This is a genomic window from Streptomyces sp. LE64 (assembly GCF_052606915.1).
Genome location: NZ_CP199708.1, coordinates 3385774 through 3480000 on the forward strand (window position 1 = coordinate 3385774; position 94227 = coordinate 3480000).

General features: G+C 73.5%; 84 protein-coding genes, 6 tRNA genes and 1 riboswitch (1 of these 91 only partly in view). Of the genes, 47 read left to right on the forward strand and 43 right to left on the reverse strand.

Annotation, left to right across the window (positions count from 1 at the left end):
* Positions 1-336 carry the start of a hypothetical protein gene (locus ACSMX9_RS15310; RefSeq protein ID WP_445402835.1) on the reverse strand. It extends 924 nt beyond the left edge of the window, so only the first 336 of its 1260 coding nucleotides appear in the window; its start codon is at positions 334-336; its stop codon lies beyond the left edge, outside the window.
* A gap of 175 nt (positions 337-511) precedes the next feature.
* Between ACSMX9_RS15310 and ACSMX9_RS15315 the strand changes: the two genes are divergently transcribed.
* Positions 512-1066, forward strand: coding sequence for a Uma2 family endonuclease (locus tag ACSMX9_RS15315; protein ID WP_351245208.1), 555 nt, complete (start codon positions 512-514; stop codon positions 1064-1066).
* Between the two features lie 120 nt (positions 1067-1186).
* On the opposite strand, the gene ACSMX9_RS15320 is transcribed toward ACSMX9_RS15315, so the two are convergent.
* Positions 1187-2368 (reverse strand): pyridoxal phosphate-dependent aminotransferase, encoded by a 1182-nt coding sequence (locus ACSMX9_RS15320; protein WP_445402836.1) that lies wholly within the window; start codon positions 2366-2368, stop codon positions 1187-1189.
* A gap of 450 nt (positions 2369-2818) precedes the next feature.
* On the opposite strand from ACSMX9_RS15320, the gene ACSMX9_RS15325 reads away from it, so the two are divergent.
* From ACSMX9_RS15325 to ACSMX9_RS15345, 5 genes are all read left to right on the forward strand, one after another.
* A complete protein-coding gene (locus ACSMX9_RS15325) occupies positions 2819-3109 on the forward strand; it encodes a hypothetical protein (RefSeq protein ID WP_445402837.1) in 291 nt (96 codons plus the stop codon).
* A gap of 438 nt (positions 3110-3547) precedes the next feature.
* A complete protein-coding gene (locus tag ACSMX9_RS15330; protein ID WP_445402838.1) occupies positions 3548-4066 on the forward strand; it encodes a DUF2617 family protein in 519 nt (172 codons plus the stop codon).
* Positions 4067-4155: 89 nt separating this feature from the next.
* A complete protein-coding gene (locus ACSMX9_RS15335) occupies positions 4156-5835 on the forward strand; it encodes a polyamine aminopropyltransferase (protein ID WP_445402839.1) in 1680 nt (559 codons plus the stop codon).
* Between the two features lie 90 nt (positions 5836-5925).
* Positions 5926-6843: an SRPBCC family protein gene (locus tag ACSMX9_RS15340; RefSeq protein ID WP_445402840.1), complete on the forward strand. Its 918-nt coding sequence runs from the start codon at positions 5926-5928 to the stop codon at positions 6841-6843.
* Positions 6844-6865: 22 nt separating this feature from the next.
* On the forward strand, positions 6866-7666 hold the full coding sequence (locus tag ACSMX9_RS15345; RefSeq protein ID WP_445402841.1) for an aldose epimerase family protein: 801 nt from the start codon (positions 6866-6868) through the stop codon (positions 7664-7666).
* 27 nt (positions 7667-7693) lie between these two features.
* Here the strand turns inward: ACSMX9_RS15345 and prpB are convergent, their stop codons facing one another.
* From prpB to ACSMX9_RS15360, 3 genes are all read right to left on the reverse strand, one after another.
* Positions 7694-8596, reverse strand: a complete 903-nt coding sequence (prpB, locus tag ACSMX9_RS15350; RefSeq protein ID WP_445402842.1) for a methylisocitrate lyase — start codon at positions 8594-8596, stop codon at positions 7694-7696.
* Between the two features lie 9 nt (positions 8597-8605).
* Positions 8606-10123, reverse strand: a complete 1518-nt coding sequence (locus ACSMX9_RS15355) for an MmgE/PrpD family protein (RefSeq protein WP_445402843.1) — start codon at positions 10121-10123, stop codon at positions 8606-8608.
* Positions 10124-10234: 111 nt separating this feature from the next.
* Positions 10235-10864 (reverse strand): GntR family transcriptional regulator, encoded by a 630-nt coding sequence (locus ACSMX9_RS15360; RefSeq protein ID WP_445402844.1) that lies wholly within the window; start codon positions 10862-10864, stop codon positions 10235-10237.
* A gap of 182 nt (positions 10865-11046) precedes the next feature.
* Between ACSMX9_RS15360 and ACSMX9_RS15365 the strand changes: the two genes are divergently transcribed.
* From ACSMX9_RS15365 to ACSMX9_RS15390, 6 genes are all read left to right on the forward strand, one after another.
* A complete protein-coding gene (locus ACSMX9_RS15365; protein WP_445402845.1) occupies positions 11047-12072 on the forward strand; it encodes a Bug family tripartite tricarboxylate transporter substrate binding protein in 1026 nt (341 codons plus the stop codon).
* 65 nt (positions 12073-12137) lie between these two features.
* Positions 12138-12686, forward strand: coding sequence for a tripartite tricarboxylate transporter TctB family protein (locus ACSMX9_RS15370; RefSeq protein WP_445402846.1), 549 nt, complete (start codon positions 12138-12140; stop codon positions 12684-12686).
* Complete coding sequence (locus tag ACSMX9_RS15375; RefSeq protein ID WP_445402847.1) at positions 12686-14374, forward strand: tripartite tricarboxylate transporter permease; 1689 nt, start codon at positions 12686-12688, stop codon at positions 14372-14374. The genes ACSMX9_RS15370 and ACSMX9_RS15375 overlap by 1 nt, the downstream gene beginning before the upstream one ends.
* Before the next feature lie 320 nt (positions 14375-14694).
* Positions 14695-15243, forward strand: coding sequence for an orotate phosphoribosyltransferase (gene pyrE / locus ACSMX9_RS15380; protein ID WP_351245183.1), 549 nt, complete (start codon positions 14695-14697; stop codon positions 15241-15243).
* A 214-nt stretch (positions 15244-15457) separates the two neighbouring features.
* Entirely contained in the window at positions 15458-16480 is a 1023-nt protein-coding gene (fbaA, locus tag ACSMX9_RS15385) for a class II fructose-bisphosphate aldolase (protein ID WP_445402848.1), read from the forward strand.
* Between the two features lie 86 nt (positions 16481-16566).
* On the forward strand, positions 16567-16980 hold the full coding sequence (locus ACSMX9_RS15390) for a DUF3151 domain-containing protein (RefSeq protein ID WP_445402849.1): 414 nt from the start codon (positions 16567-16569) through the stop codon (positions 16978-16980).
* A 122-nt stretch (positions 16981-17102) separates the two neighbouring features.
* On the opposite strand, the gene ACSMX9_RS15395 is transcribed toward ACSMX9_RS15390, so the two are convergent.
* From ACSMX9_RS15395 to ACSMX9_RS15410, 4 genes are read right to left on the reverse strand one after another with little or no spacing between them, the layout of a single operon-like run.
* Entirely contained in the window at positions 17103-18356 is a 1254-nt protein-coding gene (locus ACSMX9_RS15395) for an NAD(P)/FAD-dependent oxidoreductase (protein ID WP_445402850.1), read from the reverse strand.
* Entirely contained in the window at positions 18353-19828 is a 1476-nt protein-coding gene (locus ACSMX9_RS15400; RefSeq protein WP_445402851.1) for an NAD(P)/FAD-dependent oxidoreductase, read from the reverse strand. The genes ACSMX9_RS15395 and ACSMX9_RS15400 overlap by 4 nt, the downstream gene beginning before the upstream one ends.
* Complete coding sequence (locus ACSMX9_RS15405; protein ID WP_445394708.1) at positions 19825-21258, reverse strand: FGGY family carbohydrate kinase; 1434 nt, start codon at positions 21256-21258, stop codon at positions 19825-19827. The genes ACSMX9_RS15400 and ACSMX9_RS15405 overlap by 4 nt, the downstream gene beginning before the upstream one ends.
* Entirely contained in the window at positions 21255-22100 is an 846-nt protein-coding gene (locus tag ACSMX9_RS15410; RefSeq protein WP_351245174.1) for a DeoR/GlpR family DNA-binding transcription regulator, read from the reverse strand. Before ACSMX9_RS15410 ends, ACSMX9_RS15405 begins: the two co-directional genes overlap by 4 nt.
* Before the next feature lie 404 nt (positions 22101-22504).
* On the opposite strand from ACSMX9_RS15410, the gene ACSMX9_RS15415 reads away from it, so the two are divergent.
* The 4 genes from ACSMX9_RS15415 to ACSMX9_RS15430 all read left to right on the forward strand — a co-directional run bounded on the left by ACSMX9_RS15415 (position 22505) and on the right by ACSMX9_RS15430 (position 28724).
* The gene (locus ACSMX9_RS15415) at positions 22505-23983 is read left to right on the forward strand and encodes a sodium:solute symporter family protein (RefSeq protein ID WP_351245172.1); all 1479 of its coding nucleotides are present in this window, start codon (positions 22505-22507) and stop codon (positions 23981-23983) included.
* Positions 23970-26240, forward strand: coding sequence for a N,N-dimethylformamidase beta subunit family domain-containing protein (locus ACSMX9_RS15420; protein ID WP_445394709.1), 2271 nt, complete (start codon positions 23970-23972; stop codon positions 26238-26240). The genes ACSMX9_RS15415 and ACSMX9_RS15420 overlap by 14 nt, the downstream gene beginning before the upstream one ends.
* Before the next feature lie 196 nt (positions 26241-26436).
* Entirely contained in the window at positions 26437-27363 is a 927-nt protein-coding gene (locus ACSMX9_RS15425) for a tryptophan 2,3-dioxygenase family protein (RefSeq protein WP_445394710.1), read from the forward strand.
* Positions 27360-28724 carry a kynureninase gene (locus tag ACSMX9_RS15430; RefSeq protein ID WP_445394711.1) on the forward strand — a complete coding sequence of 455 codons (1365 nt, stop codon included), beginning with the start codon at positions 27360-27362 and terminating at the stop codon, positions 28722-28724. The genes ACSMX9_RS15425 and ACSMX9_RS15430 overlap by 4 nt, the downstream gene beginning before the upstream one ends.
* Here the strand turns inward: ACSMX9_RS15430 and gdhA are convergent.
* Together gdhA and ACSMX9_RS15440 are read right to left on the reverse strand one after the other, a co-directional pair.
* Entirely contained in the window at positions 28717-30075 is a 1359-nt protein-coding gene (gdhA, locus tag ACSMX9_RS15435; RefSeq protein ID WP_445394712.1) for an NADP-specific glutamate dehydrogenase, read from the reverse strand. The genes ACSMX9_RS15430 and gdhA overlap by 8 nt on opposite strands.
* 334 nt (positions 30076-30409) lie before the next feature.
* A complete protein-coding gene (locus ACSMX9_RS15440) occupies positions 30410-30877 on the reverse strand; it encodes an SRPBCC family protein (protein ID WP_445394713.1) in 468 nt (155 codons plus the stop codon).
* 271 nt (positions 30878-31148) lie between these two features.
* Between ACSMX9_RS15440 and ACSMX9_RS15445 the strand changes: the two genes are divergently transcribed.
* The 3 genes from ACSMX9_RS15445 (at position 31149) to ACSMX9_RS15455 (ending at position 32223) form a co-directional block, all read left to right on the forward strand.
* The gene (locus ACSMX9_RS15445) at positions 31149-31343 is read left to right on the forward strand and encodes a hypothetical protein (protein WP_445394714.1); all 195 of its coding nucleotides are present in this window, start codon (positions 31149-31151) and stop codon (positions 31341-31343) included.
* A gap of 61 nt (positions 31344-31404) precedes the next feature.
* Entirely contained in the window at positions 31405-31938 is a 534-nt protein-coding gene (locus ACSMX9_RS15450) for a putative immunity protein (RefSeq protein WP_445394715.1), read from the forward strand.
* Positions 31939-31989: 51 nt separating this feature from the next.
* Positions 31990-32223, forward strand: coding sequence for a hypothetical protein (locus ACSMX9_RS15455; protein WP_445394716.1), 234 nt, complete (start codon positions 31990-31992; stop codon positions 32221-32223).
* A gap of 12 nt (positions 32224-32235) precedes the next feature.
* On the opposite strand, the gene ACSMX9_RS15460 is transcribed toward ACSMX9_RS15455, so the two are convergent.
* Positions 32236-32799 carry a hypothetical protein gene (locus tag ACSMX9_RS15460; protein ID WP_445394717.1) on the reverse strand — a complete coding sequence of 188 codons (564 nt, stop codon included), beginning with the start codon at positions 32797-32799 and terminating at the stop codon, positions 32236-32238.
* Positions 32796-33407, reverse strand: a complete 612-nt coding sequence (locus ACSMX9_RS15465; protein WP_445394718.1) for a hypothetical protein — start codon at positions 33405-33407, stop codon at positions 32796-32798. The genes ACSMX9_RS15460 and ACSMX9_RS15465 overlap by 4 nt, the downstream gene beginning before the upstream one ends.
* Positions 33408-33506: 99 nt before the next feature.
* Here ACSMX9_RS15465 and ACSMX9_RS15470 point away from each other — a divergent pair, with 99 nt between their 5' ends.
* The 3 genes from ACSMX9_RS15470 to ACSMX9_RS15480 all read left to right on the forward strand — a co-directional run bounded on the left by ACSMX9_RS15470 (position 33507) and on the right by ACSMX9_RS15480 (position 34952).
* The gene (locus ACSMX9_RS15470) at positions 33507-34343 is read left to right on the forward strand and encodes a helix-turn-helix domain-containing protein (protein ID WP_445394719.1); all 837 of its coding nucleotides are present in this window, start codon (positions 33507-33509) and stop codon (positions 34341-34343) included.
* Positions 34340-34549, forward strand: a complete 210-nt coding sequence (locus ACSMX9_RS15475) for a DUF397 domain-containing protein (RefSeq protein WP_445394720.1) — start codon at positions 34340-34342, stop codon at positions 34547-34549. Before ACSMX9_RS15470 ends, ACSMX9_RS15475 begins: the two co-directional genes overlap by 4 nt.
* Positions 34550-34739: 190 nt before the next feature.
* Complete coding sequence (locus ACSMX9_RS15480; RefSeq protein WP_445394721.1) at positions 34740-34952, forward strand: DUF397 domain-containing protein; 213 nt, start codon at positions 34740-34742, stop codon at positions 34950-34952.
* Between the two features lie 79 nt (positions 34953-35031).
* On the opposite strand, the gene ACSMX9_RS15485 is transcribed toward ACSMX9_RS15480, so the two are convergent.
* Positions 35032-35793, reverse strand: a complete 762-nt coding sequence (locus ACSMX9_RS15485; protein ID WP_445394722.1) for a hypothetical protein — start codon at positions 35791-35793, stop codon at positions 35032-35034.
* A gap of 246 nt (positions 35794-36039) precedes the next feature.
* Here ACSMX9_RS15485 and ACSMX9_RS15490 point away from each other — a divergent pair, with 246 nt between their 5' ends.
* From ACSMX9_RS15490 to ACSMX9_RS15500, 3 genes are all read left to right on the forward strand, one after another.
* A complete protein-coding gene (locus tag ACSMX9_RS15490) occupies positions 36040-36774 on the forward strand; it encodes a Crp/Fnr family transcriptional regulator (protein ID WP_445394723.1) in 735 nt (244 codons plus the stop codon).
* 257 nt (positions 36775-37031) lie between these two features.
* Positions 37032-39554 (forward strand): ATP-binding protein, encoded by a 2523-nt coding sequence (locus ACSMX9_RS15495; RefSeq protein WP_445394724.1) that lies wholly within the window; start codon positions 37032-37034, stop codon positions 39552-39554.
* Between the two features lie 65 nt (positions 39555-39619).
* Positions 39620-39850 carry a hypothetical protein gene (locus ACSMX9_RS15500; RefSeq protein WP_366114490.1) on the forward strand — a complete coding sequence of 77 codons (231 nt, stop codon included), beginning with the start codon at positions 39620-39622 and terminating at the stop codon, positions 39848-39850.
* A 388-nt stretch (positions 39851-40238) separates the two neighbouring features.
* Here the strand turns inward: ACSMX9_RS15500 and ACSMX9_RS15505 are convergent, their stop codons facing one another.
* The 4 genes from ACSMX9_RS15505 to ACSMX9_RS15520 form a co-directional block, all read right to left on the reverse strand.
* On the reverse strand, positions 40239-42209 hold the full coding sequence (locus tag ACSMX9_RS15505; RefSeq protein WP_445394725.1) for a M48 family metalloprotease: 1971 nt from the start codon (positions 42207-42209) through the stop codon (positions 40239-40241).
* A complete protein-coding gene (locus ACSMX9_RS15510) occupies positions 42206-42922 on the reverse strand; it encodes an RNA polymerase sigma factor (protein WP_445394726.1) in 717 nt (238 codons plus the stop codon). Before ACSMX9_RS15510 ends, ACSMX9_RS15505 begins: the two co-directional genes overlap by 4 nt.
* Entirely contained in the window at positions 42919-43152 is a 234-nt protein-coding gene (locus ACSMX9_RS15515; RefSeq protein ID WP_445394727.1) for a hypothetical protein, read from the reverse strand. Before ACSMX9_RS15515 ends, ACSMX9_RS15510 begins: the two co-directional genes overlap by 4 nt.
* A 162-nt stretch (positions 43153-43314) precedes the next feature.
* A complete protein-coding gene (locus tag ACSMX9_RS15520; RefSeq protein ID WP_445394728.1) occupies positions 43315-43608 on the reverse strand; it encodes a hypothetical protein in 294 nt (97 codons plus the stop codon).
* Positions 43609-43889: 281 nt separating this feature from the next.
* On the opposite strand from ACSMX9_RS15520, the gene ACSMX9_RS15525 reads away from it, so the two are divergent.
* Positions 43890-44996, forward strand: a complete 1107-nt coding sequence (locus tag ACSMX9_RS15525; protein WP_445394729.1) for a hypothetical protein — start codon at positions 43890-43892, stop codon at positions 44994-44996.
* A gap of 31 nt (positions 44997-45027) precedes the next feature.
* Positions 45028-45897: a DUF3592 domain-containing protein gene (locus tag ACSMX9_RS15530; protein ID WP_445394730.1), complete on the forward strand. Its 870-nt coding sequence runs from the start codon at positions 45028-45030 to the stop codon at positions 45895-45897.
* Between the two features lie 75 nt (positions 45898-45972).
* Here the strand turns inward: ACSMX9_RS15530 and ACSMX9_RS15535 are convergent, their stop codons facing one another.
* Positions 45973-47145, reverse strand: a complete 1173-nt coding sequence (locus ACSMX9_RS15535) for a serine/threonine-protein kinase (protein WP_445394731.1) — start codon at positions 47143-47145, stop codon at positions 45973-45975.
* A 338-nt stretch (positions 47146-47483) separates the two neighbouring features.
* Here ACSMX9_RS15535 and ACSMX9_RS15540 point away from each other — a divergent pair, with 338 nt between their 5' ends.
* Positions 47484-48101 carry a nuclease-related domain-containing protein gene (locus ACSMX9_RS15540; RefSeq protein WP_445394732.1) on the forward strand — a complete coding sequence of 206 codons (618 nt, stop codon included), beginning with the start codon at positions 47484-47486 and terminating at the stop codon, positions 48099-48101.
* A 4-nt stretch (positions 48102-48105) separates the two neighbouring features.
* Here the strand turns inward: ACSMX9_RS15540 and ACSMX9_RS15545 are convergent, their stop codons facing one another.
* Together ACSMX9_RS15545 and ACSMX9_RS15550 are read right to left on the reverse strand one after the other, a co-directional pair.
* A complete protein-coding gene (locus ACSMX9_RS15545; protein ID WP_445394733.1) occupies positions 48106-49005 on the reverse strand; it encodes a phosphorothioated DNA-binding restriction endonuclease in 900 nt (299 codons plus the stop codon).
* 188 nt (positions 49006-49193) lie between these two features.
* On the reverse strand, positions 49194-50552 hold the full coding sequence (locus ACSMX9_RS15550) for a PASTA domain-containing protein (protein ID WP_445394734.1): 1359 nt from the start codon (positions 50550-50552) through the stop codon (positions 49194-49196).
* A gap of 851 nt (positions 50553-51403) precedes the next feature.
* Here ACSMX9_RS15550 and ACSMX9_RS15555 point away from each other — a divergent pair.
* The gene (locus ACSMX9_RS15555; RefSeq protein ID WP_445394735.1) at positions 51404-52339 is read left to right on the forward strand and encodes a hypothetical protein; all 936 of its coding nucleotides are present in this window, start codon (positions 51404-51406) and stop codon (positions 52337-52339) included.
* 685 nt (positions 52340-53024) lie between these two features.
* Here ACSMX9_RS15555 and ACSMX9_RS15560 read toward each other — a convergent pair.
* On the reverse strand, positions 53025-53465 hold the full coding sequence (locus ACSMX9_RS15560) for an ATP-binding protein (protein WP_445394736.1): 441 nt from the start codon (positions 53463-53465) through the stop codon (positions 53025-53027).
* Positions 53466-53511: 46 nt separating this feature from the next.
* Complete coding sequence (locus tag ACSMX9_RS15565; RefSeq protein ID WP_445403000.1) at positions 53512-53919, reverse strand: NUDIX hydrolase; 408 nt, start codon at positions 53917-53919, stop codon at positions 53512-53514.
* Between the two features lie 108 nt (positions 53920-54027).
* Here ACSMX9_RS15565 and ACSMX9_RS15570 point away from each other — a divergent pair, with 108 nt between their 5' ends.
* Positions 54028-54816, forward strand: a complete 789-nt coding sequence (locus ACSMX9_RS15570) for a GntR family transcriptional regulator (RefSeq protein ID WP_445394737.1) — start codon at positions 54028-54030, stop codon at positions 54814-54816.
* Positions 54817-54881: 65 nt separating this feature from the next.
* On the opposite strand, the gene ACSMX9_RS15575 is transcribed toward ACSMX9_RS15570, so the two are convergent.
* Positions 54882-54955, reverse strand: a tRNA-Gly gene (locus ACSMX9_RS15575).
* Positions 54956-55524: 569 nt separating this feature from the next.
* Here ACSMX9_RS15575 and dcd point away from each other — a divergent pair.
* Positions 55525-56100 carry a dCTP deaminase gene (gene dcd, locus ACSMX9_RS15580; RefSeq protein WP_351245123.1) on the forward strand — a complete coding sequence of 192 codons (576 nt, stop codon included), beginning with the start codon at positions 55525-55527 and terminating at the stop codon, positions 56098-56100.
* On the forward strand, positions 56097-56627 hold the full coding sequence (locus tag ACSMX9_RS15585; RefSeq protein ID WP_366114478.1) for a phosphoribosyltransferase: 531 nt from the start codon (positions 56097-56099) through the stop codon (positions 56625-56627). Before dcd ends, ACSMX9_RS15585 begins: the two co-directional genes overlap by 4 nt.
* Positions 56628-56709: 82 nt before the next feature.
* Here ACSMX9_RS15585 and ACSMX9_RS15590 read toward each other — a convergent pair whose 3' ends face one another.
* From ACSMX9_RS15590 to ACSMX9_RS15600, 3 genes are all read right to left on the reverse strand, one after another.
* Positions 56710-57777: a Yip1 family protein gene (locus ACSMX9_RS15590; protein WP_445394738.1), complete on the reverse strand. Its 1068-nt coding sequence runs from the start codon at positions 57775-57777 to the stop codon at positions 56710-56712.
* 112 nt (positions 57778-57889) lie between these two features.
* Positions 57890-59422, reverse strand: coding sequence for an FG-GAP repeat protein (locus tag ACSMX9_RS15595; RefSeq protein ID WP_445394739.1), 1533 nt, complete (start codon positions 59420-59422; stop codon positions 57890-57892).
* A gap of 303 nt (positions 59423-59725) precedes the next feature.
* Positions 59726-61999, reverse strand: a complete 2274-nt coding sequence (locus tag ACSMX9_RS15600) for a (Fe-S)-binding protein (protein WP_445394740.1) — start codon at positions 61997-61999, stop codon at positions 59726-59728.
* A 215-nt stretch (positions 62000-62214) separates the two neighbouring features.
* Here ACSMX9_RS15600 and ACSMX9_RS15605 point away from each other — a divergent pair, with 215 nt between their 5' ends.
* From ACSMX9_RS15605 to ACSMX9_RS15625, 5 genes are all read left to right on the forward strand, one after another.
* Positions 62215-62775: an RNA polymerase sigma factor gene (locus ACSMX9_RS15605; protein WP_445394741.1), complete on the forward strand. Its 561-nt coding sequence runs from the start codon at positions 62215-62217 to the stop codon at positions 62773-62775.
* 71 nt (positions 62776-62846) lie between these two features.
* Entirely contained in the window at positions 62847-63584 is a 738-nt protein-coding gene (locus tag ACSMX9_RS15610; RefSeq protein WP_445394742.1) for a zf-HC2 domain-containing protein, read from the forward strand.
* Positions 63581-64450: an ATP-binding cassette domain-containing protein gene (locus tag ACSMX9_RS15615; protein WP_445394743.1), complete on the forward strand. Its 870-nt coding sequence runs from the start codon at positions 63581-63583 to the stop codon at positions 64448-64450. Before ACSMX9_RS15610 ends, ACSMX9_RS15615 begins: the two co-directional genes overlap by 4 nt.
* Positions 64447-66018 (forward strand): ABC transporter permease, encoded by a 1572-nt coding sequence (locus tag ACSMX9_RS15620; protein ID WP_445394744.1) that lies wholly within the window; start codon positions 64447-64449, stop codon positions 66016-66018. The genes ACSMX9_RS15615 and ACSMX9_RS15620 overlap by 4 nt, the downstream gene beginning before the upstream one ends.
* Positions 66003-66665 (forward strand): hypothetical protein, encoded by a 663-nt coding sequence (locus tag ACSMX9_RS15625; protein WP_445394745.1) that lies wholly within the window; start codon positions 66003-66005, stop codon positions 66663-66665. The genes ACSMX9_RS15620 and ACSMX9_RS15625 overlap by 16 nt, the downstream gene beginning before the upstream one ends.
* Positions 66666-66686: 21 nt before the next feature.
* Here the strand turns inward: ACSMX9_RS15625 and ACSMX9_RS15630 are convergent, their stop codons facing one another.
* From ACSMX9_RS15630 to ACSMX9_RS15660, 7 genes are all read right to left on the reverse strand, one after another.
* Positions 66687-67079: a type II toxin-antitoxin system death-on-curing family toxin gene (locus tag ACSMX9_RS15630; RefSeq protein WP_445394746.1), complete on the reverse strand. Its 393-nt coding sequence runs from the start codon at positions 67077-67079 to the stop codon at positions 66687-66689.
* Positions 67076-67270, reverse strand: coding sequence for a ribbon-helix-helix protein, CopG family (locus tag ACSMX9_RS15635; RefSeq protein WP_366116953.1), 195 nt, complete (start codon positions 67268-67270; stop codon positions 67076-67078). The genes ACSMX9_RS15630 and ACSMX9_RS15635 overlap by 4 nt, the downstream gene beginning before the upstream one ends.
* A gap of 124 nt (positions 67271-67394) precedes the next feature.
* Positions 67395-67471: transfer RNA gene (locus tag ACSMX9_RS15640), tRNA-Phe, on the reverse strand.
* 27 nt (positions 67472-67498) lie between these two features.
* Positions 67499-67573 (reverse strand) — tRNA-Asp (locus ACSMX9_RS15645).
* 30 nt (positions 67574-67603) lie between these two features.
* A tRNA-Glu gene (locus tag ACSMX9_RS15650) sits at positions 67604-67676 on the reverse strand.
* A gap of 123 nt (positions 67677-67799) precedes the next feature.
* Positions 67800-68150, reverse strand: a complete 351-nt coding sequence (locus ACSMX9_RS15655) for a metallopeptidase family protein (RefSeq protein WP_351249210.1) — start codon at positions 68148-68150, stop codon at positions 67800-67802.
* 40 nt (positions 68151-68190) lie between these two features.
* The gene (locus ACSMX9_RS15660; protein ID WP_445394747.1) at positions 68191-68775 is read right to left on the reverse strand and encodes a hypothetical protein; all 585 of its coding nucleotides are present in this window, start codon (positions 68773-68775) and stop codon (positions 68191-68193) included.
* A 499-nt stretch (positions 68776-69274) separates the two neighbouring features.
* Here ACSMX9_RS15660 and ACSMX9_RS15665 point away from each other — a divergent pair, with 499 nt between their 5' ends.
* Both ACSMX9_RS15665 and ACSMX9_RS15670 read left to right on the forward strand, forming a co-directional pair.
* Positions 69275-71569: a DEAD/DEAH box helicase gene (locus tag ACSMX9_RS15665; protein ID WP_445394748.1), complete on the forward strand. Its 2295-nt coding sequence runs from the start codon at positions 69275-69277 to the stop codon at positions 71567-71569.
* Positions 71570-71825: 256 nt separating this feature from the next.
* Positions 71826-71901, forward strand: a tRNA-Lys gene (locus ACSMX9_RS15670).
* A gap of 259 nt (positions 71902-72160) precedes the next feature.
* Here ACSMX9_RS15670 and ACSMX9_RS15675 read toward each other — a convergent pair.
* Both ACSMX9_RS15675 and ACSMX9_RS15680 read right to left on the reverse strand, forming a co-directional pair.
* Positions 72161-72472 (reverse strand): hypothetical protein, encoded by a 312-nt coding sequence (locus ACSMX9_RS15675; RefSeq protein WP_351249205.1) that lies wholly within the window; start codon positions 72470-72472, stop codon positions 72161-72163.
* Between the two features lie 9 nt (positions 72473-72481).
* Positions 72482-72637 carry a hypothetical protein gene (locus tag ACSMX9_RS15680; RefSeq protein ID WP_351249203.1) on the reverse strand — a complete coding sequence of 52 codons (156 nt, stop codon included), beginning with the start codon at positions 72635-72637 and terminating at the stop codon, positions 72482-72484.
* A gap of 183 nt (positions 72638-72820) precedes the next feature.
* Between ACSMX9_RS15680 and ACSMX9_RS15685 the strand changes: the two genes are divergently transcribed.
* The 4 genes from ACSMX9_RS15685 to ACSMX9_RS15700 all read left to right on the forward strand — a co-directional run bounded on the left by ACSMX9_RS15685 (position 72821) and on the right by ACSMX9_RS15700 (position 76895).
* Positions 72821-72894 (forward strand) — tRNA-Met (locus ACSMX9_RS15685).
* 147 nt (positions 72895-73041) lie between these two features.
* Complete coding sequence (locus ACSMX9_RS15690) at positions 73042-74193, forward strand: PP2C family protein-serine/threonine phosphatase (protein WP_445394749.1); 1152 nt, start codon at positions 73042-73044, stop codon at positions 74191-74193.
* A gap of 293 nt (positions 74194-74486) precedes the next feature.
* A riboswitch (cyclic di-AMP (ydaO/yuaA leader) is annotated at positions 74487-74631 on the forward strand.
* A 10-nt stretch (positions 74632-74641) separates the two neighbouring features.
* Positions 74642-75748, forward strand: a complete 1107-nt coding sequence (locus tag ACSMX9_RS15695; protein WP_445394750.1) for a M23 family metallopeptidase — start codon at positions 74642-74644, stop codon at positions 75746-75748.
* Positions 75749-75950: 202 nt separating this feature from the next.
* A complete protein-coding gene (locus tag ACSMX9_RS15700; RefSeq protein ID WP_445394751.1) occupies positions 75951-76895 on the forward strand; it encodes an aldo/keto reductase in 945 nt (314 codons plus the stop codon).
* A 127-nt stretch (positions 76896-77022) separates the two neighbouring features.
* Here the strand turns inward: ACSMX9_RS15700 and ACSMX9_RS15705 are convergent, their stop codons facing one another.
* From ACSMX9_RS15705 to ACSMX9_RS15720, 4 genes are all read right to left on the reverse strand, one after another.
* On the reverse strand, positions 77023-78426 hold the full coding sequence (locus ACSMX9_RS15705; protein WP_445394752.1) for a PrsW family intramembrane metalloprotease: 1404 nt from the start codon (positions 78424-78426) through the stop codon (positions 77023-77025).
* Between the two features lie 41 nt (positions 78427-78467).
* Entirely contained in the window at positions 78468-79325 is an 858-nt protein-coding gene (gene trmB / locus ACSMX9_RS15710; protein WP_445394753.1) for a tRNA (guanosine(46)-N7)-methyltransferase TrmB, read from the reverse strand.
* 39 nt (positions 79326-79364) lie between these two features.
* The gene (gene lhgO / locus ACSMX9_RS15715) at positions 79365-80582 is read right to left on the reverse strand and encodes an L-2-hydroxyglutarate oxidase (RefSeq protein ID WP_445394754.1); all 1218 of its coding nucleotides are present in this window, start codon (positions 80580-80582) and stop codon (positions 79365-79367) included.
* 155 nt (positions 80583-80737) lie between these two features.
* Positions 80738-82162, reverse strand: coding sequence for an MFS transporter (locus tag ACSMX9_RS15720; protein WP_351249195.1), 1425 nt, complete (start codon positions 82160-82162; stop codon positions 80738-80740).
* 1009 nt (positions 82163-83171) lie between these two features.
* On the opposite strand from ACSMX9_RS15720, the gene ACSMX9_RS15725 reads away from it, so the two are divergent.
* Positions 83172-85328 carry an asparagine synthase-related protein gene (locus tag ACSMX9_RS15725; protein ID WP_445394755.1) on the forward strand — a complete coding sequence of 719 codons (2157 nt, stop codon included), beginning with the start codon at positions 83172-83174 and terminating at the stop codon, positions 85326-85328.
* Between the two features lie 13 nt (positions 85329-85341).
* On the opposite strand, the gene ACSMX9_RS15730 is transcribed toward ACSMX9_RS15725, so the two are convergent.
* Together ACSMX9_RS15730 and ACSMX9_RS15735 are read right to left on the reverse strand one after the other, a co-directional pair.
* A complete protein-coding gene (locus ACSMX9_RS15730; protein WP_445394756.1) occupies positions 85342-87408 on the reverse strand; it encodes a sigma-70 family RNA polymerase sigma factor in 2067 nt (688 codons plus the stop codon).
* A 311-nt stretch (positions 87409-87719) separates the two neighbouring features.
* Positions 87720-88577, reverse strand: a complete 858-nt coding sequence (locus ACSMX9_RS15735) for a TetR/AcrR family transcriptional regulator (protein ID WP_445394757.1) — start codon at positions 88575-88577, stop codon at positions 87720-87722.
* A gap of 401 nt (positions 88578-88978) precedes the next feature.
* On the opposite strand from ACSMX9_RS15735, the gene ACSMX9_RS15740 reads away from it, so the two are divergent.
* Positions 88979-90373 (forward strand): NAD(P)/FAD-dependent oxidoreductase, encoded by a 1395-nt coding sequence (locus ACSMX9_RS15740; protein WP_445394758.1) that lies wholly within the window; start codon positions 88979-88981, stop codon positions 90371-90373.
* Between the two features lie 144 nt (positions 90374-90517).
* A complete protein-coding gene (locus tag ACSMX9_RS15745; protein ID WP_445394759.1) occupies positions 90518-92191 on the forward strand; it encodes an ATP-binding SpoIIE family protein phosphatase in 1674 nt (557 codons plus the stop codon).
* Here ACSMX9_RS15745 and ACSMX9_RS15750 read toward each other — a convergent pair whose 3' ends face one another.
* The gene (locus tag ACSMX9_RS15750) at positions 92192-93466 is read right to left on the reverse strand and encodes an MFS transporter (protein WP_445403001.1); all 1275 of its coding nucleotides are present in this window, start codon (positions 93464-93466) and stop codon (positions 92192-92194) included.
* A 115-nt stretch (positions 93467-93581) separates the two neighbouring features.
* On the opposite strand from ACSMX9_RS15750, the gene ACSMX9_RS15755 reads away from it, so the two are divergent.
* Complete coding sequence (locus tag ACSMX9_RS15755) at positions 93582-94130, forward strand: MarR family winged helix-turn-helix transcriptional regulator (RefSeq protein ID WP_366117811.1); 549 nt, start codon at positions 93582-93584, stop codon at positions 94128-94130.
* Positions 94131-94227 lie beyond the last annotated feature (97 nt).

The window sequence follows — 94227 nt, forward strand, 5'->3', positions numbered from 1 at the left end:
GACGGGGAAGAACGCCAGGTCGCTGAAGACGACCCCGGGCCGGTAGTGGACCGTCCGGTGCCCGTACCCGTACACCGCGACGCTGAGGTACCAGACGCAGTCCCAGGACCGCCCCAGCATCCGCAGCAGCGAACGGTCGGTGGCCGCGGCGGCGATGCCGACCGCGAGCACCCCGGCCAGCCGCACCGCGAGGAACAGCCCGACCGCGACCGCCCCCGGCGGCAGCCGCCGCCACCACGGCGGCGGTCCCGGGGGCGGCGCGGCGGGAGCGCCCCGGGCGTCGGGGGCGGACGTCCGGGCGGGGGCCGGGGGCAGCGGGGTGCGGGGCTGGTTCACACCGGAAACCTTGGCGCCGGGCCCCCGCCCCCCGGACCAGGCGCGGCCGGGCACCCCCGACGCCCACCCGATCCGGCGCACCGGGAACGGGTGTTCGGGGTGGGGGGTGGGGCGTACCGGAGGCCCGGAGCGTCGCTCGCCGTATCCTGGCTGCACAACGGGAAGGAGCCGCCCCATGAGCGTCGACGCGATCGTGCACACCGAGTTCCCGGAGGGGTACACGGTCCTGTTCGGGGCCGACGGAAAGGTGATCATGACTCCGCAGAGCGAAGAGCACTCCAGCACCATCAGGTCGATGCAGATCGACTCCGCTCTCGCCCTCGGTCGTCATGCGAAGGTCACCTCCGACGTGTACATCGACTTCCCCGCCGACGAGAACTCCGCGCCCGACCTGGCGATCCTCCGCGAGGACGCCCGCAGGGAGGGCAAGCGCTACGGCTTCGAGGACGTGCTGCTGATCTCCGAGGTCGTCTCGACCTCCTCCGCGCGCAAGGACTACGACGACTGCACCGCGAAGTACGGCCGCTACGGCATCCCGATCTACCTGGTCGTGGACCCCTACGCCCAGGAGGTCGTCCTCCACACCGAGCCGACCGGAACCGGCTACATCGCGGCGCACACCCACCAGTACGGCACCGGCAAGCTCCCCATCCCGCTGGCCGACGGTCGGACCTTCACCCTCGACCTCGACGAACTTCCCCGCCCGGAGCCCGAGACGAACGCCCGCTGAGGACGCTCCTTTGGACCGGCGAGGCCGGGCGTCCTCGGGTACGCATCCCTCCGGCACCCGAAGGACACCGAGTGACGCTCCCGAGCGCCGCCCCCGAGCAGCGAGGGCGGCGCCCGGGGTTCAGGACGCCAGGCCCTTGAGCCGGCCGATCGCCTCGGTGAGCACCTCCACCCGCTTGCAGAAGGCGAACCGCACGAAGGGGGCGCCGGCGGCGCGGTCGTCGTAGAAGACGGCGTTCGGGACGGCGACCACGCCCGCGCGCTCGGGCAGGGAGCGGCAGAAGGCGAGGCCGTCGCTCTCGCCGAGGGGGCGGACGTCGGTGGTGACGAAGTAGGTCCCGGCGGGTCGGTAGACCGTGAAGCCGGCCTCGGCCAGGCCGTCCGCGAGCAGGTCGCGCTTGGCGAGCAGGTCGGCGCGGAGCCCGTCGAAGTAGTCGTCGGGCAGGGCGAGGGCCTCGGCCACGGCGTACTGGAACGGCCCCGCGGACACGTAGGTGAGGTACTGCTTCACCGTGCGGACGGCGGTGACCAGCGCCGGGGCGCCGGTGATCCAGCCGACCTTCCAGCCGGTGAACGAGAAGGTCTTGCCGGCGCTGGAGATGGTGAGGGTCCGCTCGCGCATGCCGGGGAAGGCGGCCAGCGGCAGGTGCCCGCCGTCCGCGTCGGGGAAGACCAGGTGCTCGTACACCTCGTCCGTGAGGACGAGCAGGTCCCGTTCCACCGCGAGCGCGGCGATCTCGGCGAGTTCGGCCCGGCTCAGCACGGTGCCGGTGGGGTTGTGCGGGGTGTTGATCAGCAGCAGCCGGGTGCGCGGGGTGACGGCGGCGCGCAGTTCGTCCAGGTCGAGTCGGAACCGGCCGTCGGCCGGGCGCAGGGTGACCGGCACCCGGACGCCGCCGGCCAAGGCGATGCTCGCGGCGTAGGAGTCGTAGTAGGGCTCCAGGGCGATGACCTCGTCGCCCGGCTCGACCAGCGCCAGCAGCGCCGCGGCGATGGCCTCGGTGGCGCCCGCGGTGACCAGCACCTCGGTGTCCGGGTCCAGGGAGAGGCCGTAGCGCCGCGCCTGGTGGTCGGCGATCGCGGTGCGCAGCTCGGGGACGCCCGGGCCGGGCGGGTACTGGTTGCCCCGGCCGTCGCGCAGCGCGCGCACGGCGGCCTCCCGCACGGACTCGGGTCCGTCGGTGTCGGGGAAGCCCTGGCCGAGGTTGATCGCGCCGGTGGCGGCGGCCAGGGCGGACATCTCGGCGAAGATCGTCGTCCCCATGCCGTCCATCCGGCGGTTGAGCAGCGGTCGTGGGCTCATTGCGGGATTCCCCCTCCACGGTGTGCGGTCGGGTTCATCCTCGCGGTCGGGGCCGAGCGGGGACAAGCCCGCCCGGGGTGCGGCGCGCACCGCCGTTCCGGTGCTGACCGCGGCCCTCGTCCCGCGCGGCCGGGCCCGCCGGCCGGGCTCCTCGCCTGCCGTCGCCCGCGCACCGAACCTCTGGACTTGCTCAACTCCGCTTTGGGCAGGTCGGGGCGGGGGCATCACCTCGGCACACGGGCGCGAGCCCCGCCCGGGGGCAGGCACGAGGGGCGGGGCACACTCGTCGGAGAACACCACGCACCCGGCAAGCGGGTGCAAGCGGCGCGAACGGGGCCATCGGCCCACGAGCGCCGCCGGTACGGGAGCGGAACGGGGGCACGGGGCCAGCGCGGTCGGTCGACCGCGTCGGGCGTCGGCGCGGTCCGCCGAACGGAAAGAGGGGGAGTCATGGTCTGGGTCATCTTGGCCGTCGGGGTCTTCGTGGCGTCGATGGTGTTCCTGGGCTCCATCCTGCTCTCCGTGCGCACCTCGGCGAGCGCACGGGGCAGCAGTGGCAGCGGAGCGCGCCGGAGCACGGGCGGGAAGAAGGGCAAGGGCAAGAAGGGCTCGTCCGGCAGCTGGTACGGCGGGAGCAGCTCCTCCGGCGACACCGGCACGTCCTGCGGCGGGGGCGGGTCCTCCTGCGGCAGCAGCTCGTCCTCCTGCGGGGGTGGGGGCGGATGCGGTGGCAGTAGCTGACTCGTGACACCGCGCACTTCGCGTGCGCCCGGGGCGCCCGGCGGTTCCGACCGGCGGGCGCCCCGGTGCGTCACTCCCCGCACGGGGGCGCCCGATGCGACGCGGGGGCGCGTGACAGCGACGCACTCCCGGTTCGGGAGTCGTGTTGCGCACCGCTCGCCCCATGCGTCCCGTCCCGTCATCACCGGTTCGGAGGACGGGGGTTGAACAGGTGAGCTGTGCTGCCCTCCACGGGATGGAATGCGCATGAAGTTGGGTAAAAACGCTGTGGTGACGCTGAAGTTCATGATTCCCTCTTAACGTCAACGCAGCCCTCGGACACCTCGTGGGCACGAGCCGGCATGCAGCGGGCCCGGAGCCACTCCGGGCCGTACCCCCGCGCCAGCCGCGGGCGTCCGCCGGCCCCAACTCCCTTTTGTGTGCTAGCGGAGCCGACCCATGCTCACGACCCTGAAGACCTCCTACACCGACACCAGTGCCTCCGACCTCGCCTGGGCGCTGGGCCGGGAGCCGCTGCCCGCCCTGGCCACACTCGACCTCGAACTATCGGGTGCCAAGCTCCAGTTGCGCCTGCTGGGCGCCTCCCACCAGGTCCTCCTGGAGGAGGAGTACGGCACCTGCTCGGAGACCGTGGCCTGCATCCCCGGACGCAGCACCCCCCTCCCGCTGGGAGTCGCCGAGCGCGTCGGGGACTGGGAGTACGAGTTCGCGGCCCGGGTCGAGACGCTCTCCGGCGGACAGTTCGCCGGCCGGGCGCAGGAACTCCTGGCCCTCGTCTCGGACCACCCGCAGGGACTCGCCGGAGTCTTCCCCGGCGACCCCAACGCGTTCACGGCGATGCTCGCCCAGCGCCACAACGGCCACGTGCACTGGCGGACTTGGCACGCCTACCCGCAGGACGGTCAACTCGTCGCCACCCGCACCCGGGTCGGGGTGAGGGTGGCCGCCACCCTGTAACCGCCGCACCGGGCCGGTCATGCCGCTCCGTGCCAGGTCCACACGTGTGGGTGACCGACCCCGGTGAAACGGTGACGTACCGTCGCAACGTGATCGAATCGCCCCCGCCGGCCCCGGTCGCCGCACCGCCCCGCCCGACCCCCCGCACGGAACGCCGGGCGCCGCTGCCCCTGCCCGCAGGCCCGGCTCGACTCCTCGTGCTCGTCGGGGTGTTCGTCTGCGCGGCCTGCGGACTCGCCTACGAACTCGAACTCCTCGCCCTGGCCTCCTCCCTGTTGGGCGACTCGGTCACCCAAGCCTCCGTGGTGCTCTCGGTGATGGTCTTCGCCATGGGCGTCGGCTCGCTCGCCGCGAAGCGGCTGCGCACCCGCGCGGCGCTCGGCTTCGGACTGGTCGAGGCGCTGCTCGCCCTCGTCGGCGGGGCCAGCGGTCTCGCCCTGCACGCCTCGTTCGCCTGGTCCGGAGCCCCGGACGGCACCGGGACCGGGCCGCTGACCTGGGCGCAGGACCCGGCGGTCCTGCTGGTCTGCTTCTCCTTCGCGATCGGCGGACTCATCGGCGCCGAGGTCCCCCTGCTGATGGTCCTGATCCAACGCATCCGGCGCCAGGACGCGGGCGGGGCCGTCGCCGACCTGTTCGCCGCCGACTACGTGGGCGCCCTGCTCGGCGGGCTCGCCTTCCCGTTCCTGCTGCTTCCCGCGTTCGGGCAACTCGTCGGCGCACTGCTGACCGGGGCGGTGAACGCGGTGGTGGGCGGCCTACTGGTGCTCGGACTCTTCCACCGCGACCTGACCCGGCGGGCCCGCCGACTGGTGCTCCTCGCCAACCTGCTCGTCCTGGCGCTGCTCGCCACCGGCGCCGTCCTCGTCGACGACTTCGAGCGCGCCGCCCGGCGCGCCGTGTACGGGGGCGACGTGCGGGCCGCGGTGTGGACCGGCCGGCAGGAGGTCGTGCTCACCGGCGGCGGGGACCGGGCGGTCCACCTCTACCTGGACGGACGGCCCCGGCTGGCCGCCCCCGCCGCGCCGGCCGACTCCGCCCGCACGCCCTACGAGGCCCTGGTGCGGCCGGCGTTGGCGGGCGGCCGGCACGCCCGGGTGCTGGTGCTGGGCGGCGGCGACGGCCTGACCGCCCGGGAGGTCCTCGCCCACCCCGGGGTCACCCGGCTCGACCTGGTGGAGCCGGACCCCGGACTCGTCCGGCTCGCCCGCACCGAGCCGGCCCTCACCCGACTGAACGACGGCGCGCTCAACGACCCGCGGGCCCGGGCCGCCGGGACGGACGTCTTCGACTGGCTGCGCCGGGCGCACGCCCGTTCCGCCCCCGCCCGGGCGCGGTACGACGTGATCCTCTGCGACCTCCCGGGACCCGCCCGCACCGAGAGCGCCAAACTGTACTCACGGGAGTTCTACGCACTGGCCCGCTCGCTCCTCGCGGACGGCGGGCGGCTGGCCGTCCGCATGGGCGCCCCGACGGCGGGCGCCCCCGGACCGGGGGGACTGTGGACCGTCGAGGCGACGCTGCGGGCGGCCGGCCTGCACGTGGTCCCCTACCTGTCGCCCGGCACCGGGGACCGCGGCTGGGGCGTACTGCTGGCCGGCCGGGACGCCCCGCGGATCACCCTGCCCGACGGGGGGACGTCCACCGAACGGCCCCCCGGCACCCGGGGGCTCACCATCGGAGCGCTCGCGGAGGCGGTACGGCGTGCGGAACGGCGACGACCCGCCTCCGCGCCGGTCTCCACCCTGGTCCACCCGCGTTACGCCTGAGCGCCGGCGCGCCCGCCCGCGGACCGCGCCCGGGGGAAGTTCTCCGGGTCCGGCAGCCCGCCCGCGGTGACGTCGGTAGGCTCCGGAGCCATGGAACACGAGGTGGTCATCGCAGCGCCGGTCGAGGTGCTGCGCGCGGCGCTCGCCGACCCGGCGACCGTGGCGCGCTCGGTCCCGGGATTCCAACAGGACGCCGGGGACGCCCCCGGCGCCGGCCGGCTCAGGCTGCGCGCCGGCGGCACCACCATCACCTACCGGGGAACCCTTCGGATCTCCCCCGGCGCCGAAGGGGTCACCCTGGAGGCCATCGGTACGGAGGTCCGCGGCGGAGCCACCGTCCACGCCACCGTCACCCTCGCCCTGGCCCCCGTCCCGGAGCCCGCCGCCGGCACCCGCCTCGCCTTCACCGTCACCGCGAGCGGCGACGGCCGCGCCGGTGACCTCGCGGTCGAGGCCCTGCACGCCGCGGGCGCCCGTCTGCTGGACCGCTTCGCCGAGGCCCTCGCCGCCGGGCTCGCCCGGCCCGCCCCGAGCGCTCCCGCCGACGAGGACGACGGAGCCGAGGACGGAGCCCACGACGACGGAGCCGAGGACGAGGCGGGTGAGGCCCCCGCGGAGGGCGGGGCCGCACCGGCCCCGGACCCCGCCGCACGCGACGAGGAACCGACCGAACGGCCCCCCGACCGGCCCGGCGCCGAGCAGGACCCCCGGGAACGCGGGGTGGCCGAGGCCCTCGACGAGGCGCTCGCCGAACGGATGGCCGCCGAGGTGGAGGCCGGGATCGCCCGGGGCGACGCCCCGCCCGCGGAAGCGGCCCACGCCCGGCGCACGATGATCGGCCGCAGCGCGGAGGAGGTCGACCACGCGCCCCCGCGCGGTCGCTACGCGCCCGTGCCGGCGCCCGAGACCGTCGCGCCCGGCGCGACCCTGCGGTGGGCCGCCCCCGCCGCCGCCGTGGTGGTGGCCACGGCGATCGTGGTGGGCCGGGCCCTGCGCCGGCGGGGCTGATCGCTGGTCGTAGGGTCGGTGCGTGAGCAACGACGAGATCACGCTGACCGCGGGCGACGCGGAGGTGACCGTGCGGCCGGGCGACGGCTGCCGGATCGGGAGTCTGCGGGTCGACGGGACGGAACTGCTGCGGCAGGGCGACCGCTTCGGGTCCTTCCCCATGGTGCCGTGGTGCGGACGCATCCGCGACGGCCGGTTCCGGGACGGCGCCCGGGTCCACCAGATGCCGCTCAACGCGGCCCCGCACGCCATCCACGGCACCGCCCGGGACGGCGTCTGGCGCACCGCCCGGCACGCGCTCACCGCCACCGGTGCGGTCTTCACCCACGAGCTGACCGACCCGTGGCCCTACCCCGGGCTGGTCACCCAGACGGTGGAGATCACTCCGGACTCGTTGACGCTGGGCCTCGCGGTGGAGACCTACGGTTCGTCGTTCCCCGCCCAACTCGGCTGGCACCCCTGGTTCAACCGGCGGCTGGAGGCGGACGGCCCGGAGGTGGAGATCGCGTTCGACGCGGCCTGGCAGGAGGAGCGGGGCGAGGACCACCTGCCCACCGGGCGCCGCGTCGATCCGCTCCCCGGCCCCTGGGACGACTGCTTCGGGATGCCCGAGGGCGTCGACGTGACCCTCACCTGGCCCGGCCGGCTGGCGCTGACCGTGGCATCCCGCGAACCGTGGGTGGTGGTCTACGACGAGCAGGAGGCGGCGGTCTGCGTGGAACCGCAGACCGGCCCGCCGAACGGCCTGAACACCGCCCCCCGGCTGGTCACCCCCGTCGAACCGCTGGAGGCCACCACCACCTGGACCTGGCGCCGCCCCTGAGGGACGGCGCCGGGGCCCCGACCCCGCTCAGTCCGTCTCCAACCGGAAGTCGAAGACGGAGGAGTCGAAGCGGTTGTAGCCCTCGTAGTCGATGAGGTCGTACAGCTCGCGCCGGTGCTGCATCTCGTCGAGCCGCTCGGTCAGGGCGCCCTGCTCCAGCAGGGTGCTCAGACCGCGGTCCGCCGCGCCCATCGCCAACCGCAGCAGCGAGACCGGCCAGATGACGAGGTTGACCCCGACGTCCCGCAACTGGTCGACGGTGAACAGGTCGCTCTTGCCGAACTCGGTCATGTTGGCCAGGATCGGCACCTCGATCGCGGCTCTGACCTGCTCGAACTCCTCCAGGGTGCGCAGCGCCTCCGGGAAGACCGCGTCCGCCCCCGCGTCCACCAACCGCTTCGCGCGCTCGATGGTGGCGGCCACCCCCTCCACGGCCCGCACGTCGGTGCGCGCCATGACGAGGAAGTCGGGATCGCGGCGGGCGTCCACGGCGGCCCTGATCCGCTGCACCGCCGTGGACACCTCGACGACCTGCTTGCCGTCGAGGTGGCCGCAGCGCTTGGGGTTCACCTGGTCCTCGATGTGCAGGCCGCAGAGTCCGGCGTCCTCCAACTCCTGGACCGTGCGGGCCACGTTCATCGGCTCGCCGAAGCCGGTGTCGGCGTCGGCGAGGACCGGCAGGTCGGTGACCCGGGTGATCTGCCGGGTGCGCTGGGCGACCTCGGTGAGCGTGGTCAGCCCGATGTCGGGCAGTCCGAGGTCGGCGCTGAGCACCGCCCCCGACACGTAGACGCCCTCGAAGCCGCGGCGCTCGATGAGCCGGGCCGACAGGGGGTTGAAGGCGCCCGGCACCCGCAGCAACTCTCCGGAGGCCAACCGCTGACGGAAGGACCGACGCTTCTCGGCATCGGTGCGCGTGCTGTACAGCATCCTCGGCTCCTAGAAGATTCCGGGGCGTCCGGCGGGCGGCAGTTGCCCCGCCAGGGCGACGAAGGTCAGGTCCCGGACCTCGGCGGCGCTGAGCTCGGGGAGCCGCAGCGCCAGGTCGAGGAACCGCTGCACCTCGGCCTCGCCCAGGACCGGGGTGGCCAGGGTGCGGAACTTCTCGACGTAGTTCTCCCGGGCGAAGGGCCGAGCCCCTGCGGGGTGCGCGTCCGCGACGGCGATCTCGTCCTCGATGGTCCGGCCGTCGGTCAGGGTGACGACGACGCGCCCGCCGTAGGACTGGCTGTCCCCGCCGGCGTGGTAGCGCTTCGTCCACACCGGGTCCTCCACGGTGGTGATCTTCTGCCACAGCGCGACGGTGTCGGGGCGGGCGGCCCGCTCCGGGGCGTAGGAGTCGACGTGGTGCCAGCGTCCGTCCTGGAGGGCGACGGCCAGGATGTAGGGCAGCGAGTGGTCGAGGGTCTCGCGGGAGGCCAGCGGGTCGTACTTCTGCGGGTCGGCCGCGCCCGAGCCGATGACGTAGTGGGTGTGGTGGGAGGTGTGCACCACGATGCTCTCGACCCGCGTCGGGTCCGCCGCCTCGGGGTGCTCCCGCAGCAGCTTGCGCGCCAGGTCGATCCACGCCTGCGCCTGGTACTCGGCGGAGTGCTCCTTGGTGTAGCTGAGCAGGATCGCCTCCTTGGCCTCGCCGGGGCCGGGCAGCGGAACCTCGTACCGGCCCTCCGGACCGTCCAGCAACCAGGCGATGACGCCGTCCTCGCCCTCGTAGATCGGGGCGGGGCTGGTCTCGCCGCGCATCGCGCGGTCCACGGCCTCGACGGCGAGCTTGCCGGCGAAGCCCGGGGCGTACGCCTTCCAGGAGGAGATCTCGCCCTTGCGGGACTGCCGGGTGGCCGTGGTGGTGTGCAGCGCCTGGCCGATGGCCTGGTAGATCACCTCGACCGGGAGGTCCAGCAGGGTGCCGATGCCCGCGGCGGCGGAGGGGCCGAGGTGGGCGACGTGGTCGATCTTGTGCTTGTGCAGGCTGATCGCGCGCACCAGGTCGATCTGGAGCTCGTAGCCGGTGGCGATGCCGCGGACCAGGGCGGCGCCGTCCTTGCCGGCGTGCTGGGCCACCGCGAGGATCGGCGGGATGTTGTCGCCGGGGTGCGAGTAGTCGGCGGCCAGGAAGGTGTCGTGGTAGTCGAGTTCGCGGACGGCGACCCCGTTGGCGTAGGCCGCCCACTCGGGGCTGGTGCGCGTCTCGGGGCCCAGGGCGAAGACCGTCGCGCCCGCTCCGCCGCGGCTCGCGGAGTGCGTCAGCGCCTGCTCGCGGGCCGAGGAGGGGGCCGACCGGGCGAGGGAGGCGGCGGCGACCGAGGCGTTGTCGATGACCCGGTTCACGATCATCTCGACGACGGGTTCGGTGACCTCGACCGGGTCTGCGGCCACCTCGGCCATCTTCCAGGCCAGCTGCTCCTCGCGGGCCAGGTTCTCCTCGCTGCGGTGGGAGCGGACGGGATGGTTCTTCATGCGGGCGTCTCCGTGGTTCGGACGGGGTGGTGGGCCCCGCGGAGGCGTCTCCTGGAGATGTCGCGAATATTTCGAAACTTGAGGCTCTTGCAGCCTTTTAGCTTCTTTAGCTCATTCCAAGGGACGCCAAGATTGGCGATAATGCTCAAAACTGTTGTGCAGATGTACGTGTGTGGCGTGGAGAGCGAGTACCACGTCCTGTCGGGTGATGGCCCGCGCGATGAGCGAATGCTCTCCGGCGGAGGCCTCCAACCGGGCCTGCGAGTGGCCGGCCATGCGTCGCACCCGGGCGACGTGCATGCGCAGGTTCTCCATCGCGTCGACCAGGAAGGAGTTCTCCGTCGCCGCGGCGATGGCCTCGTCGAAGCGTCGGATGAGTGCGAAGTACTGGCTCACCTGTTCGTCCGTGGGGGTGGGGCCCCGCAGGACGTTCTGCCACTGGGCGAACTCGTCCTCGAACTCCGCGAAGACGGTGGACTCCCCGCGTTCTGCGGCGAGTTGGGCCGCCTGTGCCTCCAGGCAGGCCCGTAGTTCGAACAGGCTCCGGACGTCGCGTTCGCTGATCTGGGTGACCACGAGTCCGCGTTTGCCGGACGGTTCGGCGAGGCTCTCGGCGACGAGCTGGCGCAGGGCCTCGCGCACCGGGGTGCGGGAGACCCCGAGGCGCTCGGACTGCTCGACCTCGAAGAGGTGTGCGCCCGGCGGCAGTACGCCGTCGAGGATCTCCGACCGCAGTTGCATGTAAGCACGCCCTGCGGCTGTGGGGGAAGAGGTGAACATAGAGTGAGTGTATACATACGCTTCAGTGATGGTCACGACCTGGGCACCTTTTCCCCGGGAACTCTTGTAGCTACCCCCTTGGATGTATACATTCCGTTGCTCAAGACCCCCCGTCACCCCGTCGAAGAGGCAAGGACGTCTCTATGAAGGTCACTCGTGTCACCGCTGCCGCCGCGGTCACTGTCGCTCTCGTCGCCCTCAGCGCGTGCAGCGACACCAATGACACCTCCTCGGGCGACAAGCCCAAGGCGGGCGACAAGAAGTCCCAGGCGAAGTCCCTGAACCGCCTGGAGATCATCGCCCCCGCCGCCCCGGGCAGCGGCTGGGACCAGACGGCCCGCGCGGTCCAGGACGTGATGAGAGCCGGCAACCTGGTCAAGGCGCCGGAGGTCAAGAACGTGCCGGGCGCCTCCGGCACCGTGGCCCTCGCCCAGGTCGCCCCGCAGAAGGGCAAGGAGGAGGTCTGGATCGCCTCCGGCCTGGCCATGATGAGCGGTGTCATCAGCAACGGCACCGACGTCACGCTGGACGACCTCACCCCGCTGGCCCGCCTGGTGGGCGAGTACGAGGTGATCGTCACGCCGAAGGACTCGCCCTACAAGTCGGTCGAGGACCTCTTCAAGGCGATCAAGAAGGACCCCAAGTCGGTCGCGATCGCGGGTGGTTCGGCCGGTAGCGCCGACCACATCTACATCGGTCTGCTCGCCAAGCACTTCGGCGTCAAGCCGGCCGACGTCAACTACGTGCCCTACAGCGGCGGCGGCGAAGCCACCACCGCGATCCTCGGCGGCAAGGTCCAGGCCGGCATCTCCGGCCTGAGCGAGTTCTCCGCCCAGGTCAAGGAGGGCAAGATGAAGGGCCTTCTGATCTCCTCGGAGAAGCCCGTCGAGGGCGTGGAGTTCGCCCAGACCGGCGCCGACGTCAACAAGGACCTCGCCTTCCAGAACTGGCGCTCCATGATGGCGCCCGCGGACATCAGCGACGCGGCGAAGACCCAGTACGTCGACACCCTCACCAAGATGCACGACTCGCAGGGGTGGAAGGACGCCCTCGCCAAGAACGCCTGGAACGACAACTTCATCGCCGGCGACGAGTTCGGGACCTGGCTGAAGGAGGAGAACGCCCGGGTCCAGGGAGTCCTCGACGAGCTCGGCCTGTCCAAGAAGTGATTCGACTCCGGTAAGTGGGTGCCCGCGCGACGCGGGCACCCACCGCAAGGCGTGAAAGGCACCGCATGAGCAGCACCCACTCGTCACCCCCCGAGCCCGCCTCGACCGAGAGCACCGAGCGCCAGGACAGCCGAGGACTACCCCTGGGCGAGTGGGCGGTGGCCGCAGGACTCCTCGCCATCGGAATCGTCACCCTGCTCGACGGGCTCGGGCAGACGGCCTCCACCTCCGCCTCGGGGGTCGGCGCCGGCTTCCTGCCCAAGGTGGTCGGCGTCCTGCTGATCGGGCTCTCCCTGGCGCTCGGCGTCCAGATCGCCCGCGGCCAGCGCGGCGAGGCCGAGACCGCCGAGGGCGACGTCGACGTCCGCCACACCCAGTGGGTGCCGCTCGCCGTGTGCGTCGCCGCCGTACTGATCTTCATCGCCGGCATCGACACCCTCGGCTACGTCATCGTCTCCGCGATCGCGTTCTGGCTCACCGCCTGGGCCATGGGCGCCCGCAGCCACGTCAAGTCCGCGGTCATCGCGGTCGTGGTCTCCGTCGTCGTGTACCTCGTCTTCACCCGCGCGCTGGGCATCCACCTGGCCGCCGGCGTCCTGGAAGGGGTGCTCTGATGTCGGGTCTGGAAGGACTCCTCGACGGGCTCGCGGTCGCCCTGACCTTCGAGAGCCTGCTCTTCGCCCTGATCGGCACCGTCGTGGGCACGCTGATCGGAGTGCTGCCGGGCATCGGCCCGGCGCTGACCATCGCCCTGCTCCTGCCGATGACCTACGGCCTGGAGCCCGGTTCCGCGTTCATCATGTTCGCCGGCATCTACTACGGCGCCATGTACGGCGGCTCCACCACCGCGATCCTGCTGAAGACGCCCGGCGAGTCGGGCTCGGTGATCACCGCGATCGACGGCAACAAGATGGCCCGCCGGGGCCGCGGAGCCGCCGCCCTCGCCACCGCCGCCATCGGCTCCTTCGTCGCCGGCACCATCGCCACCGTCCTGCTCGCGCTCTTCGCGCCGTGGATGGTCGAGATCGCCGTCAAGCTCGGCGCCCCCGACTACTTCGCGCTCATGGTGGTCGCCTTCCTCACCGTCAGCGCCCTCGTCGGCAGCTCCCCGCTGCGCGGCCTCGTCTCCATGTCGCTCGGCCTGGTCGTCGGCATGGTCGGCCTGGACTTCCAGAGCGGCCAGCAGCGCCTCACCTTCGGCGAGGTGTCCCTGCTCGACGGCATCGACACGGTCGTGCTGATCGTCGCCCTCTTCGCCCTGGGCGAGGTGCTCTACGTCTCCGCGCACCAGATGACGAGCCGCTTCGACGTCATGGAACTGCGCAAGGGCAAGACCTGGATGACCCGCGACGACTGGCGGCGCGCCTGGCGCCCCTGGCTGCGCGGCACCTCCATCGGCTTCCCGCTCGGAGTCATCCCCGCGGGCGGCTCCGAGATCCCGACCTTCCTCTCCTACACCCTGGAGCGCAAGCTCTCCAAGAAGCCGAAGGAGTTCGGGCACGGCGCCATCGAGGGCGTCGCCGGACCGGAGGCCGCCAACAACGCCAACGCGGCCGGCACCCTCGTCCCGCTGCTGACGCTCGGCATCCCGACCTCCGCCACCGCGGCCGTCATCCTGGTCGCCTTCCAGCAGTACGGCATCCAGCCCGGCCCGCAGCTGCTGGACACCCAGTCCTCGCTGGTCTGGGGCCTGATCGCCAGCCTGCTGATCGCCAACGTGATCCTGCTCGGTCTGAACCTGCCGCTCATCGGCCTCTGGGTGAAGATCCTGGAGATCCCGAAGCCGTACCTCTTCGCGGGCATCATGAGCTTCGCCCTGCTCGGCACCTACGCCGTCAACGGCAGCGCCTTCGACGTCGGGGTCCTGCTGGTCTTCGGCCTCGCCGGCTACCTGATGCGCCGGTTCGGCTTCCCGATCTCGCCGATGATCGTCGGCGCCATCCTCGGCCCGCTCGCCGAGGTCCAGCTCCGCCGGTCCCTCGACATCGCCGGCGGCAACCTCACCACCCTGGTCTCGACGCCCTTCACCATCGTCGTGTACCTCACCCTGGCCATCGTCTTGGTCGGCGGCTTCCTGCTCCGCCGTCGCCCGACGCACCACGAGATCCTCGTCGAGGCCTCGCACGACGACACCGTCGACTGCGCGGAGATCGAGGCCGCGGACGGCAAGGACGACACGGACGGCAAGGGCGGGGCCGCCGTCGGCGCGGGCGCCAAGCCGTCCCTCGACAAGGAGTCCGCGGACGGGAACGGCACCGGGGCCTCGACGCCCCCGAAGGCCGAGAAGCCCCCGACCGACTGACCGGACCCCACCGCACCACCCTCCCGCCGGGCCGGCGACCACCTCCAGGTCGCCGGCCCGGCGGTCGTGCGCCGCAGGTCAGACCGGGTTTCCCAGCCCCGGCCCGGACGGATCTCCCCCGCGGGCCCGACAACCGCCCGCAGCCCAGGGTCTCTTGTTCGGATCTTGCTGGGCTCGCGTGCCCTGGCACCGCGCCTCGCGGCGTTGTCGTCAGTCGCCGACGCTCCGCGTGGGCTCCCTCCTCCGCCTTGCGATCCACGGCACCAGACCCCGCTCCCCGGTCCAGCCTGACCCGAACAAGAGACCCTAAGCTGACCGGTATGAGCGACGCACGCAACGCCCTGCTGACGCAGATCAAGGACAAGGCCGTGGTCCACGGCAAGGTGACCCTCTCCTCGGGGATCGAGGCGGACTACTACATCGACCTGCGCAGGGTCACCCTCGACGGCGAGGCCGCGCCGCTGGTCGGCCAGGTGATGCTGGACCTCACCGCCGACCTCGACTACGACGCGGTGGGCGGCCTCACCATGGGCGCCGACCCGGTGGCCGGGGCCATGCTGCACGCCGCCGCGGCCCGCGGCCGTCGGCTGGACGCCTTCGTGGTGCGCAAGGCCGCCAAGGCCCACGGGATGCAGCGCCAGGTCGAGGGCCCGGACATCCGCGGCCGGCGCGTCTTGGTGGTGGAGGACACCTCCACCACCGGCGGCTCCCCGCTGACCGCCGTCGCCGCGGTGCGCGAGGCCGGCGCCGAGGTCGTCGCCGTCGCCACCATCGTCGACCGCGCCACGGGCGCCGCCGAGAAGATCAGCGAAGGCGCCTCGGTGCCGTACCGGTACGCCTTCGGCAAGGACGAGCTGGGCCTGGACTGACCCCGCCCCCCGGCCGTGATGCCCGGTGTGCCCCGGTTCGTACCGGGCACCCCGGGCCGGAGGGGGTCCGCCACATCTGGAAGGATGGCCCCGACGATGACGTCGCCACCCCGGGGCGCCGGCCGACGAGGACGCAGCGGCGGGACCCGGGTCCGGAACACCTAGTTCGGGGTCGGTCAGTACCACATCCCGCACAGCACCGAGGAGCGGACAGATGCCCATCGCAACCCCTGAGGTCTACAACGAGATGCTGGACCGGGCGAAGGCAGGCAAGTTCGCCTACCCGGCCATCAACGTGACCTCGTCGCAGACCCTGCACGCCGCCCTCCGTGGTTTCGCCGAGGCCGAGAGCGACGGCATCATCCAGATCTCCACCGGTGGCGCGGAGTTCCTGGGCGGCCAGCACAACAAGGACATGGTGACCGGCGCGGTCGCGCTCGCCGAGTTCGCGCACATCGTCGCCGCCAAGTACGACATCACCGTGGCGCTGCACACCGACCACTGCCCCAAGGACAAGCTCGACGGCTACGTCCGCCCGCTGCTCGCGGTCTCCGCCGAGCGGGTCGCCCGCGGCGAGAACCCGCTGTTCCAGTCCCACATGTGGGACGGCTCCGCCGAGACCCTCGCCGACAACCTGGCCATCGGCCAGGAGCTGCTGGCGCAGGCCGCCGCCGCCAAGATCGTCCTTGAGGTCGAGATCACCCCGACCGGCGGCGAGGAGGACGGCGTCACCCACGAGATCAACGACGAGCTGTACACCACCGTCGACGACGCCGTCCGCACCGCCGAGGCCCTCGGCCTGGGCGAGAAGGGCCGCTACCTGCTCGCCGCCTCCTTCGGCAACGTGCACGGCGTGTACAAGCCCGGCAACGTGGTGCTCCGTCCCGAGCTGCTGAAGGACCTCCAGGAGGGCGTCTCGGCGAAGTTCGGCAAGAAGGACCCGTTCGACTTCGTCTTCCACGGCGGCTCCGGCTCCACCGTCGAGGAGATCGCCACCGCGCTGGAGAACGGCGTGGTCAAGATGAACATCGACACCGACACCCAGTACGCCTTCACCCGCCCGGTCGTGGACCACCTGTTCCGCAACTACGACGGCGTCCTCAAGGTGGACGGCGAGGTCGGCGCCAAGAAGCAGTACGACCCGCGCACCTGGGGCAAGCTGGCCGAGGCCGGCATGGCCGCCCGGGTCACCGAGGCGTGCGCCCACCTGCGCTCCACCGGCACGCGGATCAAGTAGTCCCGTCCCGTACGTCCCGAGAGGCCCGGTTCCCGTGCGGAACCGGGCCTCTCCGGCGTCGTGCCGCACCTGGGAGACTGGAGACCATGGCCATTCACGAGAACCTGCTCGGGGGACCGCCCCCGACCCATCTGCCCGACGACCCCGGCCCCCGCGAGGCGCTCGCGGCCGGCACCGCCCCCGCCGAGGTCGCCGCCCGCTTCCCGACCTCCTCGCTCGCCTGGGCGCAGCTCGCCGACGAGGCGTACGAGCGCGGCTCCGTGGTGGAGTCGTACGCGTACGCCCGCACCGGCTACCACCGGGGCCTGGACGCGCTGCGCCGCAGCGGCTGGAAGGGCCACGGCCCGGTGCCCTGGGAGCACGAGGCCAACCGCGGCTTCCTGCGCGCCCTGCACGCCCTCGCCCGCGCGGCCGGGGCGATCGGCGAGACCGAGGAGCACGCGCGCTGCTCGCAGTTCCTGAAGGACTCCTCCCCGACCGCCGCCCAGACCCTGGGCTGACGGGGGCGGGCCGCACCTCGGGCCGGCGTTCGAGGTGCGGCCCCTTGTCGGGTGCGGGAAGATCGCCGAGGATGCCGGGCCCGGGTCGAGCCGGCCCCGGCGGTGACGGGGCGGCGGCCCCGTCACCCCACCGAGATCCGCACCTCCCCGGCGTCCGGGCGGGTGGCGTCCAGGACGTCGCTGGGGATGCGGAACACCCGGCCGGGCGCCGCGGGCCAGGGGAGCCGCCGCTGGGCGACGACCCGGCCGTCCTGGCGGACGACGACCCGCGGGGCCGGGACGTAGCGGTCCGTCCAGGCCAGTAGCCGCCCCCGCGCGGGCGGCCCGTCCCCGACCCGCCGCAGCGACGGCGAGATCCAGCGCAGTGGTTCCTCGGCGACGATCCTGACCGCTCGGGAGTCGGGTGCGCGTCCCGCCAAGTGATCCCGCACGCTCGCCGCCACCCGCTCGCCGTCGAGCGCCGCGACGTCGGCGGTGTCGACGGGGTGCAGCAGGTTGCCGGCCGCGAAGACGCCGGGACGGTCGGTGCGCAGGGCCGTGTCCACGAGGGGGCCGCGCGTTCCGGGATCCAGGGCGAGACCGGCGGCGCGCACCAGTTCGTTGTCGGGCACCCAGTCCCCGGTGAGCACCACCGTGTCGCAGTCGACGGTCTCCCGCACCCCGGTGTCCAGGTCTTCGATCTCCACGGCACGGACGGTCCGCGAGCCGAGGACGCGGGTCACCCGGGTGCGGGTGCGCACCGGCACCCGCATCAGGTGCCTGCCCGCTCCGGAGAGCAGGCCGTAGGTCTCGACGTGCCGCCGGTCGCTGGTCATCAGCACGGTCCGGCACCCGGCGTGCCGCAGGGTGAGCACGGCCGACCAACTGACCAACTCGCTGCCCACGACCACCGCCCGCCGTCCGACGTCCCGGCCCCGCAGGTGGACCAGGTTCTGGAGGAGTCCCGTGGTGTGGACCCCGGCGACTCGGTGGCCGGGGATCAGCCGGGCGGCGCGCGGACGCTCCCGGGCTCCGGTGGCGAGCACCACGGCTCTGGCGTGCACGTCGAGCAGTCCGTGGGGGGTGGTCACCTCCAGGCCGCCGGTGGTCGACCACCCGGTGGCCGTCGCGCTGGTGCGGATGACGGCGCCGGCCCGCTCGGCGTCGTGCACCATCCGGTCCGCGTAGACGGGGCCCTGCATGACCCGGTGCAGGTCGCGCAGGCCGAACCCGGTGTGCGCGCAGTGCCGGGGGATGCCCCCGGCCCGCTCTTCCCGGTCCAGGACGAGGACTTCGCCCGGCAGCGTCGCGGCGAGTTCCCGGGCCGTCCGCAGTCCGGCGGGTCCACCGCCGACGATGACCACCTCGGGTTCGAGTCGGGTGCGGGTCGTGGTCATCGGGCGGGCTTCCTTCCGGTGGTGCGGGGCTCGGCGGCCGGGGCGGACGGGTCCGCGCCGTCGGAGGCCACCCTCGACGAGGTGAGGGCGTCGTCGAGCATGGACAGCACGGTGGCGCCGCAGTAGAAGCCCTGGCAGCGCCCGTTCATGGCGCGGGTGCGTCGCCTCAGTCCGCCCAGGTCCCGCGGAGGGATCGTGCTGTCGAGCGCGTCCCTGATCTCGCCGCGGGTGACCCGTTCGCAGAAGCAGGTGACCGTGCCGTACTCGGGGTCCCGGGCGATGCGCTCGGCGTCGGCGTAGGGGCGCAGCGTGGCCTCGCCGATGTTCGGCATGCGGGGCGGCCCGGGCAGGTCGGTGCGCGGGTCGAGCGGCAGGCCCGCGGCGCCGAGCAGGCCCTTGAGGTGTTCGGCGACCGCCATGCACGAGGTCAGTCCGGTCGAGCGGATGCCGCCGGCCACGGCGTAGCGCTGTTCGGCGCTCACCTCGATGGTGTAGTCGGGGACGTCGCTGGCCGCGCGGAGCCCGGCGTAGACCGCGGTGACCTCCTCGTCCAGCAGGCCCGGCATGATGCGCTCGCCCTTCTCCCGCAGGAAGGCGTAGCCGTCCTCGGTGGTGGCGCTGTCCGAGCGGTCGGTGAGGTCTTCGGCGGTGGGCCCGAGCAGGACGTTGCCGTAGACGGTGGGGCTCACCAGCACGCCCTTGCCGACCTTGGACGGCACCGGGAGCACGATGCGGTCGACCAGGGGCCTGGCCTGCTTGTCGTAGACCAGCAGTTCGCCCCGGCGGGGGTTCAGGTGGAAGCGGTCGAAGCCGAACTGCGCGTCGAGGAGGTCGCCGCCGAGACCGGCCGCGTTGACCACCCAGCGCGCGTGGACGTCGCCCCCGCTCGTGTGCAGGACGGTCCGGTCGGTGCCGGCGCTGATCGATTCGACCCGGTGGGAGCGGAGCAGCCGCGCCCCCCGGTTGACGGCGTCGGTGGCCAGCGCCAGATTGGTGGTCCAGGTGCAGATGATGGACTCGCCGGGGACGGTGAGTCCGCCGAGCGCCCCCGGGCCGAGGGCGGGGACCTGGCGGTACACCTCGTCCGCGTCGACGACCTCGGTCTCCCGGTAGCCGTTGCGTTCGGCCTTGTCGCGCAGTGCGGGCAGGGCGGCGAGCTGTTCGGGGTCCCAGGCGACCAGGAGGGCGCCGGTCGGCTCGTAGGGGATGCCGGTCCGGCCGGCGTACTCCTTGAGCAGGTGGTACCCCTCGGCGACGAGCCGTGACTCCAGGGTGCCCGGGCTCGCGTCGAAGCCGGTGTGCAGGATCGCGGTGTTGGCCTTGCTGGTGCCGTCGCCGACGTCCGCGCGCGCGTCCAGCAGGACCACGTCGAGTCGGTGCCCGGCGAGGACCCGGGCGATGGCCGAGCCGATGACACCGGCCCCGACGACCGCGACGTCGACGACGTCGACGTCGTCGGATGGGCTCTTCATGCGTTCTCCTTGTCTCGCACCGTGTGGCCGAGCGCGCGGCGCCACCGGTCCCGGAACCCGGCTGCCCGGTCGGCGCTCATGCGCGGGGTGTAGCTGGTGCTCGGGGTCCAGTCGACGACCGCCCGGTCGAGCGGCAGGCCCGGGGTGGTGGCGGCGCGGGCGAAGCCGACCGCGCCCAGCGCGGTGGCGTGGGCCGAGGGGTAGACGTCGACCGGGAGTTGGAGCAGGTCGGCGACGGCCTGCATCAGGACCCGGCTGCGGGTGAGTCCCCCGTCGGCCCGCAACCGGCGGACGGGGGCGCCGATGTCGGTGCCGGCGCAGTCGACGAGTTCGGCGACCTGCGCGGCGATCCCGTCGAGGACCGCCCGCACCAGGTGTCCGGCCGTGGTGGAGAGCGTCATCCCGGTGAGCGTCGCGGTGGCCTCCGGGGCCCACCAGGGGGCGGACAGCCCGGCGAGCGCGGGGACGCAGAGCACGCCCTGCGCGTCGGCCGCGGCGACGGAGTCGAGTTCGCCGGCGCCGGCGAGCAGGCCGAGGTCCTGGAGCCAGCGCACGGCGGAGGCGGCGGTCGGCACCTGTCCGTCGAGGCAGTACGCGGTTTCCCCGCGCACCCGCCAGGCGACGGACGCGGACAGGCCGGCGCGGGACCGGAACGGTGTCGTGCCGGTGTTCGCCAGGAGGAAGGCGCCGGTGCCGAAGGTGCACTTGGCCTCGCCGGGGGTGAGGCAGCCCTGGGCGAGCAGCGCGGCCTGTTGGTCGACGACCAGGCCGCCGACCGGGACGGGCCTGCCGAAGGCGGTGGTCTCCCCGACGAGTTCGTCGCAGTCGGCGATCCTGGGCAGTGCCTCGTCGGCGAGGCCGAAGCACTCCAGCAGCTCTGGCGCCCAACGCACGGTGTCCAGGTCGACCAGCAGGGAGCGCGAGGCGGTGGCGGCGTCGGTCACGAACTCGCCGGTGAGCCGGTGCAGCAGCCAGCTGTCCGAGGTGGTGACCACGCCGTCGCCGGTCACCCGGTCCCGGAGCCAGCGCATCTTGGGCGCGGAGAAGTAGGGGTCCAGGACCAGTCCGGTGCGGTGCGCCACCAGGTCCGCGTACGGGGCCAGCGCGGCGCAGACGTCGGCGGAGCGGCTGTCCTGCCAGACGATCGCCCTGCTGAGCGGTTCACCGGTGCGCGGGTCCCAGGCGAGCACCGTTTCCCCCTGGTTGGCCAGGGTGACGCAGTCCAGCGGGAGGCCCGCCTCGGCGACCGCGGCGCGGCCGGCGGCGAGCACCGACTCCAGGAGTTCCGTCGGGTCCTGCTCGACGCCGCCGCCGGCCAGGTAGACGGGGCGCACCGGGAGTTCGACGACGCTGTGGACGGTGCCCTCCGCGTCGACCACCATGGCCTTGGTGCCGGAGGTCCCCTGGTCGATGGCGAGGACGACGGTCATGATCCGGCTCCGTGCGAGGGGTCGGGTGTCGCGCTCTCGTGGCGTCGACCGGGCTGCGGGTGGACGTCCTCGCGCACGTGTCCCGGCCGGATGATCCGGCTGCCCTCGGCGGCGAGGGCGCGGGCCAGTTCCTCGGGCGGTCGTCGGTCGGTGATCAGTCCGTCGACGTGCTCCAGGGGTGCCACCCGGTAGGGGGCGATGCGCTGGAGCTTGGAGCCGTCGGCGAGCACGTAGTTGACCGCGGAGTTCCGCATGATGACGCGCCGGACGTGGACCTCGTCGAGGTGGAAGTCGGTCAGGCCGGCCTCGTCGTGCACGCCGCCGGAGCCGAGGAACGCCACGTCGGCGTAGACGTCCTCGAAGAACCGCTGGGCCACGGGTCCGGCCAGGGCGAGGTCGCCCCGGCGCATGCGCCCGGCGCTGAGGTGGACCTCGATGCCGGTGGCCTCGGCGAGTTCGTTGGCGACCAGTACCGAGCAGGTCAGCACCACCCCGGTGAAGTCCTTCGCCAAGGCGCGTGCGACGTGCATCGCCGTGGTGCCGACGTCGATCACGACCGTCTGCCCCGGCCGGACCAGTTCGGCGGCGAGGGAGCCGATGACCGCCTTCGCCTCGCCGGCGGCGGAGTTGCGCTCTCCGAACGGGGGCTCGCCGCTGAGGTGATCGGTGCGGGTGGCGCCGCCGCGGACCCGTACCAGCAGGCCCTTGGCCTCCAGTTCGGCGAAGTCGCGTCGGATGGTCTCGGTGGAGACGTCCAGGGTGCCCGCCAGTTCGGCGGTCGACACCACACGACCCTCCTGGATCGCCTGCGAGATCAGGGCGTGCCGTTCGGCTGCGAGCATGTTCTGACCGTCCCTATGGCCGAATGTGGTTTTCTGTGGGGAAGTATGGCCTTGGCCTCCAGGTCAGTCAAGGAGCTTCCCCTGGGTGACGACCGCGGGGTCTCGCCGTCCGCCGCTGGGTCGTTCGATCAACCTCCTCTGTACTGGCCTTTCTTCGGGACTCCAGAAAGCGGAGGGACGGAGCAGCGGGCTGCGCCCGGTGGGCGAGGTCTTGTCAAGTGTCACAGAGGCGGTCACTATGTCCTCACGCAACCCACAGGAAACCACGATTGCGGGCAGAATCGGTCTTCTTCTGGCTCGCGGCACGCGCACTCCGAGCGACCTGGGCTATCCGGGCACGAGACGCCCCGCCCCCCACGGCTGTGGCGCCCTCGTCAAGGAGGCAGACATGAACTAGGAGAGTCATGACGGAGAAGTACGCGATAACCATCGCCTTCACCGCGCTGCTGTTTTTCCTCGCCTACCGGTCCTACCGCCGCATCAACAGCTACCAGGACTACAACCTGGCGGGGCGCAAGACCGGCTTCGCCACCCTCGTGGCCACCTTGGGCGCGGCCGAGTTCAACACCGCCACGCTGATCGGAGGGGCCTCGGTCGCCTACCTCTACGGCACCGTGGGGCTCTGGTACACGTCGTTCATCTTCGTCTTCGTCTTCAGCATCTACGCCTGGACCGTCGCCAAGCCCTACCGGCGCCTGCGGATATCGACGATCGCGGAGTTCTTCGAACGGAGATTCCCCGGCAGACGGGCGGAGACCACCAGGGCGCTCGCCAGCGTGGTGACCCTGACCTTCACCTGGATCGCGCCCGCGACCTACCTCGCCGGACTGTCGGTGGTCCTGTCCGTGCTGCTCGGCGTGGAACCGCTGGTCACGGTCTGCGTGATCACGATCCTGTGCCTCCTGCTCTCCTTGGCCGGCGGCTTCATGACCGCCATCTCCTTCGACATCGTCGCCTACGTCATGATCCTCGTCTTCGTGCCGGCGATGTTCTGGATCGGCTACACCAACGCGGGCGGCTTCGACCAGCTCAGCAAGGTCTTCGACGCCCAGTACCTGTCGTTCGAGCCGATCTGGGACCTGGAGAACTACGGGTTCGCCGCCATCCTCACCTGGTGCTTCCAGAACATCATGCTGTACGTGGCGGCCCCCTGGTACGGGCAGCGCATCTTCTCCGCCCGCAACGAACGCGTCGCCTACCGGGCCATGCTGGCCAACACGGTGCTGATCGTCGTGCTGTACGCCTTCGTCGCACTCGCCACCATGTTCAGCCGGGTCCTCATGCCCGACCTCGACAAGCCCGAGGAAGCGCTCCCGAGACTGGTCCTGGAGTACACCCCGCCCATCATCCAGGGGCTGATGCTGGTGACCCTGCTGCTGGTCGGGATCAGCACCATGGTGGCGATCTGGAACTCCGCGGTCTCGATCGTGGTCAACGACCTGCTCAAGCGGTACGCGTTCCGCGAGCGCAGCGACCAGTTCTACGTGCGCGCCAGCCGGATCGTGTTCCTGGTGCTCGGCCTCTCGACCCTCGTGTTCGCGCTCTCCTTCGTCGGCAACATCCTCCTCGTCCTGACCTACGTCTCCGTGTTCACCGCGCTGCTCGCCTTCCCGATCCTGGCGGGCCTGTACTGGAAGCGCTTCACCACGGACGCGGCACTGGGTTCGCTCGTGGTCGGGGTCGTGTACGTCGTCATCGCCCTGCTCGCGGACTTCCCGTACCACCTCGTCAGCCCCGTCGGCATCGCGCTGAGCGCCCTGGTCGGCACGATCATGACGCTGGCGGGGGGCCGCAAGGCCATCGATCCACAAGTGGAACGGTTCTTCGCGACCGCCCACGGCACTCACGACACCAAGGGAGCACCGGACCATGCCGACATCTGACGCCTACCTCCGGCTGGACGAGAACGGCGACGTCCTCGACATCACCGGCTACGCGGACCGGTGGAGCGTACGCCCCGGTGAGCCGATCACCTTCCACGTCAGCACCAACCGGGCCGAGTACCGCGCCGAGGTCGTGGAGCTGCTCGGCGGGATGACCGACCCCCGTTCGACGCAGCTCCCCGTACGGGAGGTCGGGGCGGAGTGCGACGGCACCCGTCCGGGACGGATCCAGCGCACCGACATCGGCTCGTACGCCGAACTGCCGCTGCCGGAGCGGTGGCTCGCGGGCAACGCGTGCAACGTGCAGCTGCGCTTCCTGCCCACCGTGCCGCGGGCCGGACACCAGCAGGTCCTCTTCCACTCCGGTGACCTCGACGGCGGACCGCACCTCGTCGAGCTGGCCGTCGACCCCGAGGGCCGGCTCGGCCTCACCCTCGCCGACGCCTCGGGGCAGGTCCGGCTGGTCTCGGGTGCCGAACTGCACGCCGGTTGCTGGTACTTCGTCAACCTCGCCTACGACGGAGCGGTGGGCCTGGTGCGGCTGGACGTCGCCCGGACCACGGGCTGGCGGGCCGAGGGCCCGCGGGACACCGTCGAAGCCCCCGCGGCGCTGGACTTCAGCGGCGCCCGGCTGTCCGGGACCTACCTCGCCGGAGCCCCGACACCGATCGACGGTACCCGCTACCTGGACCGGCACTTCAACGGCAAGATCGAGGACCCGCGCTGTCACCACCGCGCCCTGGACCCCTTCGAGGTGGCGGGCGCCCTGAGCGGCGGGAGCGTTCGACCGACCGCCCTCGTGGCCGACTACGACTTCGGGACGGACTTCTCCACCAGCCGCCTGCACGACCGTTCGGGCAACGGCCACCACGGCACCCTGCACCAGGCACCCCAACGGGGGGTGACCGGCAGCCGGTGGGACGGGCGCCACACGGACTTCCGCACCGCGCCCGACCACTACGCGGCGGTCCACTTCCACGAGGACGACCTGGAGGACTCCGGGTGGCTGCCCTCGCTCACCTGGACCGTACCGACCGGCACGCCCCCCGGCGCCTACGCCCTGCGACTGCGCGCCGGCGACGAGGTGGACTACGTCCCCTTCTTCGTCCGCCGCCCGGCGGGCAGCCGGGCCAAGGTGCTCTTCCTGGTCCCCAGCCTCACCTACCAGGCGTACGCCAACGAGCGGCTCTTCGAGTCCGGGCTGCAAGAGGACTTCATGGTCCACGACATGGCGCTCGCCCCCCAGGACGAGTTCATCGTGCGCCACGACGAGGTCGGCAGGTCCCTCTACGACACGCACACCGACGGCAGCGGCGTCGCCTACTCCTCCCGGCTGCGTCCCGTGCTGAACCTCCGGCCGCACTACCACAACTGGTTGTCCGGGCACGTGCGCCACCTCGCCGCGGACCTGTTCATCCTGGGCTGGCTCCGTTCCCTGGGGGAGGAGTACGAGTTCGACGTGGCCCTCGACGAGGACCTGCACCGCGAGGGGCCGGCCCTGCTCGCGCGGTACAACACCCTGGTGACGGGCTCCCACCCCGAGTACTGGACCCGGGACATGATGGACGCGCTGACCACCTACCTGGCCGACGGCGGGCGGCTGATGTACCTGGGCGGCAACGGCTTCTACTGGGTCACCAGCGTCTTCGAGGACCGGCCGCACCTCGTGGAGGTGCGACGGGGCAACTCCGGCACCAGGTGCTGGGACTCGCCGCCCGGGGAACTGGTGCACAGTGCGAGCGGCGACCACGGCGGGCTGTGGCGGTTCAACGGCTACGTCCCGCAGCAGGTCGTGGGCGTCGGCATGGCGGCACAGGGCTGGGGCCCGGCCGCCGGGTACCGGCGGCTGGACGACAGCCACGACGAGTCGGTCGCCTTCATCTTCGAGGGCGTCGCACCGGACGAGGTGATCGGGGACTTCGGCTACGTCCTGGGGGGCGCCGCGGGCGACGAGGTCGACCGGTTCGGCTTCGACCTGGGCACCCCCGCGCACGCACTGCGGCTGGCCACCTCGACCGGACTCGACGACCGCTACCAGATCACCCAGGAGGAGCTGCTGATGACCGCGCCGGGCCAGGGCGGCACCGAGAACGAGCGGGTGCGCTCCGATCTGACCTACTTCACGATCGACGGGGGCGGCGCTGTCTTCTCGGTGGGCTCCATTTGCTGGGCGGGCAGCCTCGCCTACCGCGGTTTCGACAACAACGTCGCCCGGATCACCGGCAACGTGCTGGCGAGGTTCGCCCAGGACCGGTGACCACCCCCCCGCCCGGGCCCACCCCCTCGCCCGGGCGGGGCGGGCCCCTCCGCGGGTCCGGGTCGCACGTCGGGCGGCGCTCGACGTGCGGCCCCTTGTCGGGTGCGGGAAGATCGCCGAGGATGCCGGTGGGGACCGGGGCCCCCTGTCGAAAGGGCAGGGGCGGACCGCCACCCGAACAGGCACGGAGACAGCGATGTCCCACCAGACGCACCAGCACGGCCCGACGACCCCGCCCGGCGGGCGACCGCAGGACGCGACCGGGCCCGAGACGGCGCCGCACCTCGACTTCCAGGGGACCACGCCCTACGAGGACTACGTCCACGCGGAGGTGCTCACCCACCTCCAGCAGCCCCTCTCGGACGATCCGGGGGAGATGGTCTTCCTGGTCACCACCCAGGTCATGGAGCTGTGGTTCACCGTGATCGTCCACGAGTGGGAGACCGCCTCGCGGGCCCTGCGGGAGGACGACGTCCCGGCGGCGACCGCCGCGCTGAAACGTTCCACCAGGGAGCTGGAGGCCCTGAACGCCTCCTGGCGCCCGCTCAGCGCCCTCACCCCCGCACAGTTCAACTCCTACCGGGCCGCCCTCGGCGAGGGCTCCGGCTTCCAGTCGGCGATGTACCGGCGCATGGAGTTCCTGCTCGGCGAGAAGTCGGCCTCCATGCTCGTTCCGCACCGGGGCGCGCCCCGCGTGCACGCCGAGCTCGAAGAGGCGCTGCACGCCCCCAGCCTGTACGACGAGGTCCTGCGGCTCCTCGACCGCCGGGGCCACCGCATCCCCGCAGAGGTCCTGCACCGCGACCCCACCGCGCGCTACGCACCGTCCCCGCAGGTCGAGGACGTGTGGACGGCCCTGTACGCCGCCGAGCGCCCGGCCGGGGCCCCGGATCGCCCGGGCGAAGCCCGCGGGGACGCCGATCCGGAGCTGCTGCGGCTCGGGGAGGCGCTCACCGACGTGGCGGAGCTGGTCTGGCGCTGGCGCAACGACCACCTGTCCGCCACCCGCCGGGCCATGGGCGCCAAGCCCGGCACCGGCGGCTCGGCGGGCGTGGCCTGGTTGGAGAAGCGGGCCGCCAAGACCGTCTTCCCCGAGCTGTGGACCGCCCGGAGCCGGGTGTGAGGCCGCCCGCCGGCACCGGCGCCACCGCGGACCGTCCGTTGGCGCGCAAGGCCGCCGAACTCGACGCCGCCGACCCGCTGGCCGCCCGCCGCGACCTGTTCGCGCTGCCCGGGGAACCGCCGGGCGCGGTCTATCTGGACGGCAACTCGCTGGGCGCGCTGGCCCGTTCGGTGCCCGCCCGGGTCGAGGAGGTGGTCCGCCACGAGTGGGGCGAGCTCCTCATCCGGTCCTGGACGGACAGCGGTTGGTGGCAGGCCCCGCAGCGGGTCGGCGACCGGATCGCCCCGCTGCTCGGCGCGGCCCGCGGCCAGCTCGTGGTCGGCGACTCGACCAGCGTGAACGTCTTCAAGGCCGTGGTCGGCGCGGTCCGGCTGGCCCGGGAGGCGGATCCGGACGCCCCGTTGCGGGACGAACTCGTGGTCGACGCCACCACCTTCCCCACCGACGGGTACGTCGCCGGGTCGGCCGCCCGGATGACCGGCTGCACGGTCCGGGCGGTGCCGCCGGCCGAGGTGCCCGGGGCGCTCGGCCCCCGCACGGCCGCCGTGCTGCTCAACCACGTCGACTACCGCACCGGGCGGCTGCACGACCTGCCCGGGCTCACCGGCGCGGTCCACGCCGCCGGCGCGCTCGCGGTCTGGGACCTCTGCCACAGCGCCGGCGCCCTCCCCGTCGACCTGGACCTGCACGGGGTGGACCTCGCGGTCGGCTGCACCTACAAGTACCTCAACGGCGGGCCCGGGGCGCCCGCCTACCTGTACGTGCGCCGGGACCACCAGGACCGGTTCGACTCGCCGTTGCCCGGCTGGAACGGCCACCGCGAGCCCTTCGGGATGCGCCCCGGGTACGAGCCGGCGCCCGGCGTGCTGCGGGGGCGCGTGGGCACCCCCGACATCCTGTCCATGCTGGCCCTGGAGGAGGCGCTCACCGTCTGGGACGGCGTCTCGGTGGAGGCGGTGCGCGCCAAGTCGCTGGCGCTCACCGAACTCTTCCTGGAGTGCGTGGCCGCCTACCTGCCGCCCGGCCGGGTCGAGGTGCTCACGCCCGCCGCCCGCGCCGAGCGGGGCAGCCAGGTGGCGCTGCGCTGCGCGGACGCCGAGCGGGTGATGGCGGAACTGCTGGCCCGGGGCGTGATCGGGGACCACCGGGCCCCCGACACCCTCCGCTTCGGCTTCGCCCCGCTGTACGTGGGCTTCGCCGAGACCGAACGCGCGGCCCGCGCCCTGGCCGAAGCCCTGGGCACGGACCGCACGACGTCCGGCACCGGCACGACGTCCGACACCGGTGGAACGTCCGGAACCGGCGTGACGTCCGGGGCCGGTGGAACGTCCGGAACCGACGGGAGGGCCGGGATCAGATGACGCCCTGCGCCAGCATCGCGTCGGCGACCCGCTCGAAGCCCGCGATGTTGGCGCCCGTCACGTAGTCGCCGGGCGCGCCGTAGCGCTCGGCGGTCTCGTGGCAGGTGGCGTGGATGTCGTTCATGATGTGCGTCAGCTCGTCCTCGACGCGCTGCGCCGACCACGAGGTGCGGGCGTGGTTCTGCGCCATCTCCAGCGCGCTGACCGCGACGCCGCCCGCGTTGGCCGCCTTGCCCGGGCCGAAGGCGACCCCGGCCTGCTGGAACAGGTGGACCGCCTCGGGCGTGGTCGGCATGTTCGCGCCCTCGGAGATCGCCTTGACCCCGTTGCGGATCAGCACGGCGGCGTCGTTCTCGTCGAGTTCGTTCTGGGTGGCCGAGGGCAGTGCCACGTCCCCGGGAACCTCCCACACCCGTCCGCCGGGCACGAAGCGGGCGGAGGCGCCCCGCCGGGCGGCGTACGCGTCGACCCGGCCCCGCTCGACCTCCTTGATCTGCTTCAGCAGATCCAGGTCGATGCCCTTCTCGTCCACCACGTAACCGGAGGAGTCGGAGCAGGTCACCGGGTTGGCGCCGAGCGCGCGCAGCTTCTCGATGGTGTAGATGGCGACGTTGCCGGAGCCCGACACCACCGCGGTCTGGCCCTCCAGGTCCTCGCCGCGCTCGCGCAGCATCGCCGCGGCGAACAGCACGCTGCCGTACCCGGTGGCCTCCGGGCGGATCAGCGAGCCGCCCCAGCCCTGGCCCTTGCCGGTGAGGACACCGGCCTCCCAGCGGTTGGTGATGCGGCGGTACTGGCCGAACATGTAGCCGATCTCCCGGCCGCCGACGCCGATGTCGCCGGCCGGCACGTCGGTGTGCTCGCCGATGTGCCGGTACAGCTCCGTCATGAAGGACTGGCAGAACCGCATGACCTCGCCGTCGCTGCGCCCGTGCGGGTCGAAGTCGCTGCCGCCCTTGCCGCCGCCGATGCCGAGGCCGGTCAGCGCGTTCTTGAAGATCTGCTCGAAGCCCAGGAACTTGATGACGCCCAGGTTGACGGAGGAGTGGAAGCGCAGGCCGCCCTTGTACGGGCCCAGGGCGCTGTTGAACTCGACCCGGTAACCGCGGTTGACCTGCACCCGCCCGCGGTCGTCCTGCCACGGCACCCGGAACATGACCTGGCGCTCCGGCTCGCACAGTCGCTCCACGAGCCCGGCCTCGGCGTACTCGGGACGGGCCGCGAGCACCGGGGCCAGGGTCTCCAGGACCTCGTGGACGGCCTGGTGGAACTCGGGCTGGGCGGGGTTGCGCCGTTCGATGTCGGTGAGGAGGGTGCCGAGGGTTTCTTGCACGTCGGATCGCGTCGTCACGGAATGGGTGCCTTCCTGGCGCGGCTATCACCGGATCGAAAGCGGCTGGCGTGCTCGCTCGACTCCGGTACAGCGATGAGCGCTCGGCGTCGTTGCCGCGCGCGGGGGCAAGGGTCAGTGTTACGCGCATGTAAACCACTTGACCAGTACCTTGAACCCGGCTGGCTCAATATGTGAGACGAAAGAGTGTGGAACAAGTCGCACCGGTTCATTGACAAGAGTCTCAGGCGTCCCACTCGCACCAACCGTAGCGACGCGTGCGGGCACGGTGATATCTGTCGGTTCACCCGGATCCGGCCGGCCGCCGCGCGCTCGGTCCGCTCCGCCCCCGTGGTCAGGAGTCCGCGCCGCCGTGGCCGTGCCGGTCCAGCTCGCCGGCCAGACGGCGCAGCACCCGGCGGTTGGCCCGGCGCATGGTCGCCCGTACGGCGGGGGCGAGGAGCCGGTCGGCGAGCGGGGCGTGCACCCAGGCGTACGTGAACGACACCCGGCTCCCGCCGGCGGCCGAGGGCTCGATGAGGTAGGTGCCGTGCGCCCGGCGCCGTCCACCCGCGCTGACGTTGCGCTCGACGATCCGCCGAGGGGGTTCCGCCTCGACCACCTCGATGGTGACCTCGGACGGGACCCCGCCCAGTACGGCGGTGACGAGGGCCCGCGAACCGACGCCCCGGTCGGGGCCCTCGTAGCGCCAGTTCCTCAGGTAGTGGTCGGTGAAGCGCTCGTGGTGGGCCATGACGTCGAGGAAGTCGAAGACCCGTTCGGGGGTCTGGGGTACGTCGATCGACACGGTGACGGCCTTCATGTGCGGCACGGTACCCACCCGGCGCGGGCCGGCGGGGGAGAACGTCCCCCTTCGCGCCGTTCGAACACCCGAGCGAAGTCGGTGCGGGTGCCGCTCCGGTTCCGTCTCGAACCCGGCCGCCCATCCGTCGAATCCGGGCGACTGCCGAATCAGAACTTGACGAACCGTCAAATCATGTGCAGGCAAAAGGATTCCATCGAGAACCTCAAGACCGTGCCACGCGATCGCGCACACCCCTCCCCCGGCCGGGGGCATCGTCGACGATGTCCCCGTGACCAACCTCATCAGCCCCCTGATCTCGGCCTTAGGTGCTCTCACCAGCACGGCCCTACTCGTCTACGCCGTCCGTGACCACTCTTCCGAAGAGTCGGTCCTCTGGATCGTCGGCGCGGCGGTCCTCTTCCTCGTCAACGGGTACGTGCTCGTGCGGGACGTGTGGCGCCTCCGTTCGGGGTCGACGGACTGACGGGCGCCGCCCGGGAAAATTCGGCGGCCGGGCACCGCCGTGCGATGACAGGATCGGGCGCATGACGAGCGCCCCCGCAGACTTCGAGCTGACCATGGACGAACTGCGGGCGGTCGCCCGCTACGCGGTGGAGAGCGCGGAAGCGGTGCTCCCCGTCTTCGAGGCCGGCAACCCCGAGGACCCCCGCCCCCGGGCCGCCGTCGACGCCGCCCGGGAGTTCGTGAACGGCGCCCGGCGGACCAGGCTCCAACGGATCACCGCCCTGGACGCGCACCGCGCCGCCCGCCAGGCCGCCACCGAAGCCGAGCAACTCGCCGCCCGGGCCGCGGGCGACGCGGCAGCCGCCGCCTACCTCCACCCCCTCGCCAAGGCCACCCAGGTCGGCCACATCCTGCGCGCCGCCGCCTGCGCGGCCCGGGTGGCGGAACTCCAGGCGGACGGGGACCCCGCAGCCGGCCTGGACTCGATCGAACGCGCCCGACTGCGGGCCACCCCGGTCGTCGTCGACGTGCTCAGCCGCTACCCGGCGGCGCCGTTCGGCAGGAGCAGGGTGGCCCGGCTGATGACCGCCCTGGACGAAGGACTGCGGAAGTAGTCCGCATCCCTCCAGGGGGGCGGTTCGTTGCCGGGCGGAGGTGAGCCGGTCATGAGCGCGTCCGGCGGCACGGCGGTGGTGCGTGACTGGACGTTCGTCCTGTACCCGGAACGGCGCCCGAGCGGGCGGGACTCCGACGCGTCCGACCACGCGAACGCCCTCGCCGGCGGCGAGATCGGTCGGGAGGAGGACCCGGGCGGGGTGCGGTTCCCCTGCACGGTGCCGGGTGCCACGGCAGGGGAGGTGGGACCCGGGCCGTCGAGCGGCTCGCCCCGGTGGGCGTGACGGCGGCGGAGGTCAGGACGCCGCCGAACGACTTCCGCTCGACGGACTGAACCCGGGTATCGGCCGGAGGTGCCCGGGCGGCACGGGGCCGGGGTCGGCCACCGGCCAGGCGGTGAGCGCGTACCAGCCCGTGTGGTCGCCGCTGACCAGCAAGAACGGCTCTCCGGAGGCCAGTTGGCGGCGGGCCTCGTTGCGGCAGCCGTCGCGGTGGGCCCAGTCGCGCAGGGCGGTGGGCACGTCGTCCGGGTACCCGGCGCAGGGAGCCGGGTCGGGCCGCAGGGCGCGGACGACCGGGTGCGGGGCGGCGACCGGGTCCGGGTCCAGCCCGTTGGCGACCCGCACCGCCTGACGGCGCAGCCAACGCAGCACCCGCCCCGGATGCGGGCTGCTGAACGTCCCCAGCACCACCCTCCCCCGCCCACCGGTACCGGCCACCGGCCCCTCCGCGAGCACCAGGGCGCGGTACACGGGCCACGGCCGGTCCTCGGGCGCCGCCGGGACCGGGACCGGGGTCGGCCGCCCGCGCACTCCGGCGCGGGCGCGGGCGCGTGCGGGCCGGGCCCGGCGCCCGATCACGTGGTCACCCCGGGCAGGGTGCGCGGGTCGACGCCCAGGGGCGGGTCCCACTGCACGGTGTCGTGCAGGGAGCGCTGGTACCGGCGGTGCCCGGTGGCCCGCAGGTGCTCCTCGGCCCAGGCCAAGGCCCCGTCCGGGGTGCGGGTTTCGGGCCCCAGCGGGGGAGCGGCCCCGCACCGCGGGCTCCCGGACACGCACTGGACGTGCGCCCGCACGCCCCAGGACTCCACCTGCTTGAGGGTCCATTCCAGGTGGCACCACCGCCGCTTCACCCATCCGGTTCCGCAACCACCCTCCTCGCTCCGGGCGTTCACCTCCTCCAGCGCCGGCCGGAGCCGGTCCAGTGCGGTGGCCGGACGGAGGTCCTCGCGGCGGGCGTCCCACTCAAGGCCCCCGCCGGCCGGGCGGAGCGCGTAGAGGTTGCGGCTGATGTGCATGACCTCCCCGACGCGCCCCCTCCGCGCGTCGTAGGCGAACGCGCCAACACCCATCCCGTCGCCCGGAGTTCCGTCGGGGAAGGCTTCCGGAGGCTTTTCCTCCGCCACCCTCCCGTGCTGTGCGGCGAACGGGAGTTCGTTCAACTCCGCAGGAATGTTCGGGTCAGACACCGATAACTCCTCTCCGTAGTGAATCCACTACCGGGCAGGCTCAGGGTGGCCTAGAGTCGAATTCCCTTCAACCTGGTAGCCACGAAGGAAGAGTTGGCCATGAACAGGAAACAACTGGACCCGGAATCAGGACCGGTGGCGGCCTTCGGAGCCCGTTTACGGAAGGAGCGCGAGGCGCGCGGTTGGACGCAGGAACACCTCGCCGAATTGATGGGCTATTCCAGTCAGCACATCTCGGCTATGGAAACTGCTCGGAAACCGCCGACCCTTCGCAGTGCGCTGGAGGCCGACAAGGCTTTCGGACTCAAGGGCAAGCCCGAGTCGTTCGAGCGCTGGTACCGCGAGATCAAGAGCGGCAGCCTGCTGGAGGGCTTCTCCGAGTACGTGGTGCTGGAGGGCAAGGCCGAGGAGGTCCGGCTCTTCGAGGTGGGCTCGATCCCCGGTCCGCTCCAGACCCGGGAGTACGCCACGGCCATCGAAGCGGGCTACGTCCGGCGCGGCGCAATCTCCGGCGAACAGGCCGAGGAGCGGATCGAGGTACTGATAGAGCGCCAGGCAGCGCTGGCCCGGGAGACCCCGCCGCTGATTCACGTCATCCTGGACGAGAGCTGCATCCGACGGATTGTCGGCGGACCCGAGGTGATGAGGCGCCAGTTGGAGCACCTGCTGGAGTTCGCCGCACGGCCGAACACCGCCCTCCAGATCGCCCCCTACGCCATGGGGGAGCTGCGCCCCTTCACCCGGCTGGTGAACCTGCTGACGCTCAAGGACGGCTCCGTGCTGGCCTACGAGGAGTCCCAGCGCCAGGGCTTCCTGGACCGGGAAATCACGACGGTCAGGCCGTTGGTGAGGGACTACCATCAACTGAGCACAGAGGCGCTGTCGCAGGCGGAGTCTGTGGCCATGATCGAGCAGGCACGGAAGGGCATCTCGTGACGGTAGAACCCTTGAACTGGATCAAGTCCTCGTACAGCGGCGGCGGCGGTTCCTGCCTCGAATGGGCGCCCGCTCGTGCCGCCGCCACCGGTGCGGTGCCGGTGCGGGACTCCAAGGCCCTGGACGGTCCGGTGCTGAGCTTCCCGGCCAGCGCGTTCTCCTCCTTCGTCGCGGGTGTCAAGACCGGCGAGTTCGACGAGGTCTGAGCCCGCAACCATCCGGCGCCGAACGGCCCCGCCCCTCCCCCACGGGGAGTGCGGCGGGGCCGTCCTGTTCTCGCCGCCTGCTGCTCGCGGTGGTTCCCTCAGCGGTCGTACCCTCGGCGGTGAGGCGGACGCGCGGTCCCCTGTGCGTGCTCCACGCCCGTGAAGGGACCAGTATGGAAGAGGAGTTGGAGTGAAGGCGACAGAATCCGTGGGCTGGGTCAGGTCTTCGTACAGCGGCAGCGGCGGGACCTGCGTCGAGTGGGCGCCGGGCGGCGCGGCGGTGACCGGTGCGGTGCCGGTGCGTGACTCGAAGGTTCCGGTTGGTCCGGTACTGAGCTTCCCCGTGGCCGCCTTCTCGTCCTTCGTCGCGGGGGTCCGGGCGGGTCGGCTCGACGGGGCGTGAGCCGTTCGGGTCGGGTCCGTCGTGGGCGTCCACCTCCGGCGCCGGGCCGCTGGTAGCGTCCCGGCACCGTCAGGCTGCATTACTCCCCGCCGCCACCGACCCGGACGTACTGGGTGCCGTTCTGGAGGGCGTTGACGACGGCGTCGCCCGATGCCCTGTTCTTCATCGTGACGCGGCCGGCGGCGGGACGGTCGTCGGGGGCGGGCCGCGGGCCTTCGGCGGGGCGGGCCCGGCGGGCGGCTGCCGGGGCGGGGACGAGGTCCCGGCGGCCGGGTACGTGGAGCCATGCCGACCCGGTGTACTCCTTCTCCGTGACGGGCGTGGCGTGGAAGGACGCCGGGTCGATCCCCGGGCGGCCGGGGCACACCGTCTCCTCGTGGAAGTGCTGCGAGACGACCAGGGCGGTGGCCGACTCCGGGGCCCGGGCGAGGGCGCGGCGGAGCGGCGCGGAGTCCAACAGCCGGGCGAGCACTTCGAGCGGGCGGCCGGTGACCCGGCCGTCGGGGCTCACGTGGACCTCGCCCGCGTGCAGGGCGACCCGGACGCGCACCCGGGTGAGCGGGCCGGCCAGTTCGTTGTGGGCGCGTAGCCGGGCTTCGAGCTCGTGGACCAGGGGGTGGATCAGCCGGGCCTTCGGCAGCCCCGCCGGGGCGGTCACCCGCAGGCCGTCGCCGAGGTCGTCGCACAGGCACCCGTCCCAGTCGATTCCGCTCCGCCGGAACGACTCCCGGAGCGCGGCGAAGAGGGCCTCGCGGACCCGGAGGAACGCCGGACTCCCGCGCCCCGCCGAGCGTTCGACGTCCACGGCGAACAGGGCCCGGTACTCGCACTCTTCCGCCATCCGTACCTCCTGGTGTCGAAACGGGTCGAAGGGTCGTTGCAGGGCGTGCTCCCACCGCGTTCCGTCGGACGCGGCGCGCGCCGTGCGCTCCCACCCTGGCCCGGCCGAATCCGCCGGATCCCGTCGCAATACCGGATGGACGCGGGAATCTCAAGAGCGGACTTCGGTCCCCGCCGGGTCGAAGTAGCCTGTGTGGCCCAGCGGCTCGGGACGGCGGCCCCGCAGCGACGGGAGGCGGAGGGACGCATGAGCGGTACGACGCCGGACCGGTGCGTGGACACGGGTCGGACGGCCGACCCGCGGCGGCCCTGGACACCGTCGAGCCTGCTCGGCTCGCTCCCCGGGCCCGCCCGGGACCGGTTCCTCGCCCTCGGCACGCGGGTGGAGTACGGGACGGGGCGGGTCCTCATGCGCGAGGGCGACGAAACCGCCTTCGTCCTGGTGCTCCTCGACGGGGTGGTGAAGGCCACCGGGCGCACCCACGACGGACGGGACGCGCTGCTCGCCGTCCGGATGCGCGGGGAACTCGTCGGCGAACTCGCCGCGATGGACGGGGGGTCCAGGTCGGCGACGGTCACCACCTGCGGCGCCGTGACCGCCCGGGCCGTGGGCCGTGAGGCGTTCCTCGGCTGTCTGCACCGCGAACCGGCGATCGCCCGTGCGGTCAACGCGTCCGTCGTCGCCAAGCTCCGCGCCGCCAACAACCACCGCATCGACTTCACCGGCTGCGACGCCGCCACCCGACTGGCCCGGGTGCTGCACCAGATGGCCCTGTCCCACGGCGAACGCGTCGACGGGGCCCTCGTGATCCGCTGGCCCATCACCCAGCCCGAGTTGGCGACCCTGTCCGGCACCGCCGAACCCACGGTGCAGAAGGCGCTGCGCCGGTTCCGTGAGGCGGGCGCCGTCTCCACCGGCTACCGGGCCATCCGGATCGAGGACCTCTCCGTCCTGCACGCTCTCGCCTACGACCGCCCCTGAACCCCGGTACGCACCCGAGACGGGCAGGCAGCGTGCAGCACATGCGGAGAAACCGTCGTATGACGGGATCCGACGTCGAAGCCCCGGCTAGCGTGACGGCCACGGTACCCGGGACGCGACCACGCCCCGGACGTCGAACCGGCCGTCGCGGGGCACGGCCACGCGGAACCCCGACCAGACCGACGAGACCGTCGACACCCACGGTGGCCCAACGGGGGGCGGCCGCGCTCCGCGGCGCCCGGGAATGAGAAGTGACGATGGACGACAGGGACGGAATCCCGCAGCAGCCGGCCGGATCCGCCGAGGACGCGCACGACGGCGCCGGGCGCCGGCGGGGACGGGGCGGGGAACGGGCGGGCGACACCTACGGCGCGTCCATCGGCGGCACCATGACGGGGCCGTTGGTCGTGGGCCACCACAACGTCGTCATCGACGGCGACGGTTCGACCGTGAACCTGGTCACGCCTCGGGAACGCCCCACCCCACGACGCCGGGAACAGGCCCTGCTCCTGCCCCGCAGGTCACCCGAACTGATCGGCCGTGAAGTCGAGTTGAGCGCACTGGAGGCTGCCGTGCGGGCGGGTGGCCTGGTGCAGCTCTGGGGGCCGCCGGGGGTGGGCAAGAGCAGTCTGCTGCGGCACGCCGCGCGCTGCCTGGAACCCGGGCGGGACGGCGTGCTCTTCCTGAGCGCCGCCCACCGGGAGGTCGAGGACCTCGCCCAGGAGGTGTTCGAGGCGTGCTACGAGGCCCCGGGGTACGCGCCCACGCGAACGGAACTGCGGCGACTCATGGCCCAGGTGGAGGTCACCGTCTACGTGGACGACGCGGACCAGGACCCCGAGCGACTGCGCGCCCTCGCCGACGCCGCTCCGGCCGCCACGTTCGTCTTCGCCGGCCACGAACGGACCCTGCCGGGCGAGAGCGCGCAACTGGCGCTCCAGGGGCTGCACCCCGCGGCGGGCCTGGAACTGCTGGCCAGGGAGCTGCGCGGACCGTTGCCGCCCAGCGAACGGGTCGCGGCCGAGGAACTGTGCGCCCTCTCGCTGGGACGCCCGCTCCTGCTGCTGAGGGCGGCCGGGCTGGCCCGGCTGGACGCGTCCGGCACCGGCCTCACCCTGCCCCGACCCGCCTCCGTCCAGGGCTTGCTGCCGCTGCTGCTCCCGCGCCTGGACGCCACGGCGCTGCGGGTGCTGGACCTCCTTGCGACCCTGCCGGACGCGGAGGTGGCCCCCGGCCACATCGGGGCGCTGTGCGGGGCGGACGACCCGGACGCCCTCTGCGCGGAGCTGACCGCACTGGGGCTGACCCTCGCCGCGGAACGCGGATACCGCTGCGCCCCGGACGCGGTGCCGGAGGTGCGGCGGCGGTCGCCCGAACCCTTCCCCGTCGAGCGGCTGTGCGACCACTTCACGGAGTGGGCCGCCTCACCGGCCGCCACGCCGGCCCAGGTCGCGGATCACGGAAGGGCCTTGGAACTCGTCGCCGAGCTGGCCGAGCGGCAGGGACGGCCGGAGCTGGCGGTACGGCTCGCCCGGGCGGTGTCGCCGCTGCTGGCGCGGTCGCTGCGGTTCGGGGTCTGGGGCCGACTCCTCGACCGGGGCCAGGACGCCGCCCGGCGGGCGGGCGACGCCACGGCGACCGCGTACTTCACCCACGAGAGGGCCGTCCGCTGCCTGCTGATCGGGCAACGGGTGGCGGCGGCGGTCCTGCTGGCCGAAGCGGTCGTGCTGTGGCGGGAACTCGGCGACGACCGGGGCGCCGAGGCCGCACTGAACGCCCAGCAGTACGCGCCACCGGAACCTGCGGCCCCCACCGACCCGGGCCCGGGTGCCGACCCGCCCGCCCCGGACCCCGGCACGGACGCGACGAACCCGGCCCAGGACCCGCATCCGGACCGGGGCGTCGACCCCGGCCCCCAGGACGTGGGCCCCGCCGGCAGCCCCGACACGGCCGCCGCACCGCCCACCGCGCCCGACGCCCCCGCCGCGTCCGCCCCGTCCGAGGCCCCCGCGCAGCCCGAGGCCACCGGGACGGCGTCCACCCCGGACGCCGGCGGGCCTACCCGGGCCGACGGGCCCGACCCGGTGGCGGAGGCGGCGTCCACCTCTCCCGCCCCGCCCGTACCCGACGGCTCGGCACACCTGCTGGACCCCACGGGGCACACCGTCAGCCATGCCGCCGCGGCCCCCACCGCACCCGCGGTGGGGGCGGTCGGTGCGGGCGGGGCGGCCACGGGAGGCGCCTCCGCCTTCGCCGGCCTGGGCGGCATGGTCAAGGTGCTGGCCGCCTTGGTCACGGCGGCCCTCGTGGTCGGCACCGGCATCCAGCAGGAGTGGTGGACGGACCGCGCCGCGTCGTCCACGGACACCAACGCCGGCACGTGGCAGGACCGGGCGGGCAGCAGCGACGCCCCACGGGACGCGGAACGCGAACGGGCGTCGGCCAGCCCCAGCCCGCTCACCGACGAACTGGCGGGAGCGTGGCGGGACGGGTCGGGCAACACCTTCCAGGTCGCGAAGACCGGTTCCGGCTCGTACGCCCTGCTGGTGGGGGCGGGCTGCGGTGACACCGAAACCGTGCGCCTCAGCGGCGGCGACGGCAGCTACAGCGGAACGGTCCCGGTGAGCGACCGGACGTCCTGCACGGTCGTCGGACGGGCGGACATGACGGTCAGCGTGGCCACCGACGGCGACACCGCGCAGGTGGTCACGACGGCCCGACTCGGGGCCGACCGGGAGTGCTACAACTGCGGGACCCAGACCTGGACCCGCCTCGCCTGACCGACGACCCGGGCCGTCCGGCCGCCAGCCGGACCGCCCCGGCCACCTACGAAGGGAAGCGCACCATGACCGACTCGTCGGGTGACCACTTCACGATCAGTGTCGGCGGAGACGCCAACGGCCCGATCGCCGCCGGCCACGACATCCGGGTCGAGGTCCACCACCGGACACGGCTCCCGCCCCGGGCCGAGGAGTCCGGCACGGTCCAGGAGAACCTCGCGAAGGACCGCTCGGCCCTCTACACCGTCCAGGAGGGCGAACTGCACGTGCACCACGAGGCACCGCGGCAGGAGTGACGGACCGCGGGCGGACCGGCGGCACGGGCGGTCGCGGGGACGGGACCGGCCCGGATCAGGGGTCCGACGACTGCCGGGCGCGGCGGTCATCAGGTCCGGACTCCGCTCGTACGCCCGTAACTGCGCCGGGAAGAAGAAGTCGAAGCGCATGCGCAGCAGCACCCCGGCGAGCAGCAACAGGGGGGCGAGGCAGAGGGACGCGCCACCGACCCAGTGCTCCGCAACAGGGCGGCCGGGCGAGACGGACGGGGTTCGGGTGCCGGTCATGGGCCCACGATGGCGCCGCCCCGGGCGCCGCGTCGTCGGAGCACGGACCACACTTCGGGATCGGACCACGGTCGTACGGCCGCCCCTCCGGCGGCCCGCGGGCGGGCCCCGGCCCGGGCCGTCAGCCGGGGCCGCCCCGCTCGGCGGGCCGGACGGGGACCGGGACGATGCGCAGCACCGGCTCGCTCGGCGTGCCGAGGCCGAGGCCCGGCAGGGTCGGGCGCGGCGACGGGGGCAGCAGCGGGGGCAGCGACGGCGGAGCGGTGGGCTCGGCCCACGACGGCGGGTGCTGCGGGGAGTGCGGCCCGGGGCGCACCGGCGTCCCGTGGGGCGGGGCGACGGGCTGCGTGGGGTCCGAGTGGACCAGGGCGACGCCCCACACCGCCGTCACGGCGAGGACCACACCGACCGTCAGCGTGGTCGCCTTCCGTTGCCGTCCGAGTTCCCGAAGGACCGGCTCCGGTGCCCGCCCACCGCTCCGCCGAACCCGTGCCGCCCGCCCCGCCGACACCGTGACGGCGCTCGGCACCGGGGAGGTCGGGGCGTCCACGTCGGCGCCGAGGCGCAGCAGTTCGGCGCGGAGGGCGGACACCGCCGCCCGGTCGCGCACGGCTGCGGCGACCAGCGCGGCCAGCTGGCCGTCGGGCGCGTACGGGCACTCCAACCGGGGCCCGCGGACCCAGTCGAGCGCCCAGCGCGCCCGCCCGGCGTCGACCAGGGCCTGCCCGGTCACCGCGTACAGGGCGGCCACGAGGTGCTCCTCGGGCTCGGGTGCGTCGGTGATCCGGCGGGCCAGGGCGGCGCCCCGTCCCCGTGCCAGCAGGTCGAGGACGTCCCCGGGGGCGGGGCGCGCGGTCGTGCCGAGGTCCGACGCCGCCTCCAGCAGCCCGGCCGCCCGGTCGATGGCGCCCGTCTCCGCGGCCAGGTCGGCCCAGTCGGGCCACGGCAACGGGGCGGCCGTCGTCGATCCGCCCGCGGCGAGCAGGCGCCGCTGCACCCGGTCCGTCGCCGCGCGGTCGCTGAACGAAGGGTCGCGGAGCGGGAGGTCGTCGAACGGCGGGGGACCGGCGGGTACGCCGGACCCCTCGACGGACCGCGCCTCGATCAGCGCGAGCCGCCGGGCCAGCGGTGGATGGGAGTCCAGCGGGGAGCGGACCGCCTCGACGGGGTGCGCGCGCAGTTCCGCCGTCCGTCGACGCACGAGGGGGTCGTCCAACAGGGCGGCGAAGGTGCCGAAGACGTCCCTCGGCACGAAGCCGAGGCGCTGCACCGGCCGGAGGTGTCCCTCCACGAACGCGGCCCAGGTGATGCCGAGCGCGTGCACGGCGCGCAGCGCCCGGGCGGTCACCACCGGGCCGACCAGGGCGACCGCCCACGCGTCGGCTTCGAGTTCCTGGCGCCGGCGCACCGCGAGCGACAGCCGCAGGTACAGCCGGGCGTAACCGCGGATCACCGCCTGGAACAGCCACAGCCGGGTGAGCCCGGGGCCGCCGCTCCGCCCGGCGTCCGCGGTCATCCGCAGGCGGAACAGGGCGCTGCGCAGCGCCGCCTCCCCGCGGTACGCGATCGCGCCGAACGTGGTGTGCCGGCCCGCGTAGTGCCCCAACTCGTGGCAGAGCACGGCCCGCAGCTCCTGCGAGGTCAACCCCGTCAGCAGGGGCACGCCCAGGTACAGGGTGCGCTCGCCGGCCGCCAGGCCGAGGAACAGGGCGTGCTCGGAGACGGCGGCGTCGGCCTCCGCCGTCAGGTAGATCCGGCCCGGCGGCCGGGTGTGCGACCGCCGCGCCAGGTCCTCGACGAGCCGCCACAGCGCGGGCGCCTCGCGGCGCCGCAGCCGGACCGCGCCGGGCGGGCGCTCCTCCGCGCGGCTCACCGCGACGATCCCGTGGACGAGCGCGTAGGCCGCCGGGATGCCGCCGCCGACCGTGAGCGCCCAGCTACCGGGCTGGTGCGGCTGCTCGACCGCCATCCACAGGGCCAACCCCACCACCACCGCGTCGGCGATCAGCAGGGCGCCCGCCACCACGTAGAACCCGGCGAGCAACCCCACCGCCAACAGGGCCCGCAGCCAACCCGGTGCCCCGGCCGTCATCGCCCGCCCGCCGACCGCCGGGCCACGACCGCCCGGGCCCGGGCGACCTCCGCCGAGCTTTCCGTGACGCTGCTCCGCAGCCAGGCCACGGTGGTGCGCAGCGCGATGGCGACGGCACGGTCCCGCTCCCGGCACTCCCCGTCGTCCCACCACGAACCGGGTGCGCCGCGGTGCGGGTCGCCGGTTCCGAGCGCGGAGCAGCGACCGTTCGTCCGCCCGTCCGGGGCCAGCGCCTCCCGTAGGGTGCGTCGGGCCCTGTTCACGTGCGCGGCGACCGTGCCGCGCCTGATGTGCAGCGTCCCGGCGATCTCCTTCTGGGACCAGCCGTGCAGACAGAACAGCACGGTGACGAGACGCTGTTGCGGCGGCAGGGCCATCAGCAGCCGCAGGACGTCCAGCGCCTCCGCCGTCTGTTCGGGGCTCGACGCCGCCGGCACGGACACCTCGGGGAGCCGGTCCCGCCCCGTCCTGCGCTTGCGCTCCGTCTTCCACAACCGCTGCACCGCGACCCGGTGCACCCACGCCTCGGGCAGCTCGTAGCCGGCGATGCGGTCCCAGGCCCGGTACGCCTCGACGAACGCCTCCTGGGCGACGTCCTCGGCGTCCTCGCGGTTCCCGCACAGGGCGATCAGTTGGGCCAGTACGCGGGCGTACGCGCCGGCGAAGAAGCTCTCGAAGTCCCGGGTGCACACCGGCGGTTCCACCGCGGTCACCGGGGGCCCGCCCCGCTCGGGTCGACGGCGCCGGCCGCCGGCCGCGCGCTCACCAGGTCGCCGTTGGCGCAGGTCACCTCGACCACGGCACCGGGCCCGGCGGAGCGCACCACCATCGCCAGACCCTGCGCCCGCGCACGCTCCCGCGCAGGACGCGCCCACAGCGCCGCCAGCCCGTACACCAGCCGGGCACCCACCACCACCAGGACCACCACCACAGGGTCGACCATCTTGAGCGTCCTCCCTCGGACTCACAGCAGTACACCCTGATACAGCCGTTCGCGCCCAAGAGGTTTACCCAGTAGGCGAGTTGTTTCTCCGGCGGGTGTTCGTCAGCGGTCCGTCGGCGGCCCACGGACGGACCGCCCGGGCCACCGCGGGCGGTCGCGGGCTCAGCACCGCCGGTGCCACCAGGCCAGCTCCTCGGAGCTCTGCGGATCGTGGTGGGTGCGCCGGAGCAGGACGGCGTCCAGTTCGGCCACCGCGGCCCGGAGCTCGGAGGCCGCCCGCGCCGGAAGCATCGCCACCGCCCGTTCCAACTGGTCGCGGGCCCAACCCCGGCCACAGCAGACGCAGCTGTGCTCGGCCTCCCACGGGCGCAGCCGACGACGGTCACCGTGCACCCGGACGGACCAGACGCCGAACGCCGCCGCGACGGCGCCCGGGCTCCACTCTCCCGTTCCCACACGCGCACCGCACTGTTCGCCGCACCCGACAAGCCCGGCACGTCGCGGTAGCGCACCCCCGGACCCCGCAGGCCACGGGCGCGCGGACGGAGCGACACGGGTCTCCTACGCGGCACGATCCCCTCGATCACCGATCACCCGCCCCATTCTGCGGTGTCCGCCGGGACCGCCGCCGCCCGGGAGGGCGACCCGGCGTCGGAGGCGTCCGCGCGCCGCAGCCCCGGGCCCTCCCGCCCCGAACGGTCTTCCGGCCACCGCCCCCGCCCGGCACAATCGCAGCCATGACGACCACCACGGGGGCCGGGCCGCCCGGGCACGGTGCCCCGGTCGCCGTCGCCCGCGGTCTGCTGACGGGCACGGTGGCCGGGGCGTCGTCGGCCGCGCTGGTCGTCGGCCCGGTCATCGGGAGCGTGCCGCTGTTCCTCGCGGGCCTCGGTCTGCCCGCGCTCTGCGGCCTGCTGGCCCTCCTCGCCGGCATGGCCCGCCGTGCCCGCGAGGAGGCCGTCCCGCCCCGCACGGCCCTGGCGAGGATCGAGGCCCTGGACGCCACCGGCGACGACGAACACAGCGAGCTGACCGTCCGGTTCGACCTGACCGTCGCACCCGACGACGCCCCCGCCTACCGGGTCGAGGTCACCGAGGACGTCCACCGCGTCGACCTGCCCGACCACCGCCCGGGCGGCCTGCTGGTGGTGCAGTACCCGCCGGACCGGCCGTGGCGGGTGCGGATCGTGCGGCGGCCCACCCCCGCGTGGGAGGACCGTGCCGCCGCGGCGCGCATCGACCCGGCCCCCGGCCCGCCGATGCCGAGCCGGCCGGTGAAGGGTTCCGCGGGCCGTGCGGCCCGGCTGCTCGCCCTGCTCCTCTCCGCGAGCGCGGTCGTCCTGCTGTTCCGCGCCGACCTCTTCGCCGGGGACGCCGGGGACACCGGTGCCCGATCTCCCGGCCCGCGCCCGTCCGTGTCCGCCACCACCTCCGCCGTGGTCGTGACCTCGGGGCTGGCCACGGTCACCCTCGGCCCGGGGCAGTCCCTGCTGGACCCGGGCGAACTGCGCCGCGCCGTGGACCCCCTCACCGGGGACGGGAACGGCCGCCGCGCGCTCACGGTCATCGCGCAGGAGCGCACCCTCACCGTCGCGTTCGCCCCCACCGGCACGGCGGCGCCCGGCTTCGACCCGCGCGCCCTGCCCTACGAGCGCATCCCCGCCCTGGTCGCGCAGGCCAAGTCCGGTTCGTCCACGGGCCGTCCGCAGACCTGGCACCTCACCGCGAGCCGCGCCGCAGCGGGCCCCCTCACCATCCGGATCGTCGTCACCGGCCCGGACGGCACGGCCCGGCTGGAGGCGGACGGACGGGGCGAGGTGCTGCGGCACGCCCCCGCACCGTGACGGACCTGAGCAGGCAGGAGAGGGCAGACGCATGGACCCGCACGACTACCTCGCCCTGTGGTGCGCCGGCGGTGTCGCCGTGGCACTCGTCGGCTACGGCAGGTCACTCGCCGGCACGACCCGGGCCGGGCGGACGGTGCGGACCGCCGGCCGCGTCGAGCGGGTCCGCGAACCCCGGCACGGAGGTTCCCGCAAGGACGGCATCCCGGTGGTCATCACCTTCCGTGATCCGTCCACCGGAGAAGAGTTCACCGTCACCAACGACCGCGGGCACGGCGAGTCGATCACCGTCGCCTGGGTGGGCCGGGAACTCGGCGTCCACTACCCACGGGGCAGACCGCACGCCTACCGGCTCACCAACGGACCGCACGGCGAGGACGCGGACGACCGCGGACGCACCGTGCCCCACTGCGCGGTGCTCCTCGTCTACGCCGGACTCGTCGCCGTCGCCGCGGTCGAGTGGGGCTGGCCCTGGGCGCTGATCGCCACCTGCGGCCCGCTGGCCGTCCTCCTCGCCGGCCGCCTCCCCGCGAACCTGCGGGCGGTACGCCGCCGCCGGACCGAGACGACCGCCATGGTCACCGCCCGGGCCAGGGTCGTCGCCGTCCTCAAGGACACCGACACCGACGGGGAGGGCACCACCTTCACCACCTGGACCCCGGTCCTCGCCTTCACCACCCGCGAGGGCACGGAGGTCATCGCCCACTGCCCCTCGGCCATCCCCGACCGCGCCGACTCCCACGGCCGCTACCTCACCGTCCACCACGCGCCCACCGACCCGGCCCGCTTCACCACGGACCCCGCCGCCGAACACCGCTCCCACACCTGGGACACCGCCCTGCACCTGCTGGCGCTGTTCCTCACCGCGGCGGGGGCGGCCGCGGGGACGGCCCTGCTCTGAGCCGGCGGGGAACCTCGCCCGGGGCGGACGGCGGACGCCCCCCGGATCGCCCGACGTGGAACCAGCACGGGGTGTTCAGCGTTCGAGGTGCCGACCGACGTGTTCGCGGAGTCCGCGGGTCCACTCCTCGCGGTGACGCGCGCCTGGGGCATCGAGTTCACAGAGGTAGGCCGTGCCGTCGTGGACCCGGACCGTGATGCTCAGACGTCCCCGACGCCCGGGCACCCAGGTGACGGCGGAGATTTCGGACCAGTCGAAGTCCGCTTCTTCCCGGCCCACCCGGAGGGACACGCCGGCACCGTCCGCGGTGAGGCTCGCGGACGGACCACCGATCACCAAGTGATCGTGGTGGGGGAGTGGCCTTCGGACCGGTGGGGGCGGGGTCGCCGGTTGGGTCGGTGCCGAGGCCAGCACCGCGGACGGGGAGGGCGGGGGCACCGGAACCGTGGGCGTGCGACTCGCGGGCGGGCCGTGCACCGGACCGGTCACCTGGTCCAGGAGCGCGTGGGGCGTCGGGCGGGCGGTCGGGTTCTTGCTCAGGCAGGCCGCCACCACCTCACGCATGCCGAGCGGTACTGCGGAGAGGTCCGGGGGTTCGTGCACCGACCGGTACACCAGGGCCATGGACGTGCCCTCGCCCCAGGCGCTGCCCCCGGCGGCGCAGACCAGCACCGCGCCGAGTGCGAACATGTCGCTGGCTCCGGTCACGTCATGACCCAGAGCTTGTTCGGGGGAGAGGTACCCGGGGGTGCCGAAGGCGGAGCCGGTCGCAGTCAGCCGCGACGACTCCAGCGCTCGGGCGATGCCGAAGTCCAGCACGCGGGGGCCGTCGGAAGCCATGACGATGTTGCCCGGTTTGAGGTCGCGGTGGACGAGCCGGCAGCCGTGGATCGATGCCAGCGCCTCGGCGAGCGCTGCGGCGAGAGCACGCAACTCGGGCTCGCCCATGGGTCCGGTGGCGTCGAGGTGCTCGACGAGCGTCGGGCCCGGGACGTACGCGGTAGCGAGCCACGGCGGGTCGCCCTCGACGTCGGCGTCCACGACGGGCGCCGTGTGGAACCCGCCTACGGAACGGGCTGCCGCCACCTCCGCGCGAAAGCGCTCGCGGAAGACGGGGTCCGCCGCCAGTTCGGGTTTGGCGACCTTCACGGCGACAGCCCGTCCGCCCCGTGTCCGCGCCAGGAAGACCGTTCCCATCCCGCCCTCGCCGAGCTTGCGTTCGACGGCGTACCCCCCGATGCGATGCATGTGCCGAGTATGACGCTTGCACCGCGCCGACCCCATGCGTCTTCCCGGACTCTCGTTCGGTCAGCCGCTCCGGCCGGAGGCGGCGCAGGGCCCGTTGCGAAGTCGGTCCGGCGAGCTCCGCTTCCACCGGTCGAACTCGGGCTGTCAGCCCGGGAGTCAGCACGCTTCCAGACCGTTGCGCTGCCCCGGCCGGCAACGACGGTCATCAAGAGGACCTACAGAGCTGCACTTCGGCGCACGCTCCGAACCGGTGGGCGACCTCTGGCCGAGAAGGACCTGGTGCCGCCCCGCCCACCGTGGTGATCTGCCAGCACGACGGCGGGCAGGAGGGGGAACGGGTGGGAACCGTGCCGGGCGACCTGGCGGACAACCGGCCGGGGGACGCGATCCGCAGGAAGCTCCGGGAACTCCAACCCAACCCGGTGCTCCGGCTGTTCGGCCGCTGGCTGCCGCATTCGACGACCCGCAGCTGGTGGGACGGGCTCACCGGCGAACGCGTCACCGGCCGGAGGCTCGACGCGCTGCGGCGGCGCGGCTGGCACACCCTGCACGCCGTCCAGTGGCCCAGCGGTGCGGACGTCGACCACCTCGCGATCGGCCCGGCGGGCGTCTTCGCCGTCAACTCCAAACGGCACCGGGGAAAGACCGTCTGGTACGGGGACCGGGCCATCACCGTCAACCGGACACCCACCCGCCACGTCGTCATCAGCCGTTCCGAAGCCCGCCGGGTCTCCCGGGTCCTCTCCCGGGCCTGCGGCTACCCCGTCCCCGTCCGGCCCGTGATCGCCGTGGTGCACTCCGCGAAGCTCACGGTGAAGGGGACGGACCCGCCGGTGCTCGTCCTGGACGCCGCCCGCATCGACCGGGTCCTGTCCGGACTGCCGGCCACTCTGATGCCCCGACAGGTGGCCCACGTCTACGCCGTGGCCAGGTCCCCCCGCACCTGGACCGGATGAACCGTCACACCGGCACGGCAGGACGCGGATCGCCGTGGAAGACCTCACGGGTGTGCCAGGCGCGGTGTTCGGCGGCGACCGGACGCGCACCCGGCTGCGGTCCGACGAGGGGCCGGCCGGCGAGCGCTGTGACCTGCTCGCGGGCGGCGCTGCTGTGGCCGACGAAGCGCTGCGAGACCAGGACGCGGTGTCCGTCGTCGATGCCGAGGACGCCCTTGTCGAAGAGCTTGTGGTGCAGCGAGCACAGGCACAGCCCGTTGTCGACCTCGTCGGGGCCGTGGAAGGCCCACCACCGCACATGGGCCGCTTCCAACCCGACCGGTGCCGCACCGATCCTCCCGTCGTAGCCGCAGAAGGCGCACCGGTACTCGTAGGCGGTCAGCACCGACTCCCGCATCCGCCGGTCCCGCTGCCGGCGCGCGGGGGAGAGCCGCCCGGCGTCCACCGGCTCGGGGTCCAGGTCCAGGCCGACCGCCTCGCACAGCTCACCGTGGAGCGAGGGAGGGAAGTGCAGGTCGAGCAGGGCCCGCGCCATCCGGTGCAGCAACTCCGGCTCCCGCCGCAGCGCGGCCCTGAGGTCGGGCGCGAGCCGGCCGGTGGCCCCCGTCTCCCGCAGGTCCCGCAACCCGGTGCCCGGACTCCCCGGACCGAGGTCGGTCCGCACCTCCCACACCCCGTCGCCGACCAGGTGGTGGAAGGGGTAGGCGGGCGTCGTCCGGTGCGGAGGACCGTACTCCGCCAACAGCCGCTGCAAGTCAGCCTCCACCGCGCTGTACCGCAACTCGTCGTCGGCGTCCTCCTGGAACCGGCCGAACGCGTACAGCAACAGCAGCGGCTTGTGCGGCGCCCGGGCCCCGCCCCTGGTCCACTGCCTCAACTTCGCGGTGCGCTCGACCCAGTCCATGGCTTGTGATCGTACGACGGGGTCGGCGCCGGGGATCCGGTCCGCGAGGCCCAGCACAAACCCCCGTGCCCCCGGGTCACCGACGTGGGGGCACAGGGGAAGCGGGGGGGGGCGGGGCAGGGCAATCGTCGTCACCGTGACCGGCGCCGCCCGCGGTCTTCGAAGAGGCGGTCAGCCTCGCTTCCAGGTCATCCCGACCGCCAACGATTGCGCCCGTCCGAGCCGGGCCCGCACACCATGGGAGTACCCGCCCTGGTCACACCGACGGCACCGGGTGGCGAGCAGAACGACCCCGGATGCACGGTCGACGCCCCGCCCCCGCCGCTCGTGGACGAACCCCCACTGCCGGTGGACGAGCCCCCACTGCCGGTGGACGAGCCCCCGCCGCTCGTGGACGAACCCCCACTGCTCGTGGACGAACCCCCACTGCTCGTGGACGAGCCCCCGCCGCTCGTGGACGAACCCCCACTGCTCGTGGACGAGCCCCCGCCGCTCGTGGACGAACCCCCACTGCTCGTGGACGAGCCCCCGCCGCTCGTGGACGAACCCCCACTGCTCGTGGACGAGCCCCCGCCGCTCGTGGACGAACCCCCACTGCCCGTGGACGAACCCCCGCCGCTGCTGGACGGGCCTCCGGTGGAGGTGCTTCCGCCGACCGGACCGGTGTTGCGGTCGTCGGTGAGGTCCCGGTAGTCCGGGCGACCGTCGTCGTCCTTGTCCCCGAGCCGGAGCCCGGTCGTGGAGCAGCCGGCGTCGGGGTGCGCGAGCCCGAGGGTCACCTCGGCGGTGATGTCCTCGCCGTCCGCCGGGTCCTGTTCGCACACGCGCCAGGTGTCGTGATCCCCCGGTAGCTCGTCGTTCACGTAGTGGGACTCGGCTTCGATCGCGTCTTCATCGACCCCCAGGCCCGTCAGGGCCCTCACGGAGTCCCGCCAGGTCTCGTCCAGCAGGTCCGGCATCGTGGGCCACGGGATCTCCGCGCCGTCCTTCCCGGGACAGGGCTCGCCCGTCTTGACGGCGGCGAAGTCGATCAGCTTCCGTCCGTCGTCGTGGTCGGCCTTCTGGAAGCACACCACCCAGTCGGACCGCAGGAGGATCGAACGGCTCTCGGCGGACGCGTCGTGGAGGCCGGTGGTGTATCCGGAGTTGCGGGCCGCTGCCTCCGCCTCGTGGAGGGGCCGGCCCCGGTAGTCCGGCACTTCCGGCTCGGCGGCAGGGCTCGGGGGAGCCTTCGGGGACGGTGTGCGAGTCGCTTCCGCCGTGGGCTTGGCATCGCTCTCGTCGAGCTGCCCGCCCAGACCCGAGCCGAGCACCAGCAGGACCAGCGCCCCGAGGTTCGCACCCAACTTGGCGAACCAGCGCCACGGCGGCAGGATCCACAGCAGGACGACGACGGCGATCAGCGCGAGAAAGCCGAGGGGGAAGCTGAACGCGCCGATCAGGGCGACCAGTGCGAGCATCCCCAGCGCGGCGGGGCTCGTCTTCCACCAGGGTCTGGCCGGAGAAGCCTGAGGCGACGGTAAGGGTGCGGAGTCGTACGGGTTCATCTCAGGGCTTCCTGGGTCTGCCGGGTACGTGGACGATCCGGATGTGCGCACGCATGTGCCCTGTTCACGGATCGATGCAAGACGCCCGACTTTAGTGGAGTTTAGGGTGCGGTGAGGCGGCCTCCCGGACGTTCGGATGCGCCCGCAGTGAGTCGCACGGCGGGTGAGAGGGACAGGAGCGCAGGCTCCCCGCCGACAACGAACAACCCCCAGGTCGTCGACCTGGGGGTTCGTGGTGGAGCGGGTGACGAGAATCGAACTCGCGCTCTTAGCTTGGGAAGCTCGGGTTCCTTGGCGGCGGTTGCTGCGCTGACCTGCGGCGGGGTGGTGCTGGAGCCCCGCACCACCCCAAGGCAAGTCCCCCCTGTTCCCCGCAGTTCCCTACCGGACCTGGCACGCGAGTGGCACGGGCTCTCGTCTCATACGTCCCTTGGCGAAGCTGTGCCGGGCAGGTTTGATCCTCGGCCGACGACAGTCAGCCACGACGGTGGGTGCGCCGACCGACCACGCACGCGTGTGCCTCGGCGCACCCCCACCAGCCTCAGCCACGTTGCCATGCCGTCGACCAGGGCGAGCTGCGCTGACGGGCGTGGACTGACCGTACGAACTTCTGATCCGTAGCTCAATGTGGATCGGTCGGTGACGGTCATACCGGCTGTGCCACAGCCTCAGGAGGGTGCTTCCGAGTGGGTCTGGTCGCTGCGGTTGCTGTACTTCGCTGCTGTACAGCCGAAGCCTGTGGCGGGCTGCTCAGGTCACCGATGGGATGCCACTCAGGACCGCCGAAAGCAGGCGACGCCGCCCCTGAAGTGACACATAATCTAGCCAGGGTGACAGGGGAGGGTCCGCACGTGAATACGTTCTATGCGCCACTCGCAGGACTCATTCCGAAAGAATTCGAAGAACGCATACAGGACGAAGATTACAGTCTAGTCCCGCGAAAATGGGACGTTAGCTTTTTCGATTGGGCGGAACTGGGCAGCAAGCATAAACTGCACATCCCGTACACGGTCGGCGACATGCGACTTAAAGGCTGCAACATGGAGCTTGCGATCACCGCAGAATCCATCGAGGAGGCGCAAAGTAAGATCTTGCCTTTTCATGTCATGATGTACGCTCGGGGGATTCACCCATTCTCGGTCCAGTTTGTGTCAAACTATTCCGTGAATGACTATGCGGGAATCAACTCTCGGAAATCGAGTTACGGCCTCGACAGCCTCCCGGAAGGTTTGCGAACTGGCATCACCAGCGCTACCGCGTCGGTGGAGATCTGGGGCGCTCCGTACACCTCCGGCTCTGGATCTCGCAGAGGTGGCCTCACACGGTCGCTGACGCCGGAACTGTTTGCGCAGGTTGTAGATGACGTGCAGCGATGGAAAGAGCTTCGCGATAAGTACCCTGTCTGCCTGTTCCTTGAACGCGTCCTGACTTCTAGCCCTGTCGTCTCTGATACTGGGCAATCACTTCTTCACGTCTGGACTGGCCTGGAATCAATCTTCCCTAAGGTTCAGTCCGAGGTCAGCTTCCGACTCGCTCTTTATCTAGCTCAGCTTCAAGCATCTTTGGGCGATAGGAAAGACTTCTTTCAGCGGGCGAAACGATCGTACGGCGATCGATCGAAGGTTGCCCATGGTGGCGCGATCAAGACCAAAGCCGGAGAGGACCCATGGCTGGAAGCTTGGAGTATTTTGACCCACACGGTGTGCGCGATGCTTGAGCGTCGCAGAGTTCCAACCGAAGAGGAGTTGATCGAAGAGCTTCTAGTGGCAGCTGATGCGAGTAATTGAACTGGCGGCCATGCCGGAGATCTCGTTTCAACCACCACTCACCTGGGAGCCCCACGACGCCCGCCCCACTCCGGCCGGCAGGCGCGAACAGCGCCCCTCCCATCCCGGAGTCTGAGCGCCCCCGCCGGAGGCATCCTCTTGAAGCCGCAGGCTTGGTGCTCGTCTCATGCCCCACGGGCCTACACAGCGGGCGCGCGTCGGCGCAGCGCGGGCGGAGCGGGCCGAAGGCAGGAGCGGCGCCCGGAGCGGAGCCGGGAAGCGCGCCCGGCGGAGCGGAGCGCAGCCGGGGGCCTTGAACCCGTAGAGAAAGTTGTAACTCACCCGGTCAGGCGAGGCCCGAAGCCAGAGGCAGGGCAAGGGAGTTCGGCGGCCTCGAAACCTGCCCGCACCAGGAAAACCACCGGTCTGATGGTCCATACGAGACGGACGTCGGCGTGAGCCATCGTCACGGTGCAGGGTTCGGAGCGGAGGAGGGTCAGCCTGGTGTGCACGCGGCCCTCGGACAGCCAGTGCCATGCTGTGTCGGAAGCGTCCTCGTCCAAGATCGGGAAGATGGTGCGGAGCGTGTCGGCGATCCAGCGGTCTGCTTGGCGTGCCGTGTAGGCGTCGAGGGTCCCCAGTAACGCTGACTGTCGCCGACTGGTGAGGTCTTGCGACCAGCATGCGCACCGGTACCCCCGTCTGGTCACGTCGTCCCGCACGGGCGGCCTTCTCCACGCGGGTCCGCGTACAGCTCCGCCGTGACGGTGTGGCCGTGGTCGCTGTCGTGGACGACGACCCGGTGGGCGATCGCGCTGACCATGCCCAGTCCCCTGCCGTGTTCGGCGTCCTGGTCCTGGTCGTGCCCGACCTTGGGGGTTCCGCCGACGCCCCCGTCGTCGGTCACGGACACCGCGACCACCTGTGCGGAGACGCAGACGGCCAGATGGAAGCTGCCGTGTTCCCGGCCACTCGCGGTGTGGAGGATCGCGTTGGCGCTCAGCTCGCTCACGATCAGTTCGGCGTCGTCGGCCAAGGGTGATCCACGCAGGATGTCACGGGTCCAGCGGCGGGCGCGGCTGACCTCTTCGGGGAATCCGGGGCAGGACAGTCCCCAGACCCTCGATGTACTCGTATACTCGTGCATACAAGTTCCTTCATGCTGGTAGGCCGCCATGTGTAGCGGGTTCGGGCTAGACGAGTTTCACGCCGTCGTGGGCGCGGATGGCGGGCGGGTTCGCCGTGTCGAGTGCGTCCAGAACGCGGATCGCGTACGCCTCGTCGGCGAGTTCGATCACTTCTTCGCGGGTGGCCCACCGCAGTGCGCGGGTCTCGTTTCCGACGGCAGGTGTGCCGTCGGCGGCCTCGCAGCGGAAGACCAGCGAGACGATGAGGCCCTTCATGTTCTTGTAGACCCCGGTGAGCGTCGCGGGAAGCATGATCTTGATGCCGGTCTCTTCGAGGACTTCGCGTTGCAGTGCCTCGGGTACGGTCTCCTCGCGTTCGAGGACTCCGCCTGGCGGTTCCCAGTGGCCGTTGTCACGTCGCTGGATCAGCAGGGCCCGGCCCTGGTCGTCCACGATCACCCCCGCGACGCTCACGGAGTGCGGACGGTCAGTGCTCACGTTCCACGGGCCCTCTCAGCTGACTAGGCTCTCCACCGTAGCAACAGGACCCAGCTACTCGTCTAGACGCCTAAAGGAGTACACATGCCTTCGATCCCCTCGAACGTGCTCGGGGTGCTCGACCCCACGAGCGACCGTGCGGTGTTCCGGCAGATCGCTGACCAACTGCGTGAGGCGATCGACCGCGGGCGGTTCAAGGAGGGGGAGAAGCTGCCCTCCGAAGCCGAGCTCGTGGAGCACTACGGGGTGTCCCGGATGACGGTGCGGAACTCCTTCTCCGTCCTCCAGGGGGAGGGCCTGGTGCACGCGGAGCACGGCAAGGGCGTGTTCGTGCGGCCCCGTCCGCCGGTGCGGCGGCTGGCCTCGGACCGGTTCGCCCGCCGTCACCGCGAGCAGGGGAAGTCGGCCTTCATCGTGGAGGCCGACGCGGCCGGCAGCCACCCCCAGGTCGACGGCTTGGAGGTGAAGGAGGAGAAGGCGAGTCAGGACGTCTCCACCCGGCTCGGCTCGGTGCGGCGGGTGCTGGCCCGGCGCCGCCGCTACCTCCTGGACGGTCGGCCGGTGGAGTTCGCCACCTCGTACCTCCCCCTCGACATCGCCCGCGGCACACCCATCGCCGAACCCAACCCCGGCCCCGGCGGGATCTACGCCCGACTCGAAGAACTCGGCCACCGCCTCGACCACTTCGAGGAGGAGATCCGTGCCCGGATGCCCTCGCCCGCCGAGGTGAAGACGCTCCGACTGGCCTCCGGCGTCCCGGTGATCCACCTGATCCGGACCGCCTTCGACACCGAGGGCCGGGCCGTGGAGGTCTGCGACACCGTCATGGCGGCCGACGCCTATGTGCTGTCGTACCGACTCCCGGCAACGTGACGATCCCCGAGTCGGCGGCGGAGGGGCAGCGAAAAGGCCCGGGTCGACGACCTGGGCCTTGACTGTGGAGCGGGTGACGAGAATCGAACTCGCGCTCTCAGCTTGGGAAGCTGATGTTCTACCATTAAACTACACCCGCGAGTGCAACCGGCTGAACCGGTGATGCATCGCCGCTCACTCTACCCCATCCCCGTCACCAGGTGTTCCCGCCTGTGCGGCCCGGTGTTGCGGCGTGCCGGACGGGGGTGCGGGCGGCCGGAGTTGGGGGCGGTACGGTGGGCGCGCGCGGAGCGTGCGGGTGGGGTCCCCCGGTGCCGGAGCGCCGTCCGGGAGACGTTCTGTTCGTCCCGTATTGTTCCGCTTCGTACCGGCCTGGTGGGCGTCCAGGTGGCTGCCCGGACGGCCGGCGTCAGACGCGGCTCGTGGGAAGGGACTCGAAGGACTTGATGGAGCGCACCGTGGTCCGTTGTGCCGAAGGGCACGTGTTCAGCACCGCTACGTTCCCGATGCAGCAGGCCGGGCGACTCGGCCCCGGGCGGCTGCTGCGCTGCCCCCGCTGCGCGCGGCTCCGCAGCGCCGTTCCGGTGCCTCCCGGCAAGCGGTAGCCCCACGGCGCGGGACCGGCGGACGGGTTCCGCCGGTCGGCCCGCCGGTGCGCCGATCTGCCCGGCGGCGCGTTCGGCGGGCCGCACTGCGTATCCTCGGGGGGTGCTTCTCTCAGACAAGGACATCCGGGCCGAGATCGACGCAGGACGGGTGCGCATCGACCCGTACGACGAATCGATGGTGCAGCCGTCGAGCATCGACGTACGGCTGGACCGCTACTTCCGGGTGTTCGAGAACCACCGGTACCCGCACATCGACCCCTCGGTCGAGCAGGCGGACCTGACCCGGTTGGTGGAGCCCGAGGGCGACGAGCCGTTCATCCTGCACCCGGGCGAGTTCGTGCTCGCCTCGACGTACGAGGTCATCTCGCTCCCCGACGACCTGGCCAGCCGGTTGGAGGGCAAGTCCAGCCTCGGGCGGCTCGGACTGGTGACCCACTCGACGGCCGGGTTCATCGACCCCGGGTTCTCGGGGCACGTCACGCTCGAACTCTCCAACCTGGCGACGCTGCCGATCAAGTTGTGGCCCGGGATGAAGATCGGGCAGCTGTGCATGTTCCGGCTCAGCTCGCCGTCCGAGTTCCCCTACGGCACCGAGCGCTACGGCTCGCGGTACCAGGGCCAGCGCGGCCCGACCGCCTCGCGCTCCTTCCAGAACTTCCACCGGACCCGGGTGTGAGCGGCGAGGCCGCGACGGGCGGCGGCGTGCGCGAGAACCTCAGCTACGAGCGGTTCGGCACCGCCGTCCGCGAGCTGGCGCAGACCATCGCCGACGACGGCTACCGGCCCGACCTGATCCTCTCCATCGCGCGCGGCGGGGTCTTCGTCGCGGGCGGGCTGGCGTACGCGCTGGACTGCAAGAACCTGCACCTGGTCAACGTCGAGTTCTACACCGGTGTCGGCACCACGCTGGAGATGCCGGTGATGCTGGCGCCGGTGCCGAACGCGATCGACTTCACCGACAAGAAGGTGCTGATCGCCGACGACGTCGCCGACACCGGCAAGACGCTGAAGCTGGTGCACGACTTCTGCCTCGACCACGTGGCGGAGGTGCGGTCCGCGGTCGTCTACGAGAAGTCGCACTCGCTGGTGAAGTGCGAGTACGTGTGGAAGCGCACCGACGAGTGGATCAACTTCCCGTGGAGCGTCGAGCCCCCCGTCCGCCCGACGGGCGCCCCGGTCACCCCGTCCCGTGAGGCGCTGTAGGGCCACCGGCCGACGGTACGGCGACGGCCCGGGCGGGAGTGATCCGCCCGGGCCGTCGCCGTACCGTCGTCGTCCGGTCGGGTCAGAAGGTGCCCAGCTTGATGATCGACAGCAGGGCGACCAGCTGGATCGCCGAGGCGCCCAGGGCCTTCGGCCAGGGCAGGTCGTGCGACTTGCTCACCATCAGCGTGAACAGCGCGCCGGCCGCGACCCAGGTCGCCCAGCCGACGATCTGCACGAAGGGCGCGTCGCCGCCCAGGAACATGGCGAACAGCAGGCGCGGGGTGTCGGTGATGGCCATGATCAGCATGGAGAGGCCGACCGTGGGCTGCCAGGCGCCGTCGCCGCCGAGCTGCCGGGCCAGGGTGTGGGTGACCGCGCCGAGCACGAAGGAGCCGATCACCATGACGACCCCGGTGATCAGGACGTACGGCACCGCCGAGGACAGCGTCGAGTCGAGCACGTCGGTGCGGGCCTCGTCGAAGCCGAAGACCGCGAGCATGCCGTAGAGGAAGGCGACGACCAGGGCCGGGCCCCACACCGCGTAGTCCCGCATCCGCAGGAAGGTCGCGGAGGGGCGGGTGACGATGCCCGTCAGTAGCTCCTTCCAGGGCAGCGGGGGGCCGGCCGGGGGCGCCGCGGCCTGTCCGGCGCGGTAGGTCCCGCCCTGCTGGTAGGGGTCCTCGCCGACGGCGAACGCCTGGGTGTGGCCGGGGTTGTTGGCGGCGTACGGGTCGGGTCCGCCGTGCTGCTGTTGCTGGTGGTTGCTATCGCCGAAGTACTCGGGTTCGCCGTGGCCGCCCGGGCCGTGACCCTGGGGCTGGGGCCAGCCCCCGCCGGGCCCGGCGGGCCGCCCGTGGTCCTGGTACGGGGGTTGGCCCCCGTACTGCTGGGGCTGCCCGTACGGTGCCTGACCGTGGGGGCCGCCGCCCGGGCCGGGCGCGGGCGGGCCGCCGTACGGGGGCCGGGGGGCCTGCTGTCCGTACGGCTGCTGCTGCGGGGGCTGCTGCCCCCGCCCCTGGGGTGCGCGGTTGTTGTCCCGGCCGCGTCCGATCCTGAATCCAGCCACGTCCTCGAACGTACCCGGTCCGGCGTGGCGGCGTGCCGGAGCGGGGCCCCGGCAGGGGGGTTTGCGGCCGAGCTGTGACATCCCCTAAGGGGGCCGGGAGCGGGGCTCGTTCGGGCGGGTGAAGGGGGCGCGGGCGCTCCTTCGGGGGGCGTAGTACCCGAGGGGGACGCCCCCGGGTACTCGGTGCGCCGGCCTACTCGTCGATGACGGCGCCGAAGCGGCCCGCGTCGGAGGCGGGGCGGCCCGCGCCGAAGGCGGTGGCGCCCTCGGCGGTGACGCCGCCGGGGGCCGCGGGCAGCAGCCACACCCGTCCGGCGTCCCGGTCCTCGCCGGGCGCGGCGACCAGCAGGGCGTACTGTCCGCGCCGGTCGGGGCCGGTGAAGCGGAGCTGCTCGCCCCAGGCGTCGCCGCGCTCGGCCCGGCCGGGCAGGTGCCGGGAGTCCTGGGTCCAGTGGGAGCTGCCGCGGCCGGTGAGTCCGGTGGCGGAGCCGCGCAGCACCCACACCGCGCCCGCGTCGGCGGTGGCGCCCACGTCCTCGCCGGCCGCGCCGACCGCGACGTCGGCGTAGCCGTCGCCGTCCGCGTCGGCCACGGACACGTCGCTGCCGAAGCCGTCGCCGGCCTCGTCGACGCCGGCGACGCCGGGGGAGTCCTGGGTCCACCACTGGGGGCGGGCGGAGGGGCCGTCCGGTCCGCCGTAGCGGACGGTGATGCCGCCGCCGTGCCGCAGCGGGCCGCCCGCGTGGGCGGGGTGTCCGGAGACCAGGTCGTCGTAGCCGTCGCCGTCGATGTCGCCGGAGGCGGCGATCTGACCGCCGGTCAGCTCGCGGGCGAACACGGGGCCCCGGGCGCCGCCGGTGTAGTAGGCGGAGCGCGGGTGGGCGGGCGAGCCGTCGCCGCGCACTCCGGTGACGACGAGGTCGGCGAGGTCGTCGCGGTTGTAGTCGCCGGTGGTGAGGGCGCGCGGGAGGAGGGCCCGGCCGCCGGTGAGCGGGGCGCGTTCGATCGGCTTCGCGCCGGCGCGCACGGCGGCGTGAGTGCCGGCGGTGCCCATCGGGGCGATGCCGCCCGGGGTGTCGCCGCCGGGCGGGCCGCCGTCGACGGGCGGGGGCACCGGGGCCCAGGTGAGGCGTTCCAGGCCGCCGGTCCCGGAGCCCACGACCAGCAGGTCACCGGGGTGGGCGGCGCTGAAGCGGGCGGCGGCGAGGGCGGTGCCGAACCGGGCGCCGGGGCGCAGTTCGCGGGCCCGGACCCAGGTGGCGGAGCCGGTGAGTCCCTCCGGGCCGCCCCACAGCACGGTGACGCCGCCCGCGTCCCGGCGGCCGCTCAGGTCCTCGCCGGGGGCGGCGACGACCAGTTCGTCGTGGAGGTCGCCGTTGAGGTCGCCGGTGGCGAGGGCGGCGCCGAAGCGGTCGCCGCGCTCGGGTTCGCCCGGTATGCCGGGGGTGGCCTGGTTGATCCGGACGGAGCGGGCGGCGGCCGGGCCGCGCTCGGAGCCGTAGCGGACGGTGACGTGTCCGGCGCCGCGGGCCCCGCGGACGGTGGCCTCGGGTGCGGCGATCACGGTGTCCTCGTGGCCGTCGCCGTTGAAGTCGCTGTTGCGGTCGTGGGCGTACGTCCCGCCGGGGGTCCCCGCGTGGGCCGGGGTCGCCACGGTGAGGCCCGCCCCGGCCGCGAGGAGGAACGAGGCCGCGGCGAGAGCGGTGGCCGATCGTTTGTTGCGCACGTACAGCTCCTGTGGAGGATGGGTGTCCGGGCGGGCGGGGGTGGTGGCGGGGCCCGGTCCCGTCCGGCCTCTGTTCGACTGGGGGGCCCGCCGGAAGGGTTGCACGACACCCCGGTGCGCGTACGGCGTTGGCGGTACCGGTCGTACGTCAGGGGGCGGGACGGGGGAGGTGCGGGGAGTCCGCCCGGCGTACGACCGATACGTCCGGCTGTGGGTTTCCGGGGCGGGGTGGCGGGGCAGGCGCGGGGCCGGGTCCACCGCGCGGGGTGGACCGGGCCCGGGGGGCGTGCGCAGTGGTACGGGTCAGGCCGCGGGCTCCGGTTCGGGGGCGCCGGCCTCGGCGGGGCCGCCGGCCGGCGGCTCGTCGGCGGGCGTCCGCACCGATTCCAGCAGGAGTTGGGCGACGTCCACCACCTGGAGCGACTCCTTGGCCCGGCCGTCGTTCTTCTTGCCGTTGACCGAGTCGGTGAGCATCACCAGGCAGAACGGGCAGGCGGTGGAGACGATGTCCGGGTTCAGGGAGAGCGCCTCGTCGACCCGTTCGTCGTTGATGCGCTTGCCGATCCGCTCCTCCATCCACATCCGGGCGCCGCCGGCGCCGCAGCAGAAGCCGCGTTCCTTGTGGCGGTGCATCTCCTGCTGCCGCAGGCCCGGGACCTTGTCCATGATCTCGCGCGGGGGCGTGTAGACCTTGTTGTGCCGGCCGAGGTAGCAGGGGTCGTGGTAGGTGATCAGGCCCTCGACGGGGGTGACCGGGACCAACCGTCCCTCGTCGATGAGGTGTTGCAGCAACTGGGTGTGGTGGATGACCTCGTACTCGCCGCCGAGTTGCGGGTACTCGTTGGCGATGGTGTTGAAGCAGTGCGGGCAGGTGGAGACGATCCGCTTGGCGGAGGCGGGCTTGCGGGTGCTCTCGTCCTCGTCGTCCTCGCCGAAGGCCATGTTCAGCATGGCCACGTTCTCCTGGCCGAGTTGCTGGAACAGCGGCTCGTTGCCGAGACGCCGGGCGGAGTCGCCGGTGCACTTCTCCTCGCCGCCCATGATGGCGAACGAGACCCCGGCCGTGTGGAGCAGCTCGGCGAACGCCTTGGTGGTCTTCTTCGCCCGGTCCTCCAGGGCGCCGGCGCACCCCACCCAGTACAGGTAGTCGACCTCGCTCAGGTCCTCCAGGTCCTCGCCGACGACCGGGACCTCGAAGTCGACCTCCTTGACCCACTCCAGGCGCTGCTTCTTCGCCAGGCCCCAGGGGTTGCCCTTCTTCTCCAGGTTCTTGAGCATCGTGCCGGCCTCCGAGGGGAAGGCGCTCTCGATCATCACCTGGTAGCGGCGCATGTCGACGATGTGGTCGATGTGCTCGATGTCGACGGGGCACTGCTCGACGCAGGCGCCGCAGGTGGTGCAGGACCAGAGCACGTCCGGGTCGATGACACCCTGCTCCTCGGCGGTGCCGATCAGGGGCCGCTCGGCCTCCGCGAGCGCGGCGGCCGGCACGTCTCCCAGGGCCTCGGCGCTCGCCTTCTCCTCGCCCTCCATCGTCTTGCCGCCGCCGGCGAGCAGATAGGGCGCCTTGGCGTGCCCGTGGTCGCGCAGCGCCATCACCAGCAGCTTGGGGGAGAGCGGCTTGCCGGTGTTCCAGGCGGGGCACTGCGACTGGCAGCGCCCGCACTCGGTGCAGGTGGAGAAGTCGAGCAGGCCCTTCCAGGAGAAGTGCTCGACCTGGCTGACGCCGTAGACGTCGTCCTCGCCCGGGTCCTCGAAGTCGATCGGCACGCCGCCGGAGGTCATCGGCAGCAGTTCGCCGAGCGCGGTGCCGCCCTCGGCGCGGCGCTTGAACCAGATGTTGGGGAAGGCGAGGAAGCGGTGCCAGGCCACGCCCATGTCGGTGCGGAGCGCGACCGTGATCATCCAGATGAACGAGGTGGAGATCTTGATCGTCGCGAACAGGTAGACGAGGTTCTGCTGGGTGCCGACGTCCAGTCCGCGGAAGGCGGCCACCAGCGGGTACGACACCAGGAACGCGGCGGTGTACCCGTCCACGTGGTGCAGGGCGCCCTCCAGCCCGCGCAGCACCAGGATCGCGAGGCCGATGACCAGGATGACGTACTCGACGAAGTACGCCTGGCCCATGTTGGAGCCCGCGAAGCGGGACTTGCGGCCGGCCCGGCCCGGCAGCGAGAGCTGACGGATCGCCATCAGCACGAGGATGCCGAGGACGGTGAGGGCGCCGATCAGTTCGGTGAAGACCTCGTAGGGCGCCCAGGTCCCGATGAGCGGCAGGGTCCAGTCCGCCCGGAACAGCTGCCCGAAGGCGTGCACCAGGGTGAGGACGAGGGTGAAGAAGCCGATCGAGACGAACCAGTGGGCCACGCCGACGACGCCCCACCGGTTCATCCGGGTGTGCCCGAGGAACTCCCGGGCCACCGTCAACGTCCGCTGCTTCGGATCGTTCGTCCGGGTGCCGGCGGGGACGTCCTGGCCCAGGCGCACATAACGGTAGATCTGGCCGACGGCCCGGGCGAACAGGGCGACGCCGACGGTGGCGAGCACCAACGACACGATGATCGCGGCGAGTTGCATGGCGGCTCCTCGGGCCTGCGAATACAGATTACTAAGCGGTAACTTATGGGGTCTGTCTGAGGGTACCCAGTTATCGCCCCGGGCTGTAGCCAGCCCGCCGGTGATCTCCGTCGCTGGGGTCCCCCGGGGACCTCCCCGCGAACTCCTACCCCCGCTGTGGCGCGGATCACGACCCGCCCGCGAACCGGTCGGCCCGCCCGGAACGACGAGGGGGCGTGAGGGACGAACCGGAGGACGCGCGCACCGACGCCGAACTGCTGGCCGCAGTGGCCGAAGGGGACCGGCGCGCGTTCGAGGAACTCTTCCGCGCCCTCGCCCCCTGGCTGAGGACCCGACTGCGCCGGCGCTGCGCCGACCCCGTCCTGGTGGACGAGGTCGTCCAGGACGTCTTCGTCGAGGTCTGGCGCCGGCGCGAACGGCGCACCGGCGGCCCGCCTGTCGACGACGTGAGCGGCTGGCTGTGGCGGGTGGGACAGCGGCGACTGGTCGACGCGCTACGGGCCCGGGAACGCCGGGGGCGCCTCCTCGGCCGACTGCGGGGACTCCCGCGCCTCCCCGCCGACTCGGCGGAGGACGAACTCCTGGCCGAACTGGGCGGCGGCGCCCTGGCGGCTGTCGCCCGCCTCCCCGACGAACTGCGGTCCGTCGTCCGGGCCACCGCACTCGAAGGACTCACGGTCCGGGAGACCGCCGACCGACTGGGCATCCCGCCCGGCACCGTCAAGTCCCGGGCCCACCGCGCCCGCACCCTGCTCCGACGCCACCTGTCCCCCTGAACCGAACGCCGACGACGTCCACGGGGGGCGCCGTCGACCTCGGCACCCGCCCCGAAGAGAGGCAGCGACCCGTGAACGGGCCACCACCCCACCCCTGCGACCTGTCCGAGCTGTGGCAACGGATCGACCGAGCCACCGACGAGCCCACCCGCAGCCCGCTGGAACGGTGCGTTCTGCGCCTCGGCGTCCCGGAGCACCTCACCCGCCTCTGCGCGGCGATGCCCGCCCTGCGCCGGTCCTGGTGGGGCGGGGCCGCCCTGCTGGTCCTGCTGACCGTGGCCCTCGCCCGCTGGAGCAGCTCCCCCTCGGCGCCGCTGCCGTTCCTCGCCCTGCTGCCCGCCCTGTCGGCGCTCGCGGTCGCCGCCGTCGCCGGCCCGCGCTTCGACCCGGCGTACGTGTGGCTGGCCGTGTCCCCCCGGGGCGGCTTCCGCACCGTCCTGCTGCGCGCCGCGGCGGTCCAGGCACTGGGCCTGCCGCTGGGCGCGGTGGCCGCCGCGGGGCTCCCGCTGCCGTTCCCGCACCTGTTCGGCTGGCTCGTGCCGTCCCTGATGCTGACCGCCGTCTGCCTGGCGCTGTCGAGCCGGATGGACGCCGCCCGCGCCGTCGCCCTGACCCTCACCGCCTGGGCCGGCTGGCTCGTGGTCGGCCACCAACCCGAGCTCCCCGCGGGCACCCGACTGCTGCTGCCCGCCGCCCAACTGGCCATGGCGGCCGTCACCCTGCTGGCCGTCGGCGCGCTGATCGCCCTGCGCGACGGCTTCGACGGCCTCGACCGACCGCGCCGCACGGCCACCGGGAGGACCGCGTGAACTCGCCCGCCACCCCCCGGGTCACCCTGGACGGGGTCGGCGTCCGCTACGGGCGCCGGACCGCACTGCACGAGGTGTCCCTCACCCTGGGACCGGGCGTGACGGGGCTGCTCGGACCCAACGGCGCCGGCAAGAGCACCCTGCTGCGGGTGCTCGCCACGGCGAGCGCCCCGGACACCGGCACCCTGTCGGTGCTGGGCCTCGACCCGCTCACCGACCCCGGCCGGCAGGCCCTGCGCCGCCGCCTCGGCTACCTCCCGCAGAACCCGGGACTGCCCGGCCACTTCACCGCCTTCGACTTCGTCGACTACGTGGCGATCCTCAAGGAGTTCGGCGACCGGGAGGCCCGGCGCACGGAGGCCCGCCGGGTCCTGGAGGAGGTCGGCCTGACCCAGGACCGCAGCCGACGGATCCGGAGGCTCTCGGGCGGCATACGCCAGCGCGTCGCCCTCGCCGCCGCCGTCGTCGGCCACCCGGACCTGCTCGTCCTGGACGAACCCACCGTGGGCCTCGACCCCGAACAACGGCTGCGGCTGCGCGAACTGATCGCCCGACTCGGCGAGGACCGCACCGTTCTGCTCTCCACCCACCAGACCGAGGACGTGGCCGCCCTGTGCCACGCCGTGGTCGTCCTCGACCACGGCCGGGTGACCTTCCACGGCAGCCCCGCCGACCTCACCCGGCTCGCCCGCGGACACGTCTGGAGCAGCGCGGAGCGCGCCCCCGGCGCACTCGCCGCCTGGCGCACCGGCGCCGGAACCTTCCGCAACGTCGGCGACCCGCCGCCCGGCGCGCCCCCGGTCGACCCCACCGTCGAGGACGGCTACCTGCTGCTGCGCCACCGCACCTCCCGGAACACCGCATGAGCGCCGAACGGGCCCCGCGCGCCCAGTGGGCCCTGGCCCGCGTCGAGGCCGCCCGCACCCTGCGCCACCCGGCCCTCCTGACCGCCCTCCTCCTGTACACCGCCCTGCGGGCGTGGCAGGAGGGGAACGGCGGACCGTACGGCCCCTACCCGGTGCTCCAGGACGAGGACCGCCACACCCAGGTCCCGCTGCTCCTGCTGGCCGCGGGCGCCCTGGTCAGCACCCACCTGGCGGCCACCCGGATGCACCGGTACGGGGCCGGGCCGCTCTGGGGGGTGCTCGCCCTCCACCCGTGGCGACGGACCGCCGCCCACCTCCTCGCCGCGCTCCCGCCGGCCGCCCTCGCCGCCGTGCTGGCCGCCGCCCGCACCGCCCGGTACGCCGCCTCCCCCGACGCGGTCGGCAGCCCCGCACCGGCCGAACTGGCCACCGGCCCGGTCGTGGTGCTCCTCGCCGGCTGCGCGGGCGTGGCCCTCGCCCACCTCACCCGGTCGGCCGCCGCCGGCCCCCTCGCCGTCCTGCTCCTCGCCGTCCTGGTGCTCTGCGGCGCGCTGGGGGTGCCCGGCACCCGGTGGTGGGCGCCGGTCGGCGTGGCGGACGAGTGGACGGACCCGCTGCCCAGCGCGCTGATGCACCGGCCCGCCGGCACGCACCTCGGCTACCTGGCCGCCGTGACCGGCGCCCTGGTGCTCTTCGCCCTGGTCCGCGCCGGCGCCCGCGCCCGCGCACTGCGGCCGGCGCTGGCGCTGCTGGCCGTCACCGCCGTGGCCGTCGGCGCCGCCCAGTTCCGGCCCCTGCCCGAGGCCCTGGCGGCCCACCGGCTGGACGTCGAACGCCGGCCGGGGGACCACCAGCGCTGCCGGACCGTCGACCGGGTCACCTTCTGCGCGTTCCCCGAGTTCCTGCCCCGCACCGCGCGGTGGCGAGGGATCACCGACGGCGTCCTCGCCCGGGTGCCGACCGTCGAACGGACCGGCCGCTACGCGGTCCGCCAACGGGTCTTCCTCGACGGTCACCGTGAGGGCGTCGCCCGCCCGGCGCCGCTCGCGGCCTGGGCACGGGACGACGCCCGGCACGGCACGCCCGGCGCGGTCACCGTCGGCACCCGGTGGGACACCGACGACATGGGCGAGGACGCGGTGCTCTCCTTCGCGGTGCGCTTCGCCGACCGGGTGGTCGGCGGCCCCCGCCGCCCCGACGCACCGCCCCGGTCGGGCCGGCTGTGCGGCGCCCGCGCCGTGACCACCCTGTGGCTCGCCGCACAGGCCAACGGGCAGACCGCGGACGCCCTGCGCTCCCTGCACCGGCGCAGCTTCGGCGGCGGCATCGGCCTCACCACCCTGGGCTCGGCCGAACTTTTCTCCGTCGACGCCCCCGCTGCACGGGTCGTCCTGGACCTGCTGGACCGGCCCGCCGACGAGGTCGGCGCCCGGCTGCGGGCGTCCTGGCCCGCACTCGTCGACGAGCGCACCAGCACCGCACGGGCGGCCCGACTGCTGGGCGCGCCGGTGCGCGCGCCCGCGGACACGGCGCGGGGAGAGGAGGGCACCCGGTGCGCGGAACTCTGACCCTGTGCGCGGCCCTGGTGCCGCACCTGATGCGCGCCGCCCCCCGCACCCCGCTGGCGTGCGCGGCCCTGCTGACCCTCGCCACCGGCGCGCTGCCGCTCCTCCTGGAGGTCCGTCTCGGCCCGCAGGAAGCGGCGTCGGCGCTGCGCTGGGCGGCGGTGGTGTGCGCGGTCCCTCTCGCGTTCGCCCTGGACGACCCGGCCGCCGGCACCACCGCGACCCTGCCGTTCCCGCGGACGTTGCGCCGGCTGCTGCGGCTGGCCCTGGTCCTCGTCCCGCTGGCCGTGCTCTGGACGGGGTGCGGGCTGCTGCTGGGGCACGCGCTCGGCCCGGCCGCCGGCCCCGGGCTGGTGGCCGGGCTGTCCCCGGAGGCGGGCGCCCTGCCTGCGGTCACGGTCCTGTCGGCCGCCTTCGGGCTCCGCCTCGGCGGCGGCGAACGGGGCAGCCCCCCGGCCCTGCCGTGCGCGGTGCTGCTGGTCCCGGCCCTCGCCCTGAGCCCGGTCGGCGCCCGCGCGTTCGCCGTGCCGGACGGCGCGTCCTGGGCGGCGTCCCGGTGGCTGTGGACGCTGGCGCTGGTCGTCACCGCCGGCGCCGCGGGCGCACTCCTCGGCGAACGGGGCCCCCGGCGCGCCCCGGGCGCGGGGTGACTGCTCGTGGCCCGGGGCGCCTCACGGGACCGGGAACCACTCCGTGAGCTGTTTGGCGATCGCGGGCACGTCGAGACGGTCCTGGGCGACGGCCTCGACGAACGGGCCCGCCTCCGCGGCCGGCGGGACCGGATGCCCGGCCGGCAGGCCGTTGGCGCGCAGGAAGAAGCGCATGGCGAGCCAGGCGGTGGGCTTGTTGCCGTCGATCAGCGCGTGGTTGCGGGCGATGGCGTGTAGGAGCGCCGCCGCCTTCTCGTGGAGCGTGGGATACAGCACGGCACCGAACACGTGGGTGCGTGGTCGTTCGGTCGCCGAGACGAGCAGGCCGAGGTCGCGCACGCTGTGTGCGGTGCCGTTGATCTTGGCTGCGATGGCCAGGATCTCGTCGAGCTGGACGTGGCGGACTCCGCTCACTTCAGGTAGTCCAGGATCTCCGAGTCGGTGTCCGTCAGCTCGGCCAGGATGTCGTGCACGTTGAGTTCGGCGCGGGCCTCGGCGTCGCGGATCGCTTCGATGGCGAGGGCCTGCTTGCTGCGGCCGGTGCGCTCGGCACGCGCGGTGAGCTTTGCGTCGAGGTCGTCGGGGAGTCGGAGCGTCATCGCCACGCCCACATGATACCGCGCTGGTATCAGGTGATGCCGTGATGCCGGACTCGGATCGGGGCGGTTCTTCGCGGGGACGCACAACGAGAACGTCCCGGACGACATGTCGTCCGGGACGTTCTCGTTGTGGTGGCTGGGGCCGGGATCGAACCGGCGACCTATCGCTTTTCAGGCGATCGCTCGTACCAACTGAGCTACCCAGCCACGCAGTTCACCGAAGTGATCTGCAAGCGGTCCTGACGGGATTTGAACCCGCGGCCTCCACCTTGACAGGGTGGCGAGCACTCCAAACTGCTCCACAGGACCTGGATGTGTGACGAGCGAACTCGCACACGGTGCCCCCAACGGGATTCGAACCCGTGCTACCGCCTTGAAAGGGCGGCGTCCTAGGCCGCTAGACGATGAGGGCTATCGGCCCGCCTGCGCGCTTTCCAGCGCGTCGGGGACGTGAGAAGCATATGGGATGGCGGGAGGTATCGCCAAAACGGTTTGTGGGAGGGGCTGCGGACCGGCCCGACCGGCGCCCGTCCCCTCAGCCCCAGCCGAGTTCGTGGAGGCGGTCGTCGTCGATGCCGAAGTGGTGGGCGATCTCGTGCACCACGGTCACCGCCACCTCGTGGACCACGTCCTCGGGGGTCTCGCAGTAGCGCAGCGTCGGCCCCCGGTAGATCGAGATGCGGTCGGGCAGCACGCCCGCGTACCACTCGCCGCGCTCGGTCAGGGGGGTGCCCTCGTAGAGCCCGAGCAGTTCGGGGTCGTCGGCGGGGGGCTCGTCCTCCACGAACACCGCCACGTTGTCCATGACCCGGGTCAGTTCCGGCGGGATCGTGTCCAGCGCCTCGGCCACCAGCTCTTCGAACGCCTCTCGCGTCATCTCCAGCACCCCACCATTGTCCGGGACGGACGCCGCGACGGCCCAGGGGTCACGCCACCCGGTCGCCCGCCTGCGGCGAGGGCTCCGCGCCGAGCGGTCCGGAGGCCGTCGCCTGGCCCTGCGGCGGCGTCTCCTGGTGCGCCGAGGGCGAGGGTTCCGCCGGTGCGGGCTCCACCGGCTCGGGCGAGGGCGGGGCCGGGTCCGGCGCCGGGGGAGCGGCGGGGGTGGTGCGGGGCGGCGCGGGCGGCGGCTCCGGCGATCGGACGCTGGGTGCGCCGGGCACCACGGGCCGCGGCGGGCGGGTGGCCCGCACGGGCGGCGGTTGTCCGGGGGTGCCCGGCCGGGTGGCTTCCGGGGTGGCGGAGGCGGGGGCGGAGGGGAGCACGGACTCGGTCGCCTTCGGGTCCCCGCTGTGCTGGGTCTTCGCGTCCCGCGGTCCGGAGTGGTGGTCGTAGTCGCCGACGCCCGAGGGGCCGCCGTCGGTCTCCACGGTGCTCCCCCGGACCGGGGGCCCGGGGGAGGGCGTGCGGCCGTCCGGCCGGGCGGTCTCCTCGCCGACGCTGACGCAGCCCGTGGCGGCGACCAGCGCCGCCGCCAGGGCGGCCAGGCGAACGGGGACGGACAGGGAACGCACGGGCCACCTCCGGGGCGGGCGAATTGGCTACGGTTGTCCAACTCCCCGTCCGGGCGCGAGGACACGGAGCACGAGGAGCCGGCGGGGCGGGCGGCCCTCGCCCGTGACGGGCCGGCCGGCGTCCGAGCCGGGCCCGTCACGCGCCAACTCCCGTGCGGGAACAGGGGGAACGGTGTCCGTCCGGACTGTTGCGCGGGGGCGGACGGGGTGCTTGTTGGCGGCTTGGGGGCCTTGGGGTCGTTGGTAGGGCTTTGCGGGATCTCATGGAAGGGAGTGAGGGGGGTCACGCCACACGCATTTGCCTCGGCGGGGCCAAGGTGCGTATGGTGGTAGATCGTTTGATCCCATTTGCCCGGCGCACTCCTCGACAGAGCGAGGAACGAAGCGCGCCGCGTGTGGCGCGTACTCCCTTGCCGTGGCCTAACCGCATTGAGGCGGTCGCTAGCAGCTTCACGGAGTTTGGGCGCGTGCCGTGAACTCCGGAAGGTTCGCATTTCGCATGTCCGTTTCCCCCGCTGACCGTGTTCTCGACGTGGCCGTAGAGCCCGTGGAGCCCGCAGAGTCCGTCGAGAACACCGAGGCCACCGAGAGCACCGAGGACGCTGCGGCCCCCGCCGTCGAGGCCGCGGTGGAGCCCACCGGGTCCGTCGAGTCCGACGACTCCGCGGAGAGCGCTTCCGAGGACGACTCCCCCGAGGCCGCCGTCGAGGACGAGCAGGAGCCCACCATCACCTTCGGTGATCTGGGCCTGCCCGAGGGCGTCGTCCGCAAGCTCGCCCAGAACGGCGTCACCACCCCGTTCCCGATCCAGGCCGCGACCATCCCGGACGCGCTCGCCGGACGGGACATCCTGGGCCGCGGCCGCACCGGCTCCGGCAAGACCCTCTCCTTCGGCCTGCCGCTGCTGGCGACCCTCGCGGGCGGCCACACCGTGAAGAAGCGCCCCCGCGGCGTCATCCTCACCCCCACCCGCGAGCTCGCGATGCAGGTCGCGGACGCCCTCCAGCCCTACGGCGACGTGCTCGGCCTGAAGATGAAGGTCGTCTGCGGCGGCACCTCCATGGGCAACCAGATCTACGCCCTGGAGCGCGGCGTCGACGTCCTGGTCGCCACCCCCGGCCGACTGCGCGACGTGATCAACCGCGGTGCCTGCTCGTTGGCCGACGTCAAGGTCGCCGTCCTCGACGAGGCCGACCAGATGGCCGACCTGGGCTTCCTGCCCGAGGTCACCGAACTGCTCGACCAGGTTCCGGAGGGCGGCCAGCGGATGCTGTTCTCCGCCACTCTGGAGAACGAGATCGACACCCTCGTCAAGCGCTACCTCAACGCGCCCGTCACCCACGAGGTGGACCCCTCGGCCGGTGCGGTCACCACCATGACCCACCACATCCTGATCGTGAAGCCCCGCGACAAGGCCCCGGTCACCGCCGCGATCGCCGCCCGCAAGGGCCGCACCATCATCTTCGTGCGCACCCAGCTCGGCGCCGACCGGGTCGCCGAGCAGCTGCGCGACGCCGGCGTGCGCGCCGACGCCCTGCACGGCGGCATGACCCAGGGCGCCCGCACCCGCACCCTCGCCGACTTCAAGGACGGGTACGTCAACGTCCTCGTCGCCACCGACGTCGCCGCCCGCGGCATCCACGTCGACGGCATCGACCTGGTCCTGAACGTGGACCCGGCCGGCGACCACAAGGACTACCTGCACCGCTCGGGCCGCACCGCGCGCGCCGGTCGTTCCGGCACGGTCGTCTCGCTGGCGCTGCCGCACCAGCGTCGGCAGATCTTCCGGCTGATGGAGGACGCGGGCGTCGACGCCTCGCGCCACATCGTCGGCGGCGGCGGGGTGTTCGAGCCCGAGGTCGCCGAGATCACGGGCGCCCGCTCGATGACCGAGGTCCAGGCCGACTCGGTGTCCGGCGCCGCCAAGCAGGCCGAGCGCGAGGTCCAGGACCTGGCCAAGCAGCTGGAGCGCGCCCAGCGCCGCGCCGCCGAACTGCGCGACGAGGCCGACCGGTTGATCGCCCGCGCGGCCCGCGAGCGCGGTGAGGACCCCGAGACGGCCCTCGCCGAGGCGGCCGAGGCCGCTGCGGCCGAGCCCGCCCCGCAGGAAGCGCCGGCGGCCCCCGTCGCCGAGGAGCGCCCCTCGCACGAGCGTCGTGACGACCGCGGTGGGTTCCGTCGCGATGACCGCCGGGACGAGCGTCGTGACGGTGACCGTGGTGGTTTCCGTCGTGACGAGCGTCGTGACGACCGTGGGCGTGGTGGTTTCGAGCGTCGTGACGACCGTCCGGGCTTCCGCCGGGACGACCGTCGTGACGGCGACCGCGGAGGCTTCCGCCGCGACGAGCGTCGTGACGACCGCGGTGGGTTCCGTCGCGATGACCGCCGTGATGACCGTCGTGACGGTGACCGTGGTGGTTTCCGTCGTGACGAGCGTCGTGACGACCGTGGGCGTGGTGGTTTCGAGCGTCGTGACGACCGTGGGCGTGGTGGTTTCGAGCGTCGTGACGACCGTCCGGGCTTCCGCCGGGACGACCGTCGTGACGGCGACCGCGGAGGCTTCCGCCGCGACGGCGACCGTCCGGAGCGCGGTGGGTTCCGCCGGGACGAGCGTCCGTCCTCCGGCCACCGCAGCGGCCACGACCGCCCCTTCAACCGCGACCGTCGTGACGACCGTCCCTCGGGCGGCCACCGCACCGGCGGCCACGACCGCCCGTACGGCCGTCGTGACGACCACCGGGGCGCCGGCCTCAACCGCCGCGACGACAAGCCGCGCTGGAAGCGCAACGGCTGACCCCGGGTCCGTTCGCTGAACCGGGTGCCCGCCCCTCGTGCCGCCTGTACGTCAAGGGGCGGCACCCGGTTCGCCGTTGTTCGGGTGCGTGCCCGAAAACCAGCACGCACCCGGACGCCGATGGTGTCAGGATGAAGGTGCGCCCCGTGGCGGCGGCCCCGGCCCCTCGTCCACCCGGCCCACCGGACGCCGACCCCGCCACCACCGGGGGACAGGCCCCGCCTGTCCCTGGTGCCCCGCTATGCTCTGCGGGTAGGGGCCGTTAGCTCAATTGGCAGAGCAGTGGACTTTTAATCCATTGGTTGTGGGTTCGAGTCCCACACGGCCTACCACCGGCAGCCAGGGAAACCCTCTGACCTGCGACGGAGCGCCCCGACCGGTTTCCACCGGTCGGGGCGCTCCGTCATTCCCGGCCGCGGGCGCGCGGTGAGGGACCGGACGAACGGGGCGTCGGCGACGGGCTCCGACGCCACCGCGCCCAACGAGCGGGCGGCTGCACGGCGTTGTCGGGCGCGACGGGCGGCGCATGAGCGCCGCACGGGCCGACCCGGTCCGCACGGGACCGGACGGCCGGGCCGGCCCCCGGCGCCCTCACAGGAACTTGTTGCGGCCCGCCCCCGGGCCGGCGGCGGAGCGACGGCCGCGGGCGGGTCGGTGGCCGCGGGGGGCGCGGCGGTCGCCGTCGAGGCCGGCGGCCCTGCGCGCCCAGCGGGCGAGGGTCTCGGCCGGGAGTCCGACGCTGTCGACGATGCGGGCCGCCTTCTCGCGGCAGGCGGGTTCCTGGCAGGCGACCGGGTCGGCGGGTTCGTCCCGGGCTCGGGCGACGGGGCCGGGGGGGAGCGGCAGGGGGGCGGGCGGAAGGTACCGGGCGGTGCAGCCCAGGCAGACGTACCAGGTGCGCATGTGCGTCTCCTAGTGGGATTGGCCGGTCCCGGTGCAGGTCCCGCAGGCCCCGGTCCACCGCCGCACCAAGGGCGTCTGGCTGCCCTCCTCGTCGGTCTCGACCGTGTGCTGTTCGTGTTCGGTGAGTCCGGTGCCGCCGCACGCCGGGCAGGTCTCGTCACTCATGGGCCCAGGATGACGGGCGCCGGGCGGCCACCGTCGAGAATCCGCCGCATCGCCACCCGAACCGGGCAGCTGCCGCGGTGCGCCCGTTGACCGGGTGCCGGGTCCGCCGGGCGGGTGGGTGGGCGATAGCGGAAAAGGCGTGGTCGGAGGGGTCCGGACGTGGTGTAGAGTTGGGTTCACCGACGCGGGGTGGAGCAGCTCGGTAGCTCGCTGGGCTCATAACCCAGAGGTCGCAGGTTCAAATCCTGTCCCCGCTACTCCGTACGAAGGCCCGGAAGCCCTTGCTTCCGGGCCTTCGTCGTGCGCTGCCCTCACCCGTACGGCCCGTACGAGTCGCTGCCGGGCCGCACGGGGGCAAGCCTGGGACGGGCGGCGATCGGTACGCAGGCGGCGGGAGACGGTACGTGGGCCACGGAGGTGCACCGACCGAGGAGGAGACCGCGGAGGCCGGGGCCCGTGCGCGGACGGGGGCCGGCGGGCGTCATCGCCGCGCCCGCCGGGGCAACCGGGTCATCCGGGCGCTTCCGCTGCTGCTGATCGTGGCCGGGGTGTTCTACGACGAGCTGACCCCGTCCCGGATCACCGCCGCGCCCCTGTTGGCGGCGGCGCCGCTGGCCGCCGCCCCCTTCTACGGGCTGCTCGGCACGGTGGCCATCGGGCTCGCGGCCTGCGCCGCCATGCTGGGCGAGCGGTTCGAGGACGGCAACCTGGGGCGGGCCGAGTCCTTCACCGACCTGGCCACGATCGTCGTGGTGTCCGTCCTGGCCGTCGTCATCAACCGGCTCACCCACCGCAGCAGTGCCCGGCTGGCCTCGGCCCGGGAGGTCGCGGAGGCGGCCCAGCGGGCCGTGCTGCCGGAGCCCGCGGCCCGGATCGGCGGCTTCGACATCGCCGCCCGCTACGAGGCCGCGCAGGAGGACGCGTCCATCGGCGGTGACCTGTACGCGGTGCAGGACACCCCGCACGGGGTCCGGCTGGTGGTGGGTGACGTGCGGGGCAAGGGGATGGGCGCGGTGTCGGCGGTGGCGGTGCTCATCGGGGCCTTCCGGGAGGCCGCGGAGCAGGAGGTGACCCTGGAGGCGGTGGCGGGTCGGCTGGAACGCGCCCTCGCCCGGGAGGGAGTGCGCCGGCGCGAGGTCGACGACTTCGAGGGGTTCACGACCGCGGTGCTCGCCGAACTGCCGCACGGTCAGGACGTGGTGCGGATCCTCAACCGGGGGCACCCGACACCGCTGCTGCTGGTCCCGGACGGGGGGTTGACCGTGGTGTTCCCGCGCCGTCCGGCGCTGCCGTTGGGCATGCTCGACCTGGGGGTGTGGCCCGACTCCTGTGACCAGGTGGACTTCCCGCCGGGGGCGACCCTGTTGGTGTACACCGACGGACTGTCCGAGGCCCGGGACGGGCGGGGGGAGTTCTTCGATCCGGCGCGGTGGCTGCGGGGCCGGGCCTTCTCCGGTCCGGAGGAGCTGCTGGCCGCCCTCACCCAGGAGGTCGTCCGGCACACGGGCGGGGGGCCGGAGGACGACCTCGCCATGTTGGCGGTGCGGCGGCCCTGACGCCTCCGGCGGCGGGGGCGGTGCCCCGCCGTCCGGCGGCCTCCCATCAGCCCCCTCACCCCCTGTAGTCACGGCTTCGCGTTCCGATAACAACTGAGTATCCGTCAGGGAAAAAAGTGCCTCGCCGAGGAATATTGTCCGACCGTCAACTCGCCCGGATGCGCCCCTCCGTGTCCTGATAAGTCCCTGCTGTGAGCGCTAACGATCACTCGGAAGCGCTTGGAATCCGAGCCCCGGGTCTATTAACGTTCGATAACGCAGCGCGGTCGTCCCAGCCGTCACAGAGGCGGCTCCGTGCGCACGCGCCGAATCCCGCGAGGGAACCGGGGAACCACCACCTTGGGGTGAATCGGGCCGCCTTCCCGCGAAGGCGACCCGTAGGAGACCTTCCTGCTCCGAACCCGTCAGCTAACCCGGTAGGCGAGAAGGAAGGAAGGAGTACGCCTCAGTGGCGTCCAATCGGCCTGCCCCCGAAGCCCCTCACGCGTCCACGACCGTCGAGGACGGGACCCATTCCCCCTACCAGCGGGTGTACGGCCCCGAGGTCACCGAGGGCGAGGCGCGGGAGGTCTGGAACCCCACCGCCGACACCGTCCGTCCGGTGCGCGGTCGCCACCGCGTCGCCAAGCAGCGCGGCGGGCTCGCCCGCAGCTCCACGGTCCTGGGCGTCGGCGTCATCGCCGCGGTCGGCGCGGGCGGCATCGCCACCGCGCAGGGCGGCAAGCCCCCCATCAAGATTTCGATGCCCGACCTCGACCTCGGCTCGATCATGCCCGGGGACTCCGCCGAGGAGCCCCAGCAGAAGGCCGCCGCCACCCCCGCCGTGGCCCCCCTGACCGGTGCCGGCGTCACCACCGCCGACGCCGCCCGGGGCGCCACCGACGCGGGCGAGGCCCTGCGCACCCGCATCCTCCAGCAGGCCGAGCAGCAGCAGGACCAGGCCGAGGCCGCGGCCCGCGCCGCAGCCGAGAAGGCCGCCGTGAAGAAGGCCGCCGAAGCCGCCGCCGAGGCGGAGGCCAAGGCCGAGGCCAAGGCCAAGGCGGAAGCGAAGGCCAAGGCGGAGGCCAAGGCGGAGGCGGAGCGCAAGAAGGCGGCGGCCGAGGCGGCGGCCAAGGCCGCGCAGGCCGAGAAGGAGCGCCTCGCGAAGCTCGCCAAGAGCTTCACGCTCCCCCTCTCCTCCTACACGCTGACCTCCTCCTACGGGCAGTCCGGTGCGATGTGGTCCTCCGGCGCCCACACCGGCCTCGACTTCGCGGCCGGCGCCGGCACCCCGCTGAAGGCCATCGGCAGCGGCACCATCACCCAGGCCGGTTGGTCCGGCTCGTACGGCTACCGCACGGTCCTCACCCTCGACGACGGCACCGAACTCTGGTACGCCCACCAGTCGTCCATCAGCGTGAGCGTCGGCCAGAAGGTCACCACCGGCCAGTTCATCGGCTCGGTGGGCTCCACCGGCAAGAGCACCGGCGCCCACCTGCACCTGGAGGTCCACCCCGGCGGCGGCGCCGCCGTCGACCCGGCCGCGTTCCTGCGCGGCAAGGGCCTCAGCCTCTGACCCTCCCGGGTCCGAGGCCCCCCGTACCCACCCGTCACCCCCACAGGCGCCCGGCGCACCTCCGCACGCGGTCGTGCGCCCGGTTCCGCGACGGGTGTCCCCCCACACCGCGAGAGCGCCGGCGGACCGGGTTCGTCCCCTCGACGCACCAGGTCCGCCGGTCCGGGGAAGGCGTTGCCGGCCAGGGGTGTTGACTAGCACCATGACCACTCTGCGCCCGCTCGGTCCGTCCGGCCTCGACGTCTTCCCGCTCGCCCTCGGCGGCAACGTCTTCGGCTGGACCGCGGACACCTCCCAGACCTTCGCCGTGCTCGACGCCTACGCCGACGCGGGCGGCAACTTCCTCGACACCGCCGACGTCTACTCCGCCTGGGCGGACGGCAACCGGGGCGGCGAGTCCGAAACCCTGATCGGTCGGTGGATGGCCGCCCGCGGCAACCGCGCGGACGTCGTCGTCGCCACCAAGGTCGGCTCCCACCCCGACTACAAGGGCCTCTCCGCCACCACCGTCAAGGCCGCCGCGGACGCCTCCCTCACCCGGCTCGGCACCGACTACATCGACCTGTACTACACCCACTTCGACGATGTGACCGTGCCGGTGGAGGAGATCGTCGGCGCCCTGGACGACCTGGTCCGCGCCGGCAAGGTCCGGGCCGTCGCCGCCTCCAACATCAGCCCCGAACGGCTCCAGGAATCACTGGACTTCTCGGACCGCGAGGGACTGGCCCGCTACGCGGTCCTCCAGCCCGAGTACAACCTCGTCGCCCGCGACAGCTACGAGGGCCCCCTCCAGCAGGTCGCCTCCCGCAACGGGCTCGCGGCCGTGCCCTACTTCTCGCTCGCCTCGGGCTTCCTCACCGGCAAGTACCGGCCCGGCACCCCCGTCGACAGCGCCCGCTCCGGTTCGGCCTCCCGCCACCTCGCCACCGACCGCGGCCGGCGGGTGCTCGCCGCCCTCGACGCGGTCGCCGCGGAGCGGGGCGCCGAGCCCGCCACCATCGCCCTCGCCTGGCTGGCCGCCCGCCCCACGATCGCCGCCCCGCTGGCGAGCGCCCGCACCCCCGAGCAGCTCACCGCCCTCCTCGCGGTGGCGGAGCTGGAACTCACGGACGCCGAACTCTCCCTGCTCACCGAGGCGTCCGCCTGACGCCCGCCCGGGTCCCGGGCCGCTCGCGGTCCGGGACCCGGAGCGGGTAGGGCCTTCCCCTCCACCGGCTCCCGCCACTGCGGGGCCCGGCCGTGGCCGAAGAAGCCCCGCTCAGGACGGAGTCGGGTCAGCCCTGCCCCTCGGCCGGCCGGCCGAGGGCGGTGCCCGGCGCCGGCACGGGCGCCCAGGGGGACGGTGGCCCGTAACCGGGGTGCCCGTGGGGGAACGGCGCGCCGTAGCCGTACGCGGGCGGGGGCAGTACCGACCAGGGCGCGGTGAGCAGGGCGCCGTGCACCAGGGACGGACGCACGGCGTGCCGGCGGTCCCACAGGGCGTCCAGCAGCCGGCGTTCCCGGGCGAGGAAGTCGGGGCCCGCGGCGCCGCTGGAGCCCCGGTGCCGGAGGAGCGCCAGCGCGGTGGCGTCGTCCTGGTAGGCGCGGACCGTGCGGCGCAGCGGGGCGCCGCCGTGGTGGCGGGCGTGGTCCAGGGCCAGGGTGCGGGCGCGCAGCGAGCCGAGGGCGAAGGGTTCCGGGAAGGCGAGCCAGCCCGCCGCGACGTAGTCGGGCAGCACCTCGCGCAGGACCTTCAGTTCCCGTTGCCGGGTCCGGAGCGTCCACCAGGTCACCACGCCGAACACGGGCACCATGAACAGCCCGTACACCAGGAAGAATCCGGCGTCGCCGAAGGTGGTGGACCCGTTCCACAGGGCGTGCAGCCCCATGGCGAGGAGCAGCCCGACGGCGGGGGCCAGGGCGCGCCGCACGCGTTGCCGGGGCGGCAGCAGTGCGGCCAGCCCGAAGCCGAGGCCGGTGACCACGGTGAACAGGGGGTGGGCGAACGGCGACAGCACGACCCGGACGAGGAAGGTCATCAGGGTGAGGGAGGCCAGCCCGGTGTCCCCGCTGGTGCGGTCGGTGTCGAAGGCGGTGCCGAGGTAGAGGACGTTCTCGACGAACGCGAACCCGGTGGCGGTCACTCCGGCGACCACCACCCCGTCGAGGAGGCGGGTGAGGCCCCGCCGGTGGAACACGAAGACCAGCAGGATGGCCGCGGCCTTGGCGGACTCCTCCACCACCGGGGCGACGACCGTGGCCCCCAGGGTGTCCGCGCCGTCCGGGTCGGCGGTCTCGTCGGCTATCCAGTGGACGGCGTAGCTGTTGGCGACGATGGAGATGAGCGCCGCGGCGCAGGAGCCCCAGGCGAAGCAGAAGGCGGTGTCCCGCCAGGGCCGCGGCGCCACCCGGTTCAGCCAGTGGAAGGCGGCCAGCAGCAGCGGCACCGGCAGCACGGCCAGAGCGAGCCCCACCAGGAACCCCGGGGTCCCGGTCTCCTCGCGGACCAGGGCCAGCAGCACGGTTCCGCACAGGGCCAGCACTCCGGCGCCCGCCCCGATCGTCACGCGCCGCCGCCGCCACCAGCGCGCGCGGGGCGGCGCTGCGGGCGGGGCGGGGGGAAGGTCGGGCAGGGCGGCGGGTGCGGGACCGGGCGGAGCGCCGTCCCCGGTCGGGCGTCGCGCGGGAGTGGTGGCCATCGCCACGACCCTACGGCGCCGTCCGCCCCGGAGGCGATGCCCTAGCGGTCGTCCCCGGCCCGTACCGACCTGCGGAACAGCACGTCACGCACCACGTGCCCCTTCTCCAGCCCCTGACCCTCGAAGCGGGTGCGCGGTCGGAACGCGGGTCGGGGTGCGAAGCCGCCGTCGGCTTGCACGTTCTGGAAGTCGGGGTGGGCGGTGAGCACCTCTAGCATCTGCTCGGCGTACGGTTCCCAGTCCGTCGCGCAGTGCAGCAGGGCGCCCGGCTTCAGCCGGCTCGCGGCCAGCGTCAGGAACTCGGGCTGGACGATGCGCCGCTTGTGGTGCCGCTTCTTGGGCCAGGGGTCGGGGAAGTACACGCGCAGCCCGTCCAGGCTGTCGGGCGCCAGCATCCGGCTGAGCAGGATGATCGCGTCCCCGTTGGCGACCCGGACGTTGTCGAGGCCCGCCTGGTCGGCGAGGCCCAGCAGATGGCCCTGGCCGGGGGTGTGGACGTCCACGGCGAGGATGCCGGTGCCGGGGTCCTCGGCGGCCATCCGCGCGGTGGCCTCGCCCATGCCGAAGCCGATCTCCAGCACCACGGGCAGCCCGCCGAAGAGTTCGCCGAGGTCGAGGACGCGGCTGCCGTCGACGTCGAGGCCCCAGGCGGGCCAGAGGCGGCGGATGGCGTCGCCCTGCCCCCGGGTGACCCGGCTACGGCGGGGCTGGAAGCTGCGGATGCGCCGGTCGAAGTGGGCGCCCGCGGGGTCGGGTGCGGGGCCCTCGCCGGGCGGGAACATCCGCGACCGGGCGGCCGGGCCGGGTGCTGCGGTCGGCTCTGGGTCCGCGGGGGCCGGGCCGGGTGCTCCGGTCAGCGGGGCGCGGGGACTCTGGAGTGATTCGTCATGCTCGGACACAGTGCCTGCGATTCTACGAAAGGCCGGGGCACCGTCGGCTCAGTCGTCGGTGGCGGTCAGCATCCGCAGCGCCCGGCCGGCGACCTCCCGTCCGATCGGCAGGGAGGCCGTGGCGGCGGGGGAGGGGGCGTTCAGCACGTGGACGGTGCGGGGGCCTTCGCGCAGCAGGAAGTCGTCGACCAGGGTGCCGTCCCGCAGCACGGCCTGGGCGCGGACGCCGGCCGCGGTCGGTATCAGGTCGTCGGCGGTGACCGAGGGCAGCAGTCGGCGCACCGCCCTGGTGAACGCCTTCTTCGACAGGGAGCGGTGCAGTTCGCCGCCGCCGTAGCGCCAGTGGCGGCCCGCGATCCGCCAGGAGCCCGGCCAGGACAGGGTGCCGGCCAGCTCCCCGGGGTGCAGGGTGCGCCAGTCGTAGCCCTCGCGGGCGAGTGCGGGGACGGCGTTGGGGCCGACGTGCACCCCGCCGTCGATGCCGCGGGTGAGGTGCACCCCGAGGAAGGGGAAGGCCGGGTCGGGCACCGGGTAGACCAGGCCGCGCACCAGCTCGGGCCGGGCCAGTTCGTAGTACTCGCCGCGGAACGGGACGATCCGGACGTCGGGGTCGTCGCCGCTGAGCCGGGCGATGCGGTCGCAGTGCAGCCCGGCGCAGTTCACCAGCACCCGGCCGCGCAGCACCTCGCCGGTGGCGGTGAGCACGGCGACCCCGCGGTCGGGCCGGCGGTCGATGCGGACGGCCTCGGCGCCGTAGCGGATCTCCGCGCCGGAGTCCTCGGCGAGCCGGCGGGCCACCGCCGGGTAGTCGCAGATCCCGGTGGTGCCGACGTGGATCGCGGCGATGCCCCGCACCGCGGGTTCGGCCTCCGCGATCTGCGTGGGGCCCAGCTCGCGCACCGGGATGCCGTTCTCCCGGCCGCGTTGGACCAGGCCGTGCAGCCGGGGCAGCTCGGCGCGGCCGGTGGCCACGATCAGCTTCCCGGTGACCTCGTGCGGGATGTCGTGTTCGGCGCAGAACTTGACCATCTCGGCGGCGCCGGTGACGGCGTACCGCGCCTTGAGGGAGCCCGGGCGGTAGTAGACCCCGCTGTGGATCACCCCGCTGTTGCGGCCGGTCTGGTGGAGGGCGGGGCCCGCCTCCTTCTCCAGCACGGTGACCCGGGTGCCCGGGGCGGCCCGGGTGATCGCATGGGCCGTGGACAGCCCGACGATACCGCCACCGATCACCAGCACATCGCAGTCGTACGCCACCACGCGCCTCACCTCCCGCTCCCGATAATGCACTGTGCCACTGACAGCGGTGTCAAACCCGACCGGGTCGGTTTTGACGCAGGTCACGTCGGCACGGGGCCCGGAAGGGCTCGACGGGGGCCGCGGAGGGGCCGGCGGACGGAGCGCCGACCGTCACCGGGGCCGGGTCAGGCCGGTGCCATCAGCAGCGGGCGGGCCCGTTCGCGCAGCTCGACCACCCGGGGTTCGTCCCCGTAGGGCTCCAGGCGGTGCAGGAGGTCGCGCACGTACTCGGTGGTCCGCGCGGAGGAGATCCGGTTGGCGACCTCCACGGCGCGCACGCCCTGGGCGCACGCCGCGTCGAGGTTGCCGGACTCCAGTTCGGCGACCGCGGACACCACCAGCCGCAGCCCGTGCGAGCGGACGAACTCCTCGGTGGGCTGGGACAGCGCGTGCTCGGTGAAGCGCCGGACCTCGCGGGGGGCCTTGAGGTCGCGGTAGCACTCCGCGGCGTCCGCGGCGAACCGGTCGTAGGAGTAGAAGCCGAGCCAGGTGGGGTCGTGGTCGCCGTCGCGGGAACGTTCCAGCCAGCCCTCGGCGGCCTTGAGCGCCGTCCCGGCGGCCGCCGCGTCCCCGGCCCGGGCGTGGGCGCGGGCCTCCACCAGGCGGAAGAAGCTCATGGTCCGGGCGGTGGCCAGGCCGCGGTTGCGTTCCAGGGCGGCCTGCGCGAGGTCGACGCCCTCGTCGCCGAAGCCCCGGTACGTCGCCTGGAGCGACATCGAGGCCAGCACGTACCCGCCGAGGGGGACGTCCGCCGCCGCCCGGGCCAGCCGCAGGGCCTGGATGTAGTACCGCTGGGCGGCCTCCTGCTGCCCGGTGTCGAAGGCCATCCAGCCGGCGAGCCGGGTCAGTTCAGCGGCGGCGCCGAACAGGGCGCGGCCTACCTCGTCGGAGTAGGAGCCGAGCAGCAGCGGCGCGGCCTCCACCCTTAAGCACTCGGGCACCATCGAGGAACGCCAGTCGCCGCCGCCGTACTTGGAGTCCCAGCGGCGGGCGTCCTCGGCGGCCTCGCGGAGCTTGGTGACGTCGCTGTGGCCGACCTTCAGCGCGGAGCCGCTGTCCTCGGCCGGGTTGGCCTCCCGGGCGACGGAGTTGTCGGCGGGGGTGATCAGCCAGCGGGAGGTGGGCGTGGCGTACGCGCTCACCGCGAAGGAGCCGGCGAGGGACTGCCAGATGCCGCCACTGCCGGCCCGCCGTCCGGCCAGATCCAGCCGGTACAGCTCGGTCGCCGACTTCACGGCGGCGCCGACGTCCCGGGGGAACGCGAGGCCCACCTCGGGCGCCGGGTCGGCGTCGGCCAGGCCGATCTCGTGCAGGGGGACCGGGCGGCCCAGCTTCTGGCCGATGGCGGCGGCGATCAGGTGCGGGGCGGCGCCCTGCGGCACCATGCCCTTCGACACCCAGCGGGCCACCGAGGTCTTGTCGTACCGCAGCGTCAGACCGCGTTGGGCGCCGAGGTCGTTGACCCGGCGGGCGAGTCCGGCGTTGCTGATCCCGGCGAGGGCGAGTACGGCGCCGAGCTTCTCGTTCGGTCCGCGTTGCTCCCTGGACATGCGCCACCCCTCGACACAGACGGCCGCCGCCGCGGTGCTGACCGCGCGGCATTCGCGTCGCGCCCCCCGGGGGCGTACCGGGTGCCGGCCGCATGAGCGGTTGGCCGTACCCGGAGGTATATGCCCCTGTGAAACACAGACACACACAGCGTAGTTCGGCGCATCCCATGCGTTAAGAGGCATAGTTCCGGATGGCGAGATTGTGGCGGCGACCCCCGTCCGCCCCCCGATCACTGTGTGCTCCACACGTGTGGCCGTGCGCCCGTCCGTGCGCTCTTCTCCGTCCGGGGGCCGGTGGGTTCCATGGATGGTGCGTGGGTCGGCCCGCTGAACAGGTTCCAGTGGGCTGGGGGACACCGCCGCCTTCATCCCCGCGGGTGGCGGACCGGTCCGGGAGGCGAACACCGCCTCCCGGACTGCACGTTGTGTCCACACGGGTCCACACGGGAGCCCTCGGGGCGCTTCGGCCCGCCCAAGTTGGCCGAATATCGCCCCTGTTGCCGTTGATTCCGCAAGCTCTTCGCGCTGGAACACCCCGGTGCGCGCCGTCCGTTCCGTGCGCCGGAGCTCCGGTCCCGCGCCCACTCCCCGGGGGAGGAGCCCGCGACGCTGGCGGCCAAGCGCCCCCAGAACCACCCGAACCCGGGTCCGCGCCGGGGCGCGGACCGGTCGGCGACCCGACCCGTCCACCGTATACACCCGATCGACGACCCGACCGCACCGGCGGGGTTCGGATGAGCCGCCTCCCGGCCGACGAACCGTCACCCCTGGTCGCGCCGCCCGCTCCCCGGGGCGCTCAGGGAGCGGACGGGGGGCGCGTGCAGCGCGCAGCTCTCCGGCCCGTGCGCGTCCGCCGTCCCGCGCGCCGGTGTGCGGAGGGGCCGCGCACCACGACCCGGGAAGCCGGCCGGGAGGCGCTCCCGCGCTCCTCCTTCGTGGCAGCATGGTCCGGGTCCGTGGTTCCTGGTTCCTGCGGTGCACTGGTTGTCCACAGCTCGTGGAGGCGTCGATGCGGTGGTTGGTGGGGTGGAGCACGGCCGCCCCGAGCACGTCCGGACCGGGGTGTGCGGGCACGGTCGGTGCGGACGGCGAGACCCTCCAACCCGTGGGCGCCCAACTCCTGTGGGCCGACCCGGACCCGCTCTGGGCGGTCGGCGACTGGCGCCCGGACGAGATCCGCACCCTCACCGTCGACGCCGGGACCCGCCTCGCCGTCCTCGGCACCTGCGGCGCCTCCGACGACGAACTGCGCCACGGACTCCTGGTCGCCCGCGGCGGCGCGCTGCGCCACCTCACCGCCTGGTCCGGCAGCTACACCGCCGTCGTCCAGAGCGGCCGCCGGGTCACCGTCGCCGGCGACCTCGCCGGTGCCCGGCCCGTCTTCCACACCGCCTGGTCGGGCGGCACCGCCTACGCCACCGCCGCCCTCCCGCTCGCCGACCTCGTCGAGGCCCACCTCGACGTCGGCCACCTCGCCGCGCTCCTCGCCACCCCCGACGTCCCCGAGGCCCTGCACGACTCCACCCCCTACCTCGGGGTGCACCGGGTACCGCCCGGACACGCGCTGATCCTGCGCCAGGGCGCCCGCGAGATCGCCGGGTACGACCCCGTCACCTCCCTCACCGTGGCCGCGCCGCCCATCGACGCGGCCAGCGCCGTGGACGGGGTGCGCGAGGCCCTGGTGGAAGCCGTCCGGGCCCGACTCTCCGCCCCCCGGCACGTCCCCGGCGTCCTCCCCGACCCCGGTCCCGTCCCCGGGATGGGCCCCGCCGACCGCCGGGCCGCCCGCGGCACCCCCGCCCCCGGCGTCGGCGCCGACCTGTCCGGCGGCCCCGCCTCCGCCACCCTCGCCCTGCTCGCCGCCGGCCTGCCCGGCGTGCCCGGCACCGTCCGCGGGCACGGCACCGGCGGCGGCGAACGCCTCCTCGCCGTCACCTTCAACGACCTCGCCGCCCCCGCCGCCGACGAGCGCGCGCAGGACGACGAACTCGCCCGCGCGGGCGCCCTCGCCGCCGACCCCCGCCTCCACCACGTCGTCGTCGCCGGCACCGAACGCACCCTCCCCTACGTCGACCTGGACGGCCCGCTCACCGACGAACCCGGGCCCGGCCTGGTCACCGCGGCCCGGCACCGCGCCCGGCTCGCCGCGGGCAGCGCCGACCACCTCACCGGCCACGGCGCCCGCCAGGTCCTCGACGCCCACCCGGCCCGTCTCGCCGACCTCCTCATCGACCGCAAGCGACGCCATCTGATCCGGCCCGTCGCCGCCCTCGGCAAGGTCGACGGCAACGGCTCCCTCGGCCTGCCCGGGGCCACCCGCGCCTACGTCGCCGCCCGCCGCCTCGCCCGCACCCCCCACCGCGCCGGCATCGACGCCCTCGCCGACCGGCTGCTGCGCCGCCGCCCCGAGGAGCCCGGCGGCGAGGGTGCGCTGCGGGCCTTCCTCGCCGCCCTCACCTGGGCCCGCCCGGGGCCCGCCGCCCCCTGGCTCACCGGCGAGGCCCTCGCCGAGGTCGCCGCCCGCCTCCAGAGCGGCGCCGGCCGTCCCGGGCCGGGGCCCGGCCTGCGCCCCGGGGAGTTCCGCGCCCGGGCCGCGCTCGCCCGGCACGCCGCCGGCCTGCGGATCCTGGAACAGGCCGCCGAGGTCCGCTCCCAGCGACTGCACGCCCCGTTCCTCGACAACCAGGTGGTCCGCGCCTGCCGGGCGCTGCCCGAAGCGCTCCGGGTGCGCCCCGGCGCCCGCGCCGACGTCCTGCGCACGGTCCTCGCCGACTCCGGGATCTCCCACCTGCCGCCCGGCTGGGGCACCCCCGCGCCCGCCCCGCGGACCAGCGCCGCCCGCACCGGGCTGGGCACCGCCCTCACCGACCTGCTGGACCTGTTCGGCACCCCGTTGCTCGCCGACGCCGGGCTGGTGGAGGCCCGGGCCGTCCGCAAGGCCCTGCGGGCCGCCGCGGAGGGCGCACCGCTGCCCCCGGACGCCCTCGCCGGCCTCGCCGACCTGGTCGCCGTCGAACTCTGGCTGCGTCGGCTGCTCGCCCGTCGCGGCACCTGCTGGACGGGGACGCCCGGCCGGCAGCGGGCGGTCCCCACCGGTTCGGTGGCCCCCGACCGCAGTGCCCTCGGTGCCGCCCGCGGCGCACTGGGGGCCGGGGCCCGTCCCTGAGGGCGAACCGCCCTCAGCAGGTGAACCGGGACTGTGCCCAGGTGGAGAGCACCAGGGTGTCGAACACCGTGTGCGGTTCGACGACCAGGCGGATCGTGGACCGTCCGGTCAGGTCGACGTGCACCGCGACGCCAGGCCGGCCCGCCTTCACCATCGGCGAGTGCCACATCCGTTCCCCGTCCGCGTACACCGCGAAGCGCACCTTGCCGCCGCCGAGCGCCAGGTCGTCCACGCCGACGACGGCGTCGTAGGACCGGCACGCGCGGTTGAGGTCGATGGTCACGGACGACTGCCCGTGCACGGTCACCCCGTGCGGGTAGGGCTGTCCGGCGATGGACGGGCCCCGCCGCTGCCACACCCAACTGCTCTCACCGGGACGCATCTCCGGCCCGGTGCCGTCGCCGAGGCCGGCGTAGCGCAGTTCGCTCCACTCGTAGACCTCCGGGGCCGGCGGCGGGGTGGAGGGCGCGGAGGAGGACGTGGGCTCGGGGCGGGGGGTGGGCGTGGGCTTCGGAGAGGGGGACGGGGAGGGCGCGGAAGGGCTCGGCTCGGGCTCCGGTTCGGCGGAGGCGGACGGGGCGGCCTCGGGCTCGGGCGTGGGTTCGGGGTCCGGTTCCGCGGCCGGCGGCTCCGCCGGCGCCGTGGCGGGCGGGGCCTCGGCCTCGGCGACGGGGTCCGGTTCCGCGGCCGGTGCCGGTGCTTCCGGTGCCGGGCCCGCCCCGGGCGGCGGGGCGGCGGGTGCGGCCGGTGCCGGGGTGGGGGGCACCGGTTGCGGCCGGGCGACCGGCGGGGCCTCACCCGGCTGGGAGACCGGAGGCTTGGCGCGCGGCTCCTCGGGCCGCGCCCCCTCGTTGCCGACCAGGGCGAAGGCCACCGCGACGGCCGCGGCCAGGGCGAGTGCGGCCCCGATGCCCGCCTTGACCGGTCCGCCGACCGCCTCCGACAGGCCGCCGCCCCCGGAGCCGCCCGCCGAACCGGAGCCTGCGGCCCCGCCGCTCGCGGCGACCTTGCCGTAGCCGGCGGCGCCGAACCAACCGATGACGGCGACCGGCACGACCGCCGGGATGCCGCCGGCGACCTCCTTGATCTGCCCGGCCGCGATGCGGCACTTGGCGCACTCCTCCAGGTGCTTGCGCAGGCCCCGTTCGGCCCGCGTCCGCAGGCCGCCGCGGGCGAACGCACCGAGCCGGTCCGCGTAGCGGGCGCACTCCTCGCTGGTGGTCAGCGCGGTGCTCACATGGGCCTGGAGGTACGCCTGCTTGAGCCCCTCCCGGGCGCGACTGGCCAGGACCCGGGTGCCGTTGGCGTCGAGCCCGAAGAGCGTGGCGACCTCGCTCGGGGACTCGTTCTCGACCTCGGTGTGCCAGAGCACGGCCTGCCAGCGCTCGGGCAGGCTGCGGAACGCCCGCATGGCCATGGACCGTTCGGCCTCGTGCATGGCGCGGACGTCGGCGCCCTCGTCGACGGCGGTGTCGTCCGCCAGCTCCGAGCCACGGGCCGCCTGCGCGGCGAAGAGGGCGAAGTCATCGATGAGTTGTTCGCGTTTGGCGGAGTTCGTCCAGTGTGCGGCGACCCGGCGGACCGTGGTGAGCAGATACGCCCGCACGGCGTGCTCCGGCCCCGCGCCGCGGCGCACCGCCTGGAGCATCCGGGCGAAGACCTCGGCCGTCAGGTCGTCCGCGGTGTGCCGGTCCCGGCAGCAGGTGCGCGCGTACCGGTGCACCGCCGGGGCGTGCCGGCGGTACAGCGCTTCGTACGCGGAGTCGTCGCCGGCCCGCATGCGCCCGATCAACTCGGCGTCGGGGGGCGGCAGACCGGGGGACGGAGGCGGGTCCCCGGCGGTCGGTCCGCCGGGTGCCGGGGCGGGCGGCGGCGGGACGAGGCGGTGCCGCTGCTGGGGGACGGCGGCCCGCGGGTCGACCGTCGGACCGCCGGTGCCGGGCGGTGCGTCGGGAGCGCTCGGCGGCTTCGGTCCGACCGTGCGGGCCGGACCCGGTTGGCCGGGCACCTGGTGCGCCGGGGAACCGTCGGCTGTGCCGGTCGCGGGGCCCTTCGGCTCCTCCGGTCCGTCCACGTCCATCACGCAAAGCACCCGCCCGCACACTCTACGACCACCGGGCAAGCGTGCCACACCGGGATGGCGGCCTTGAGGCGTACTTCCCTCAGCCACTCATCCGAGGCACTCTTTTCCGGCCATCGACTTCAAGACGCTGACGAGCAACTACATGTAACGTGCAGGGAGTTGGCGGCGATGCGGCCGATTCGGGCTCTTTCCGACGGGTCGAACTTTTGGCCGATTTGATCTTATTGCCCTCGGAAGGGACCCGGCCCTCCGACGGGAACGGGCGTCGCCCGGCAGCCGGCACGGCCCCGGGCGACGCCCCCGCGCACTCAGGACGGGCGGGACCGCAGTCCCTCCAACAGGATGTCCAGCAGCCGGGCCGACGCCGCGGCCTGCTGGTCCGCATCGGGCAGCGAGGGCGCCGCCGTGGCGATCACCAGCAGCACGTCCGACACCGTCACGTCACGCCGCAACTCACCCGCGGAGCGGGCCCGTTCCACCAACCGCCCGACCACGTCGAGCAGGGCGTCCACCCCGGCGTCCCCGTCCCACCCGGCCGCCGCACCGGGCTCCGCGCCCGCCTCCACGGCCCCGCCCGCACCGGCCTCCTCGCCCGGGGCCGGGCCGGCCACCGGCACCGCGAGGGCCGCCGCCTCACCGCCCCCGGCGCTCCGCTGCTGCGGCACCCGGGGCTCCCCGGACGGAACGCCCTCGACGCCGTCCACGAGCGCGGCGCCCTCGTCGGGCACCCCCACCCGCAGCATGTGGGGCGGCAACAGCCGGCCCGCCCCGGACGCCACGGAGGTGCGCAGGAAACGCGACAGGGCAGACCACGGCTGCTCCTCCTGCCCCAACGCGGCCCGCGCCTGCTCCGTCAACCGGGAGGTCTCCTCCTCGGCGATCCGGCGCACCAACACGTCCTTGCTGGGGAACCGGCGGTACACCGTGCCGACCCCCACCCGGGCCCGGCGCGCCACGTCCTCCATCGGCGCTCCGTACCCCAACTCCCCGAACACCTCGCGCGCGGCACGCAACACGTGCTCCAGATTGCGCTGGGCGTCCACCCGCAAGGGCGCGGAACGCGCCGCCTGGGCCTGGTCGTGCCCGGGCGCGTTGGTCGTCGCGCCGGGCACCGCATGGGCCGTCACACCGCGTGCGGTCGGCCACTGCTGATTCTGCGTATGCATATGTGTTCCCCCGGATTCAAGACGTCTCCCCCCGGAGACGCTCCCCGCCGTCGGCAGATCGGAGCAGGAGGGACTTGGCGCGCGGGACGGGCTCCCGTGGGTGAGCCCGTCGAGTGTGTCCCCCGACACTCCGACGTGACACGAACATAGTTGAGCAGGGGTGGATTCAGAAGGGGCGCGTTCCGCCACGGGGACCCCCGATCGGAGTACGCCCCGATTGCACCCCTAATGGGCGGCTGACCGTGGGCCCGCTCCCACGCACTGACCTGCGCCTCCACGGGGTTTCCCAACGATATGGCGGCGGTTCCGCCCGTTCTGCGGGCACCGCGGTCCGCCGAATTCCGGTCACACAAATTGCTCAGGCTGTGGACAAACTCCGGAGCCCGTTGCGTCATGGGTGGGTGAAGGCCGCCAACGCCCCGGGAACACCACCCGGCCCGACACCCGCCGTCCGCGTCCTCGTGATCGGCGGCGGATACGTCGGGACGTACACCGCCCTGCGCCTCCAGCGGAACCTCGCCGCGTCCATCGCCCGCGGCGAGACGGAGATCGTCCTGGTCACCCCCGACCCCTACATGACGTACCGTCCCCTCCTCCCCGAAGCCGCCGCCGGTTCGATCGACCCCCGGCACGTCGTCGTCCCGCTCCGCCGGCTCCTCGACCGCTGCCGCGTCGTCATCGGCGAGGCGCACGCCGTCGACCACGCCAAGCGGACCGCCACCGTCAGCACGCTCGCCACCGCGGACGAGGGCACCGGCACCACCACCATCGCCTACGACGAACTCGTCCTCGCCCCCGGAACGGTCTCCCGCACCCTCCCCGTGCCCGGGCTCGCCGAACACGGCATCGGCTTCCGCACCCTCGAAGAGGCCATCGGACTGCGCAACCACGTCATCGAACAGCTCGACCTCGCCTCCTCCACCCGCGACCCCGAGCTGCGCGCCGCCGCCCTCACCTTCGTCTTCGTCGGCGGCGGGTACGCCGGCGTCGAAGCCCTCGCGGAACTGGAGGACATGGCCCGCTACGCGGTGCGCCACTACCACAACGTCCGCCCCGAGGACATGAGGTGGGTGCTCGTCGAAGCGGCCGACCGGGTCCTGGCCGACGTCGCCCCCGACCTCGGCGCCTACACCGTCAGCGAACTGCGCCGCCGCGGGGTCGACGTCCGCCTGAACACCCGGCTCGCCCGCTGCACCGACCGGGTCGCCCACCTCAGCGACGGCTCACGGCTGCCCACCCGCACCCTGGTATGGACCACCGGCACCGCGCCTCACCCGCTGCTCACCGCGACCGACCTCCCGCTGACCGACACCGGCCGGCTCGCCTGCACCGCCCGACTCGCCGTCGACGGCGCACCCCACGCCTGGGGCGCCGGCGACGCCGCTGCCGTCCCCGACCTCACCCGCCCCGGCGAACACACCGCCCCCCACGCCCAGCACGCCCTGCGCCAGGCCCGACTCCTCGGCGACAACATCGCCGCCGCCCTCGAAGGCCGGCCCCTGAAGGACTACGTCCACCGCTCCGCGACCTGCGTCGCCTCGCTCGGCCTGCACAAGGGCGTCGCCCACGTCCGCGGACGCCCGGTCAAGGGCTACCCCGCCTGGTTCCTGCACCGCGTCCGCCATCTGCGCGGGGTGCCCACCGTCCGCCGCAAGGTCCGCGTCCTCGCCGAGTGGACCCTCGCCGGGCTCTTCAGCCGGGAGATCGTCTCCCTGGGCTCCCTCGAACACCCCCGGGCCGCATTCGAACAAGCGGCGGGGGACACCGCCCCCGATGACCCGAAGGGGTCGACCTGACCCCGGTGCGGAACTCCTCCCGCCCCACCCGGCGTCTGACGGACGACCCACCACGGACGACGGATGTCGGACCCATCGGCCAGACTGGCTCACGCGACCCCCGGGCGGCCCGCCCGCCCCTCGACCCCACGAGGCTTCCACCCAGTGAACTTCACGCGCTGGAGCGCCCGGCTCCCCGGAACGCAGCGCCGCGCCGCCGCTCGATCCGCACACAGCACCCCGCCGGCCCCGCGGGGCCCGGGCCCCGTGCCCACCGCCCGGGCCGAACGCCGCACGGACGACACCGCCCAGGAGGCGCTCGACCGGCTGCGGGTCCCCGAGGTCCTCGACCGCGTCCCCGCCCTCGTCGCCCTGCTGCACGGCCCCGAGCACCGGCTCGTCCACGCCAACGAGGCGTGGACCACCGCCTTCGGCACCCGCACCCCCGAGCACGCCCCCGAGGGGCAGGACCTCCCCGAACTGGACGCCCTCAACCTGCCCACCCTCCTCGACCAGGTGCTGCGCAGCGGGAAGCCCCGCACCATCAAGTCCCGCAAGGGCCCCGACGGCCGCTCCTACACCGTCACCTGCACCCCGTTGGACGACGCCCCCGACGGCAGCGGCGGGAGCGACGTCCTGGTGTTCGCCGTCGACGTCACCGACCACGCCGACGCCGCCGAACGCCTGCGCGCCGGAGAGCGCAGCCAACGGGAGACCGCCGTCACCCTCCAGCGCTCCCTGCTCCCGCAGGAACTCGAATCCCCCGACGACCTGCGCGTCGCCGCCACCTACCACCCCGGCGGCACCGAAACCGCGGTCGGCGGCGACTGGTACGACGTCATCACCCTCGGCGGCGGACGCACCGCCCTCGTCATCGGCGACGTCATGGGCCGGGGGGTGCGCGCCGCCGCCATCATGGGCCAGCTGCGCACCGCCGTCCGCGCCTACGCCCGCCTCGACCTGCCGCCGCACGAGGTCCTCCAGCTCCTCGACGGGCTCGCCGCGGACATCGACGCCAACCAGATCGCGACCTGCGCCTACGCCGTCCACGACCCCAACGAGGGCAGCCTCGTCTACGCCTCCGCCGGGCACCTGCCGATCCTCGTCCGGGACGAACACGGCACCGTCCACCGCGCCGCCGACGCGACCGGCCCTCCGCTGGGCACCGGCGGCTGGGACCACACCTCCGGCAGCATCCCGCTGGGCCCCGGCTCCACGGCCGTCCTCTACACGGACGGCCTGGTCGAGCGGCGCGGGGAGGACCTCGACGAGGGGATCACCACGCTCGAACACGCCCTCGCCGGCGCCACCGGCACCCCCCAGGTCGTCTGCGACCGCCTGATCCGCACCGCGGGCGTCACCGCCGACCACGACGACGACGTCGCCGTCCTGGTCCTCCAGCACCCCGCCCGCACCGGCCCCGAGGGCGAGCTCTTCCGCAACGCCGCCCTGGACCTCCTCGGCGGGGTGGAGGCCGCGCCCCGGGCCCGGGCCTTCGCCTCCGGGGTGCTCACCAGTTGGCGCTTCCCCGCCGACCTCCACGACCTCGGGGTCCTCGCCACCAGCGAACTCGTCGCGAACTCCCTCCAGCACGGCACCCCGCCCATGCGGCTGCGGCTGCGCCGCACGGACCGCCGCCTGACCATCGAGGTCACCGACGGCAACGACCACCTGCCGCGCCGCCGCCGCGCCGAACTCGCCGACGAGACGGGACGGGGCATCGCCATCGTCGCCGCCATCGCCGCCTCCTGGGGCGCCCGCCGCACCCTCGACGGCGGCAAGGCCGTCTGGTGCGAGTTCGCACTGCCCCAGGGGTCCGGGGCCCGGCCGGAGGAGTGACTACACCCCGGCCGTGGCCTGCTCGGGCTTGCCCAGCGCCACCACCCGCGGCGCGACCAGCGAGGGCTGGTTCTGCTCGGGGGTCAGCTCCCGACCGAGCCGCACCGCCAGATAGGTGATGCCCAGGGAGAACAACAGGAAGGTCACCACGTACGGGGCGTGCCAGGAGGCGCCCATCGGGCCGCCCACCGCCGGGCCCACGGCCAGTGCCAACTGCTTGACCAGCGCGAAGGCAGAGTTGTACTGACCCACCATCCCGCTCGGCGCGAGATCGGCGACCAGCGGCGCCACCGTCGGCGACAGCAGTGCCTCGCCCAGTCCGAACAGCGCGTAGGTGGAGATGAAGGCCGCGGTCGCCATGGCCTGGCTCCCGTTGCCCAGCCCCGCGTAGGCCGCCGCCGCCCAGGCCACGGCCCAGATCAGTCCGACCGAGGCGATCACCCGGGAACGCTTGCGGTACTCGACGAACCGCAGCACCGCGAACTGGGCGATCACGATCACCGCCGTGTTGGCCGCCAGGGCGATGCCCAGCGTCGACGGCGAGATGCCCGCGGCCTCCACGCCGTACGCGGAGAGCCCCGACTCGAACTGTCCGTAGCAGGCGAAGAACAGCACGAAGCCGAGCACCATCAGCTGCACCATCGCCCGGTGCCCCAGCAGGGCCCGCAGTCCGCCGCCGGACCCGTCGGCGCGCACCGCCCCGGCGGCGACCGGCTCGACCTTCGGCATCCGCACCCCGACTGCGATCGCGGCGAGCACCAGGAACATCACGGACTCGATGAGGAACAGCGTGGTGAAGCTGCCCGGACGGTGCTCGTCGACGATCTGTCCGCCGATGAGGCCGCCGACGCCCAGCCCCAGGTTCTGGAGGAAGAACTGGGTGGCGAACGCCCGGGTCCGCCCCGCGGGCTCCGAGCACCACACGATCATGGTGGCCAGCGCGGGCTGCATCACCGCGGTGCCCGCACCCAGCACCGCCGCGGACAGCACCGCGGTCGCGGCCGTCCCCGACACCCCGAGCGCCAGCGCGCCCAGCGAGGCGGTGACCGAGGCGCCGACGAGCACCGGAAGGGGGCCCCGCCGGTCGATGACCCGGCCCACGAAGGGCAGGGCGATCAGCGCGGCCACCGCGAACGCGGCGAGCACCAGCCCCGCGGTGGTCGGCCCCAGCTCGCGCACGCGCGCCACGTAGACGTAGAGGAAGGGCACCGTGAAACCGATGCCGAACGCACTCAATGCGCTACCCGTCTGGATCCGGCGCATCGCGGCGCCCATCGCCCTGGTCACATTCACCTGCCTTAGACATGAAGACTTCAAAGCTAAAGTTCGAGGGTTAACAGTACATGCAGAAGGACTTCAACGCAAAGTCGGTTCGTGTCATACTGCGGCCATGCCTCCCACCCCGGCCGCGGGCGAGCCGAGCCTCGACGAGCAGATCGCCGCCTACCAGCGCGAGTTCCAGGGCCTCGACCCCCAGGTCGAGAAGATCGTGTCGGCCCTCGGCCGCCTCAACCGCCGGATGAACGTCGCCTACGGTCGCCAGACCGCGACCCTCGGGCTCAGCAACGCGGAGTGGGAGGTCCTCAAGGCCCTGGTCCTCTCCGGCGCCCCCTACCAGCTGGGCCCCGGAGACCTCGCCAAGCGCCTCGGCCTCACCCCGGCCGCCATGACCCACCGCATCGACCGCATGGTCGGCGAGGGGCTGGTCACCCGGGACCGGGACGAGACCAACCGCGTCCGCGTCATCATCGAGCTGACGGAGCACGGCCGGGAGAAGTGGCTGGAGGCCATGCAACTGGCCACCGTCTTCGAGGAGGACCTGCTCCAGGACCTCTCGACGGACGAGCGCACCGTCCTCGGCGAGGTCCTCACCCGTCTGCTCCGCCGGGTGGAGCACGCCCAGCCGGACGCGGGCGGTCGGCTCACCGATCTCGACTGAAAAGAACTTGACCTGCGGCGGTTGACAGTCGTTCGACCGCCCCGTAGTGTTCTCCGGGTTGCCGCCGAGCCTGAACGGTTCTGCGTCGACGACCTCC

Bases quoted from the DNA above. Each gene is read 5' to 3' on its own strand.
- ACSMX9_RS15355 (WP_445402843.1), bottom strand. From the start codon at position 10,123: ATGAAGAACCATCCCGTCCGCTCCCACCGCAGCGAGGAGAACCTGGCC.
- ACSMX9_RS15440 (WP_445394713.1), bottom strand. From the start codon at position 30,877: ATGAAGGCCGTCACCGTGTCGATCGACGTACCCCAGACCCCCGAACGG.
- ACSMX9_RS15500 (WP_366114490.1), top strand. From the start codon at position 39,620: ATGACCGACTCGTCGGGTGACCACTTCACGATCAGTGTCGGCGGAGAC.
- ACSMX9_RS15530 (WP_445394730.1), top strand. From the start codon at position 45,028: ATGGACCCGCACGACTACCTCGCCCTGTGGTGCGCCGGCGGTGTCGCC.
- pyrE (WP_351245183.1), top strand. From the start codon at position 14,695: ATGAGCGACGCACGCAACGCCCTGCTGACGCAGATCAAGGACAAGGCC.
- ACSMX9_RS15340 (WP_445402840.1), top strand. From the start codon at position 5,926: ATGGAACACGAGGTGGTCATCGCAGCGCCGGTCGAGGTGCTGCGCGCG.
- ACSMX9_RS15315 (WP_351245208.1), top strand. From the start codon at position 512: ATGAGCGTCGACGCGATCGTGCACACCGAGTTCCCGGAGGGGTACACG.
- ACSMX9_RS15570 (WP_445394737.1), top strand. From the start codon at position 54,028: ATGCCTTCGATCCCCTCGAACGTGCTCGGGGTGCTCGACCCCACGAGC.
- ACSMX9_RS15525 (WP_445394729.1), top strand. From the start codon at position 43,890: ATGACGACCACCACGGGGGCCGGGCCGCCCGGGCACGGTGCCCCGGTC.
- ACSMX9_RS15545 (WP_445394733.1), bottom strand. From the start codon at position 49,005: ATGGACTGGGTCGAGCGCACCGCGAAGTTGAGGCAGTGGACCAGGGGC.
- ACSMX9_RS15325 (WP_445402837.1), top strand. From the start codon at position 2,819: ATGGTCTGGGTCATCTTGGCCGTCGGGGTCTTCGTGGCGTCGATGGTG.
- ACSMX9_RS15485 (WP_445394722.1), bottom strand. From the start codon at position 35,793: ATGGCGGAAGAGTGCGAGTACCGGGCCCTGTTCGCCGTGGACGTCGAA.
- ACSMX9_RS15390 (WP_445402849.1), top strand. From the start codon at position 16,567: ATGGCCATTCACGAGAACCTGCTCGGGGGACCGCCCCCGACCCATCTG.
- ACSMX9_RS15495 (WP_445394724.1), top strand. From the start codon at position 37,032: ATGGACGACAGGGACGGAATCCCGCAGCAGCCGGCCGGATCCGCCGAG.
- ACSMX9_RS15490 (WP_445394723.1), top strand. From the start codon at position 36,040: ATGAGCGGTACGACGCCGGACCGGTGCGTGGACACGGGTCGGACGGCC.
- ACSMX9_RS15420 (WP_445394709.1), top strand. From the start codon at position 23,970: ATGCCGACATCTGACGCCTACCTCCGGCTGGACGAGAACGGCGACGTC.
- ACSMX9_RS15535 (WP_445394731.1), bottom strand. From the start codon at position 47,145: ATGCATCGCATCGGGGGGTACGCCGTCGAACGCAAGCTCGGCGAGGGC.
- ACSMX9_RS15425 (WP_445394710.1), top strand. From the start codon at position 26,437: ATGTCCCACCAGACGCACCAGCACGGCCCGACGACCCCGCCCGGCGGG.
- ACSMX9_RS15400 (WP_445402851.1), bottom strand. From the start codon at position 19,828: ATGAAGAGCCCATCCGACGACGTCGACGTCGTCGACGTCGCGGTCGTC.
- ACSMX9_RS15415 (WP_351245172.1), top strand. From the start codon at position 22,505: ATGACGGAGAAGTACGCGATAACCATCGCCTTCACCGCGCTGCTGTTT.
- ACSMX9_RS15360 (WP_445402844.1), bottom strand. From the start codon at position 10,864: ATGCAACTGCGGTCGGAGATCCTCGACGGCGTACTGCCGCCGGGCGCA.
- ACSMX9_RS15730 (WP_445394756.1), bottom strand. From the start codon at position 87,408: ATGGACGTGGACGGACCGGAGGAGCCGAAGGGCCCCGCGACCGGCACA.
- ACSMX9_RS15755 (WP_366117811.1), top strand. From the start codon at position 93,582: ATGCCTCCCACCCCGGCCGCGGGCGAGCCGAGCCTCGACGAGCAGATC.
- ACSMX9_RS15675 (WP_351249205.1), bottom strand. From the start codon at position 72,472: ATGCGCACCTGGTACGTCTGCCTGGGCTGCACCGCCCGGTACCTTCCG.
- ACSMX9_RS15470 (WP_445394719.1), top strand. From the start codon at position 33,507: ATGAACAGGAAACAACTGGACCCGGAATCAGGACCGGTGGCGGCCTTC.
- ACSMX9_RS15515 (WP_445394727.1), bottom strand. From the start codon at position 43,152: ATGGTCGACCCTGTGGTGGTGGTCCTGGTGGTGGTGGGTGCCCGGCTG.
- ACSMX9_RS15725 (WP_445394755.1), top strand. From the start codon at position 83,172: ATGCGGTGGTTGGTGGGGTGGAGCACGGCCGCCCCGAGCACGTCCGGA.
- ACSMX9_RS15735 (WP_445394757.1), bottom strand. From the start codon at position 88,577: ATGCATACGCAGAATCAGCAGTGGCCGACCGCACGCGGTGTGACGGCC.
- ACSMX9_RS15395 (WP_445402850.1), bottom strand. From the start codon at position 18,356: ATGACCACGACCCGCACCCGACTCGAACCCGAGGTGGTCATCGTCGGC.
- ACSMX9_RS15405 (WP_445394708.1), bottom strand. From the start codon at position 21,258: ATGACCGTCGTCCTCGCCATCGACCAGGGGACCTCCGGCACCAAGGCC.
- ACSMX9_RS15320 (WP_445402836.1), bottom strand. From the start codon at position 2,368: ATGAGCCCACGACCGCTGCTCAACCGCCGGATGGACGGCATGGGGACG.
- ACSMX9_RS15680 (WP_351249203.1), bottom strand. From the start codon at position 72,637: ATGAGTGACGAGACCTGCCCGGCGTGCGGCGGCACCGGACTCACCGAA.
- fbaA (WP_445402848.1), top strand. From the start codon at position 15,458: ATGCCCATCGCAACCCCTGAGGTCTACAACGAGATGCTGGACCGGGCG.
- ACSMX9_RS15750 (WP_445403001.1), bottom strand. From the start codon at position 93,466: ATGGGCGCCGCGATGCGCCGGATCCAGACGGGTAGCGCATTGAGTGCG.
- ACSMX9_RS15600 (WP_445394740.1), bottom strand. From the start codon at position 61,999: ATGCAACTCGCCGCGATCATCGTGTCGTTGGTGCTCGCCACCGTCGGC.
- ACSMX9_RS15665 (WP_445394748.1), top strand. From the start codon at position 69,275: ATGTCCGTTTCCCCCGCTGACCGTGTTCTCGACGTGGCCGTAGAGCCC.
- ACSMX9_RS15455 (WP_445394716.1), top strand. From the start codon at position 31,990: ATGAGCGCGTCCGGCGGCACGGCGGTGGTGCGTGACTGGACGTTCGTC.
- ACSMX9_RS15590 (WP_445394738.1), bottom strand. From the start codon at position 57,777: ATGTCACAGCTCGGCCGCAAACCCCCCTGCCGGGGCCCCGCTCCGGCA.
- ACSMX9_RS15330 (WP_445402838.1), top strand. From the start codon at position 3,548: ATGCTCACGACCCTGAAGACCTCCTACACCGACACCAGTGCCTCCGAC.
- ACSMX9_RS15450 (WP_445394715.1), top strand. From the start codon at position 31,405: ATGACGAGCGCCCCCGCAGACTTCGAGCTGACCATGGACGAACTGCGG.
- ACSMX9_RS15720 (WP_351249195.1), bottom strand. From the start codon at position 82,162: ATGTCCAGGGAGCAACGCGGACCGAACGAGAAGCTCGGCGCCGTACTC.
- ACSMX9_RS15700 (WP_445394751.1), top strand. From the start codon at position 75,951: ATGACCACTCTGCGCCCGCTCGGTCCGTCCGGCCTCGACGTCTTCCCG.
- ACSMX9_RS15550 (WP_445394734.1), bottom strand. From the start codon at position 50,552: ATGAACCCGTACGACTCCGCACCCTTACCGTCGCCTCAGGCTTCTCCG.
- ACSMX9_RS15375 (WP_445402847.1), top strand. From the start codon at position 12,686: ATGTCGGGTCTGGAAGGACTCCTCGACGGGCTCGCGGTCGCCCTGACC.
- ACSMX9_RS15370 (WP_445402846.1), top strand. From the start codon at position 12,138: ATGAGCAGCACCCACTCGTCACCCCCCGAGCCCGCCTCGACCGAGAGC.
- ACSMX9_RS15505 (WP_445394725.1), bottom strand. From the start codon at position 42,209: ATGACGGCCGGGGCACCGGGTTGGCTGCGGGCCCTGTTGGCGGTGGGG.
- ACSMX9_RS15365 (WP_445402845.1), top strand. From the start codon at position 11,047: ATGAAGGTCACTCGTGTCACCGCTGCCGCCGCGGTCACTGTCGCTCTC.
- ACSMX9_RS15705 (WP_445394752.1), bottom strand. From the start codon at position 78,426: ATGGCCACCACTCCCGCGCGACGCCCGACCGGGGACGGCGCTCCGCCC.
- ACSMX9_RS15410 (WP_351245174.1), bottom strand. From the start codon at position 22,100: ATGCTCGCAGCCGAACGGCACGCCCTGATCTCGCAGGCGATCCAGGAG.
- ACSMX9_RS15560 (WP_445394736.1), bottom strand. From the start codon at position 53,465: ATGCACGAGTATACGAGTACATCGAGGGTCTGGGGACTGTCCTGCCCC.
- prpB (WP_445402842.1), bottom strand. From the start codon at position 8,596: ATGCTGTACAGCACGCGCACCGATGCCGAGAAGCGTCGGTCCTTCCGT.
- ACSMX9_RS15620 (WP_445394744.1), top strand. From the start codon at position 64,447: ATGAGCGCCGAACGGGCCCCGCGCGCCCAGTGGGCCCTGGCCCGCGTC.